The following is a 114,036-nucleotide window of genomic DNA, read 5'->3' as shown; positions in this document are numbered from 1 at the left end:
CGTTATGGCCGACCCCACAAAACTCGTGGGTTCCTTACGTCACCTTCACCGTGCTACAACAGGTCTACACCAGTGAGTGGTGTAGACCACCGGGGTGCTGCCCACCCCCAATCGTCCCCGTGGCAGCAGCCGCACATGGAGGAATTGATGAGTACGGCCACCGCTTCGGCGGCCCCCGCGAAGAAGCGGGGCTCCGGTCTGTTCCAGGGCCTGCAGAAGGTGGGTCGCAGTCTGCAGCTGCCCATCGCCGTCCTGCCCGCCGCGGGCATCCTGCTGCGCCTCGGCCAGCCGGACGTCTTCGGCGCCGACGGCCTCGGCTGGGACAACGTCGCCAAGGTCTTCGCGGGCGCCGGCGGCGCTCTCCTCGACGCGTCCTTCGGCCTCCCGCTGCTGTTCTGCATCGGTGTGGCGATCGGCTTCGCGAAGAAGGCCGACGGTTCGACGGCCCTCGCCGCCATCGTCGGGTTCCTGACGTACTACGCGGTCATCCACCAGTTCCCCGTCGAGGACGGGATGGACGGCGCGAAGTACATATCGACCGGCCTCTTCGGCGGCGCCTGGCAGAAGGGTTCCGAGGTCACATCGGCCTCCTTCCAGAACCCGGGTGTCCTGGGCGGCATCATCCTCGGTCTGCTGACCGCCGTGCTGTGGCAGAAGTTCCACCGCACCAAGCTGGTCGACTGGCTCGGCTTCTTCAACGGCCGCCGTCTGGTGCCGATCATCATGGCCTTCGTCGGCACCGCCCTCGGCGTGCTCGTCGTCATCGGCTGGGAGCCCATCGGCGACGTCATCACCAACTTCGGCGAGTGGATCACCGGCCTCGGCGCCGCGGGATCGGGCGTCTTCGGCCTGGTCAACCGTGGTCTGCTGCCGATCGGCATGCACCAGTTCGTGAACACCGTCTCCTGGTTCCAGATCGGCGACTTCACCAACGCCGCGGGCGTCGTCTCGCACGGCGACCTGAACCGCTTCCTTGCCGGTGACCCGACCGCGGGCCAGTTCATGTCGGGCTTCTTCCCGATCATGATGTTCGGCCTGCCGGCCGCCGCCCTCGCCATCGCGCACTCGGCACGCCCCGAGCGCCGCAAGGCCGTCCTCGGCATGATGATCTCGCTCGCGCTGACCTCGTTCGTCACCGGCGTGACCGAGCCGATCGAGTTCTCGTTCATGTTCATCGCCCCGGCGCTGTACGCGATCCACGCGGTCCTCACGGCGATTTCCATGGCCGTGACCTGGGCCCTCGGTGTCCACGCGGGCTTCACCTTCTCCGCGGGCTTCATCGACTACGCGCTGAACTGGAACCTCGCCACCAAGCCATGGATGATCATCCCGATCGGCCTGGTCTTCGCGGTGATCTACTACGTGCTCTTCCGCTTCGCGATCAACAAGTTCAACCTCACCACTCCGGGCCGCGAGCCCGAGGAGGAGATCGAGGACCTCACCAAGGCGTGAGCCTCGGCCTGATGCGCCTGGAACGCGACGAAGCCCCGCACCGATGGTGCGGGGCTTCGTCGCGTGGCGCGAGCCTCAGATCTCGTACGTCCTGCCGGGCGCGGCAAGGTCGGCAGGACCGTCGTAGGCCGTTCGCGCGTCCGCCAGGTTCGCCTGTGGGTCCGTCCACGGCGGGATGTGCGTGAGGAGCAGCCGCCCGGCGCCCGCGCGCTGGGCGGACTCGCCCGCCTCGCGGCCGTTGAGGTGCAGGTCGGGGATGTTCTCCTTGCCGTCGGTGAAGGCCGCCTCGCAAAGGAACAGGTCCGAGTCGGCGGCGAGTTCGTCGAGCGCCTCGCACACGCCGGTGTCTCCCGAGTACGTGAGGGATGTCCCGCCGTGCTCGATGCGAATGGCGTACGCCTCCACGGGGTGGCGCATCTTCTCCGTACGGACCGAGAACGGGCCGATGTCGAACGAGGCCGGCTTGACCGTGTGGAAGTCGAAGACCTCGCTCATCGAGGAGGCGGAGGGGGTGTCGGCGTACGCGGTGGTCAGGCGCTGTTCCGTGCCCTCGGGTCCGTAGACCGGGATGGGGGCGCAGCGTCCGCCGTCGTGCCGGTAGTAGCGCGCCACGAAGTAGGCGCACATGTCGATGCAGTGGTCGACGTGCAGATGGCTGAGGAAGATCGCGTCGAGGTCGTAGAGACCGACATGGCGCTGCAGCTCGCCCAGGGCGCCATTACCCATGTCGAGCAGCAGCCGGAAGCCGTCGACCTCGACGAGGTAGCTCGAGCAGGCCGATTCCGCGGACGGAAACGACCCCGAGCAGCCGACGACGGTGAGCTTCATGGAGCGGAAACCTCCGGGGGCGAAACGGGGGTTGTGCGGGGGTCGTGCGGGGTCGTGCGGGGTTCGGGCCGAGCTTGCGCAGGGTTGTGCGAGCGGCCCTTCGAGGGTGCTGCGATCCGTCGAGCGTAAGGCGCAAAAGGGCCGGTCGCTCCTCGGTCGAGGGCCGTTGTGGGAGAACTCACCTGCGCTGTCACCGGTTCGGGGGGGCGCGCGGGGAGGGGAGCGCGCCGGTACCGTCTGCCGTATGGATACGTCGTGGTGGCTCGCGCTGGCCGCTGTGGTGGTGCTCGCGATGGTCGCCGCGGTGGTGGACGGCCGGGGTCGCAGCGACCGCGGACCCCGCGGGCGGACCACCCGGCCGCCGGGCCGGCCCCGTGGGCCGCGGCGGCGGCTGCCCGCGCCGAAACCGGCGGAGATCTGGTGGGCGAAGGTCCCGTACGAGGACGGTCCCGGCAACAAGGACCGGCCCTGTCTCGTCCTGTCGGTGCGCGGGGAGAGCGCGGTCGTCGCGAAGATCACCAGCAAGTACCACGACGAGCGGGCCGGGGTGATTCCGCTGCCGCCGGGCTCCGTGGGGGATGCGCGGGGGCGGCCCAGCTTCCTGGAGACGGACGAGCTTCGGGACGTACCGGTGTGGGAGTTCCGGAGGCGGGCGGGGATCGTCGACCCGGCGCTGTGGGATCAGGTTCGGTACTTGGCGGGTTGAGTGGCAAAAGACGCCGGACGGGCTGAATGATTTCAGCCGGTGACGAAGATGGCGGAGCCGGTGATGAACCCCGCGCTGGGCGAGACGTCCGACTCGGCGAGGCGAAGCGCAAAAGGACGCCGGACAGGCTAAGTGATTTCAGCCCGTCCGGCGTTTGAGGACGAACCCGGCGGAGCCGGTGACGAGCCCGCTCCGCAGGGCGCCTAAGCCCAGAGCTGGCCCTGCAGCGTCTCGATGGCCGCCTCGGTCGTCTCGGCGGTGTAGACGCCCGTCGACAGGTACTTCCAGCCGCCGTCCGCCACGACGAACACGATGTCGGCGGACTCCCCCGCCGCCACGGCCTTCTTGCCCACGCCGATCGCCGCGTGCAGCGCGGCCCCCGTGGAGACCCCCGCGAAGATTCCCTCCTGCTGGAGGAGCTCACGGGTCCGCGTGACCGCGTCCGCCGAGCCGACCGAGAAGCGGGTCGTCAGGACCGAAGCGTCGTACAGCTCAGGGACGAAGCCCTCGTCCAGGTTGCGCAGGCCGTACACGAGGTCGTCGTAGCGGGGCTCCGCGGCGACGATCTTGATGTCCGGCTTCTGCTCGCGCAGGAAGCGGCCCACGCCCATCAGCGTGCCCGTCGTGCCGAGGCCCGCCACGAAGTGGGTGACGGAGGGGAGGTCCGCGAGGATCTCCGGGCCCGTCGTCGCGTAGTGGGCGCCCGCGTTGTCCGGGTTGCCGTACTGGTAGAGCATCACCCAGTCGGGGTGCTCGGCCGCCAGTTCCTTGGCGACGCGTACGGCGGTGTTGGAGCCGCCCGCCGCCGGGGACGGGATGATCTCCGCGCCCCACATGGCGAGGAGCTCACGCCGCTCCTGCGAGGTGTTCTCCGGCATGACGCAGACGATGCGGTAGCCCTTGAGCTTGGCCGCCATCGCGAGCGAGATGCCCGTGTTGCCGGACGTCGGCTCCAGGATGGTGCAGCCGGGTGTCAACCGCCCGTCCTTCTCCGCCTGTTCGACCATGTGCAGCGCCGGGCGGTCCTTGATGGAGCCGGTCGGGTTGCGGTCCTCCAGCTTCGCCCAGATGCGGACGTCGTCGGAGGGCGAAAGGCGCGGCAGGCGGACGAGGGGCGTGTTGCCCACGGCCGCCAGCGGGGAGTCGTAGCGAGGCATCCGCGATCAGACCATGCCGCCGGCCACGGCCGGGAGGATCGTGACGCTGTCGCCGTCCGTGAGCTTGGTGGAGATGCCGTCGAGGAAGCGGACGTCCTCGTCGTTCAGGTACACGTTCACGAAGCGGCGCAGCTTGTCGCCGTCCACGATGCGCGCGGCGATGCCCTCGTGCCGCGAGTCGAGGTCGGCGAAGAGCTCGGCGATGGTGTCCCCGCTGCCCTCGACGGCCTTGGCGCCGTCGGTGTGGGTGCGGAGGATGGTCGGGATGCGGACCTCGATGGCCATGGCTGGGGGCTCCTGTCGGGAGAAGTCACGTGGGTGGGCGCGCGGCGGCCCGGTGGTGCGGGTGCGTAGTGCTCTGGTGCGTGATGCCGGTGCAGGCGTTACGCGGAGGTGGCGCCGCGGCTCACGGCCGTACGGCGGCAGCGGTCAGCGCGGACAGATAGCGCTCGAGAGCCTGCACAGATCGACGTGCAGACGCGCAACGAGCATCATGCCCGGCATCTTGTCGCTCACGTCGTGGGGAACCATGCGGTCATCGTATCGATTCCCGGTCCGGGTTCTGGAATGTGATCTCGCATGGTGGATGAATTACGTCCACTATGCGGACGAAGGGAGGGATGACGGCGGATGCGTGACCGTCGGAACCCCGGTTCCGGGGTGCACCGCGGCCTCCGCCGTCACCCTGAAGGCGAAGCTCAGTATGCCTGGACGAGCTTCACCTCTTCCTCGGTGACCTCGCCCTCCACGATCCGGAAGGAGCGGAACTGGAACTCGCCCGCGTCGTCGGTGTCGGCCGTGGAGACCAGGACGTAGTGGGCGTTCGGCTCGTTCGCGTACGACATGTCGGTGCGCGAGGGGTACGCCTCGGTCGCCGTGTGCGAGTGGTAGACGATCACCGGCTCCTCGTCGCGGTCGTCCATCTCGCGGTAGAGCTTGAGGAGGTCGGTCGAGTCGAACTCGTAGAACGTGGGCGAGCGGGCCGCGTTCAGCATCGGGATGAAGCGTTCCGGGCGGCCGGTGCCCTCTGGGCCCGCAACCACGCCGCAGGCCTCGTCGGGGTGGTCCTTGCGCGCGTGCGCGACGATCTGGTCGTGAAGGGCCTGGGTCAGGGTCAGCATGGCAGCCAGGATAAGCAGAAGGGCCCGCCCGTACCGAAGAGTGGTACGGGCGGGCCCACATGCTGGGATCAGGCAGGTGTAGAGCGTATCGCGCTACTTCACCGCGTCCTGCGGCTCCGTCTCGCCGCCACCCGTCGACTGCTCCCCGCGCTTCTGCATGATCAGGTAGCCGACGCCGAGGATCAGGGCCCACACCGGAGCCGCGTAGAGCGAGATCCGCGCGTCCTTGTCGATGCCCATCATCACGATGACCATCCCGATGAACGCCAGCGCGAACCAGCTCGTGTACGGCGCTCCCGGCGCCCGGAAGGTGGACTGCGGCAGCTCGCCGCGGTCGGCCTTGCGGCGGTACTTGATCTGGCAGACCAGGATCATGATCCAGGCCCACATGCCGGAGATGGTCGCGAACGAGACGACGTAGTTGAACGCCTCGCCCGGCCACTGGTAGTTGATCCAGACGCCGACCAGCATCAGGGCCGCGGAGAAGGTGGTGCCGACGAGCGGCAGGCCGTTCTTCGTCAGCTTGGTGAAGAACTTCGGGCCCTGCCCGTTCAGCGCCAGGTCTCGCAGCATACGGCCGGTGGAGTACATACCGGAGTTGCAGGAGGAGAGCGCGGCCGTCAGGACGACGAAGTTGACGATCGCGGCGCCGACGCCGAGGCCCATCTTGTCGAAGGCGGCGACGAACGGCGAGACGCCCGGCACGAACTGCGTCCACGGCACGACCGAGAGGATCATGATGAGCGCGCCGACGTAGAAGACGGCGATGCGCCACGGCACGGTGTTGATCGCCTTGGGCAGGACGGTCTTCGGGTCCTTGGACTCGCCCGCGGTGACGCCGACCAGCTCGACGGCGAGGAAGGCGAACATCACGATCTGCAGGGTCATCAGCGTGGAGCCGATGCCGTTCGGGAAGAACCCGCCCTGGTCCCACAGGTGGCTCACGGACGCGGTGTCACCGGCGTCGGAGAAGCCGATCGTGAGGACTCCGGCGCAGATGAGGATCATGCCGATGATCGCGGTGACCTTGACCATCGAGAACCAGAACTCGAGCTCGCCGAAGAGCTTCACGGAGATCAGGTTGGCGCCGTAGAGGATGACCGTGAAGATCAGCGCGTACGCCCATTGCGGAATGCTGTCATGCGTCCAGAACTGCATGTATTGAGCCGCCGCGGTGACTTCCGTGATGCCGGTGACGACCCAGAAGAGCCAGTACGTCCAGCCGGTCACGTACCCGAAGAACGGGCTGATGAATTCACGCGCGTACTCCGAGAAGGAGCCCGATACGGCGCGGTACATGAGCAGCTCGCCCAGGGCCCGCATGATGAAGAAGATGACGAGGCCGGCGATGGCGTACGCCAGGATGAGGCTGGGACCGGCCTTGTGAATGGCCTTGCCCGCGCCGAGGAACAGGCCGGTGCCGATGGCACCGCCGATCGCGATCATCTGGATCTGCCGGGCTCCTAGCCCGCGCTGATAACCCTCGCCGGATGAACCGGAGGGGCCGCCGCCCTTATCGGCCCCATTGCCGTCGTGATGCTCTTCGACCTGCACTGAGGTCATGGTGACGCCTTTCTCCACGCTGATCCGTGCCCGCAGTCTGCGTATGGCCACGGATCAGGTCCTGATCCCCCCGGATATGGATGGAGTGCTACCGGCTGTTTGCCGGCCCGAGCGCACCACTGGTGACATGGGTGGCGTCACCGAGTGGTCGTGAAGATTTATCACGGCGGCAATAGTGATCGATTCAGCCACGTGTGGCATACGCCACTGGAAGAAGCGGACAAATTTCCCTCGAAGCGTCATACGCGGGCAGGGAAGTGGCGGGATCGTTATCCGGATTTGAGCGTCCGCTGAGCGAACGTACGCCAGTCGCTGCTACATACAACGACTTCGGTGTGATTTCCGACCGATGACTGGGCCGATGCCTGACCGGCGACTAGCCGACGACTAACCGATGAGCGTGCCGACCAGCGTCTCCTGGAGCCCGCCGAGCCAGAGATAGGCCATCACCATCGGCTTGCGCGGATCGGCGTCCGGAAGGCTGTAAAGCAGGTCCGCGTCGTCCTCGTCGGTCACTTCGAGGCGGGCGCCGATCGCCAGGCGCAGGTCGTTGAGCGCGCCGAGCCAGTGCCGCGACTCGTCGGCCGACAGCTTCAGGACGGCGCCGCCCTCGCCCTTCGACGTCATGGCGTCGAGGCAGCGGATCACCACAAGGGCGTCGTCGCGCTTCTTGGCCCGCAGGTCGTTCTCGGTGAAGCGCCGGAACTCCGACGAGTACGCGCGCAGTTCGTCCTCATCGGCCTTTTCGCTGCCGGGACCGCCGTACGCGTCCGGCAGGAGCCGCTTGAGGACCGGGTCGGCGGGCGGCTCGCTCGGGCCCTCCGCGAACAGCTCCGCGAGGGGGTCGTCGGAGGCGTCCGCGGCCGGGCCCGGACCGATCAGCTCAAGGAGCTGCACGGCGAGGGAGCGGATGATCGAGATCTCGACCTCGTCGAGCGCGACGGCCGCGCCGCCCCCGGGAATCGCTTCGAATTGTCCTGGCATCAGATGCGTCGCTACTTCCGGTCCTGCTGGAGGGTGGCCCAGAGCCCGTACCCGTGCATGGCCTGTACGTCACGCTCCATCTCCTCGCGGGAGCCGGTGGAGACGACGGCACGGCCCTTGTGGTGCACGTCCTTCATGAGCTTCGTGGCCTTCTCCTTCGAGTACCCGAAGTACGACTGGAACACGTACGTCACGTAACTCATCAGGTTGACCGGGTCGTTGTGGACGAGGGTGATCCAGGGGACATCCGGCTCAGGCACGGCGAAGGTCTCTTCGGCCTCGGCCGATTCGGGGCGGGTGATCTCCGCGGGAACGGTGCAGCTGACCTCCGCGGGAACGGTGCAGCGGGCGGATCCCATCCTCGGAGGGGCGGCGGCTGGAGACGGGCAGGACGTACTCACCTGTCCCATGCTGCCACCCGTAGGGGCCCCTCGCACAAATGGCCCGGGAAATCGTCAGAGTGACGAGATGCGGGGTAGCATCCTTCGTATGAACACAGCGGACCTCGGGCTGCCGGTGGATGTTCCGTCGACGGCGCTCTTCACGGATCACTACGAGCTCACGATGTTGCAGGCCGCGCTGAAGGCGGGCACCGCCGATCGGCGCTCCGTCTTCGAGGTCTTCACCCGCAGACTGCCCGAGGGGCGCCGCTATGGAGTGGTGGCCGGAACCGGGCGGGTCCTGGACGCCGTGGAGAACTTCCGCTTCGACGCCGACGTCATCGGATTCCTGCGCGAACGCCGTGTCGTCGACGAGGAGACCCTGAAGTGGCTCTCCTCGTACCGCTTCAGCGGCGACATCTGGGGCTATCCGGAGGGTGAGGTCTACTTCCCCGGCTCACCCCTCCTGCGTGTCGAGGGCTCCTTCGCGGAGTGCGTGCTCCTGGAGACGGTGATCCTCTCCATCCTCAACCACGACTCGGCGATCGCCGCCGCGGCCTCCCGAATGGCATCGGCCGCCGGTGAGCGCCCGCTGATCGAGATGGGCGCACGCCGTACGCACGAGCTGGCGGCCGTCGCCGCCTCGCGCGCCGCGTACGTCGGCGGCTTCACCACCACGTCCGACCTGGCGGCGGGCTTCCGCTACGACATCCCCACGGTCGGCACATCGGCCCACGCCTTCACCCTCCTGCACGACAACGAACGCGACGCCTTCCAGGCCCAGGTCGACTCCCTCGGCCCCGGCACCACGCTGCTCGTCGACACGTACGACGTTACCGAGGCCGTCCGCACCGCCGTCGAGGTCGCGGGGCCCGAGCTCGGCGCCGTGCGCATCGACTCCGGTGACCTGCTCCTGGTCGCGCACCGGGTGCGCCAGCAGCTGGACGAGCTCGGCGCCACGAAGACGAAGATCGTCGTGACATCCGACCTCGACGAGTACGCCATCGCCTCGCTCGCGGCGGCGCCCGTGGACGCGTACGGCGTGGGCACGCAGCTCGTCACGGGGTCCGGACACCCCACCTGCTCGATGGTCTACAAGCTGGTGGCCCGCGCCCACTCGGCGGACCTGAAGGCGCCGCTCGAGCCGGTGGCCAAGAAGTCCCTCGGGGCGAAATCCTCGGTGGGCGGCCGCAAGTGGGCCGCGCGGCGGCCCGACACGTACGGGACCGCCGAGGCCGAGGTGATCGGCACGGGCCCGGTGCCGGTGGAGCTCGCCGACCACCAGCTGCTCGTCGAGCTGGTCAAGGGCGGCGAGGTGGTGGCGCGCGAGCCGCTGGACACGGTCCGCGACCGGCACGCGGCGGCGCGGGCGCGGCTTCCGCTGTCGGCGACGCAGCTTTCGAAGGGCGAAGCTGTCATTCCGACGGAATACATCTGAATACGCCTAAATACGTCTGAGGTGCGCCGGAGTGCAGAGGGGGCGTTCGAACGCCCTCTCCCGTAATTCGGTTGAAGTCTCTACGCTCGGTTCATCCGGCCGAGTCCCCGAGTCCCCCACGCCTACGAGCCTTGCCTAGCCGAAGGACACCCGATGCGCCGCGCTCTCATCGTCGTCGATGTGCAGAACGACTTCTGCGAAGGCGGCAGCCTGGCGGTCGCCGGAGGCTCCGATGTGGCCGCCGCCGTCACCGAGCTGATCGGGCAGGCACCGGCCGGCTACCGGCACGTGGTGGCCACCCGCGATCACCATATCGACCCGGGCGGTCACTTCTCCGACCATCCGGACTACGTCGACTCCTGGCCCCCGCACTGCGTGGCGGGGACGGAGGGGATCGGCTTCCACCCGAACTTCGCACCGGTGGTCGCCTCCGGCGCGATCGACGCCGTGTTCGAAAAGGGGGCGTACACCGCCGCCTACAGCGGCTTCGAGGGGGCCGACGAGAACGGCGTCTCGCTGGCGGACTGGCTGCGGGCCCGGAAGATCACCGACGTCGACGTGGTCGGCATCGCCACGGACCACTGCGTACGGGCCACGGCCCTCGACGCGGTGCGGGAGGGCTTCGGCACGGTGGTCCTGCTGGACCTGACGGCCGGCGTCTCCAAGGAGGCAACGGAACGAACGCTGGAGGAGCTGCGAGCGGCGGGCGTCGAGCTGACGGGCAAGCCGGTCGTCTAGGCGCGACCAGCGCCCCGCAAGGGGCGCGGGGAACTGCGCAACATCAGCCCCGTCAGAGGCGCAGGGAACCACACGACATCAGCCCCGTCAGGGGCGCAGGGAACCACACGACATCAGCCCCGTCAGGGGCGCGGGGAACCACACGACATCAGCCCCGTCAGGGGCGCGGGGAACTGCGCGACCAGCCCCCACCGACCCACAGGTCACATCACACATCACACCTCACACGCCCGCCGGTCTCGATTCGCCGGGTCTCTGGCGCCGGAGAGCCCGAATCGGATGCCACAGCTCCGCCACACCATCCGGCGCCGTACGCCATATGAGCCCATCAGGATGATGCAGCACCGCCGTGATCTCATCCGGCGTAGGCGGCTCCGCGTTGCCCCGCAGATAGACGGCCCTCATGCCCAGATTCCGCAGGCGCGTCAGCGCCCTCGCACGGTTCATCGCGAGGACGATCATCCGGACATTCCCGCCGCCCGCGTAAGGGCTCGGCAGGGTCAAGGCCACCACCACACTGCCGTTCGGCAGCTTGCTGAAACCTCCTGCGGACATGGCTGGTCACACCCCCGTGAGACGTCGCACGGGGTCCCTGGCCGGACCCCGTGTCAATAAGCAATCCACTGCACGCACCTAAACACGATCGGCCGCCGCCCGCTAGAGGGCGACGGCCGATCATGGCTTGACCTGCATAAATGCGAACTACTTCACCGACGGACCCACCTGGACCGTGATCGAAGAGCCATCCTTCGGCTGCTTGATGATCTTGATCTGAGTATTGGTGTCAGTGACCGCGACACTTCCCGTGCCGTTCTCCTTGAACCAGTAGGTGCCCTTGTGATCGTCGAAGACCGGGACACCCTTCTGGGACTTGATCTTCAGCGCGACGTCCGCGTTGTGGAGCGTGAAGTCGTCCGTCGCGAACTTGCTGAAGGGCGCGTCGAACGGCTGGATCTTGTTCCGCAGAAGCGTGCCGTCCGCCCACTTGAGCGGCTTGGCGTGCGCGTCCACCGGCAGGATCAGGCCCTTGCCGGGGTGCGCGCTGGTGTTGTTGTCCTTCTGCGAGGTGTCCCACTGCCAGACCATGAGGCCGTTCTGGTACGCGTAGTGCTCGACCCAGTCCGGACGGGACTTGGAGAACCCGAAGTTGTACGGGCCGTTCTTCAGGGTCTCGTCGTACGACACGTACTGCCGGTTCTCGGCGAGGTAGTACTGGTCGTACTTCTTGGTGAAGGACTCGCCGATGCGCGAAAAGCCCTTCGCCGTCCAGCCGTTGTCGTCGCCCTCGGCGCCGTCCTCGAAGACCTTGGCACCGTCCGCCGTGACCGCGAGCGCGTCGGCCGCGAAGCCCTTGCCGCCCGCTCCGCCGTCCGTCGCGTACCGGAAACGGATGTCGATCTTCTTGCCCGCGTACGCGTCGAGCGGGAACGCGAGCTTCTTGTACGCACCCGAGACACCGGTCAACGCGGGCTTGTCACCGGCGTCGCGCGGGATGGGCTTGCCGTCCGCCGTGCCGTCCACCGGCGTCCAGTTGGCGCCGCCGTCCGTCGAGACCTCGGTGTAGAGCCAGTCGTAGTTGGCCTCGATGTCCCACCAACCGTCGAGCGAGAGCGCAGCCTTGGACTTGCCGGTCAGGTCGACCGAGCGCGTCAGGGTGTTCTTGAGGTCGTCGCCCTGGTCGCTCCACCACTGCTTGGAGCCCTCGGTGGGCTTGGCGACCGTGGTGGTGACGGGCTTCTTGGGCAGGTCGACGACGAGCGCCTGGCGGTGCCGCGTGTTGTACTCCGAGACGCCCAGCTTGTGCTCGGAGGTCGTCGCGGCCTTGGCCTTGGCGTAGTCGAGCCAGCCGAGCTGGAACTTGTCCCAGGCGGTCATGTCGCCCGGCAGATCACCGATGGCGTTCTTGCCGGTGCCGAGCCAGGATCCCGCTGACATCAGCGACCAGAAGCCGACCGAGTTCTCGCCCTTGCCCGTGGTGTCGTACAGGTCGGGCAGACCGAGGTCGTGGCCGTACTCGTGGGCGAAGACGCCGAGGCCGCCGTTCTCGGGCTGCATCGTGTAGTCGCCGACCCAGATGCCCGAGTCGCCGATCTGCGTGCCGCCGGCCTTGTTCTCGCCGGGACCGGTCTTGCCCGCGTCGTTGCCGTACGCGTACCAACGGTGCGCCCAGAGGGCGTTGGTGCCTTCGGCGCCGCCACCGGCCGACTCGTCCTCGCCCGCGTGCACGAGCTGGAAGTGGTCGATGTAGCCGTCCGGCTCGTTGAAGTTGCCGTCGCCGTCGAAGTCGTAGCGGTCCCAGAGGTCGTACTTGGCGAGGTCCGCCTTGATCTGGGCGTCCGTGCGGCCCTGGGCCTTCTGGTCCTTCGTCCAGGCGGTGACGCCGTCCTTCACCGCGTCCCAGACGTTGGGGCAGTTGGTGTCGCCGCAGTAGTTGGAGCCGTACCGCGCCTCGTTGTAATCGACCTTGACCCAGTCGGAGACTTCGCCGTCGACCGAGTAACGGCCGGACGAGGTCTTCTCGTAGTAGGTCTTCAGGGAGTGCTTGGGCTTGCCCTTGGAGTCCTTGCCCTCACCGAAGTACAGGTCTTTGAAGTGCTTCTGGTTGTAGTCCTTCTGCCAGGCCGTGCTGTTGTCCTTCGCACGATCCGGCTCGGCTATCTTGTTGTGCGCCGGTCCCGCCTTGCCGCCGTACTTCTTGACGGGCGCCTCGGGTCCTTCAGGACCGTCGGGGTCGTACATGGTGGTGTCGTCCACCTTGTCCCCGAACTCCACCAGGATCGTGAAGATCTTGTCGGTCTTCTCCCGGCCAAGCTCGACGTACTTCTTGTCGTCGAGCTTGACGACCTGAGAGCCGTCGCGCTTCTGGAGCTTGGCGTCGCCCGCGACGACCTGCTGAAGCGCCGCCTTGCGCTGCTGCGCCTGCTGCTTGCTGAACGGCCCGTCGAGGTCGTGGTCGACCTGCGCCTTGGCCCTGCTCGGGTCCTGCCGGTCGATGGCCGGAGCTCCGGTCGACCCGCCGTCATCGGCCGCCGCGGCGACTCCCGAGAACGTGGCGGCTGCCGCGGCCATCGCCACGGCAGCCGCGGTGGCTCTGAACGTCCGTCTTCTGACTGTCACTTGATGCTGTCCTCCCCCGCGTCCGCGCGGGGGCGGACCGAGGTTCCCGGTCTGAGGAGGTCCGCGCGCGATACGCGTCACAAGTGACGACATTCGACCGGAGAAACAGGAGAAAAGACAGACCTTGACTTGAACAGGCCAAGTGCACTATGCAGGGGCCGAGGTCCGCTATCCGGACGCGTGCGCCCGCCCGTCAGCATGGTCAACGGGCGCGCCCCACCGTCCACTTGGTGGACGCTGTGAACCCGTGCGCCCCCTGTGCTGCGGCACCGTGGGTTAGGTCACGCTTACCGCCCGTTCCCGTCGGGCATGCAGCGGAATAGAGTCAATCGACGGTGCGCTACAGGGCACGGCGACAGATCTCAAGTCGGCGCCACCCAGCACCCTTTGATTCCGTATAAAGCTTCACAAGCGACTCGCATACGGCTTCACGTACAGCTTCACATTGGGCACGACCACCCCCGCATCCGCTGTCCCGAGGACGGATTCCGCCATGCCTCGTCCCATGCCGCTGCCGCGTCCGACCCCCGCGCAGCTCACCTACGGCTCCCTGACCGTGATCTTCTCGACGCTCGCCATGCTGCTGCTCTCCCAGACGAGTTCGGGGCCCGGCATCGCGGTGATAGCCGTCGCGGCGCTCGGCCTCGGATTACTCGTGGCGATGACGGTTCCACAGCCGAAACCTGTCGCCTCGCCTGCCGCGCGAGTCACTTCCGCGCGGGTCACTTCCGCGCGGGTCACTTCCGCACGTGTGCCGGTCCAGCGCACCGCCGCGCCGGTCCTTGCCGAGCCGGTACTCGCTGATTCCGTACGCGAGCCGGCGGGCCCGTAAGGATCACGAGCCCGCCGCGATTGCCGCCCTGCGCCGTCAGCCGGTGCTGACCACCACTGTCTTGGCCGCCTTGTCGTGCAGGCCCTGCTTGTAGGGCTTGTCGAAGAAGCTCCAGCCGCCGCAGATCGCCGTCCAGATGCAGGCGCAGCAGAACGCGAACGGCAGCCAGAGGACGGCCGCGCGGATGATGGCGGTCTGCAGGGTGGGGGTCGCCCCGTCGTTGAGGTTCGCGACCCGCAGGCCCAGCCACTTCTTACCGAGGGTCTGGCCCGTCTTGGAGATCATGAAGCTGTCGTACGCGATGTAGAGCACGGCGGCGAGCAGGGACTGCCCGAAGCTCTTTCCGTACTCGACCTTGTCCGGGTCGACGTCGAACTCGTTCGTGCCGAAGGCCCAGGAGAGCAGCCAGACGACGACGCCGACGAGGATCATGTCGAGGATGCGGGCGAGGACGCGTTTCCCGCTTTCTGCCAGGGGTGGCATTCCGGCGAGGGGGTCACCGCCGCCTGCGCCTCCGCCGTAGGGGTCTCCGCCACCCATGCCTCCGCCGTACGGCGGGGGTGGCGGGGGCGGGGGCGTGTCATAGGGGGATGAGCCACCGCCGCTGTCCTGCGGGGGCTGCTTCTTGAAGGGGTCGTTGTCGTCGGGGGGCGGCGGGTAGGGCGGCGGCGTACTCATGAGGCGAGTCGATCGTGCGGGGGCGCGACTCGCATCCGGCGAGCGGCTGTCCGGGTTAAGGGGTTCCTTTCCCCAGCCCCGCCCCTTCCCGGCTGTGACATTTTGCGGCTCCGCCACGTGGCGTGCCTGCGCCCCGGACCTACCTGGCGCTCCGCCCCAGACCCCGGTCCTCAATCGCCTGCGGCGGAGCCGCAACTGTCACAGCCGGGAAGGGGCGGGGTTGGGGGAAAGGCAGCTAGCCCGCCACGAACGTTCCCGCGGCCTTGTCATGCCAGCACTGCCGCCACGGCCGGTCGAACACGCACCACAGCACCCCGAGGACCCCGATCACCAGTACCCCAGGCACCACATAGACGAGCCACCGCTTCAACGCCGCCCCGAACGTCGGCGCCTCATGCTCCCCCATGTCCCGCACCTGAATCCCCAGCAACCGCTTCCCCAGGGTCCGCCCCCACTTCGCGGTGGGCAGCACCTCGTAGAGCACGCCGAAGAGCAGCAGCACACCCAGGATCATCCCCAGGTACCCCGCCGTGGTGCCGTCGAGGAGCCACACGGTGACCTTCTCGCCGGACATCTTCGCCGCGTCGATCTTGCCGTCGACGTGATCGGCGGCCTTTGTGCCGAGCGGTAGCGCCGCCGCCCCGGTCACGGCCACGAGGACGACCGTGTCGATGAGCCGCGCGACGAACCTCTTGCCGAGCCCCGCGGGGCGCCCCGCGGCCTGGTTCTGCGCCATGGCGAGGAACGGGTCGCTGGCCACTGGCTTCCACGGCACGACGGGCTGCTGCTGCCCATCGGCATCGGCGAGCTGATGGACCTGCTGCGCCCACGAGGGCGAGCCGCCACCGGCCCCCGAGGTCACAGGAGAGGCCACCCCGCCCTGCTGCGGAACGGTCGGCTGAGCGGGAGCGGGAGCGGGAGCAGGAGCAGGAGCAGGCGCCGCCGCCTGCGGAGGCACCTGGCTACCGGAGGACTTCGGGCGGAGCGCCCGGATCGCCATGGTGCCTTCGGTACCGGGCGAGGGCGAGGGCGTGGGTGAGGGTGAGGGTGAGGACGAAGCGGCGGGCCGCACCGGTCCCGCAGGCCTGCGGAACGTCACCGTGCCCTCAGTCCGAGGCTGCGGCTCCGGCCGCGGCTCCGGCCCACCCGGCTTGATCGCACGGATCTGCACCGTGCCAGGCCCCTCCGCCGGAGGAGAGGCAGCGGGAGACTCACTCGGAACCCGAGGGTCCGGAGCCCCGCCCCACGAAACCCGACGCTCCTCCTCCCCGCCGAGCCCCTCCTGCCGCGCCGCGTCCGCCTGCCAGGCTGAGGCGGGCTCAGGCCTGGAACCGTGCTGCGAGGCGTCCGCATCGGCCGACGGCATGGGCTCCTCGTCGAAGAACACCGGCCCGGTCTCCTCCACCGGAAGCGCCGGAGACGCCGGAGACGCCGGAAGCGCCGCTCCCGCCCCCGGAGGGGCAGGCAGGGATTCGCCGTCGGTCGGAGCGGGACGGCTCGTACCGGGCACCCAGGCCGCTCCGTTCCAGTACCGGACATATCCGGGAATGGAAGGATCGGGGTAGTAGCCTTCGCGGGGCCTGTCGTCGCCTGGGGCCGGAGTTGGGGCGCTCATGTCCGTCGTCCCGTATCTGCTCGGGGGTCTTTTAAGGGCTACACATCTATCAGACCTCTGCGTCCGGCTGTGCGGGTCCCGCCCTACCGACCCACGATCCGGGCACACTTCTGCCTGATATCTGCCTCGTACGAGGGTGCCCGATCGGCGCCGTACGACACTCTTCAACTTCGTACGAAGAAAACTTTCCGAAACCCGCGTAATGCTCGGCCCCCACCGCGCTCTCTCCTTGCACGGGCCCGCTCCAGGGCCTCCGAGCAAGGAAGGAAAGCACCCGACATGCACACCGTGGTGGAACGCGAGCTTGAGCTCAAACTCGTCCTCTCACCGGAACGGGCCATCCCCGTCCCGGCCCGCCTCTCCTACCGGACCGACGACCCCTTCGCCATCCACATCGCCTTCCACATCGGCACCGAGCACCCCGTGAACTGGACGTTCGCCCGCGAACTCCTGGTCGAGGGGGTGTTCAGGCCCTGTGGTCACGGCGACGTACGAGTCTGGCCGACCAAGGTCGACGGGCGCAGTGTCGTCCTGATGGCGCTGAGTTCACCCGACGGCGATGCCCTCCTGGAGGCGCCCGCCGCCGCCGTGTCGGCCTGGCTCGAGCGCACTCTGCGGGTGGTCCCTCCGGGCTCTGAGGCCGAGCAGCTCGGCATCGACGACGGCCTCGCCGCGCTGCTCACGCCCACTCCGGCCGACGACCTGTGGCTGCGCGACCCGTGGCCGTCGGACGAGTCCAAGGACGGTGAGTGAGCTCCGCCGCCACGGGGGCGAACGCGGAGCCGACGTACGGAGACCAGCGTCAGAACAGTTTGCCTGGATTGAGGAGGGAGAGCGGGTCGAACGCCGTCTTGACGGCGCGCTGCATCTCCACGCCCACCGGGCCGAGCTCGCGTGCCAGCCACTCCTTCTTCAGGACGCCCACGCCGTGCTCGCCGGTGATCGTGCCGCCGAGTTCCAGACCCAGGGCCATGATCTCGTCGAAGGACTCGCGGGCGCGGCGGCCCTCGTCGAGGTCTGCCGCGTCGAAGCAGACGGTGGGGTGGGTGTTGCCGTCGCCCGCGTGTGCGCAGACCCCGATGGTGAGGTCGTACTTATCGGCGATGCGGTCGACGCCTTCGAGCATGTCGGCGAGCTTGGAGCGCGGCACGCACACGTCGTCGATCATCGTCGTGCCCTTGACGGCTTCGAGTGCGGTGAGCGACAACCGCCGTGCCTGGAGGAGCAGTTCGGACTCCGCCGCGTCCTCGGCCGGGACCACTTGGGTGGCACCCGCGGCCTCGCAGAGCGCGCCGACGGCCGCGAGGTCCGCGGTGGGGTCCGGGGTGTCGAAGGCGGCGAGGAGCAGCGCTTCGGTGGTCTCCGGGAGGCCCATGTGGGCGAGCGCGTTCACGGCCCTGATGGTCGTACGGTCCATCAGCTCGAGGAGTGAGGGGACGTGCCCCCCTTCCATGATCTTGCATACGGCGGCGCAGGCGGCCTCCGCCGAGCTGAACTCGGCGGCGAGGACGAGCTGTTGGGGCGGCTGCGGCTTCAGGGCGAGGGTCGCGCGGACGACGATACCGAGGCTGCCCTCGGAGCCGACGAAGAGGCGTGTGAGGTCGTAGCCCGCGACACCCTTGGCCGTGCGCCGTCCGGTACTCATGAGCCGTCCGTCGGCGAGGACGACATCGAGGCCGAGGACGTACTCCGCCGTCACCCCGTACTTCACGCAGCACAGGCCGCCCGATGCCGTGCCGATGTTCCCGCCGATGGTGCAGGTTTCCCAACTGGACGGGTCCGGCGGGTAGTAGAGGCCCTGTTCGTTGACGGCGCGGGAGAGCGTGGCGTTGACGACGCCCGGTTCGACGATCGCGATGCGGTCGACGGGGTTGATCTCCAGGATGCGGTCCATCTTGACCAGGGACAGCACGATGCAGCCCTCGCTGGCGTTCGCGCCGCCGGAGAGGCCCGTGCGGGCGCCCTGCGGGACCACCGGGATCCGTAGCTCGGTCGCCATGCGCATGACGTGCTGGACCTGTTCGACGGTGCGTGGCAGGACGACGACGGCCGGGGTGCCGGCGTCGCAGAAGCTGGCCATGTCGTTCGCGTACGAGGACGTGATGTCGGGGTCCGTGAGGACCGCTTCTTCAGGGAGGCCCTCGTGGAGGCGTTCGATGAGTGTGCGGCTCATGATCACAGCCTCGCACCCGGGGCCATCGGTGTGAACCCGTGTGCGACGCCGATCCACATGCCGGGATGTGCTCTTCGTATTGACGCACTTGACGCAGAGTGAGCGCCATGGAGATCGAGTCCGAGTCTGTGGCCAAGAAGTCCGTGAAGCCTGTCGTCCGGCGGGTGCTGATCGCCTCGGTCGCCGGATGTGTGGTGCTCGGCGGTGTGCTGGTCCTCCGGCCCGATGCGGGCGGCGGCAAGGCGGCGCCTCCTGCCCTCGGACCCGCCGGGCGGGCGATGGCTGCCGTGGACTCCGGGGCTCCGGCCGCGCTGCCCGACCTCGCCGTGCTCATCGGCGACCGGGAGGCACATCTGCGGGCACATCCCGGTGACGACCAGTCGTGGGCGGTGCTCGGGGCCGCCTACGTCGAGCGTGGGCTGCGGACCGCTGACTCCGCGTACTACCCCAGGGCCGAGCAGGCGTTGCGTACGTCGCTGAAGACGCGGCCCGCGGGGAACGCGGAGGCGCTGACGGGGATGGCGACGCTGGCGAACGCACGGCACGACTACCGCGGGGCGCGGAAGTGGGCGGAGAGTGCGGTCAAGCTCTCCCCGAAGCGATGGTCGGCGTACCCCGTCCTCATCGACGCGTACAGCGGCCTCGGCAACGCGAAGGGTGTGGCGAAGGCCCTGGAGACCCTTCAGGAGCTGCGCTCGGGGACCTCCGTCAAGGTGACGTCCGGGCAGGTCTACCAGTACCGCGGCTGGCGCGAGGACGCGGCGGCGGCGCTGACGGATGCGGCGGCGCTCGCGGAGGGGCCCGCGGAGAAGGCGGCGTGCCTGTACCGGGTGGGGGATCTCGCCTGGGAGCGGGGCGAGCCGGCGGAGGCCCTCCGCCATTACGAGGCGGCGCTGGCCGCCGACCCGGACCACCACGCTTCCCTCGCCGGTAAGGGCCGGGCGCTCGCGGCGCTCGGCCGTACGTCGGAGGCGCTGCTCGCCTATCGGCAGGCGCTGGTGCGGCAGCCCGCGCCGGAGTACTCCCTGGCCCTCGGCGAGTTGTACGAGTCCCTGCACCTCATGCCGGCCGCTCGCGCGCAGTACGAGGTGCTGCGCGCCCGCGTGAAGCAGGAGGGGGTGAACGGCGTCAACGACGCACGGATCCTCGGCCTCTACGAGGCGGACCACGGCGACCCGGAGGTGGCGGTGAGCCGTCTGCGGGCGGAGTTCGAACGCCACGGGAGTCCGGAGGCGGCGGATGCCCTGGGCTGGGCGCTGCATCGGGCCGATGAGAGCGCGGAGGCCCTGAAGTACGCGACCCGGGCGACGGACAAGGGGCCGCGGAGCGCGGTGTTCGCCTACCACCGGGGTGAGATCGAGCGGGAGCTCGGCGAGTACGGGGCGGCGAGGCGCCATATCGGCGAGGCGCTCCGGATCAACCCGTACTTTTCCCCGCTGGGGGCGCCTGCGGCCCGCAAAGCGCTGGCCGCGCTGGGTGAGCCGCCGGAGGGGGGCCCGGAACAGATGTACGCGCCTGCGCCTGCGGCGCCTGGACGGGGGGCTCCGAGCCGGCCCCCGACCCAGCCGAAGCCTCGGACCCCGACCCAGCCGAACCCGAAGCCTCGGACCCCGTCACAACAGGGCTGAAGTCCTGCGGGCCGTCCGTCCCCATCCAGTGCCGCCGCTTCGCGCCGGATCAATCCCACCCACCCACCCGATTACCCGGCGGTGAACGGGCGGGTGGGCAAGAGCGAGAGAACGCGCGAGTGAGTGAGAGCCCGAGAACGGGTGGGTAGGTGAAAGCGGGAGAACGGGTGGGTAGGTGGGGGAATCCGCCGCGAAGCGGCGGGACAGGAGTCGCTCGACAGGCCGTCAGACGGCCCCCGTGCCGATCAGTGCGTTACGGGTGATCAAGGGGATGAGGTCCGCCTCCGTGAGGTGCTCCGTGCCCGGAGGGCGCCGTGGCAGCACCATGTAGCGCGTCTCCGCACTGGAGTCCCAGACCGTGATCTCCGTACCGGAAGGAAGCGTGAGGCCGAACTCCGCGAGCACCGCCCTCGGTTCCCGCACCACGCGTGAGCGATACGCCTCGCTCTTGTACCAGCTCGGCGACGGGCCGAGCAGCCGCACCGGGTAGCAGGAGCAGAGGGTGCAGACGATGACGTTGTGGGTGTGGGCGGTGTTCTCCACCACCCTGAGGCGTTGCGGCTGGACGCCCCCCGCCGCGTAGCCCAGCTCGGCCACCGCCGCCGTGCCGTCGGACAGGAGACGCCGCTTGAACTCCGGGTCCGTCCAGGCCCGTGCCACCACCCTCGCCCCGTTGAGGGGAGACGATCCCGAGAGGAACGCGTCCAGGGCCTCGTCCAGGGCAGCCCCCGCGACGATCCCCCGTTCCTCCAACAGGGTTTCCAGGCGGCGTACTTGGCGGGAGATCAGCGCATCAGAGTGCGTACCGGACATCAGCTGCTGCCCTCCGGTTCCGAGAGTTCCGAGTGTTCCGAGAGTTCCAAGTAGCTCTCCCACAGGTCGAGCACCACCCCGTGGTCCCCCTCACCCCACAACTCCCGCGCAGCGAACCGCACCGCGTACACCTGCTCCACAGGAGCGTCCTCGCGCCCCTGCGAGCGCGCGTCCGCAAGGGCGTGCCGCCCCTCGGGCTCGACCACCACGCCCCGCTTGCCCCTGGCGTACCGGGGCAGGCGGGTGTGGTGGGTCGGGTCGTGATGGACGGTGCGGACGCGGGCGCCCGCGGTGAACCGGTCGTCAGGCATCCGGCTCATCCTCCAGCTCGCCCGCCCCCACCACGCCCTTGCGTTCAAGCAGCACCCGGATCGCGTGGAACCACCGCTCGTAGTAGGACGCCGCGAGATACTCCGCCGGAGGCATCGTCTCGACGGCGTCCCTGAACTCGTCCAGGTTGTAGACGCCTTCACGCACCAGCGCACTGTTCAGCGCGAACACCCGCGCCTCCCAGTCCGCGTGGAAGGGCTCCGTGTCGTCGGTGGTGTCGATGGGCCCGAAGCCCGTCATCCCGCCGACGTCGTTGATCCTGGCCATGCCCGCACACTAATGCGGAACCCTCCCGGCCGCCCCTAGAGATTGCCGCCCCTAGAGATTTCCCCGCTTCTCCTGCTCCCGCTCGATCGCCTGGAACAGCGCCTTGAAGTTGCCCTTGCCGAAGCCCATCGAGCCGTGCCGCTCGATCATCTCGAAGAAGACCGTCGGGCGGTCCTGGACCGGCTTGGTGAAGATCTGCAGCAGGTAGCCGTCCTCGTCGCGGTCGACCAGGATCTTCAGTTCGCGCAGGGTGTCGACGGGGACGCGCGTCTCGCCCGCCCACTCCCCCAGCGTGTCGTAGTACGAGTCCGGCGTGTCCAGGAACTGGACTCCCGCCGCGCGCATGGTGCGTACGGACTCCACGATGTCGTTCGTGGCGAGCGCGATGTGCTGGACGCCCGCGCCGCCGTAGAACTCCAGGTACTCGTCGATCTGCGACTTCTTCTTGGCGATGGCGGGCTCGTTGATGGGGAACTTCACCTTCAGGGTGCCGTCCGCGACCACCTTCGACATCAGCGCGCTGTACTCCGTCGCGATGTCGTCGCCCACGAACTCCTTCATGTTCGTGAAGCCCATGACCTTGTTGTAGAAGGCGACCCACTCGTTCATCTTGCCGAGCTCGACGTTGCCGACGCAGTGGTCGATCGCCTGGAAGGTCCGCTTGGCGGGCGGCTCGACGATCGGGGACGCGGCCTTGAAGCCGGGCAGGTAGGGGCCTTCGTAGCCGGACCGGTCGACCAGGGTGTGGCGGGTCTTGCCGTACGTCGCGATCGCGGCGAGGACGACCGTGCCGTTCTCGTCCTTGATCTCGTACGGCTCGGTGATGCCGCTGGCGCCGTGCTCGACGGCGTACGCGTATGCGGCGCGCGCGTCCGGCACCTCGATGGCCAGGTCGATGACGCCGTCGCCGTGCTCGGCGACGTGACCCTCGATGAAGTGGCCCCAGTCCGTCGACGCCTTGATGACAGAGGTGAGGACGAAGCGGGCCGCACCGTTCGTGAGCACGTACGAGGCGGTCTCACGGCTGCCGGTCTCCGGTCCCGCGTACGCCACGAGTTTCATGCCGAAGGCAGTGGAGTAGTAGTGGGCGGCCTGCTTCGCGTTGCCCACGGCGAAGACGACCGCGTCCATTCCCTTGACCGGGAAGGGATCGGCCTCGCGCGCGGTGTGGGGGGTGCCAGAGGTGGCCGAAGTGGGCTGGGTGTTCGCGGTAGTCGCCATGTCCGCAGGCTCCCGCCGTATCGCAAGGTGCGCAATAGTTTGCGTATTCAGTGGGCAATGTGCCCAGCCACAGGCCAGGATGAGCGGGCTATCTGTACATGATGACCACTCCAGGAGCGGAGAAGAGCACGCCATGACGATCGATCATCTGGACGGCAGGCTCATCGTGCTGCTCGCCCGCGAGCCCCGTATCGGCGTCCTGGAGGCGTCCCGGAGGCTGGGTGTCGCGCGCGGGACCGTACAGGCCCGGATGGACCGTCTTCAGTCGAACGGAGTCATCCGTGGCTTCGGCCCTGAGGTCGACCCGGCCGCCCTCGGCTACCCCGTCACGGCCTTCGCCACGCTGGAGATCAAACAGGGCCAGGGCGCAGATGTACGGGCCCATTTGGCGACCGTCGCCGAAGTCCTCGAACTCCATACGATCACCGGTCATGGGGATATGCTCTGCCGCCTCGTGGCCCGGTCGAACGCCGATCTCCAACGTGTGATCGACCGGGTGGTGGGATTTGATGGCATCGTCCGGGCCTCCACGGCGATCGTCATGGAGAACCCTGTTCCGCTGCGGATCATCCCGCTGGTCGAACAGGCGTCAGACGACTCCTGACGCGGGTAAGTAAGAAAAAACGAACGCCCGCACGATGAATGCCCGCACGACGTACGCAGCACGCGGGCGCCGGGAGAATCCCGGCGCCGTCTCCACCGCGCCTGGGCGAGGTGAGCAGTTCAGTGAACTTCTGGGACTACCTCGGCAACCGCCACCAGCAGTTGCTGACCGATGCGTACCAGCACGCAAGCGCCGTATTCCAGTGCATGGTCGTGGCGACCGTCATCGGAGTGCTGATCGGCGTCGTCACGTACCGCAGTGAGTGGGCGGGCAATCTGGCCACGACCACGACCTCCACCATCCTGACCATCCCGTCGCTCGCCATGATCGGTCTGCTGATCCCCGTCGTGGGGCTCGGCGTCGCACCGACGGTCATCGCGCTGACCCTCTACGGACTCCTCCCGATCGTGCGCAACGCCATCGTCGGCCTGCGCGGCGTCGACCCCTCGCTCGTCGACGCGGCGAAGGGCATCGGGATGTCGCGGATCGCCCGCCTCGTCAAGGTGGAACTCCCGATCGCCTGGCCGCCGATCCTCACCGGCATCCGTGTCTCCACGCAGATGCTGATGGGCATCGCCGCCATCGCCGCGTACGCCTCGGGCCCCGGCCTCGGCAACGAGATCTTCCGCGGCATCGGCTCACTCGGCAGCAAGAACGCGCTCAACCAGGTGCTCGCGGGCACGCTCGGGATCATCATCCTGGCGCTGCTCTTCGACGCCGCGTACGTACTGATCGGACGGCTGACGATCTCAAGGGGTATCCGTGTCTGACGTGTCTGACGTATCTGACGTGTCTGGGTCTTCCGCGCCCACAGTCGCCCCCGGCCCGGTGCCGGTGGAGGAGCGCACGACAGGCGCCACCATCGAGCTGGAGAACCTCACCAAGCGCTATCCCGGCAGCGGCGACCCCGCCGTGGACAGCGTCAGCATGGAGATCAAGGCGGGCGAGATCGTCATCCTCGTCGGCCCTTCCGGCTGCGGTAAGTCGACCACGCTGAAGATGATCAACCGGCTCATCGAGCCGACGAGCGGCCGCATCCGCATCGGCGGCGAGGACGTCACCGACATGGACCCGGTGAAGCTGCGGCGCAAGATCGGTTACGCGATCCAGTCGTCCGGGCTCTTCCCGCACATGACGGTCGCTCAGAACATCGCCCTCGTACCGAAGATGATCGGCTGGGGGAAGCAGCGGATCAAGTCGCGGGTCGAGGAGATGCTCGATCTCGTCGGGCTCGACCCGGCCGAGTTCCACGGCCGCTATCCGCGCCAGCTCTCCGGCGGGCAGCAGCAACGCGTGGGCGTGGCACGGGCGTTGGCGGCCGACCCGCCCGTGCTCCTGATGGACGAGCCGTTCGGCGCTGTCGACCCGATCACCCGTGACCACCTCCAGGACGAGCTGATCCGGCTCCAGCACGAGCTGCACAAGACGATCGTCTTCGTCACGCACGACTTCGACGAGGCGATCAAGCTCGGCGACCGCATCGCGGTCCTGCGGGAGCGGTCCCACATCGCGCAGTTCGACACTCCGGAAGCCATCCTCACCAATCCCGCCGACGATTTCGTCTCCGGTTTCGTGGGCGCGGGCGCGGCCTTGAAGCGGCTCAACCTCACCCGCGTACGCGATGTGGAGATCGCCGACTTCGCGACGGTGACCGTCGACGACCCGCTCCAGGAGATCTTCGACAAGCTGCGGGAGAGCGGCACGAACGAACTCCTGCTCCTGGACAAGCGCCGCCGCCCCTACAAGTGGCTGCGGCGCGGCGACCTGATGCGCGCCAAGGGTTCCCTCGCCCGTGCGGGCACCCTCGTCCACGACACGGTCACCCGCGACGCCACGCTGCGCGACGCGCTCGAAGCGGTCCTCACGGACAACGCGGGGCGGGTCGCGGTCACCGGGCGGCGCGGTGAGTACACCGGGGTCGTCGACATGGAGACGCTGATGAACTCCGTGCACGAAATGCTGGAGGCGGACCGGCTCGACGCCGTGGAGCACCAGCATGAACTGCAGGAGCAGCGCGCTCTGTTGACCCACCACGAGCAGGAGGGCGACGGAGGGGCGGCGAAGGCGTGAGCGGCATCCCCGGGAGCAACCCCCGGATCCCCGAACACAAGCCATCGCCCCATGACGGGCCCGAGAAGCGCCCCGAGGGCGAGCACGAGGTCAAGGGCCATCTCTTCCGTGACGTCGGCGACGGCGAGCAGGAGCCCGCGCCCCCGGCGGACACGGCCAAGGCGCGGCGGGTCAGCTGGCAGAAGCTCACGTTCCTGCCCGTGGTGCTCGCGGTGCTCCTGCTGGCCACCTGGTGGTGGTTCGAGCAGGCGGACCTGGACTCGATCTCCAAGAACGCCCTGGCGGACGGCAATGTGTGGCTCAGGCTCCGCCAGCACATCCAGCTGACGGTGATCTCCACCTTCTTCGTGCTGATCATCGCGATCCCGCTCGGCATCCTGCTGACCCGCAAGAAGCTGCGCAAGGGTGCGCCCGTGGCGATGGCCCTGGCCAACATCGGCCAGGCGACCCCGGCGATCGGCCTCCTCGCCCTCCTGGTGATCTGGATCGGCATCGGCGAGAAGGCGGCCCTGATCGGCATCATCATCTACGCCGTCCTGCCGGTCCTCTCCAACACGATCGCGGGCCTGAACGCCAATGATCCGACCCTCCTCGAAGCCGCGAGAGGGATCGGCATGTCACAGCTCGGCGTCCTGGGGAAGGTCGAACTCCCCCTGGCCGTCCCCCTGATCCTCGCGGGCGTGCGCACGGCGCTCGTCCTGAACGTCGGCACGGCGACGCTCGCCACCTTCGGCGGTGGCGGCGGGCTCGGCGACCTGATCACCACCGGGATCACCAACCAGCGGATGCCGGTGCTCATGCTCGGCTCGATCCTCACGATCGCGCTGGCGCTCCTGGTGGACTGGCTGGCTTCCCTGGCCGAACTGTTCCTGAGCCCGCGCGGGCTGGAGGTCGGGTCATGAGGATTACGTTGCGTACGGCGGCCGTCGGTGTGGTGGGCAGCGCCCTGCTCGTGAGCTGCGGGCTCACCAGCGGCAGCCCCATGGTGGACGACGTCGAGCCGGGCTCGATCGGCAAGGGAAAGCCCCTGGACGGCGCCGATCTCACGGTCACCTCCAAGGAGTTCACCGAGCAGCTGGTCCTCGGCGCGATTATGGGTATCGCCTTCGAGGCGGCCGGTGCGGATGTCCTGGACCGGACGGGCATCCAGGGCTCGATCGGCGCCCGCGAGGCCGTCAAGAGCGGTGACGCGGACGCCATGTACGAGTACACGGGCACCGCCTGGATCACGTACCAGGGCAACTCCGATCCCATCGACGACCCGCAGAAGCAGTGGGCGGCGGTGCGCGACGCGGACAAGAAGAACGGCATCACGTGGCTGCCGCCGGCCGCGCTCAACAACACGTACGCCCTTGCCATCAACCAGAAGAACGAGGCCAAGTACAAGACGAAGACTCTGTCCGACGTGGCGGCCCTGTCGAAGTCGGACCCGAAGGCGGTCACGCTGTGCGTGGAGAGCGAGTTCTCCTCGCGCGAGGACGGCCTGCCGGGTATGCAGAAGATGTACGGGATGAAGATCCCCAACTCCAACATCACCAAGATGGACACCGGGATCATCTACACCCAGGTCTCCAAGGGGACGTGCTCGTTCGGCGAGGTCTTCACGACGGACGGCCGCATCAAGGCGATGAACCTGGCGGTGATGAAGGACGACAAGCACTTCTTCCCCAACTACAACGCCGCCCCGGAGATCAACAGCAAGGCGCTGAAGGAGCACCCGGAGATGGCGGAGGTCCTGGACCCCATCACCAAGAAGCTCAACAACACGGTGGCGCAGGAGCTGAACTCCAAGGTGGATGTGGAGGGTCAGGATCCGCATGAGGTGGCCAAGGACTGGTTGATCAAGGAGGGGTTCGTGAAGGAGTAGCCCTACGGCGGGCGACTCCCAACTTACAAAGGCTCCGTTGCAAAGAAAGCGTTGCAACGGAGCCTTTGCATGTCTACGCTGAGTCCATGACGGACGGCACGGCAGACACCACAGGCACGGCAGACACCGCAGAGCCCGAGGGCCATAAGGTCCACAACCTCACCCCCCGCTCGCTACGGGGGCTCGCACACCCACTGCGTATGCAGCTGCTCATCTCACTGCGGCGCGAAGGACCGGCGACCGCCTCCCAACTGGCGGACCGCCTGGGCGAGTCGAGCGGCGCGACCAGCTACCACCTGCGCCAGCTGGCATCACACGGCTTCGTCGAGGACGCCCCGGAGCGGGGCAAGGGACGCGAGCGGTGGTGGCAGGCGGCGCACCAGGGGACGCATCTCGACGAGACGCTCATGAGCAACCCCGACCCAGCGGTGCGCGGCGCGATCAGCGTCTACCTCCACGAGGTCGCGACGTACCACGCCGCAGAGCTCTCCACCTGGATCGGCACACAGCACGACTGGTCCAAGGACTGGACGGAGAGCTCGGACATCAGCGACTACGCACTGCGCCTGACGCCCGACATCACTGCCGAACTGGCCGGAAAGATCCACGAACTCATCGAGAGCTACCGCGAGTTGGCGGTCGACCAGGACACGCCCGGCTCCGCCAAGGTGCGCCTGCACACCCACGTCTTCCCGACGCACTCCACCGAGTGAGAGGCCTCAGTCATGCACTCCGACATACATCTGCTGCTGCACCACGCCCGCGCCGCCGAACTGCACGAGACGGCACCCCCGCGCCCGCGCCACCCCCAACTGCGCACTCAACTGGGCTGGACCCTGGTCGAGTTCGGCCTCCGCCTGGTCAACAGCTCGGAACCTTCCCGCCCCGGTCAAGGGAACGCAGCGCGTCAACCGTGCCCTTCAGTGTCGTGATCGGGATCAGCCGCAGCCCCTTGGGCAGCTCGGCCTGAGCGTCCGAGCACTCGTCCTTCGGGACCAGGAAAACGGTCGCCCCGTCCCGCTTCGCGGCCTGCGTCTTCATCGAGACACCGCCGACCGGGCCGACCTTGCCGTCGTCGGCGATCGTCCCGGTACCCGCGATGTTCCGGCCGCCCGTCAGGTCCCCGCCGCTGCCGTTGCCGTCGAGGAGGTCGATGATGCCGAGGGAGAGGAAGAGGCCCGCGCTGGGGCCTCCGATGTCTCCTAGGTCGACCTTGACCTTCACCTTGTCGGTGCCGTCCACGCCATCCGCGTCCAGATAGGCAAGGGCGGCCTCCGTGGCCGCGTCCTGCGACTTCTTCATGTCACCGAGGTTGTGCTTCTCGACTTCCTTCACGTTGTCGCCCGTGGGGTAGACGGAGTCCTTCGGCATCACGGAACGGTCCGTACGGAACCAGCCGTCCACCACGTCACTCAGGCTCACGTCCATGTCGGGCCCCGTCGCCACGATGGTCGTCATCCGCAGCTGCCCGCTCGTCTCGCGGGTGGGCGCACCGCTGATCGTGATGACCTGCTTGCCCCCGCGCTCCCCGAGTACGTTCGCCGTCGACCCCGGCTGGGCCACGGCGAACGGCAACGGCGCGAGGCCGGCTACGGCGAGCAGGGCAACCACCGGGGCGGCGCAGACGGCGAGGGCCTTGGGGCGCGTGAGACGTGAGAGGGAGAACACGGGATCAATCTAACGTGAGCGGATCGGTGGACGGCAGCGGACAGCAGCAGACAGGAGTTACCTCAGCGCATCTGCCACCTCACGGGCGGCGTCCACCACCCGCGGCCCCACCCTCTCCGGCACGGAGTCCGACAGCATGACGACTCCCACGCTGCCCTCTATCCCCGTCACACCCACCAGCGGGGCGGCAGCCCCACTCGCTCCGGCCTCCAGCTCCCCGTGGGTCAGCGCATAGCCGGGGTCGGTGGCGAGCCCCTGTCTGGCGGCGAGGATCGCCCGGCCCGCGGCGCCCCGGTCCAGGGGGTGCCGGAAGCCGGTCCGGTAGGCCACGTGGTAATCCGTCCAGGTCGGCTCTACGACGGCGACAGCGAGGGCCTCGGTGCCGTCGACGAGCGTCAGATGAGCCGTCGCCCCTATGTCCTCCGCGAGGGAGCGAAGAGCGGGCAGCGCTGCCTCGCGCACCAGCGGATGCACCTGGCGGCCGAGGCGCAGCACCCCCAGGCCGACTCTGGCCCGGCCGCCCAGGTCACGGCGGACCAGTGCATGTTGCTCAAGCGTGGCGAGGAGGCGGTACACGACGGTGCGGTTCACACCGAGCTTGTTCGACAGCTCGGTGACGGTGAGCCCGTGATCGGTATCGGCCAACAGTTTGAGGACACGCAGTCCTCGGTCGAGCGTCTGGGAAGTCTCCGCGGTCACGACGCCCACTCCTTAGGTGAGAGTCGACGGCCTCTTTTACGCGGCGGTTGCGTCGCCGGTCCCGTGGGCGACGCGCGTCAGAGGCCGCCGGTCGGAACTCCGGCTGCGCTCCGCGGCGGCGCTGCCACGGGGCGTGTACGTTGCGGGGACATTAGCGAGACCGTCCCGCTCAGCGGAAGACTCCGTCCAGAATCCGGGCACGGGACCGGTTGTTAGGGGCGCAATGCCCCCTTACGCACTGCACACGGGTCGGACGTACGCACGACTCCCGCACACGGGGTGCACCAACGGAACGCACCCCTCCTCCCCCGGGCCACCACCGGGCGCCCCTACTTCATGCGGGTGGCCCACTCCCCGACCTTCGCGATCCGCTGCCGCAGCTGCCCGCCGGTGGCCTCCGCGCTCGGCGGCCCGCCACAGGTGCGGCGCAGCTCGGTGTGGATCACGCCGTGCGGTTTCCCGCTCTGGTGGGAGTACGCGCCGACCATCGTGTTGAGCTGCTTGCGCAGTTCGAGCATTTCCTTGTGGGAGACCACGGGCCGCCGCTCGGCGGGCAGTTCGAGGAGATCCGCTTCCTCGTCCGGCCGCTTCTTGCTGTGCGCGATCTGCCGGGCCTGCCGCTTCTGGAGCAGCATCTGCACCTGGTCGGGTTCGAGGAGCCCGGGGATGCCGAGATAGTCCTGCTCCTCCTCGCTCCCGGGGTGGGCCTGCATCCCGAACTCGGCACCGTCGAAAAGAACCCGGTCGAAGACGGCATCGGACTCTAGCGCCTCGAAGGAGAACTGCTCCTGCTCGCCGGTGTCCTCGTCCTCCTCCTTGTTCGCCTCGTCCATCTCCGCCTCGGACTCGGCGTAGGGGTCCTCTTCCCCGTCCTTCTTCGGCTTGTCGAGTACGTGGTCGCGCTCGACCTCCATCTCGTTGGCGAAGCCGAGGAGGTCGGGGACGGTGGGCAGGAAGACGGACGCGGTCTCGCCGCGCCGCCGGGAACGCACGAAACGCCCGACGGCCTGCGCGAAGAAGAGCGGCGTCGAGATGGTGGTGGCGTACACACCCACGGCGAGGCGCGGCACGTCGACGCCCTCGGACACCATGCGGACGGCGACCATCCACCGGTCGGTGCTGGCGGCGTAGTCGTCGATCCGCTTCGAGGCGCCCGTGTCGTCCGAGAGGACGACCGTCGCCTTCGTCCCCGTGATCTCGCGGATCAGCTTGGCGTAGGAGCGGGCGGAGTCCTGATCGGATGCGATGACGAGCCCACCGGCATCCGGGATGGCCTTCCTGACTTCCGTCAACCGCTGATCGGCGGCCTTGAGCACATTGGGCATCCACTCGCCGCGCGCGTCCAGGGCCGTCCGCCAGGCCTGCGAGATGGCGTCCTTGGTCATCGGCTCACCGAGCCGCGCGGCGATCTCGTCACCGGCTTTCGTACGCCAGCGCATGTTGCCGGAGTAGGAGAGGAAGATGACGGGCCGGACGACGCCGTCACCGAGGGCGCTCCCGTATCCGTACGTGTAGTCGGCGGAGGACCGCCGGATGCCGTCGTTCCCTTCCTCGTACGCGACGAAGGGGATCGGGTTGGTGTCGGACCTGAACGGCGTACCGGTGAGCGCGAGGCGCCGCGTGGCGGGCTCGAAGGCTTCCAGGCAGGCCTCGCCCCAGGACTTCGAGTCACCGGCGTGATGGATCTCGTCGAGGATGACGAGGGTCTTGCGCTGTTCGACCCGGTTCCGGTGGAGCATGGGCCGCACGCCGACACCGGCGTACGTGATCGCGATGCCCTGGTACTCCTTGCTGAGCGGCCCCGCGCTGTACTCCGGGTCCAGCTTGATCCCTATCTTGGCCGCGGCCTCGGCCCACTGCTTCTTCAGGTGCTCGGTCGGCGCGACCACCGTCACCTGCTGCACGACGTGGTGGTGCAGCAGCCAGGACGCGAGCGTCAGGGCGAACGTCGTCTTGCCGGCGCCGGGTGTCGCGACGGCGAGGAAGTCACGCGGCTGCTCCTGGAGGTACCGCTCCATCGCGCTCTGCTGCCAGGCACGCAGCTTGTTGGCGGTGCCCCAGGGGGCGCGGCCGGGGAAGGCGGGAGAGAGGTGGTGGGAGGCGGAGGACGCTGAGGCGGCGGTGGTAGTCACGGTCTCCGGTTTTTTGCAGCTCGGGTACGTACGACAACCGGGCCACCCTACCGGTGACCCTGCGCCTTCCCGGGTTGACGTCATCGCGTCAGCCAGGGTGCGACAGGGGTCACATGGACTCGTGCAGCCCTCGCAGCCGCCGGGATGTCATAGCGGTACCACTTAGGTCGACCGCTCACGCAGCCGCGTAGCCACCCAGGCCCCCACCAGCGCCACCGCCGCCATCGGCAGGAACACGACGACGAAGGCCCCCGGATGGGACCCGCCCGCACCACCGGCAGTGTGCGCGACGCCCACTACCCCGCCGCCCAGCGCGGCGAAGGCAGCGCCCCCGGCGGCCAGGAGCAGGGCGTTGGAGAGGCCGTCCGAGATCTGGAGGGCGGCGGAGTTCGCGCCCGCGTCCTCGGGCGGCGAGAGCCGTAGCAGCAGCACGCTCGTCGAGCCGATGACAGTGCCCATGCCGAGGCAGCCGAAGGCCCAGGCCACCGCCACGGTCCACACCGGGACGGCGTCGATCAGGACTGTGGGCGCGGTGGCGATGGCGGCGGCGACCAGGAGCATCCCGACCACCATGAGCCGGGTCCGGTGCGGCTCCATGCCCGGCCGTGACTGTACGAACGACCCGAACGCCCAGGTCGCACCGCCCACGGCGAGCGACAGCCCCGCCATGGTCGGGCTGAGCCCGCGCTGGGTGACCAGCATCAGCGGCACGAAGGACTCGGCGGCGATGAAGGAACCGGCGGCGATACCGCGCAGGAGCACCACCGAGGGCAGCCCGCGCACCGCTCGGTACGTGCCGCGCGGCAGCAGCCCGAGGACGGCGGGCACGAGGACGGCGGCCCCGAGGGCCGCCGGGAGCAGCGAGAGCCACCGCAGGTCCTGCCCCGCGTACTGGAGGAGCCCGGCCCCCAGCGAGATCCCGAGCGCGAGCCGGATGCGGCGGCGGTCGAAGGGGCCGGTGGGCGCATCGGAGACGGGCCCGGCGGCCCGGCGCCGGATCTGCGGCAGTGCGAGGGCCAACGGCGCCGCGACGAGCACCGGGATTCCGACGAAGACCCAGCGCCACCCCAGGTGCTCGGTGACGGTCCCCGCGACGAGCGGCCCCACCACGGACGGCACGACCCAGCTGGCCGCGAACGCGGCCAGGATGGACGGACGCAGACGCTCCGGATAGGCCCGGCTGACGACGACGTACAACGCGACGATGACGAGCCCACCGCCGAGCCCCTGCACGGCACGCCCGAGGATGAACATCCACATGGCCCCGGCGGTCCCGGAGAGCAACAGCCCCGCCGCGAAGCCCCCGATCCCGGTGGCGAGCGGCCCGAGCGGCCCGCGCCGGTCGGCCCACTGCCCGGAGAGCACCATGCCGAAGAGGCTGGTGGTGAAGTACGCGGAGAAGCCGAAGGCGTAGAGGGAGATGCCGTCCAGCTCACGCGCCGCGACGGGCATCGCGGTCCCTACGGCGGTCGCCTCGAAGGCGATGAGCAGGACCACGGAGACGATGCCGAGGCTGAGCGCGCGGTAGGGGGCGCTCAGGACTCCGCCCTGGAGCTCGGGCGGCGGGGCTATCGGGGCGGCTGCGACATCGGTGTCGCGGGGGTCCAGGGCGGTCATGTCCGCCAGCGTAAGGGGCATGGCGGGCTGTGACCCCTGTCCGGGGTCGGTGGCCTTCTGGTCCCTTGGTCGTACGTCTCCGCAACCGGCGCTGACCCTGGCGATCAGGAAGCGCTCGTTCAGCGGGTGACTGGTATCGCCTGGCTACCTTGATACCTAGCCAGTATCATCGACATATGGCGATGACACTCCGACTCCCCGACGACCTCGACCAGGCCCTCACCGAGCGCGCCCGCCGCGAGCGCCGCAGCAAGCAGGAGCTTGCCATCGAGGCAATCCGCGAGGCCCAGAACCGGGCCGAACTGAAGGTCGATGACGTCCTGGCCGAGCTGATGGACAGCGACGCGGAGATCCTGGACTACCTCAAGTGACCGAAGTTCGATACGTCCAGATCGACGAGATCCTCACGATCGCCCGCACGGTCAACCGTACCGAACACAGCGTGCGCGACATGGGTCTCCTGGTCTCAGCGATCGAGCGGCCCCGGACCAACGTGTTCGGGGTCGAGGTGTATCCCACCCTCCACGAGAAAGCGGCAGCCCTGCTGCACTCGATCGCCCGCAACCACGCGCTGATCGACGGCAACAAGCGCACCGCCTGGCTGGCGACGCGCTTCTTCCTGCGAGTCAATGGTGTGAGGGCTGACGTCCGCCCGCCGCGCGTCTCCATCGCGGGCCCATTCGTCGAGGAAGTGGCTCAGGACAACATCGACGTGCCGACCGTCGCCAAGCGCCTGTCAGCCTGGTTCCCCGTCTCCTGACGGCACCGGGGACAGCGTGGCCCCCGTTCATGAACGCGGCATGGCAGTCCCGTTGCAGCAGCCGAAGACCCCTTGAGCGAACCCGCCGGCCACGGCTACGTTCGAGGAGTCAAGTCATCAACAACTTGGCCGTGTGCCCGAGTGGCTTAGGGGCTGGCCTGCAAAGCCAGTAACGCGGGTTCGATTCCCGCCACGGCCTCGAGCAAGCGATCAAGGGGTGGTCCCGTCCGGGGCCACCCCTTTGTGCTCCCCATGCCGGGCACGGGCGTGACCGGCATCTGGTGACCGGCTAGACCCGCGCCTCGTCGAGCCCCGCGAGAATCGCGTCCACCGTCTCGGCGACCGTCAGATCGGAACTGTCCAGCCAGAGCCCGACCTTCGGAGTCGTGGACCGGAACCCCGCATCCAGGTCCTCCACCGTCCACGCCCCGTAACCCGTCTTCCCGCGTCCCGCCTCCCGCGCCGCGACCGCGTCCGGCCCCGGGGCGAGCACGACCACGTGCACCGGGCTCGTACGCAGCAGATCCACGTACGACGTCAACTCCTCGCCCAGGATGACGTCCTGGACCACCGCGACGAAGCCCGCAGCCGCGTACGCGTCGGCCGTCGCGGCCGACAGGCCGTACCGCAGGCGGAGTTGGGCCGCAGCCTCTTCCGACGCGCCGGGCTCGTACTCCTGGCCGCCCGAGACGATCATCCGGCGGTAGACATCGCCCCTGACGTGGGCCGCGCGTGGCAGCCGTTCGGCCAGGGCTTGCGCCACCGTGGATTTGCCCGAGGCCATGATGCCGGTGATGACGACGACCCCCTCGAGAGGCCGCGTCATGTCGCCACCGCCGCCTGGGGGCGGATCGGGAGCCTGTTCACCGGCCGACCCGTGGCCGCCCGTACCGCCGATGCGATCGCCGCGGGGGACGTCACCACCGGCACCGCGCTCGCCGCCTTCGCGCCGAAGGGGGCCACCACGTCCCGCTCCTCCACCAGCTTCACGATGCGGATGTCGGGGGTGTCCAGGGCCGTGGGGAGCGCGTAGCCGGTCAGGTCCGGGTGGCGGACCAGCCCTCTTGGCGTACGGAGGTTCTCCGTCAGCGCCGCGCCCACGCCCTGCGTGATGCCCGCTTCGATACGTGCCTTCAGCTGGGTCGGGTTCAGGATGCGGCCCACGTCCTGGGCGACCGCGAGCTCCACGACCCGGATCGAACCGATCTCGATGTCGACGTCCACGACCGCACGGATGGCGCAGAAGGCCATCCCGACGAACGCGTCGCCCTGACCCGCCTCGTCGAGGGGTTCGGTGGGGTGCGGGCGGCACTGGGCCGTGGCCCACAGCTCCTTGCCGTCCATCGCTTCCGTCACCGTCGTGCTCAGCACGCCGTCGTACGACGTGATCTTGCCGTCGGTGATCTGGAGCAACTCCGTCGACATGCCGAACTTGTGGGCCAGGGGCTGGAGCAGCTGCGTGCGGACCATCTTCGCCGCGCGCTCCACCGCCCCGCCCGACACCCAGGTGTGGCGGCCGTGGCAGCTCGGGCCCGCCGGGGGCTGGTCCGTGTCGACGGGAGCTACGCGGACGTCGTCGATGCCAAGCGTCTCCTGGACGATCTGACGGGCAAGGGTCGAAAAGCCCTGGCCCGTCTCTACCGCCGCGCAGATGACTGTCGCGATACCGTCGTGGACCTTCACCGTGGCCGTGGAGACCTCGTCCGTGCCTTCAGCGCCCAGGAGTTGGACCATACCGAGGCCGTAGCCGACGCCTCGGCGCACAGCTGCCGGTTCGCCCGCGCCCTCGGGGCCGCCGGGCAGCAGCCACTCGTCCTCGGGGGTGTCCTTGGGCAGCTCGGGGAGGGGGAAGTCCCGTACGGCAGCCAGGAGTTCGGCCACCGGGGCCGGGCACGTCACCGTCTGACCCGTGGGGAGGATGTCGCCCGTGGCCATCGCGTTGCGCAAGCGCAGTTCCGCCGGGTCGATGCCCAACTTCTTTGCGATCTTGTCCATTTGGGCTTCGTACGCCGCGCACACCTGCATGGCGCCCTCGCCCCGGACATGGCCGGACGGAGGGTTGTTCGTGCGGACCGCCCAGCCTTCGATGAAGGCGTTCGGGACGATGTAGGGGCCGCAGGCGAAGGAGACGGCCGCCGCGAGCGCGTCCGATGACGTGTCCGCGTACGCACCCGCGTCCAGCAGGACCTGCGCCTCCACCTTCACCAACTTGCCCTCGGCGTCCGCGTGATGGCGGTAGCGCAGGAGAGTGGGGTGGCGGTGGGCGTGGCCGAGGAAGGACTCCTCGCGGGTCGCCGTCAGCTTCACCGGGCAGCCCGTCGTCAGCGCGAGCAGACCGAGCGGGAGGTGGAAGCTGGCGTCCTCGCGGTCGCCGGTCGCGCCGGGGACGCCGGTCACGACGACCTTCACGATGCCGGGGTCGATGCCGTAGCAGGACGCGGCCATGTCGCGGTCGGTGTGCGGGTCGGTGGACGCGATGTACAGCTCCACTCCGCCGTCCGGACGGGGTACGGCAAGACCTGCCTCCGCGCCGATCGGCGCCGGGTCCTGGCGGCCGATGCGGTACAGGCCCTCGACTACGAGCTCGCCCGCCGCCTCCGGGTCGCCGTGCCGCAGCGGGATGTGCCGGATCAAGTTGCCGTCGGGGTGCAGGGGTTCGGCCGCGAAGGCCTTCTCCGGGTCGGTGACCGGCTCCATGACTTCGTACTCGACGAAGATGGCGGCGGCGGCCATCCGGGCCGTGTCGGGGTGATCGGCGGCCACGGCGGCGATGGGCTCGCCGTGGTGGCGTACGACATCTGATGCGAAGACGGGGCGGTCCGCGGTCTTGCGGCCGTGCAGCGCCTCGCCCGGCACGTCCTCGTGCGTGACGACGGACCGCACGCCCGGCATCTCGCGCGCCTGGGACGTGTCGATGGAGACGATGCGCGCGTGCGCGTGCGGCGAGCGCAGGACGGCTGCCCACAGCAGCCCCTCCGCCCACAGGTCGGACGCGTACGGGAACGTGCCCTCGGTCTTGGCGCGGGACTCGGCGGACGGCAGCGAAGAGCCGATGCCGTGCGGCAGGGGCTCGGGGCCGGGGCCGGACTGCGGCTCCGGTGCGGTCGCGGTGGTCGTGCTTCCCGCGTTCCCCGCGGCTTCGTTGCTCACGCCTGGCCTCCGTCCTGGCCGTACGGACCTTCGTACGTTCCGTCCTGCACCGCAGGGTTGACGCCTCCGGCGCCGGGTCCCGCCTGGTGCGGAATGCGCGGCTCGCCCGCCTGGTCACCGGGGGCCGAAGGCTCGGCGGCCGCCGCGGAGGCCTCGCGCCCCGCGACCACCTCCTGCACGGCGTCGAGCACGCCCCGGTAACCGGAGCAGCGGCACAGGTTGCCGCACAGGGCGCGGCGGGTCTCCAGGTCGGACGGGGCGGGGTTGCCCTCCAGGAGGTCGTGCAGGGTCATCGCCATGCCCGGTACGCAGAAACCGCACTGGACGGCACCGCAGCCGGCGAGCGCCCGCTGCACGTCGGAGGGCTGTCCGTCGACGGCGAGGCCTTCGACGGTGCGCACCTCGCTGCCCGCGGCGGTGGCGGCGGGCACCAGGCAGGAGGCGACGAGCCTGCCGTCCACCTGGACGTTGCAGGCACCGCACTCGCCCTGCGAGCAGCCGTCCTTGGCGCCCGCGAGGCCGAGGCGCTCGCGCAGGACGTAGAGGAGGGACTCGCCGATCCAGGCGTCGGTGACGGGGCGGTCGGCGCCGTTGACGCGCAGGACGTACGAGCAGACGGGGTGTTCGTCGCCGAGGGCGGAGGAGGTGAGGGCCGCTTCGGGGTCGGCGTCTTCTTCGGAGTCTGATTCGGAGTCGGCGTCGGCTTCGGCGTAGTTGTCGGCGTCGAGACCCGTGTCGTCGGTGTCGGTGTCGGCCTCGACAACTTCGGCTTCGGCTTCAACTTCGGCTTCGGGCTCCGCCTCGGCCTCTACGGGAACGCCGGGCGCCTCGGGGGGCGCCACGGGCTGCTCCTGATACTGCGGCTCGGCAGGTGGCCCGGCGGGGGGCCCGGCATACGCCTGCTGAGCCTGCTCCACCGGCTCCGACCACGGCACACCCGCCCCCGCGCCACCCGTCGCCCACGGCGCCGCAGCACCGCCCGGCAGCGTGGCAGGCGGCGTGCCGCCCCACTGTGCGGCGAGCGAGGACGTCGTGAACTCGCCCGATTCGTCCGGAAGGTCACCATTGGCGACGGGAATCGACCACTCCCCGGTCACATCGGCCGGGGCAGGGGCGGCGGGCGCGTGGCCCTCCGCCTCGTGGAAACTCCACTGCCCGGTGGCCCGGGGGTCGTACGCGTGCTCCTGGACTTCATGACCGAACGGCTCGGGCCCAGGCTCGGGCTCGTGCACGCCACCCGCGGCAGGCCACTGCACGTTCTGGACACCGGCACCGGCCCCGGCACCCGCACCCGTCACCTCGGGCGGCATGACCCACACACCCGTCGCCGCCGGGTCCGTCGCGTCGGCCGTCGTCGGAGAGACCGTTATCTGCGGCGGCACATAGCCGTGCCCGGGAGCGGCGAGCGGACTGTGCTCCAGGGCATCGAGCGCGCCGTCCGGCAGCTGCACGAAGGCCGTGGCGTCCGAGTCGTATTCGCCCTGCGGATGCGGCTGCCAGCCGCCGTTGTTGTTCTGGTCGTCACTCACGACAGCGCCCTCCCCAGTGCTCGTCGGGCCAGCGCGGCGACAGTGCGCCGCAGGTGCAGTACGGCGGGCGACAGCGGCTGTGCCGTGCCGTCCTGTGCCGGAGGCTGATCGGGGATGCACGCGGCGGCGACGTACTCACCGAAGGCGGTGAGTGCCTCCGGGACGATCGTCCGGCCGCCGTCCCAGTCGATCAGCGACGCGACCCACTGCTCGGCCTCCAGGGGCCGCAGCGGCATCGGGGCGACGGCGCCGACCGCGCAGCGCACGCCGCGCCGCGCGGGGTCGAGCACGAGCGCGACGGAGGCGATGGCCCGCCCGGGGCCCGTGCGCCCTGTCGCCTTCAGGAAGACCTGGGGCGCGTGCAGGAGCGGCAGGCGTACGAAGCCGATGAGTTCGCCGGGTCTGAGCATCTCCATGCCCGCGAGCAGGTGCGACACGGGGACCTCGCGGCGGGCGCCGCCCGGTCCCGCGATGATCAGCATGGCTTCGAGGGCGGCAAGGACAGGCAGGGTGTCGCCGGTCGGTCCCGCCGTGGCGATGTTGCCGCCGAGGGTGCCCGCGTTACGGATCTGCGGGGGGCCCGCGGCACGCGCCGCCGCGGCGAGCGCGGGGATCAGGGCGGCGAAGTCGGGCCGCCCCACGCGTGCGTGGGTGAGCCCCGCGCCGAGCAGCGCGTGACCGTCCTGGTACTGCCAGCCGCGGATCTCGCTGATGCGGCCGAGGCCGACGAGGGCCGCGGGGCGCAGGAGGCCCGCGTTGACGGATGCCATGAGGTCGGTGCCGCCGGCCACGGGCACGGCGGCGGGCATCGCGGCGAGTGCCTCGACGGCCTCGTCCAGCGTTCCAGGCAGCTTCGCCGTCTGCGCGGTCTGCGCCGCCTGCGGTGCGTGCGTGGTCAAAACCGGCTGCCCCTTCCCGATGCCCGGCGGCTCAATCGCCGTTCTCACCGTTACGCCTGTTCCGCCGTACGGTACGTGTTCACAGCCCGGACGTGGCAACTCTGGCACATCTTCCCGGGGCCCCGGCGCGGGGGTCCGCTAGGAGACATTCGTCCGGGGACCAGGGGGTTGTGCCGTTTTCACACACCCTCACCGGTCAGCGGGAATTGCCACTCTTCGGTGACCCTTGTACGACTTTCGTCCGGCTGCCCACGCTCCCAGCACGGGCAGCCCGGCACACGGACTATGGGGTGCGCCTCACACGTTCGGGGGTGTCCCGTCGATCGGGCGTCCGAGCACTCCAGGGCGCCGCTGCCACGGCAACGGGCCGCCGGGCGGGCGGTAGTCGACGCCGAGTGCGTCAAGTCGCGCGTAATGCCCGGTCATCCGCCGCTCGAAATCGGCGAAGTCGCGCTCGGCGGATTCCGGCACGCTGCTCCAGGCGACTTCGGCGAACGCGGCGAGACGCGGGAACACCTGGTAGTCCACGCGTGCCTGGTACTCCATCACCTCGGTCCAGACGTTGGCCTGCGTACCGAGGACGTGCCGCCGCTCGTCCTCGCTGAGCTCCGGCGGCAACGGCTCGAAGCGATAGACATCCTCAAGGGTGCGTACGAAGCCGATGGGTGCGGGCTCGTCGGGTCCGCCGTGCTGCCGGTGGTCGAGGTACACCTGCTGCTCAGGACACATGACGACGTCGTGCCCGGCCCGCGCGGCGGCGATCCCGCCCCCGTACCCGCGCCAGGACGACACGGTGGCGCCCTCGGCGAGGCCACCCTCCAGGATTTCGTCCCAACCGATGAGACGACGCCCTCGTGCGGTCAGCCACGTGTCGAAGTGCCGGATGAACCAGCTCTGGAGCCCGTCCTCGTCGCCGACGCCGAGCTCCTTGATACGAGCTTGCGCGGTAGCCGACTCCTTCCACTGGCCCTTGGGGCACTCGTCTCCCCCGACATGGATGAAGGTGGAGGGAAAGAGCTCGAGGACCTCCTCGAACACCCCTTCATAGAAGCGGAGGGTGTTCTCGGTCGGTGCGAGGACGTTCGGGTTGACGCCCCAGGTGTCCCAGACGCCGAGCGACGAGGTGTCGACGACATCGGTGTTGCCGAGCTCCGGATAGGCGGCGATGGCGGCCTGCGAGTGCCCGGGAATGTCGATCTCGGGTACGACGGCGATATGCCGCTCATGTGCGTACGCGACGATCTCGCGGATGTCGTCCTGCGTGTAGTAGCCGCCGTGCGGGGTGTCGTTCCACAACTCGGAGGCGCGATGCCCCCACTTCGAACGCGGCCGCCACGAGCCGTCCTCGGTCAGCTTCGGATAGCGCTTGATCTCGATGCGCCAGCCCTGATCGTCGGTGAGGTGGAAGTGGAAGACGTTCAGCTTGTGGGCGGCGAGGAGATCGAGGTAGCGCAGGACCCCGTCCTTGGGCATGAAGTGCCGCGCCACGTCGAGCATCATGCCGCGCCAGCGGAACCGGGGGGCGTCCTCGATGAGGCACCCCGGTACGGCGTACCGCGCCCCCACCCTCAGGGGCGCGCGCCGGAAGGCTTCGGGACCGATGAGCTGGCGCAGGGTCTGGGCCCCCCAGAAGACGCCAGGAGCGGCGCCGCCGAGGATCCGCACACCGCTCTCGTCGACGGTGAGCCGGTACGCCTCGGGCGCGAGGGAGTCGTCGATGCTCAGGTCGATGCCGGGCGAGACGGCGGGGCCCTCGCCGGGCGCCAGCGGAAGACCGAGGGCGCCGCCAAGGGTGGAACGCAGCCAGCGTTCGGTGGACTCGGTGCCGGGCCCGGCCCTGAGCGCTGTCGACGAGTCGAGGAAGAAGCCTTCGGTGTGCGGTCCGTCGGCGCGTGCGGGCGCCGGGATCAGTTGCTCAAAGGTCATCATGCGATGAGGCTGCCACGCGATTGCACAACGCAAAAGGGGCGTTGCGGCACACGCAACGCCCCTTTCGCGAAGAGGCCGGGACCGGCCGGGACCTGCCGCGGAGGCTACTTCTGGCTGCCTGCGGCTACTTCTTGCCGCCGCCGCCCTTGCCGTCCTTACCGCCCTTGTCCTTGTCGCCACCGTCGTTCATGGACTCGTAGATCTCTTTGCACATGGGGCAGACGGGATACTTCTTCGGGTCACGGCCCGGCACCCACACCTTGCCGCAGAGCGCGACGACGGGCGTACCGTCGAGCGCGCTCGCCATGATCTTGTCCTTCTGGACATAGTGCGCGTAGCGCTCGTGGTCGCCGTCACCGTGCGACACCTGTGGCGTCGGCTCTACGAGGGTCCCCGTACCTGCCCCGCGCTCGGGCTCGGGCTCAAGAGTGCTCATGGCATCCAAGGGTACCTACGCGTGCGGGGTCCAGGCCCCTGTGGTCGGCACCGACCCGTCAGTTGAGCGACGCGTCATCCGGATACGTGGCCACCATCGCCAGCTCGCTCCGCTGCCTCCGAAGCACCGCGCGCCACAGTCGCTCCGGGTCCGGGGACGAGACGTCGCCGGGCTCGGACTCGACGACGTACCAGGCGCCCTCGGCGAGCTCGTTCTCCAGCTGGCCGGGGCCCCAGCCCGCGTAACCGGCGAAGATCCGCAGCGAGCCGAGTGCGGGGGCGAGCAGTTCCGGCGGGGTGTCCAGGTCGACCAGGCCGATCGCGCCGTGCACGCGGCGCCAGCCGATCGGTTCTCCGCTGTCCGGGCGCGGCCGGGAGCCAGGGGCGGGGTTCTCGTCGCCCGGGATCACCGCCACGCCGAGTGCCGAGTCGAGTGAGACGGGGCCGCCCTGGAAGACGACCCCCGGTGCTCCTGCCAGGTCTCCCCAGCCCTCCAGGATGTCCGCGACGTCCACCGGCGTGGGCCGGTTGAGGACCACACCGAGCGAGCCCTCCTCGTCGTGGTCGAGGAGCAGCACCACCGCGCGGTCGAAGTTCGGGTCCGCCAGGGCAGGCGTGGCCACGAGCAGCCGCCCTGTGAGCGAGGACACCTCGGTCATGAGCGACATGATCCCGCATCTTTGCCCCGCGGGGGGAGGCAATGCCCGTACAGGAGTGAATGCAGCTCAGGGGCGCACTGAAGCGACCGGAGCGCACGGTTTCGACAGTGACCCGGAGTGTCCGGTTCCGAACGTTTCGTGTTGTCACGAACTCCTGACGTGGTTCGCACGTCCTCGGCCTTACGGAAGGGGGGTACGCGCCCATTACCCTTGCCCTTTGGCCCACCCGTCCATCCAATCGGAACGCGAGATTCATGACCGTCACCGACGATGTACTGCTTGTCCACGGCGGAACCCCGCTGGAGGGCGAGATCCGTGTCCGCGGCGCGAAGAACCTTGTGCCCAAGGCCATGGTCGCCGCGCTGCTCGGCAGCGCTCCGAGCAGGCTGCGCAATGTCCCGGACATTCGAGACGTGCGCGTCGTACGCGGGCTGCTACAGCTGCATGGCGTCACGGTCCGCCCCGGTGAGGAGCCGGGCGAGCTGGTCATGGACCCCTCGCACGTGGAGAGCGCCAACGTCGCGGACATCGACGCCCACGCCGGGTCGTCGCGCATCCCGATCCTCTTCTGCGGGCCGCTCCTGCACCGCCTCGGGCACGCCTTCATCCCCGGCCTCGGCGGCTGCGACATCGGCGGCCGGCCGATCGACTTCCACTTCGAGGTGCTCCGCCAGTTCGGCGCCACCATCGAGAAGCGTGAAGGCGGCCAGTACCTGGAGGCCCCGCAGCGCCTTCGCGGCACGAAGATCGAGCTGCCGTACCCGTCCGTCGGCGCCACCGAGCAGGTCCTGCTCACGGCCGTTCTGGCCGAAGGCGTCACCGAGCTTTCGAACGCCGCCGTCGAACCCGAGATCGAAGACCTCATCTGCGTACTGCAGAAAATGGGCGCGATCATCGCGATGGACACCGACAGGACCATAAGGGTCACCGGTGTCGACAGCCTGGGCGGCTACAACCACCACGCCCTCTCGGACCGCCTGGAGGCCGCCTCGTGGGCTTCCGCGGCCCTGGCGACCGAAGGCAACATCTACGTCCGCGGCGCCCAGCAGCGCTCGATGATGACGTTCCTGAACACCTACCGGAAGGTGGGCGGTGCCTTCGAGATCGACGACGAGGGCATCCGCTTCTGGCACCCGGGCGGCGCGCTCAAGGCGATCGCCCTGGAGACGGACGTGCACCCCGGCTTCCAGACCGACTGGCAGCAGCCGCTCGTCGTGGCGCTCACGCAGGCCGCGGGGCTCTCCATCGTCCACGAGACGGTCTACGAGTCCCGGCTCGGCTTCACCTCCGCGCTCAATCAGATGGGCGCCCACATCCAGCTCTACCGCGAGTGCCTCGGCGGCTCCCACTGCCGCTTCGGCCAGCGGAACTTCCTCCACTCGGCGGTCGTCTCCGGGCCCACGAAGCTCCAGGGCGCCGATCTGGTCATCCCCGACCTCCGCGGCGGCTTCTCGTACCTGATCGCGGCTCTCGCGGCGCAGGGCACGTCCCGCGTCCACGGCATCGATCTGATCAACCGCGGCTACGAGAACTTCATGGACAAGCTCGTGGAGCTCGGCGCGAAGGTGGAACTGCCGGGCAAGGCAGCGCTCTAGGCGGATCTGGCCCGGCCGGCGTTCGAGGCCATCTTCGAACGGCACGCAGAACAGCATGCAGAACGGCACGCAGAAGGGGCGGCACCCAATCGGGTGCCGCCCCTTCTACTGCTTGAGGCTACTTGCCCTTAGCCGCTTCCTTGAGCTTGCTGCCCGCCGAAACCTTGACGCTGTAGCCGGCCGGGATGTTGATCGGCTCGCCGGTCTGCGGGTTCCGGGCGGTGCGAGCGGCACGGTGGGTGCGCTCGAAGGTCAGGAAGCCGGGGATGGTGACCTTCTCGTCGCCCTTGGCAACGATCTCGCCGACGGTCTCGGCGAACGCGGCCAGCACGGCGTCGGCGTCCTTGCGAGTCACCTCGGCGCGGTCGGCCAGCGCGGCCACCAGCTCACTGCGGTTCATGTTTGTACTCCCGTGTTCTTCTTGCCGTTGAGGCGTGCCACGCGGCGGAGCCGCATGATGGGCACAGCGAAGCCGATGCTGTCAGGGTCCTCGGTCAGGGCCCGGACCGGGGTCCTCGTCAGACCCTCGCGCCCAGAAAGGCATCCTGCCCCCACCTGCGGCGGGAAAGCCAATCCGGCGCCCTTGGGGGTCACACTAAAAGCGTCACCGCCCCTGGAAGAGGCGGTAGCGCAGTAGGGTGCCTGCTTCCCCGCCACCCTAGAGGGCTGCCGAGGGCCCCGCGTTCCACGACGCGCCGTACGACTAGGCCGTGGCGCCTGTCACAACAGCCCCGGCGGCCTTCGCGGCGGCACGCACGGCGTCGGCGACGGCGCCCGCGACCTTGTCGTTGAAGACGCTGGGGATGATGTAGTTCGGGTTGAGCTCGTCCTCGGCGACGACGTCCGCGAGGGCGCCCGCCGCCGCCAGCATCATCTCCGTGTTGACGGTGCGCGACTGGGCGTCGAGCAGACCGCGGAAGACGCCGGGGAAGACCAGGACGTTGTTGATCTGGTTCGGGAAGTCCGAGCGGCCCGTGGCGACGACCGCCGCCGTCTGGCGGGCGATGGCGGGCTCGACCTCCGGGTCCGGGTTCGCGAGCGCGAACACGATGGCACCTTCGGCCATGGCCGCGACGTCGTCGCCGTTCAGGACGTTCGGGGCCGAGACGCCGATGAACACGTCCGCTCCGACGACCGCTTCCTTGAGGGTGCCGCGGGCGCCCTCGGGGTTGGTGTTGTCGGCGATCCAGCGCAGCGGCGAGTCCGGCGCGGCGTCCACGAGGTCCTCGCGGTCCGCGTGCACGACGCCGTGGATGTCGGCGACGACGGCGTGCTTGACGCCCGCCGCGATGAGCAGTTTGAGAATGGCCGTACCGGCCGCGCCCGCGCCGGACATGACGACGCGTACGTCACCGATCCCCTTGCCGACCACGCGAAGTGCGTTGGTCAGCGCGGCGAGCACCACGATCGCGGTGCCGTGCTGGTCGTCGTGGAAGACGGGGATGTCGAGGGCCTCACGGAGGCGGGCCTCGATCTCGAAGCAGCGCGGCGCCGAGATGTCCTCGAGGTTGATGCCCGCGAAGCCGGGGGCGATCGCCTTGACGATCGCGACGATCTCGTCGGAGTCCTGGGTGTCGAGGCAGAGCGGCCAGGCGTCGATTCCCGCGAAGCGCTTGAAGAGCGCCGCCTTGCCCTCCATGACGGGAAGGGCTGCCTTCGGGCCGATGTTCCCGAGGCCGAGAACGGCCGATCCGTCCGTTACGACCGCAACGGCGTTGCGCTTGATGGTCAGGCGCCGCGCGTCCTCCGGGTTCTCCGCGATCGCCATGCACACGCGGGCCACGCCCGGGGTGTAGATCATGGAGAGGTCGTCGCGGTTCCTGATGGGGTGCTTCGACTGCATCTCGATCTTGCCGCCGAGGTGCATCAGGAACGTACGGTCGGAGACCTTGCCGACAGTGACACCCTCGATGGTGCGCAGCTGGGCGACGATCTCGTCCCCGTGCGTCGTGGAGGTCGCCGCGATCGTGACGTCGATCCGGAGCGCCTCATGACCGGAGGCCGTGACGTCGAGGCCGGTCACCGAGCCTCCGTGGGACTCGACGGCCGTGGTGATCTGGGAGACCGCGGTGCCGCTCGCGGGCACCTCCAACCGGACCGTGTTCGAGTAGGAGACGCTGGGCGCCGTTGCCATGGCCGACTTCCTCTGCTTTCACCGTGTAGCTCTTGCCGTCCGATCGTCGCACCTACCACTGAGTACGTGGTAGCCGCCTCGGATTGCGAACTTTTCGTTCACCATTTTTTCGGAAACTGGTTTCCACCATACGAGAAGTTGAGAGCGCTCGGTAGGGGGATCGGCAGGGGAAACGGAAAGAGGCCCCCGTCACGTGGTGACGAGGGCCTCTCCCTACGCTTAGTGACACCGACCCGCCATGCTCGCCTCGCGGCAAGTGGTCGCTCGTAGCGACGAAGGTTGGGCCCGGGGGCTTGGATCGGGCCGGTGCCACATCCACGGTAACAAACGATCCCCGTAAGGCAATTCCCGTCACGACAAGTCCACGAAGTCAGTCGCGGAGCAGGTCCGGGACCCCGTCCCCGTCCGGCTCGTCCCGCTCGCCGGACAGGACCGTGAGCTGCTGGGTCGCGCGCGTCAGCGCCACGTACAGGACGCGCAGGCCCGCCGGTGACTCGTCCGCGATCTCCGCGGGCGAGACGACGACCGTCGCGTCGTACTCCAGGCCCTTGGCCTCCAGGCTGCCGAGCGCCACCACGCGGCCGCCGAGCCCGTCGAGCCAGCGGGCCGCCTGCTCACGCCGGTTCATCGCCACGACGACGCCCACCGTGCCGTCCACCTGCGCCAGCAGGTGTGCCGCCTCCTCGCGCACGGACTTGCCGAGGTCCTTGTCCTGTACGACGGCGAAGCGGGGCTTCACTCCGGTGGAGCGGACGGCCGAAGGCGACTCGGAGCCCGGCATCGCGAGTGCGAGCACCTTGGCGGCGAGGTCGGCGATCTCGGCGGGGTTGCGGTAGTTGACCGTGAGGGTGAAGCGGCGGCGCGGGCGGCTGCCCAGGGCCTCGTCGCGGGCGGCGGCGGCCTCGTCCGGGTCGGACCAGGAGGACTGGGCCGGGTCGCCGACGATCGTCCAGGTGGCGTGCCGGCCCCTGCGGCCGACCATGCGCCACTGCATGGGGGTCAGGTCCTGCGCCTCATCGACGATGACGTGCGCGTACTCGGTGCGCTCCGCCGCGAGCCGTTCGGCGCGCTCCCGCTGGGACTCCTCGCGCTGCGGCATCAGTTCGTCGAGGCCTGTGAGCAGGTCCAGCGGGTCGAGATCCTTCTTCTTACGGGGCTTGGGCGGCGTACCGAGAATCGACTGGAGCTCGTCGATGAGCGCCACGTCGTGCACGGACAGGGCGTCGCGCTTGAGGGAGCGGGCGACCTTGCGGACCTCGCCCGGGTTCAGGTCGCGGCGCGACCAGCGGCCCAGGCGCCGCTCGTCGCCCATCGCGGAGAGCACGGCTCGGGGGGTGAGCTCGGGCCACCAGGCGTCGAGGAAGCGGATGAAGTCGTCCTCGGACGTGATGTCCTCGTCGAAGGAGGAGCGGAGCTCGGCGGCCAGCTCCGGGTCGCTGTGCCGGCCCGCGGAGCCCGACTGGGACCACAGGGCGTCCAGGAGGAGCTTGCGGGCGCGCGGACGCAGCAGGTTGACGGGGGCGGTGCCGCTGAGCACGTTGCGGCGGATGCGGCCGAGGGCGTCGGCCTCCAGCTCCAGGCGGCGGCCGAAGGCGACCACGCGGAGGCGTGTGGGGGTCTCGGCGGGGGTACGGGGGCCCTCGTCGTCGTCATCGTCGCCGAAGTCGCCGGAGTTCCCGGCGTTCCCGAAGTCGCCGAACGAGAGCTGGCCGTCCGACGATGCCGCCTTCGTGACCGTCCCCCCGGCGCCCTCCAGAGCGCCCCGCGCCGCCTTCCGCAGGACATGCAGCATCCGGGAAGAGCCCTTGACGCGGGCCACCGCGGGCGAGTCGTAGACCGTGGCCTCCACCGCGCCCGCCGCGTCGTCGGCCAGCGCGCCCACCGCGCGGATCGCGACCTGGCCCTCCTCGCCGAGCGACGGAAGGACGCCTTCCGTGTACGCCACGAGCAGCGGGGTCGGCGAGACGATGAGGATGCCGCCCGCGTACCGGCGGCGGTCCTGGTAGAGGAGGTACGCGGCGCGGTGCAGGGCCACGGCGGTCTTGCCGGTGCCGGGGCCTCCTTCGACGTACGTCACCGACGCGGCGGGGGCACGGATCACCATGTCCTGCTCGGCCTGGATCGACGCCACGATGTCCCGCATCGTGTGGCTGCGGGCCTGGCCGAGGGCCGCCATCAGGGCGCCGTCGCCGATGACGGGCAGGCTCTCGCCGTTCAGGGTCGCCGTGAGCTCGGGGCGCATCAGGTCGTCCTCGACGCCGAGGACCTTGCGGCCCTTGGAGCGGATGACCCGACGGCGTACGACACGGCCGGGGTCGACCGGTGTCGAGCGGTAGAACGGCGCGGCGGCCGGGGCGCGCCAGTCGATGACGAGCGGGGAGTAGTCCGCGTCCAGGACACCGATGCGGCCGATGTGCAGGGTCTCGGCGATCTCGGCGGTGTTCTTCTCGCCGACGGCGTCCTCGGCGGGCTCGACCGACGTGTACGCGCCGTCCGGGCCCTTCTTGCCGTCCTTGCCCGGAAGCAGGTCGATCCGTCCGAAGAGGAAGTCCTCGAACTCGCTGTTGAGCCGGTTGAGATGCACCCCCGCACGGAACACCTGGGCGTCCCGCTCGGCGAGCGCGCCCGGCGTACCCACCTGCGAGCGCTTGGCCGCGTCGGTCATGAGGAACTCGGCCTCGTGGATCTTCTCCTCGAGACGCCGGTAGACCTGGTCGAGATGTTCCTGTTCGACGCTGATCTCACGGTCGCGTACATCGGCCACCGAGGCCCCTTTCCGGACGTGCAGCTGCTCTGTCGAGCAGCCGTCTAGCGTACGCGAAAGGGGGCCCCATGTGCACTTCTCCTACACGTCTCCTACGCGTCCACCTCCACCAGACGGTCACCGGCGAAGGTGGTCACCTCGAAGTGGTCGATCTCGTTGCGGTCCATCGCGGCGCCGCCGTGGACGTACAGGGCGCTGCGCGACCATTTGTTCGGGCTGTCCTTGATGCCGTAACCCCACCTCGGGACGGACCAGGTGGTCACTGTCTCCTTCTCGCCGTCCTTGCCGACCGCGACCAGGGAGCACTTGAGCGGGCCCTTCACGTTCTTCAGCTCGAGGACCGTGTGCGTGCCCCAGGGCTTCTCCTCCGTGCCGACCGTGGCGGTGACCTTGGTCTTCGGGTCCGTGGCCTTGACCTTGTCGCTCATGTGGTTGAAGAAGGCGTCCTCGGCGGGGCTCGTGGGGTGCGGCTCGCCCGCCACGTCCTTCGTACCGCCGTCATCGCCGCTCACCGCGAGGACCGTGAGCGGACCGCCGACGATCAGCGCGGCGGCGGCAGCGACCAGATACATGCCGCGCCTGCGCTTCTGGGCCCGCCGGACGGAGACCTCGTCCACGAGCCGGTCCGCGAGGTGCGGGCTGGGCCTCGCGGCGAGCTGCTCGCCGATTTCCGGTACGCCCCGTGCGACACCTGCGCCGGGGAAATCCGCGAGGGCGGCCAGCATCGGCTCCATGCCGGAGAACTCCTCCAGCTGGTGCGCGCAGAACTCGCAGCCCGCCAGATGCGCCTCGAAGGCCGTCGCCTCCGCGTCGTCCAGGATGCCGAGGGCGTAGGCGCCGACGGCCTCGTGCACATCACCCTGTGCGCCTGCGCCATGACTGGTGTAGTCCGACTCGTTCATGCCGTCACCCCCCGCTCCTCGAGCGCCAGCTTCATCGAACGCAGCGCGTAGAAGACCCGCGAGCGCACCGTTCCACTCGGTATACCCAGTGTCTCGGCCGCCTCATTGACCGTACGCCCCTTGAAGTAGGTTTCGACAAGTACCTCCCGGTGCGCGGGAGTCAGGTCGTCGAGCGCGTCCGAGAGTGTCATCAGCCACAACGCCTTATCGATCTCGTCCTCCGCGGGGATGACCTCCAGCGGCGACGGATCGACCTCCTGCGGCCGGGCCTGCCGACTGCGGTGGCCGTCGATGACGATGCGCCGGGCGACCGTCACCAGCCAGGGGCGTACCGAACCGGTCGCACGGTTGAGCTGACCGGCGTTCTTCCAGGCACGGATGAGCGTTTCCTGTACGACATCTTCGGCGCGCTGCCGGTCCCCCGCCACAAGCCGGAGCACATAGGCGAGAAGTGGACCCGCGTGCTCGCGGTACAGGGCGCGCATCAACTCCTCGTCGGGTCCGTTGCGTTGAGGGACGAGGCGATGTCGGTGCGGGCGTTCCTGCGAGCGTTCCTGCGGGAGCTCATCGGCCACGGCGGAATCCTTGCGCACGTCTGCCTCCGGTGTCCGCTCTTCGTCTTGGCTGGCTCACCCGGGATGTACGTGTGCGGGGGCGGTTGTGTTCAGCCGTGCCCAAAGATTTTCGATCACGCCCGAGCGAGCGCCGCCCGCCGCCGGTGCCTTGCCACCCGCTCGCGGTTCCCGCACACCTCGCTGGAGCACCAGCGGCGGCGGCGCCCGCGTGACGTGTCCAGGTACACGATGGGGCAGTTGTCGCCCTCGCACTGGCGCAGCAGGGCGCGAGCGGCGGGATCGGTGAGCAGGTCGACGGCATCACGGGCGACGGCCGCGACGAGGGCCGCGCAGCCGGGGTTCCCGCTCAGGGTGCGGACGAGGCTGCCGTCGGGGTGCCGTACCGCCAGGGGCGCGGGCGGTGCGGCGGCGGCGAGGGCGTTGACCCTGGCCAGCTGGGTGTCGGCGGGCCGCCCTTCGAGTTCGGCGAGGACCAACTGCCCGATGTGTCCGCGCAGTTCACGGAAGGTGACGAGCCACACCGGGCCGAGCCCCGGCAGGGCCGTGCGGTCGGGGACGAGCCCGGTGCCCGCGAGCCAGGCACGCAGCCGGTCCACGGAGTCGAGCCGCTCCACGGGGTGGGTCGTCGCCACGAGGTCCAGACAGCTCCGCCCGGAGTCGAATCGCAGCTCGTACGTGGCCGGGTACGTGGCCGGGTCCATGCCCAGTGCCATGCGCCTGTCACCGCCTAGTGGGATTACCGGTGAGTGCTTCCCCTACAGTGCCCGTCCTTGGGCGGGGGCGGAACCCCTGCCACCGGGAGCGGTTGAGACTTGCGCTCATGAGCGGTTGAGACGCGTGCTTATGAGCGGTTGAGACGCGTGCTTATGGGGGTGCGCTTCGGAACCATGGTCCGGCACTCGGCCGCCGGGTTGACTCGGTCCCATGAGAGACAACCGTGTGACGAACCATCGGGGACAGGGCACCGCGGCGGCCGTTCTGGGCGCGGCCGTCATCGCCATGGGCCTGATCTCCGGAACCTTCTACATCTTCTCCTGCGGTGTCATGCCCGGCCTCGGGCGGAGCGACGACCGGGTCTTCATCGAGGTCATGCAGAACACGAACGACGCGTTCAACAACCCGGTCTTCTTCGCGAGCTTCTTCGGAGCGCTGCTCCTCCCCGCGGTCTCCGCGTGGCAGCTGCGCGGGACGCGTTCGTTCCGCTGGGTCCTCGCGGCGCTCGTCGCCTATCTCGTGGCCTTCGCGATCACGTCGGGCGTGAGCGTGCCGCTGAACAACGACCTCGCCGACGCGGGCGACCCGGCGAAGATCGCCGACCCGGCCGCCGTGCGCGAGAAGTTCGAGGACGCGTGGCTGGCCTGGAACATCGTGCGCGGCGTGCTCTCCACCGTCGCGGTCGGCCTGCTCGCGCGGGCGCTCGTGCTCCTCGGCAAGGGTGGTCGGCCGGATCAGTCCGCGTACTTGGACTCGGCGGCCGGATCGAGCGCGAGCCGGTAGCCGCGTTTGACGACCGTCTGGACGAGCTTCGGAGTGCCAAGTGCCGTACGCAGTCTGGCCATCGCGGTCTCCACGGCGTGTTCGTCGGTCCCGGCGCCCGGCAACGCCCGCAGCAGTTCGGCGCGGGGGACGACCCACCCCGGGCGCCGGGCGAGCGCCCGGAGGAGCGACATACCGGCGGGCGGCACGGGACGCAGATCGCCGTCGACCAGGACGGCATGGCCGCGGATCTCGACACGGTGCCCCGCGATGGGCAGCGTACGGGCGCGGGAAGGCAGTTCCTGGCACAGGACCTGTACGAGGGGTCCGAGCCGGAAGCGTTCGGGCTGCACGGTGTCGACGCCGCGGGCCTGCAACGGCAGTGCGGTGACGGGGCCGACGCAGGCGGCGAGGACATCGTGCTGGAGGGCGGCGAAGAGCTCGATGGACATGCCGCGGTCCTCGGCGCGGGCCAGGAAGGACGCGGCGGCGGGCGCGCTGGTGAAGGTCAGCGCGTCGACGCCACGGGCGACGGTCGCGTCGAGGAGCCGGTCGACGGGCGCGAGGTCCTCGGGCGGCATCCACCGGTAGACGGGCACGACGACGACATCCGCTCCCCCGGCCCGCAGCGACTCGACGAAGCCGGGCAGCGGCTCCCCGTGCAGCTGGAGCGCGACGCGCCGCCCCTCGACGCCCTCCGCGAGCAGCCGGTCGAGCACTTCCGCCATGGACTCGGACGAGGGCGACCACTTCTCCGTGAGCCCGGCGGCGCGAATGGCGCCTTTGACCTTCGGCCCGCGGGCGAGCAGCTCGACCCCCCGCAGACACGTGAGGAGCGCGTCCCCGAACCCCCACCCGTCGGCGGCCTCGACCCAGCCGCGGAACCCGATGGCGGTGGTGGCGACCACCACGTCAGGCGCGTGGTCGATCAACCCCTTGGTGGCGGAGAGGAGTTCACTGTCGTCGGCGAGCTGGACGATGCGCAGCGCGGGCGCGTGCAGGACGGTGGCTCCGCGCCGCTGGAGCAGCGCGCCGAGCTCGTCGGCGCGCCGGGCGGCGGTGACGCCGACGGTGAATCCGGCGAGTGGGCCGGTCTGGTGACCGTTCCGGTGACCGTTCTGTGGGGTCGCGTGCATGGCTGGTCTCGTCCCGCTCGTACTGCGTGGTGTGTGGTGCGTGGTGTGTCGCCCCGAGGGCTTCCGGTTGAGTGGTCCGGCGTGTGGTCCGGGATTGCACGAGACTGCCAAGGCCCCGTGTCAACCCCGGATCACGACGATGTCATACGTGTTACGCCGGGCTGCGGTCCGGCCGCGGTCCTTTTGATCTCCTGCTTCCGTCAGACTTCCGCGTACGTGAGCTGGGGCTTCTCCTCCGCGTGCTCGTCGGAGACGGGCCCGGCGGCAGGCCGGCGAAGGTATACGGCCCAGGTGACCACGAAGCACGCGGCGTAGAAGGCAAGGAAGGCGATGAAGGCCCCGGTCCCCGACCCCACGGTCTGGAAGGACTGCCGGAAGGCGAGATTGATCCCGAGCCCGCCGAGGGCGCCGACTGCTCCGATGAGCCCCATGGAAGCCCCGGAGAGGCGCCGGCCGTAAGCGGCGGCGGCTTCCCCGTCGAGCCCCTTCTGCAGGGCCTTGGCCTGGAAGATGCCGGGGATCATCTTGTACGTGGACCCGTTGCCGAGCCCCGTGAGCACGAAGAGCGCGATGAACGCGGCGACGAAGAGCGCGAGCGACTCCCGCATCGAGGCGATGACGACGACGGCCGTGGCCGCGCCCATCCCGACGAAGTTCCACAGGGTGATGCGGGCCCCGCCGAGGCGGTCGGCGAGACGCCCGCCCACGGGCCTGATGAGGGAGCCGAGCAGCGGGCCGATGAACGTGATGGAGGCCGCCTGCAACGGCGTACGCCCGAACTGCGTCTGGAGGACGAGCCCGAAGGCGAAGCTGTAGCCGATGAAGGACCCGAAGGTCCCGACGTACAGAAAAGCCATGATCCAGGTGTGCGGGTCCCGGACGGCCTCCTTGGCGGCGCCGGTGTCGTTCTTCACGGTGGCGAGGTTGTCCATGAAGAGGGCGGCGCAGACGGCGGAGACGAGGATGAGGGGAATGTAGATCCCGAGCAGCACGCGCGGCCCGCCACTGGCCCCGATGACCGCGAGCCCTGCGAGCTGCACGACGGGCACGCCGATGTTGCCGCCCCCGGCGTTGAGCCCGAGCGCCCACCCCTTCTTCCGCAGCGGGAAGAAGGAATTGATGTTGGTCATGGAGGAGGCGAAGTTGCCGCCGCCGACGCCGGTGAGCAGGGCGCACACCATGAAGGTGGTGTACGAGGTCCCCGGCTCCATCACCACGAAGGCCGCGATGGTCGGCAGGAGGAGCATGCTCGCCGCGAAGATGGTCCAATTGCGCCCGCCGAAGCGGGCGACGGCGAAGGTGTACGGGACGCGTACGACCGCCCCGACGAGGGTGGCCATGGACACCAGGAAGAACTTCCCCGCGGGATCGATCCCGTACTCGGGCCCCATGAACAGCACCATCACGGACCACAGGGTCCAGATGGAGAACCCGATGTGCTCGGAGAGGACCGAGAACAACAGATTCCGCCGGGCGACCCGCTCCCCTTCCGCCTCCCAGAACTCGTCGTCCTCCGGGTCCCACCGTTGAATCCACATGACAGACCTCCGCATCTCCGCAGCCAGCTGATGGCCCGAAGGTAGGGAGGGCGGGTTTCCGTCCCGTGGCACGCGGTGACCGGCGGGGAACTTTGCTCTCACCTGGCGGTGGGGGTGGCGGTGAGGGCTCCTGCCGGAGGGGGCTGTTACGGGCTGTTACGTGGCTCCGCCCGAGCCCACCCACGGGAGGACGTCGCTGCCGCCGCCCTTGTCCCACTTCAGGGTCACTTCGTCGTTGGCCTGGGTGAGATCGGCCGAGACGTACTTCGCGTCGTCGCCGGTGCCGCACTTGAGGGCGATACGGAATCCGCTACCGCCCTGCTCCTGCCCGAGCCCCATGCAGAGCCCCTTGCCGCCCGCGTCGATGTACGACACCGAGTTCTTGCCCTTGCCCTGCCCCGAGGTGAGCTTGTCGCCGATGGTGAGGGTCTTGGCGTCTTCGTTCTGCCACTGCCCTTGGTAACCGGTGTCACCGGCGGGCCGGTCCTCTTCGGCACCGGTCGGCTCGTCTACGGGGTCCTCGGTGGCGGGGTCCTCCGTGGCGGGGTCATCGGCGGGCGGCTCTTCCGATGCGGTGGCGGAAGGGCTCGCCGACACGCTCTTATCGGCCTTGGGCTTCTGGTCATCGTCGTCGCTGTCACCGCTGGTGACGAGGAAGATCCCGCCGCCGATGAGCGCGGCGGCCACGACGACGGAGCCGATGACAAGGCCGAGCTTCTTCTTGCCGGGTCCGGGGCCGGGTGCGCCGGTGCCGCCGGGCGGAGGGGGCGGCGGGTAGGCGGCGTACTGGGGGTCTGGCTGGCCGTAGGGCGGCTGGGGTTGCCCGTAGGGGCCCTGGGGCGACTGGCCGTAGGGCTGCTGGGGCTGGCCGTACGGGGGCTGGCCTTGCGGGGGCTGGCCTTGCGGGGGCTGGCCTTGCGGGGGCTGGGCGTACGGCGGCTGGGCGGGGGCCTGGCCGGGCGGCGGCCCCGCGTACGGGTTCTGCCCGTCGGGCTGCTGAGGCGGGGGCGGCGGGGCGCCGTAAGGACCGGCGGGAGCGCCAGGGACAGGCGGCTGCGGCTGCTGCGGGGCTCCGAATCCGTCCTGAGGCGGCTGGCCGGGAGGCTGGGTCATATGGATTCGGGTCCCCTCACTGTCGGACTCCTCGCAGAGCCCAGCGGGGACCCCCTGCCCCCGCCCGCCCCCAACGTCTCACATCACTTGCGCCAGAACAGGTGATGCGTCATACCGCTCGGGCTGGGCACGACATCGAGGTGGAACCGGTCGAGCAGCTCATCGGGGGACTTCCAGAGTCGTACGCCGGACCCGAGCTCCCCCGGCCAGACGGCCACATGCAAGGTGTCGACGAGATCGGCATCAAGGAATTCCCGAACGACGGTGGCTCCGCCGCCGAGCCGGACGTCCTTGCCCTGCGCGGCTTCCCGAGCCTGCTCAAGGACGGTGGCCGGGTCGCCGTCGACGAAGTGGAACGTGGTGTCGGAGAGCGTGAACGAGGGGCGCTTGTGGTGGGTCATGACGAACACGGGTGTGTGGAACGGCGGCTCGTCACCCCACCAGCCCTGCCACTCGTGGTCCTCCCAAGGCCCGCGCTGGGGTCCGAACTTGTTGCGCCCCATGATCTCGGCGCCGATGTTGTGCGCGAAGTCGCGCGTGAGGTAGTCGTCGAGGCCGCGGCTCCCGCCGGGGTCGGTGCGATTGGGCCAACTCGCCGTGGCACCGGCCCAGGTGAACATTTCCCCCGGGTCGGCGTGGCCGAACGGCCGCTCAAGGGTCTGGTGCTCACCGGCACCGAACCCGTCACGGGAGACGGTGAAGTTCTGGACTTTGAGCAGCTGGGTCACGCGGATCTCCTACGTCTACGTCGTCGTACGGCATCGTCAACACTCAGACGCCCTGGACCACACAAACTAATCGCCACAACCACAACCACAACTGGCTCGGCAGGGCCTACTTCGATTCAACCCGCCCGAGCGAGGAGGAACCGGCGGCCACCAGGGCCGCCTCACTCGCCGCCTGCCAAGCGGGATCTCCGGGGTAGAGCTCGGTGCGGAGGTAGGCCCAGGTGAGCCGCTGGACGGCGGACACCCGCTCGGGGTTCTCGTCCGTGGTCTCGGCGACGTCATACCCGGAGATCCCGCCGAGCCCGTGCTCGGCATCGAACAGGGTGAGCAGGGACTTGCGGCCCGGCGAGAGGAAGTACGGATCGGCGTGCCAGTCCGGGCCCTGGACCGTCAGGTGGGCGGAGTCGTCCTTGTCGCCCGCGACCACGAGCGTGGGCGTCGTCATCGCGGAGAAGTCCGGTGCCACGAGGAAGGGGAAACTCTCGGCGATCGCCTCGGTGAGGGCATCACCACCCCTGCCGGGCGCGGCAAGCAGTACGCCGGCCTTGATCCGCGGCTCGGCCAGATTCACTTCCGTTCCGTCATCCGGATCGGTGAGCCGGGCACCGAGGAGCAAGCTCGCTGTGTGCCCGCCCATCGAGTGCCCGACCACGGCCACCTTGCTCCGATCCAGCCGCCCGAGAAGCTGCGGGACGGCGGCCTCGATCCCGTCGAGCTGGTCGAGGATGCGTGTCATGTCCTCGACCCGCGACCGCCAGTACATAGGCGCCCCGGGGGTCCCGGGGTCCAGGCTCAGCGTCGTCGAACTCAGATGGGTGGGCTGGATGACGACGAAGCCGTGCGCCGCCCAGAAGTTGACGAGGGGGGCGTAGCCGTTCAGCGAGGAGAGGTGGTTCGAGTGGCCCTGCCCGTGCGAGAGGAGGATCACCGGCAGGTCGCCCCCGGTCACGGGCGCGGAGACCCGCACTTCCAGGTCCACGGCTCGGCCGGGAGCGGGCAGGACCACCGGGCTGACGGAGAGGACGGGAGCGGCGGGCGAGGTGAAGGTGGTGCCGACCGGGTCAGCCGATTCACTCATGATCATGATGCGCAATTCCCTTCATCGGCCTCATCCGGCTTGGACCAGGCCAAAGCGGATCCGTGTTCCGCTTACGATACGGAACACGGTTCCGCTTCGTCAATGCCAACCCCGCCCTCCTCGCACAGCCACGCACCCACGCCCCCCACGCCCCCACGCCCCGAAAGGTCCCCGACCTCAAACCACAGCAACTTCCCTCCACTGTCGAACAGTTGATCCCCGAGCGGCCACCCGCCCCACGCGTCCGCGCACTGCCGTACGAGGAGGAGCCCACGCCCACCGTCGGAATCCACCGGCATGGGGGCGCCGAACGCGCCGGGCGGCTTGTCGAAGGGAGCGGGGATGTGCGGATTGCTGTCCCACACCCCGACGCGAAGCCGCCCGCCCCGAACGGACCGCAGCCGCAGCGAGGCGGGGCCTTTCGTGTGGCGGTAAGCATTGGTGACCATCTCCGACGTCAGCAGCTCGGCCACATCGAGGAGTTCACTCATGCCGTGCCCGGTGAGAGCGGCCCGCAAGGTCATACGGGCGACGCGGGGAGCCCTTGGGTCGTGGGGCAGATGAAGGGCGTAGGACCAGCCTTGGGGTGGGGCTACGGTGACCATGGAGGCCTCCCAGGGGAAGGGGGTTGACCCACTCGACAGCGTCGACTGTGCGGGCGGTGGCAATGTCGCGACTGAGCGGCGCGGTGCGCTTGGTGGACGCCCTCGCCTCCATGACAGGCGAGCGCAGGCGTGGATGGTGGGAGGAGTACCGCGAGATCCACTCTCATCGGATGCTTGACCTCACGGAGGTCGAACACCACGCCGTCGCGCTGCGGGTGGCGCAGATCATCAATATTCCCGGGCTGCTCCAGACCCCTGACCACGCGCGAGCCCTCTTCAGGCAGACCGTGCCACCGCTGAAGCCGCACGAGATCGAGCACCGCGTCTCACACCGCATCAAGCGTCAGGAAGTCCTGCACCGCGAACACGCTCTGCCGTATACCGCGATCATCCACGAGGCCGCCCTGCGTATGCGGTTCGGAGACAGGGCCACCGCGCGGGCCCAGCTCGACCACCTCGTCACGATGAGCGCGGCCGAGCACGTCACGGTCGCCGTGATCACGTTCGACAGTGCCCCCTTCCCCACGTCGGGCCAGGGCGTCGACTACTCCCACGGCCCAGTTCAGCAACTCGACACCGTGCAAATCGATACCGACCATGGCGGAGAACTCATCGATTCGCCCGCCCAGTTGGAGCGCTACCGTCTGGTCCTGGACCGCATGGAAGCCGCCGCCCTGGCACCGGCCGAGTCCCGGGACCACATCACGCGGCTCGCCCGCGACATCTGAAGGAGCTCAACGTGTCGGAACTGCTCTGGCAGAAGTCCTCCCACAGCCAAGAGGCGTCCTCCTGCGTCTACGTCACCGCCACCCAGGACGGCACAATCCACCTCCGCGAAAGCGACGCCCCCGACGTCACCCTCACAACAACCCCCGACCGCCTCCACGCCCTGATACGCACCCTCAAGTCCACCCCCACGATGAGGGCCCCCACCGATTGCAGGACCTCCAGCCCCTCGCCGTCAGGCTCACTCACCGGTTGATGGACTGGATCTCCTCGACCTTGACCTGCTGCTCCGCACCGAACTCGCCCTCGGGCAGGTCTCCACCCTCACCGGTGGTGCTGGTCCAGCTGATCTTCCAGACGACAGTCGCCTGGAGCCCGTACGAACCATCGCCGGACGACCGCAAATACCTCACGCCGCACGGCGGTTGCGTGTCCCCGGGTGTGCCCTTGGCGCGAGGCAGGCCGATCTTGCCGTCCTCGATGGGGCACTCCCCCGAAGCGGGGTAGGTCTCCGCGTCCTTCGTCCCCGGATCGATCGAGAGGGACACAGGCTCAGCGGTCGTCGTCGCGGAAAGCCCCGAGCCCGGAATGCTCGCGGTGACGGAGACCTTCTTGAACTTCGCCTTGTCCAGCCAGGCCCAGGTCGGGAGATTGACCTTCGTCGTCCCCTCGGGCGCCATCTCGATCTCGGTGCTGGGTACGGGGAGTTCGTCGTAGGCGTACTCGGCGAGGATCTTGGGCGAGACCGCGAGCGGTTCCTTCGGAGTGTCGCCCGTGGGCACCCAGAAGGGCAGCCTCTTGCAGGAGTTGGCCTCCGGGTCGTCCTTGCGCTTTTCGTTGATGGCCGCCGCCCAGAACTGCCCCTTGCCCTGCTTGTCAAGGTTGTAGTTCTTGTAGGGGTTGCCTTCCTTGAAGTACATGTCGAACACGCCGCCCACGGCGTCGCCGATCCCGAACACCTTGATCTGGCGGTACGCCTTGACGGTGGCCTGGATCTGCTTCGGCGAATAGGCGGGCTCGTACCAGCAGGCCGGCGGGTCCCAATTGCTGTTGGCGGGCGTGAGCGTGCCCGTCTTGGCGGTTTCCTGAGCACCGTTGACCGTCGTCTGAATCTTCGTCTCGACGGTGAGGTTCTTGTCCTGGCGACCGGCCTTGACTTGTGGGGCACCTGCTTCCCCTTGGTTGCCACCGCCGGCATAAGCGACGCTCGGCACCATGGCGACGGCCAACGCGAGAAGAGGAACGTACCGACGACTCCGCCTGCGCTGGATCACGACATGCACCGCTTCGCCGCCGCCGTGGTCAACACGGCTGTCGTCTGCCAGACGCCGTCCTCGTTCTTCTCCAGTCGGGTGTTGTAGAACGAGTAATCCTGGTCGGACGCCGGGATCGACCTGTCGACCGCGCCGGTCTTTCGATCCTTGGGATACGTCTTGGTGGCGTCCATGCAGTACGTCACCGCGACAGCGCCACCCTTGAGGAACGTGACCTCGCGGTCGTAATACCGGGTGGTCCCGACGAAGCTCTTGCCCTTCTTGTAGAAGCCCTGGGCGTAGTTCCCCGCCGACAGCAGGGCATCACCGGACGAATAGAACTTCAGCGCCGGGTGCTCCTTGGCGTCGACGGTGGCCGCCTCTGTCAGCGAAGTGATCCGCCGCGCGTTGTCAGCCAGCACCGCGTCCTTCTTCGCATCGCCGGTCTTACCCCCCTCAAAGACGTCCTTCACGTCCTTCGGCAGCTTGATCTCCGGTCGCTCGATCCCGTCGTCGGATGCTGTCGGAGACGGCGACTCTCTCTTCTTGTCGCCGGACTCGGCACCCGCGATCTTGTCGTTCTCCTTTGAGTCGCCATCGCCCCCTCCGCAAGCAGAGAGCGAGAGGACTGCGGCAGCAGTGAGGGCGGTCGCTGCGAGCAGGGTGGGTCGGCGATTCACGGACGGTCAGCTCCTGATGAGACGAAGGTTCTCTGGAGTGAACCAAGCTATCGATGAGCCAGAAGCGATGCCACGTCGAGGGTCGACCGCCACAGGGCATACGCGGGCATAGCGGCTGTACAGCGTCATCAATGGCGCGTACTGATCGCTCCACGCAGCGGGATGATCACTGCACGGCACCCCTCCGTCGCCCTTCCGTCGCACCCCGCGCTTTGAGTCCGCGAAGACGGGAGCCACCCCTCACCCCAAGTGCGTATCCCCCAGCGACACCAGCAACCTCCGCAACGCCCCATCCAGCGCCCGGCGATCATCGGCCGACAGCGGCCCCAGCATCCGCTCCTCGTTCGCCACGTGATCCACCACCGCCCTGTCGACCAGCTCAAGACCCGCCTCCGTCAGGCGGACCCTGATCGCACGGCGGTCGGACGGGTCCTGGTGGCGTTCGATCAAGCCCTTGCGTTCCAGCTTGTCGAGGCGGTTGGTGATTGCGCCTGACGTCACCATGGCCGTCTTCAGGAGGCCGCCCGCCGTCAGTTCGTGCGGGGCGCCGACCCTCCGCAGCGTGGCGAGTACGTCGAACTCCGGGAACTCCAGGCCGTGTTCCGCGAAGATCGGCTTCATCCCCTTGCCCAGCAGGTGGTTCGCGCGCGTGATGCGGCCCACCAGGGCCATCGCGTCCAGGCCCGCCGCGTCAAGGTCCGGCCGTTCGCGGTGCCACTGGGCGCGCAGCTCGTCGATGGCGTCGGCGTCCGCCGCAGTCACCGTCGGCACCACCTCAGGGTCAGCCATTCCCGCGCTCCTCTCTCAGTAGGCCCACCCCGGCCAGATATCTCAATGTTCAGATACTTGACGTTCGTAGACCCTGGGTCCATATTTATCTCAACGTTGAGAATACCAGCGTTCAGGGGAACCAAGGGGGAGCACACCATGTCCATCAGCAACCCGCAGGCAAGCGCCGCACACACCGCACGCGGCACCGGCAGTCAAGGCCAGCCCAGCCCCGCCCCCCGAAGCCGCGCCCTAGCCGCCGCAGGCCTCGCCGCCATCGGTCCCGCCACCTGGGGCACCACCTACGTCACGACCACCGAACTCCTGCCCCCGGACCGCCCGCTGCTCGCCGCAGCCCTGCGCGCGCTGCCCGCCGGGCTCATCCTGCTCGCCCTCACCCGGCGGCTGCCCCGTGGTGACTGGTGGTGGAAGGCGGGGATTCTCGGACTGCTCAACTTCGGGGCCTTCTTCCCGCTGCTGTTCTTCGGCGCCTATCACCTTCCCGGCGGCGTCGCCTCCACCGTCAGCGCGGTCATGCCGCTGCTCGTCGCCGGGTTCGGAGTCGGTGTGCTGAAGGTGCGGCCCACGCGTCGTACGTTGATCGCCGGGCTCGTCGGCGTCGTCGGCGTAGGGCTGCTCGTCCTGCGCGGCAGCGCCTCCGTCGACCTCGCGGGGGTCGTGGCCATGCTGGTCGCCACCACGCTGATGGCCCTCGCCGTCGTACTGAGCAAGCGGTGGGGGCGCCCGGAGGGCGTATCGCTGCTCGCGCTCACCGGGTGGCAACTCACCGCCGGTGGACTGGTGTTGGCGCCAATCGCCCTCACCACCGAGGGGCTGCCCGACCACTTCACCGGGGCCAACCTCGCCGGATACGCCTACCTCGGCATCATCGGCACCGCCATCGCGTACGCCCTGTGGTTCCGCGGCATCGAGCGGCTCCCCGCCTCGTCCGTGTCGTTCCTCGGGCTGACCAACCCCGTCGTCGCCACCCTCGCCGGGCTGATTCTTCTGGGGCAGACCCTCACCCTCTGGCAGGTGGGCGGTCTTGTGCTCGTCCTCGCGAGCGTCTTCGTCGGGCAAGGCCGCCCTGCCCGACGCCCATAAACCCCCGCCCACGCCATCCCATCCGACCAGCACTCCGACCAGCACAAGGAGTAGTCACCCCATGCGCATCACCGTCTTCGGAGCCGCCGGAAACGTCGGCAGTCGCGTCGTCGCAGAAGCTCTCACCCGCGGCCACGACGTCACCGCCGTCGTCCGCGATCCCGCCCGCTTCGGCGAGTTGCACCCGGGCGCCACGCATCGCACCGGTGACGCCGGAGTCCCCGAGCACGTGGCCGAGTTGAGTGACGGGCAGGATCTCGTGGTGAACGCCACCAGACCCGCCCCGGGGCGCGAGGCCGAACACGCCGCAATCAACCGGGCGTTGCTCGCCGGCCTCGCCCGCGCCGGAGGCGACGTACGGCTGATCATCGTCGGTGGGGCCGGGAGTCTCACCGTGCCCGGCAGCGACGGCGTCCTCGCCATCGATGATCCCGCCTTCGTCCCCACCGCCTGGCGGCACATCGCCCAGGCCTCCAACGACCAGTTCAACGCCGTGCGCCTCGCCGGGACCGAGGTGGACTGGGCGTATCTCAGCCCGTCCGCCCTGCTTGAGCCGGGCGTCCGCACCGGCGCGTACCGGCTCGGCACCGACGAGTTGATCGTCGATGCCGAGGGGAACTCCGCCATCTCCATGGAGGACCTGGCGGTGGCCCTCCTGGACGAGGCCGAACGCCCCAAGCACCACCGCACCCGCTTCACCGCCGGGTACTAAGGACCGGCGAGGCCTCACCCCCGGTGCGCGCCGCCCCGCGAAGACACCGCGGCGCGGCGCGGCTTCGCCCCGTTCGGCCACAGCCTCGGGCTCCTCTTCGCCGCGAAGTCCTCGATCCAGCCCACCGCCACCACCATCAGGCCGATCAACGGCCAGACCAGGACCGTCATCCACAGCATGTACGTGGTGTCCAGGGCCGAGCTCCAGCGCTCGTCCTCCATGAACGGCAGGTCGTACGCCAAGTCGATGATCGGCACCGTGGCCATGATGAGGAGGTTGTGCCAGAGGTAGATCGTGACCGCGCGGTTGTTGGAGAGCGTGATGAGTCCGTCCCAGCGCTTCAAGCGGCCCGGCAGCTCCTGCCAGGAGGGGGAGTACTGGAACAGGATGACCACGAAACCGAAGGACCATGCCGCCTGGGCGAGCGGGATGTCGTTCAGGTCCCAGCCGTCCGGGCCCAGATGGCCCGACGCCCACCACAGGCCGAAGGCCATGATCAGGGCAGAGACGGACACCGCCAAGTAGCGCGGGACCCGGGCCAGGACACCCTCCTGGTGGGCCATGCCGAGGACCCAGCAGCTGCCGTACACCGCGAAGTCCGACACCGCGTTGCCCGTCTCGCCCGGGATCGTCACGACACCCGTGGCGAGCACCGCCGTCAGAGCGAGGGGGGCGAAGAGCGTCGCCCACGGGACCTTGCGGAACGCCCAGAGCAGCAGCGGTGAGGCGATCACGAACCACAAGTACGCGCGGATGTACCAGAGCGGGCCCGCCGCCTGAGCGGGCCACGTGTCCTCCAGGAGGCCCGCCTTGTCCCCGATGTGCCAGGGGAAGGGCGGGGCGCCTATCGGGAAGATGTAGTTGATCATGCTGACCAGGCCCCACGTGTCCCCGTGGTCCGGGTCCTTGGTCACGTTCCACCCTCCGTAGAAGAGGAGGAAGAGTGCCACCGCGCTGAACGCCCACATGGGGGGCAGGAGTCGGCGGATACGGCCCCTGATCACGCCCCACGCCGGGCGCTTCAGGGAGCGCGCCATCAATGCGCCCGCCAGCGCGAACATCACGCCCATGGACGGGAAGAGAATCGTCAGCCAGGCCCAGCCGAACAGGTGGTAGATCACGACCCGGACGAGGGCGAGGGAGCGCAGTACGTCGAAGTAGCGGTCCCGGCCGCCCGGCTTCTTCGCCGCGGCGGCGGGAGCCGCCGGACCGACCGGCGTCACCGCAAGGCCAGGAGGCGGCGGGACCTGGGGCAGCGGCTGCGTGCGATGCGTGGGTTGCGTGGGATAGGTCATGCGACGGGCCTCCTGTCAGGGCTGCCCGTCCGCTGCTGCGGAATCGAGGGCGGCGTTCCAAGGACTCCCGTGCGCCGGAGCTTCTGCCAGCGAAGGCGGCCTCCGGTCAGGGCGGTGATCCAGGACTGCAACAGCACGACGTACATCAGCTGCCGGTAGAGGATCTGCTGGAGGGGCAGCGAGATCAGATGGGTCATGCGCTCGCGGTCCAGCCGGAAGGCGTACGCCGCGCACACCGCCTGGACGGCGAGCACGCCGAGCCACGCGATGATCGTCTTCTGGGTGGGGCCGAAGACAAGGCCGTACAACAAGAACACGTCGATCAGAGGGGCCAGCAGCGGTGCCAGGACCATGAAGAGGGATACGAGGGGCATTCCCACCCGGCCGAAGCGGCCCGACGGACCCGACTCGATCACCGAGCGGCGGTGCTTCCAGATCGCCTGCATCGTGCCGTACGACCAGCGGTAGCGCTGCGACCAGAGCTGCTGCACCGTCTCCGGCGCCTCGGTCCACGCGCGCGCCTTCTCCGCGTACACGACGCGCCAGCCGTCCCGGTGCATCGCCATCGTGATGTCGGTGTCCTCGGCGAGCGTGTCGTCGCTCATGCCGCCGACCCGCTCCAGCGCCGAACGCCGGAAGGCTCCCACGGCGCCGGGGATGGTCGGCATACAGCCGAGCATGTCGTACATCCGGCGGTCGAGGTTGAAGCCCATCACGTACTCGATGTGCTGCCAGGCGCCGATCAACGAGTCCCTGTTGCCCACCTTCGCGTTGCCCGCGACGGCGCCCACGCCCGGGTCGCCGAACGGCTGCACCAGCTCGCGCACGGTGGACTGCTCGAAGACCGTGTCGCCGTCCATCATCACGATGAGGTCGAAACGGGCGTTGGCTATGCCTCTGTTGAGGGCGGCCGGTTTGCCCGCGTTCTGCTGGCGTACGACGCGGACGTTCGGCAGGCGGAGGCCCTCGACGATCAGCGCCGTGCCGTCCGACGAGCCGTCGTCGATGACGATGATCTCGATAGGGTGGTCGCTCGTCATGAGAGAACGGACCGTGGCCTCGATGCACTTGGCTTCGTTGTAGGCGGGGACGAGGACCGATACCGGTTCGGTGATGTCCGGGCCCCAGCGGAAGCCCCGCTTGCGCACCCGGCGTGCGTGCACCGCGGAGAGCAGCAGCATCAGGCCGAAGCGTGTCAGGACCAGGAAACCGATCACGGCGAGCGCCACGACGAGTACGCCGGTGATGTTCTCCGAAGCGCCGACCAGGAAGACCCAGGCCTTGCCCTTCCACAGTTCGAGGCCGGTGACCGGCGCGTGCGCGCTGGGCGCGTCCAGGGCCTCGGTGAGATTCGTGAAGTGGTAGCCCTTGTCCTGCAGATCGGGCAGGAAGGTGTCGAGCGCGGCGACCGTCTGCGACCGGTCGCCTCCGGAGTCGTGCATCAGGACGACGGCGCCCTTGCCGTGCTTGGGCGTGGCACGGCGGATGATCTCGTCGACGCCGGGGCGCTTCCAGTCCTCACTGTCGGTGTTGTTGACGACGGTGAGATAGCCGCGGCCGCCGATGTGCTTCGTCACCGGCCAGGAGGCGTTGTCCATCGCGTCGGAGAAGGATGAGTACGGGGGGCGGAAGAGCGACGTGCGGATGCCGGCCGCGCCCGCGAGCGCCAGTTGGTTCTGCGACAGCTCCCAGTCGATGCGGCTGGATGACTGGTACGACAGGTCGGGGTGGTTGAACGTGTGCAGGCCGACTTCGTGGCCCTCGCTCACCATGCGCTCGACGAGGTCGGGGTAGCGCGAGGCCATCGTGCCGGTGACGAAGAAGACGCCGTGCGCGTGGTGCTTCTTCAGTACGTCGAGGACCTTGGGGGTCCACTCCGGGTCCGGGCCGTCGTCGAAGGTCAGCACGAGGCGGTGGCGGGGGACGCTCAGCGTCTCCTCGTGGCCGCCTCGGGTGTCGATGACCGGGCCGCCCTCGAGGATCTTCTCCGGGACCTTGTCCGTGCCCACGGGCGGGCGCACGCGGTGGTCGGCGAGGATCTCGCTGTGTGTGTAGCCGCGCAGCATGAGCATCGCCATCAGGGCGACCAGGAGGAGCGAGGGCAGGAGATAGCGCAGGGGGAGCCTGCGCCGCTTGGCGCCGCGGGGCGGCTGCGCGCGGCGGCGACCGCCCCGGGACCGGGTCTGGGACTGGCTCTGGGGCGGCTGACTTCGCCGGGGCTGGGCGTGACTGTTCCGGGGGCCGGTCGACCGGCCCCTGTTGGTACGGGAGTTCATCGCTGTGCGCCCTCCGAGGGCTGCTGGTCAGCGCTTTGCGGGGACTGGTAGCCGACCGACTGGGCGCTCGTCTGCGTGGACTGTGAACCGGCGGCGGGCTGCGCCACGGGGACTTCGCCGCCGGCGCCGGTGGTGCCACCCTGGCTCTCGGTGGGGTCCGGGTCCGTGGGCGGGTCCGTCGGCTCGGTGGGATCCGGGTCGGGGTCCGGGGCCGTGGGGTCGTCGGTCGGATCGGGGTTGCCGCCGCCGCCCGTGGGGTCGGGGTCGGGCTTGCCGCCCCCGCCGGTGGGATCGGGGTCGGGCGAATTACCCGGCTTGTCCTTGCTGTCGTCCGTCTCGGTGGCGTCGTCCGGGCGGCTGCCGCCCGGCTCGGGCGTGCTGCCGTCGCTCGCCGTCGCGCCGGGCGACGGTGTCGCGCCGGGTGAGGCCGAGGGGTCGGCGGAGTCCGCCGGACGGTTCGGTGTGTCCACCTTGCTCGCCGGCTTGTCGTCCTTGGGTCCTGGCATCGGCAGCCAGGGCGCGCTGGAGTTGCCCGAGAAGAGGGTGCCCACGATGATCACCGCGTAGACGGCGCAGGCGATGCCTACGATCACGCCGATCCGGCGATACCTCCGACTGCGGCGGCCCGTCTCATCGACGAAAACCGGCCCGTCAGGCGCGTCTTGGTCACTCTCGGCGGCAAGATCCGCCAGCTGTCGCCCCACCCCGTCGATCTGAACGGTGACCTCGTTCGGATCATGGGTGTGTTCCGGTAGGGCATCTTCTCGCCAATTCTCCATGCGTACGCACAACCCCCCACATAACCTGACTCGGGCGCGCACGACTCCGGGCAACTTGCCGTCGGACCGGGCCCCCACCCGGCCCGAGCGCCCCCCTATCACACCGCGCCCGGACCATGAATGTAGCGCACGGCGGTGACAGTCGTACTAATTCGTCAGTCCAACCTCATCATGATGAGTGCATCTGTGGCCGGAACCCAGCTCTCAGCGGGCCTCTGCAGCCACCCCTCGTCGGCGGCGAGTTCGGCCGCGGCGGTACGCAACGCGTCGACACCCGGATGCACAAGCCCCTTTCTCCACACCATCGACACAGGTGACAGCGGAACAGGGTCGATCAAAGGCCGCAGAACGGACTCAGGCATGGCCGGAAAATCCACCGCGGCGAGTACGGGGTTCCGGTTCTTGGCCATGATTCGCCCGAACTCCTCGGCGCCCACCGCGAGCGGCGCGGGCGGTGCGACCTCGATCCCCCGCCCCTCGAAGAGGCGATGCGCCAGGTCGGTCCACTCCAGAGTCCCGGGGTTGCCCGCCCCCGCGTACACCGTCTCCCCCGCGAGCGCCCCGAGCGGCACCGCGTCGAGCTCGGCCAGCGGGTGGCCGACGGGCAGCAGGACCGCCATCGGCTCGTAGCGCACGGGCTGCTGGGCGAGCCGGGCCCGCAGCGCCGGTTCGAGCCCGGCGTACCGCCCGAAGGAGACGTCGAGCCGCCCGGCGAGCATCTCGGCGGCGGCCCCGGTGAGGCCGCTCTCGAAGCGGGCCATCAGCTCGCAGTCCGGGGCGAGTTCGCGGGCCCGCTCCAGGACGCGCCCGCAGATGAGCCCCGGGCTGTTCAGGTCCACGAGCAGCGGGCGTGCCGCACCGCCGGAGCCCGCGCCGCGCGCGAAGGCGGCGGCCAGGTCGTCCTGCGCGTCGAGCAGCCGACGTGCGTACGGCAGCAGCCGCTCTCCCTCGGCCGTCAGCGTGACCTGCCGTGTCGTCCGTACGAAGAGATCCGCCCTCAACTCCCGCTCCAAGCGCCGCACATCACGGCTCAGCGCCTGTTGGGCGACGTACATCCGGGCGGCGGCCCGCGTGAAATGCAGCTCTTCGGAGACGGCGACGAAGGCGCGGAGGAGGCGGGGCTCCAGGTCGCGGGGTATGCGGGGTATGCGGCGGGGTGCGCGGGGTTCTCCGGTCACGCCGGGAACTTACAACAGCAGCGCATGAATCGGACCCCAGAAGGTGTTGGACCCCGCACCACCGCCCCGGTGAGGGTGATCCCATGCCGCCCGCCGAACCCCACGCACCCCGCCCCCGCTCCCGCACACGCCCCCGCAACCCTTACGCCCCCCTCTTCCGCATACCCGGAGCCACCGCGTTCACCATCGGCAACCTCATCGCCCGCCTCCCCATGGGCATGTTCAGCGTGAGCGCCGTCATCATGATCGCCGGGGCACGCGGTTCGTACGCGCTCGCCGGAGCCGTCACCGCGACGGGCCTCGCCGCGACCGCCGTCGTCGCGCCTTGGACGGCGCGCCTCGTGGACCGGCACGGCCAGGCTCGGATCGCCGTCCCCGCCACCGGGATCGCCGCGCTCGGCTCGCTCTCGCTGCTGCTCTGCGTGCACCACGGAGCGCCCGACTGGACCCTGTTCGCGTCGTACGCCGCGACGGCCACGACCCCCAACACCGGCGGCATGTCCCGGGCCCGCTGGGCACACCTCCTGAAGGGCGACACCCAGGGCCTGCACACCGCCAACTCCTTCGAGCAGTCCGCGGACGAACTGTGCTTCATGCTCGGCCCTGTCCTCGCGGCCTTCCTGTGCGGGGCGTTCTTCCCGGAGGCGGGCACCCTCATAGGGGTCGTCCTCCTCCTGACCGGCGTCCTGCTCTTCGCCGCCCAGCGCACCACGGAACCGCCGCATCGGGGACGTACGACTGCGAAGGACGCAAGGGAGAAATCACCCCTCCGCGCGCGCGGGATGCCCACTCTCCTCGCCACCTTCCTTGCCACCGGCGCCGTCTTCGGCTCGATGGAGGTCGTGACGATCGCCTGCGCCGACGCACAGGGGCACAAGTCCGCCGCGGGCGCGATCCTCGCGCTCCAGGCCGCGGGCTCCTGTGCGTCGGGCCTCCTCTACGGAACGCTCCAGCCGAGCGGGTCCCCGCGCCGCCGCCACACCCTGTGCGTCACCGCGATGGCGGCCCTGATGACGCTGCCACTCCTGGCCGCGACACTCACCGGCTCGCTCCTTGTGCTCGCCGGGGCTCTCCTTGTCGCCGGAATGGCGACGGCCCCGACGATGGTCACCGGCATGTCCCTCGTGCAGGAGCGCACCCCCGAGGGCCGGTTGAACGAGGGCATGACCCTCGCCGTCACCTGCATCCTCGGGGGCATCGCGTGCGGCGCCGCGGCAGGCGGTTGGATGGTGGAGCACCTGAGCCCCGCCCAGGGTTACGCGGTCCCGGTCACCGCCGCGTGCTGCGCCCTGCTGCTCAGCATCGCGCGGGCTTCCGCCACGAACACTCCAGGTCGCCGCTCTGCTCGGCCCCGCGCCGCGAGCGCGGCTTGACCAACTCGGCCGTGTCCTCGGTCGACTTGGCGAGCGTCACCACGATCGCGTCCTCAAGGGCCTTCACTGAAGAGGGCAGGTAGTTGTTGAGGACGATGCTGAACACCAGCTCACGCCCGCCCGCGTCCTTCACGTACCCCGAAAGAGCGGACGCCCCGGTCAACGACCCCGTCTTCGCCCGTACGTTGAGGGCCGCAGGAGTCCCGCACATCCGCGTGCGCAGCGTGCCGCCGACGAACTTGTCCGGGGCGCAGGCGACCGGAAGCGACTTGTACCAGTCGGCGTACCAGGGCTCGCCCTTGGCCGCCAGGAGCAGCTTGATCAGCTGGTCGGCGGGGACGTTGTCCTTGCGCGAGAGCCCGGAGCCGTCGACCTGGCGCAGCTTGCCGGGATCGACACCGGCGGTCTTCAGATAGCCGCTGATGGCCGCGAGACCATCCGTCCAGCTGCCGGGCCGCCCGGTCGCCTCGTACCCCATCGCCTTCGTCAGGCTCTCCGCGTGCATGTTGTTGGAGAGCTTCATGAAGGGGATCATCAGCTCCTTCAGCGGCATGGAGTCGTGCGACGCGAGCTGCCGCGCGCCCTTGGGGGTGGCGAGCCCGGCCTTCGTCGGCCCGCTCACCCGCACCCCGTGCGCCTTCAGCGCGTCCCGGAAGATCGCGGCCGCGTAGCCGGTCGGCTCCCAGACGGTGATCCACTCCTTGGTGGCATCACCCCCTACGGGGACGGTCCCGGTGACCGTGATGGTGTTGGTGCCGTGCTCGCGCTCGATGGTGAGCGTGTCCTCGCCGCCCGCCGCGACCGTCTTGGCGCTGATGTCGACGTCTACGTAGTCCGTCTTCGGCGACACCGTCACCTTCGGCCTGTCCCCCGCCTTCGCACCGGGTGTGGCCTCGACGATGACGGTCCCGGTGTCGTAGTCGGTGTCCGGGGCGACGCTCAGTGCGGAGATCTGTGCGGCGTAGTACGCGAATTCGTCGTCCCCGGACCAGGTGTCGCCGATGCGCTTGTCGTCGAACCGAGTGTCGTCCGCGACCAGGCGCCCCGAGACCTTCCGGACGCCCGAATCGGCGATCTTCGCCGCGAGTTGGTCGTAGTCCTTGGCGAGCGTCGTCGGGTCGCCGGTGCCGCGCAGATAGAGGTCGCCGGAGAGGACGGGGCCGTGCTGCTTTCCGTCGGTGAGTACGTCGGTGGTGAAGCGGTGGTCGGGGCCGAGCCGCTCCATGGCCGCCGTCGAGGTGAGCAGCTTGGTGTTGGACGCGGGCATCAGGCGCCCGCTGGGCAGGTGTTGGTAGAGCACGTCACCGGACGCGGCGTCGGCGACGACGACGCTCGCCGCGCCGCCCTCCATCCGGGGATCGCCGAGGATGGTGTCGATGGCTTCGGGCAGGCCACTGCGGTCCGAGTCCGCCCCTGCGGGCGAGCTGACGGAGAGGGTGGCCGCCGCGACGCCGAGCACGGCGGGCCAGATCCAGTGGCGCATACGGGTGTTGACGCGTCTCACGGGTCTACTCATGACCCAGGAGCATCCCCGACTCCGGCGCCCCGCGACAGACCCCACTCCGGACACATCGGCCGCACCGTGCGCCCGGCCGCGTGCGGCGGCGTGCGGCGGCACCGGGGCAGCAGCGCGGCAAGCAGCATGAGGGCGGGTGCGGGGTCGGCGGGGGCCACGGCGTCGCGGCGGCAGACCAGGGCGTCGGGGTCGCCCGGGGGCTGCTGGAGGCTGTAGCCGTCGGGACACGGGGAACCGGCGTCGCCCGTCTCGCCCTTGGGCCCATGCTCGCCCCGCTCGCCACGCGGACCGGCGGGACCCGCGGGTCCTTCGGGTCCTGAGGTGCCGCCCGCGCCGTCGGACCCGCGAGCGCCGTCGGAGCCCGGCGGCCCCGCCGCCCCTGCCGGTCCCGCAGGACCCTGTTCGCCGTTCGCGCCGTCCGGGCCCGCGGCCCCGGTCGGGCCCGGCTCGCCGGACGCTCCCGCTTTCCCGGGCTCCCCCGCCTCGCCCTGGCCACCCGCCCGGCCACCGGTCCCCCGCGCGCCTTTCTCGCCCGGCTTCCCGTCCGCGCCACGTTCCCCCGCGGGCACCCGCACCCGGGACAGCAGGTCGTCGACGGCCTCGGTGGGGTCCGGCGCGGCGGGAGTGCCCCCCTGGGAGCGCACCTGCGCACGCAGGGTGCGCACGTCACGGGCCAGGGTCGACACGGCCGTGCCCCGCCGGCCCGCCTCCGCCGCGAGCTGATCGGCACGGCGGTCACCCGCGTCGATACGGGCCCAGAGGAGCACCGCTACGCCGGAGAGCGCGACCAGGACGCAGACGAGGAACACGCTGCGCCAACGACGGGCCAGGAGTCGCTCGAACTGAATCACGGAGTGCCTCCGAGCCGTTGGTTGTCGATGAGCAGACGGGCGATCTCGCTCTGATCATGGACGTGCAGAGCGTTTAACTCGGCCAGCTTCATGTCGCGTTCGGCGACCTGGCGCTCCAGCCGGTCCCGTTCGGTCTGGAGCTTGTCCGTGAGGCTGGAGAAGCCGGTGAGCGCGTTCTCACCGCGCTTGCCGAGATAGGCCACCACTGCCGCGCCAAGAACCCCGAGGCTGGCGAGAAGGGAGCCGAAAAGAGTGACGGTGGCATCCAAGCGACTGCCTCCTGCACTTGCGTACTCAGCCCGGCCACTGCGCGCCGAGCCGTTGGGAACCTGCACTCGGATGGAGTAACGAGTCACATGCCCAGAGGATGTGCCCGGGAATGTTTCCCGGGCACACGGAAAAAGCCCCCTGGCCAGTGACCAGAGGGCTTTAACCTCACATGGGAATTGTGGAGATGGCGGGAATCGAACCCGCGTCCAACGGTGCAAAATCAGGGCTTCTCCGAGCGCAGTTCGCTGCGATTTTCTCGGCCCCGGAGATCTCGCGAACGTGTCTCCGACGGGCCCAGTCACTGTTTGATTTCCCATCGAACCCCGTGACCGGGCTCGATGGTTTAGTTCCCTAGATTATGCCAGGGTCCGGGTCGGGAACACCCCCGGGCTGACACCCATTAAGGGTCCTTCACTCACTGCTAATTAAGCAGCGAGGGCGAAGGACTGGGAATCGCTCTTGGAATTGGCGATTATTGGTTGCGACATATGGTTTACGAGATCATTGTCGCTTCCTCGGCTCGCTTCCCCTGGTTCGACATCCGCTGTCGAAACCGATCATCCCCATGTTGACCACTATTGAATTAGATACCGCTCAAAACACGCACCCGCTGTGAGGTGCAGTGCCCATCGTACGTGACCAACGCACGTCGGGGCCAGCCAATTCCCGCGCGGCCCACCGGACCGCGAGGGCCAGGCGCTGCGCCGGGCTCTGCGCTAGGCGCTGCGCTGACGCTTCTTGACGTCCGCGACCGCGCGGTTCGTCTCGCGCAGGTCCTGCTTCTCCTTGAGCGTCTGGCGCTTGTCGTACTCCTTCTTACCCTTGGCAAGCGCGATCTCGACCTTGACCCGGCTGTCCTTGAAGTACAGCGCGAGGGGCACGATCGTGTGACCCGTCTCGTTCGACTTCGACTCGAGCTTGTCGATCTCGTCCCGGTGCATCAGGAGCTTGCGCTTGCGCGTGGCGGAGTGGTTGGTCCACGTGCCCTGCACGTACTCCGGGACGTGGATGTTGTGCAGCCATGCCTCGCCGTTGTCGATCTGTACGAAGCCGTCCACCAGGGAGGCCCTGCCCATCCGCAGCGACTTGACCTCGGTGCCCATCAGGACGAGGCCGCACTCGTACGTGTCGATGATGAGGTAGTCGTGCCGCGCCTTCTTGTTCTGCGCGACCATCTTCCGGGCCGGGGCCTTCTCAGCGGCCTTCGCGGCCTTGCGCTTAACCTTTTCCTTAGCCATAGTGCGTCCATTTTCGCACTACGAGGGGGGTCCGAGGCCAGTCAATACTGTCTCGGCCCGCGTCTCGGCCCCGGCGTCGACCTCAAGGTCCGGTGTGATGCCCCGGCCGTCGACCGCTCGCCCCGAAGGAGTGCGGTAGTGCCCGACCGTCAGCTCGGCGACCGAGCCGTCGGGCAGCCGGCTCGGCATCTGGACCGAGCCCTTGCCGAAGGTGCGCGAGCCCACCACGACTGCCCGGCCACGGTCCTGCAAGGCGCCGGTGAGGAGCTCGGCCGCGCTCATCGTGCCGCCGTCGACCAGCGCGACCACCGGTCTGGCCGTGTCGCCGCCCTGCTCGGCGTGCAGGGCCTTCTGCTCGCCGCGCACGTCGTACGTCGCCACCAGGCCGCCGTCGACAAGGCCCGACGCCGCGGTGACCGCCTCCGACACCAGGCCCCCGGAGTTCCCGCGCAGGTCGAGCAGGACCCCGGCACCCTTGGGGGCATCGCGCACCGCGGAACGTACGCGCTCCCCCGACCCCTTGGTGAACGACTCGACCTTGATCATGACGGCGCCGCCCGCGAGCTGCGTGACCGTCACGGAGTCCGTGGAGAGACGGGCCCGGTGCAGAGTCTCGCTCCACGCGCGCGTGCCCCGCTCCAGGCCGAGCTCGACCGGGCTGCCCGCGCGGGTGCCGCGCAGCAGGGACACGACCTCAGTGACGGGAAGTCCCGCGACGCGCTTGCCGTCGACGCTGCGGAGCTGATCGCCCTCGCGGACGCCGGCCCGTTCCGCGGGGCCGCCGCGCTGGACCCGGGACACCTCGATGCGGCCGTCGGCCGCACGCCTGGCCCAGAGGCCGACGCCGGTGTACGCGCCGTCGAGGGACTGCTCGAACTCCTGGTACTCCCCGGGGGAGTACACCGAACCCCAGCGGTCACCACTGCGGCTGACGGCCTCCTCGGCGGCTTCCTTGCCCGACTTGCCGTCGGCCATCGCCGCGGCGGCGGCATCGGCGGCTTCGTCTGCCGTGTCTGCCGTGTCGGCCCTGTCGCCGGACGAGACGAAGGAGCGGGTGGCGAGGGCAGTCGACTTCTGGCCTTCGTCGGCGGCCTCGCCCCAGGAGTTGGTGGCCGCACCGGTGGCGAGCACACTCGCGAACACCAACGTCAGCGTCGCCCCGCGGCGGATGCGGCGGAGCCCGGAGAGCCGGTCGCAGAAGCGGTCGGGGCCTGACATGCCGGTGAGTCTAGGACAACGAAGGGCGCCGTACGGTCGGTTGAACCGTACGACGCCCCGATTGCACAGGCGGGTCTTGTCACACCTTGAGGTACTTGCGCAACGCGAAGAACGCGGCGAGCGCGGGCATCAGCAGGCCGATGGCGAGCACCAGCGGCAGCTTGGCCAGGACCGCGTCCCAGCCGATGAAGGTGATCAGGTTCAGCTTCTCGGAGAGCGCGAGACCGTGGTCGATCATGAAGTACCGGCCCACAAGCAGCATCCCGCAGGCGACACCGCCACCGATGAGCCCGGCGACGGCGGCCTCCATGATGAACGGCATCTGGATATAGAAGCTGGACGCGCCGACGAGCCGCATGATGCCGGTTTCACGTCTCCTGCTGAACGCCGAAACGCGCACCGTGTTGACGATCAGCATCAGCGCGACGACGAGCATCAGCGCCATCACCGCCAGCGCCGCCCAGTTCATGCCGTTCAGGAGCCCGAAGAGATTGTCCAGCGTCCCCTTCTGGTCCTGTACAGACTGCACACCGTCACGCCCGGAGAAGGCGGTCGCGACCACCTGGTACTTCTCCGGGTCCTTCAGCTTGATGCGGTACGACTCCTGCATCTGGTCCGGCGTGAGGGAGCTGGACAGCGGGGAGTCGCCGAACTGCTCCTTGTAGTGCTTGTACGCCTCGTCGGCCGATTCGTACTCGACCTTCTGCACGGCGGGCATCTTCTCCAGGTCGATCTTGACCTGATCCTTCTGCTCGTTCGTGACCGCGCCCTTGGCGCACTTGGGATCCTGCGCGGCGTCGCCCTTGTTGCAGAGGAAGATCGAGATGTTGACCTTGTCGTACCAGTAGCCCTTCATCGCGCTCACCTGGTCACGCATGAGCAGCGAGCCGCCGAACAGGGCGAGCGAGAGGGCCACGGAGACGATGACCGCGAAGGTCATCGTGAGATTGCGGCGGAGACCGACGCCGATCTCCGACAGGACGAACTGGGCGCGCATGGCGTCCTTTCAGTGAATCAGTACGGGTCGTCAGTGCTGGTAGCCGTAAACACCGCGCGCCTGGTCGCGCACGAGACGGCCCTTCTCCAGCTCGATGACCCGCTTGCGCATCTGGTCCACGATCTGCTGGTCGTGAGTGGCCATGATGACGGTCGTGCCGGTGCGGTTGATCCGGTCGAGCAGCTTCATGATGCCGACCGATGTCTGCGGGTCGAGGTTGCCGGTCGGCTCGTCGGCGATGAGGAGCTTGGGGCGGTTGACGAAGGCTCGCGCGATCGCCACCCGCTGCTGCTCACCACCGGAGAGCTCACCGGGCATCCGGTCCTCCTTGCCGCCGAGACCGACGAGGTCGAGGACCTGGGGCACGGACTTGCGGATCTCGCCGCGGGACTTGCCGATGACTTCCTGAGCGAAGGCGACGTTCTCGCCGACGGTCTTGTTCGGAAGGAGGCGGAAGTCCTGGAAGACGGTGCCCAACTGGCGCCGCATGTGCGGCACCTTGAAGTTGGAGAGGCGCGCGAGGTCCTTGCCGAGGACGTGCACCTGGCCGTGGCTGGTGCGCTCTTCGCGGAGGACCAGTCGCAGGAAGGTGGACTTCCCGGAGCCGGAAGAGCCCACGAGGAAGACGAACTCGCCCTTCTCGATCTCCAGAGAGACGTCCCGGAGGGCGGGCCGGGTCTGCTTGGGGTAGGCCTTGGAGACGTTGTCGAATCGGATCACGGGTGCACCACGGGTCGCCGGGGGTAGGTGTGCGTGACCATACGCGAAGCCGGTACGCGAGCGCAGTCAGCGTCCTGAGTTGCGCGAATTGTCGCGGATATACCACAGAACGTAACGGTCGGAAACCGACGAGGACGGGCGGGCCGCGCCGAAATCCGTGGAAGCTGGCACAGTGGTAGGGGGAACGGTTGAGTTCCCCTTAGCGTTGGGCAGGCTGTGACTGTGCGGGAGGAGGAGCGCATGACCTACGACAGGTTGGTGTGCGCGAACTGCGCGGCGCCCGTGAGTGAAGGCCGCTGCCCCGTGTGCCGGGCCAATCGCGAGCGTATGCAGCAGGAAGGGCCGTTCGGCGGCCTCAGCCCTGCGGCCCTGATAGGGGTTCTCATCGTGCTGATCGCGGCTGTGGCACTGCTGGCGCACCAGACCGCTTAGCAGCGCTCCGGCGTCGATGCGTGTGGCGCGTTCGCCAGGACAACAGTTCGCCAGGACAACAGACAGTAGGGCCCGGAGCCGAGGCTCCGGGCCCTACTGTCATGCGTTTCCTACGATCCGTACGTTCTGTACGGCTACTGCCTCTACTTCTGCTACTGCTACTGCTACTGCGCCCTGGATCAGGCAGCAGCGCCGCGGTTGCCGACGAAGCGCGGCAGCACGCGGAAGCCGATGCCACCGGCGATCATCGTCGCGGCACCGATCAGCAGGAACGTGGTCTCGGCGGCGCCCGTCTCGGCGAGCTCGCCCTTGTCGGCCTTGTCGCCCTGCTCGACCGGGGTGGAGCCCGTGTCGGTCAGGCTGTCCTTGCCCTTGCCCTGCTCGACGGGGTTGGCGCCGCCGTCAGGGTCGTTGTCGTTACCGCCGGTGCCGTTGCCGTTGCCGGGGTCGCTCGGGCCCTCGGTGGGCTCGCTCGGGTCCGACGGGTCCTGGGTGGGCTCGGTCGGCTCCTCCGTGGGCTCCGTGGGCTCCTCGGTGGGCTCGGTCGGCTCCTCGGTGGGCTCGGTGGGCTCCTCCGTGGGCTCCGTCGGGTCCTCGGTGGGCTCCGTCGGAATCTCAGTGGGCTCTTCGGTCTCGTCGTCGCCGAGGCCTACGTCGACACCGATGCCGTTCTCGTCGGCGCTGGCGTTGACGCCCGTACCGCCGCCGAGGTCGACGCCGACATCAAGGGCCGAGGCGGCACCGGCGGCGGTCAGCGAAGCCCCGGCGGCGATCACCGCACCGGCCGCTATACGTGCCACGCGGATCCGCGTCTTCTTGGTCATCTGGCTGCTACCCCCAGTAGCTGAATCGTCAGTGAGGCAGCGTCCGGGACTGCGTTCGTCAGGGGCGCTGGATCGACCCCCACAGATCACACGCGCCCCAGAGATACGCATGCCACTCGCTAGCCTTTCCAGTTTCCCCAGCAACGTCAAGGTCGTTGCGGGCGCGATGTCTGAAATAGCAGCAGTTGACCGGCCTAGGGAGATGTGACTGTGACGTAAAAGGCAACTGCCGCCTCATGGGCGGCAGTTGCCTTGTCGATAAAGCGGCGCTTACTTCTCCTGCTGCTTGCGCCAGCGAATTCCGGCTTCGAGGAAACCGTCGATCTCGCCGTTGAAAACTGCCTCGGGGTTACCCACTTCGCAATCCGTGCGCAGGTCCTTGACCATCTGGTACGGGTGCAGGACGTACGAACGCATCTGGTTGCCCCAGGAGTTTCCGCCGTCTCCCTTGAGGGCGTTCATCTTCGCCTGCTCCTCCTGACGGCGGCGCTCGAGGAGCTTGGCCTGGAGGACGTTCATCGCGCTCGCCTTGTTCTGGATCTGCGAGCGCTCGTTCTGACAGGAGACGACGATGCCCGTGGGCAGGTGCGTCAGACGGACCGCGGAGTCGGTCGTGTTCACGCCCTGGCCGCCGGGGCCCGACGAGCGGTAGACGTCGATGCGGAGCTCGGACTCGTCGATCTCGATGTGGTCGGTCTGCTCGACGACCGGGAGGATCTCGACGCCGGCGAAGGAAGTCTGGCGGCGGCCCTGGTTGTCGAAGGGCGAGATGCGGACGAGGCGGTGGGTGCCCTGCTCGACCGAGAGCGTTCCGTAGGCGTACGGGACCTGGACGGCGAAGGTGGTCGACTTGATGCCGGCCTCTTCCGCGTACGACGTCTCGTAGAGCTCTGTCTTGTAGCCGTGGCGCTCGGCCCAGCGCAGGTACATGCGCTGCAGCTTCTCGGCGAAGTCGGAGGCGTCCACGCCGCCGGCCTCCGCGCGGATGGTGACGAGGGCCTCGCGGGCGTCGTACTCGCCGGAGAGGAGGGTGCGGACCTCCATCTCGTCCAGCGCCTTCTTGACGGCAGTGAGCTCCGTCTCGGCCTCGGCTCGGGTGTCCGGGTCGTCCTCCTCCTCGGCCATCTCGAAGAGCACTCCGAGATCGTCGATCCGGTTACGGAGACCCTCGGCCTTGCGGACCTCCGCCTGGAGGTGGCTCAGCTTGCTGGTGATCTTCTGTGCCGCGTCCGGGTCGTCCCACAGGGACGGTGCGGCCGCCTGCTCCTCGAGCACAGCGATGTCTGCCCTCAGCTTGTCGAGGTCCAGGACGGCCTCGATCGACTCCATGGTCGAGGAGAGGGACTTGAGCTCTTCGGATACATCGACGACTGCCACGGGTCCAGCCTAACGGCTGGGGGCAAGCGGTCTTCCCTCCCGGCTACGGGCCCCCGGTTACCGCCGCTGTCCGCGGCGCCGGCCTGCCTCGCCCCTGCGGGGCGGCTGGGTGTCCCTGCGGGGTGGCTTGAGCGTCCCTGCGGGGTCGGCTGGGGTGCGCCTGTACCGCCGCTTCGCGGCGGATGTCTCCCGCCCACCCGCCCGATTGCCCCGCATCGGGCTGGTTCGCGTAGGGGCACGCCTCGCCTGATTGGCCGGCTGGATCTGAATGCGCCTGCCCGTCCGGTTCAGGCCGGACCTGTACCGCCGCTTCGCGCCGGGTTTTTCCACCCGTTGCTCCGGGGTGATCGGGTGGGTGGGTGGGAGAGATCCGGCGCGAAGCGCTGGGACAGGCAGGCGCCGCGCCGGGACAGGCAGGCGCCGGGCGAGGGGCTGAGCCCGGGGCGCGAGCCCGGGGCGGGAGACCCGTGGGGTGCTGGCCCGTGGGGTGCCGGCCCGTGGGGAGGGCTACGGAGTCGGAGGGGCCGAGTTCTTCGTGTCCGGGGGAGTCGCGTCTGCGTCGTCACCGTTCGTGGCCGCCCACGTGCCGATGCCTGCCGCGGCCACCAGGACCGCTCCCGCCACGCCGAGCGTGATCCTGCGGCGGCGGGCCGAGGCTCGGTGGCGGGCCGAGCCGGGGCGGGCTGCGCCGGAGGCTCGGGGGGCGCGGGCCGTGCCCCTGGCGCCCCCGGCGAGCTCGTCGGGGCCCGGGACGCGCATCGAGGTGTGGGTGTCCCGGTTCGAGTCGGGGGCCGAGCCCGAGACGAGGGGGACCGCGCCGCGGCGAGGGGCGCCCGGAGTGGGCTCCGGCGCGGAATCCTCCTCCGGGGCCGACTCCTCGAGCGGCTCCGTCTCCGGCTCGTCCACGTCAAGGGGCGGCATCCCCGCCACCAGCGGCTGCAGCTCCCGCAGGCGTGCGGCGAGCTCGGAGGCGCGCAGGCGGGACGCCGGGGCCTTCGCGAGGCACTGGACCATCAGCTGCCACAGCTCGTCCGGGATGCCGGGGAGCGGGACCACCGTCTCCGTGACGTGGCGGCGAAGGACCGCTCCGGGGTGGCCGCCACCGAACGGGGTGAAGCCCGCCAGGAGTTCGTACAGGACGGTCGCGAGGGCGTAGATGTCGACCGCGGCGCGCGGCGGCAGGCCCTCGATGATCTCTGGGGCGAGGTAGTCCGGCGTACCGATGATCTTCGTCGCGCGGGTGCGGCGCGGGGAGTCGATCAGCTTGGCGACGCCGAAGTCCGTGAGGAGGGCGGGGTGCGAGCCGCCGGGCCCGAGCGGGCCCTGCATGTCCAGGAGGACGTTCTCCGGCTTCACGTCTCGGTGCACGATCCCCGCCGCGTGCGCCGCCGAAAGGCCGTCCGCCACGTCCGCCACGATCGCGACGGCCGACTCCGGAGCGAGGCGCCGTTCGCGGTCCAGGCGGGTGCGGAGGTCCGTCCCTCGGACGAGGTCCATGACGAGGGCGAGGTCGTTGCCATCGACCACCAGGTCGTGGACGCCCACCACGCGCGCGTGGTCGAGGCTGAGCAGAGCCGTGCGCTCCTGGACGAAGCGGCCGACGAGCTCCTGGTCCGACGCCAGGTCCTCGCGCAGCAGCTTGATGGCGACGGGCCCCTCGGGTCCCTCGCCGAGCCACACCGTGCCGGCGCTGCCCCTACCAAGGATCTGGTGGGCGGTGTACCGACTACCGATCTTGCGTGCCAAGACTGCTCCTACGGATGCGTGTTGGCGACAAAGCTACGCGGCCTCGACGCCAACCTTCACTCCAGGACCAGAAATCACCCCACAGGTGTCGACAAATCCCCAGAGTCGGCAAGGGATTGTCCGTTCTCCAGCAATCGCAGATAGGAGATGAAGCAGATGGGCGATGAAGGTGACGGTTCGCGGTGCCCTGTGCGCGGGCCAGGGCGACATGCGCTCGCCGCACCCGCCGCACCCGCCGCAGCGGCGCCGTTCTCGAGCTCGCCGGTTCGCGTGACAACGCGAGCCGGTCACTGTTCCAGAGCACCGCGAACGGACTGGACGACGTCATCCCCCACGTTCCCGAGCTTCTTGACGCCATGGAGGGCAGCGCTGCCGACCTGCGCCGGAGCAGTCGATGCGGGGCCGGGCCTGCAAGGGGTCCCGGTGTCCATGGACGCGGAGGCGCCGGCGATGACCGAGTCGAGACGGTCTCGGGTGTGCGTGAGATCGACGATGTGCTGGTCGATGTGACCGCGCTCCACAGCCAGGCGGTCGAGGAGTTCGGGTGTGGCCTTGCCGTCGATGACGCATGGCGTGAGCTCGGCGATGGTCTTGCTCGACAGGCCGGCGGTGAACAGCTCCCGGACCAGGAGGATCCGGGCGACCGCGGTTTCCGGGTAGTGGCGCTGGCCGCTGTCGCTGCGCTCGGCCGTGAGCAGGTTCTGCTCCTCGTAGTACCGCAGGGCCCGGGTGCTGACGCCTGTACGGCGGGCGAGTTCCCCAATGCGCATTCCGAGCTCCATGTGATCTACGCCATAACGACTTGCCTTTGACGTCGACGTCAAGTTTTAGCGTACGCACGTGACCACTCACCAGACGACCGGCCTCACCGGCCCCGCTCCCACCTCGACCGTCATGGTCAAACCGATCGTGCTGCCCGCCCCCCAGCGCGGCCAGGACCTGCACGTACGCGTTTCCGCACCGCTCACCGGCACACGCCTGCCGATCGTGCTCTTCGCACACGGATTCGGCTCCGACCTGGACGGCTATGCACCGCTGGTCGACCACTGGGCCTCTCACGGCTTCGTGGTGATCCAAGCCACGCATCTCGACTCCAAGCGGGTCGCCATCGCCGCGGACGACTCCCGCAGGCCCCACCTGTGGCGCTACCGCGTGCAGGACATGAAGCGCGTCCTGGATGAGCTCAAGCCGCTGGAGGCATCCGTGCCCGGCCTCTCCGGCCGGGTCGACCACAGCCGCATCGTCGCGGCGGGCCACTCCTTCGGAGGCCAGACCGCGGGCATCCTGGTGGGTCTGCGCGTCACCGACCCCCAGACCAGCACCGCCGACGACCTGTCCGACTCCCGGGTCATGGCCAGCATCCAACTGGCCACGGCCGGCAAGGGCGGCGACGAACTGACCCCCTTCGCCCACGAGAACCTTCCCTGGCTCCGCGACCAGGACTTCTCCCACATCACAGCCCCCGGCCTCGTGGTCGCCGGCGACAAGGACGACCTCCCGCTGACCACCCGAGGACCCGCCTGGACAAGCGACCCTTACACCCTCAGCCGTGGCGACAAGAGCCTGCTCACCGTCTACGGCGGCGAGCACTTCCTCGGCGGCATCTCCGGCTACCGGGCAGCAGAGACCACCGACGAGGACCCCAGCCGCGTCGCCCTCGTCCAGCAGGTCACCCTCGCCTACCTACGCCACATCACCGGCATCGACCACACCGACTGGCAGCTGGCCCGGACCGTCCTCGCCGACGCCCACGCGCTGGGGCGGCTGGACAGCAAGTGACCACGCGGGGCGGCCCCTAGTTCCCGCCCACTTTCCCCATCCAGCCCGAAACCGTGTCGTACCACTCGCCCAGCTGGTCCCAGTACCCCTTCGTCGTACCGATCCACTCCTGGAGCGGGCTCAGCTCCCAGACGAGCCAGCTCGCCACGAAGAGGATGACGATCGTGAAGAGGCATCCCTTGAGGCAGCCGAGACCCGGGATCTTCATCCGGTTCGCGCTGCGCTGCCGCGGCTCGCGCGGCGGCCGTCCGGCGGGCGGCTGCTGGGGCGGCTGCTGCTGCGGCGGCGCGTACTGCTGCTGGGGCTGCGGCGCGTACTGCTGCGGGCGTTGCTGCTGCTGGGCGTACTGCTGAGGACGCTGCGGCTGCTGCTGCGGGCGGGCCACCTGGCGCTGGGGGCGGCGGCGCAGCGGGTCGTCGTTGGGGTCCAGATACGACTGGACCTGCGTCTGTTCGTTGCGGTCGCGGGCCGCCCGCATCTGGTTCTGCCAGGGGTGCGGGTCATTGGGGTCCGCACCGGGCTGGTTCGACGGCACGGGCGGCATGACGGCCGTCGGGTCGGCAGCGGGGCCGGAGCCGGTGTTCTGCATGACGCTCGTCGGCGCGCTCGGGTCGTACGACCCCGCGTTGCTCGGCAGGACCTGGGTGGGGTCGGCGGCGCCGGCCGTCCCGGGGACCGCTGCGGGCGCCGGATCGGGCATCAGGAGGGCGCCGACGCCCTCCGCCGCGGCGATCTGCGCGCTGGACGCGTGCACGCCCACGCCGTCCGCTACGGCCCGCAGGCCGCGCGCGAGGTTCTCGGCGCTGGGGCGGTGGTCGGGGTTCTTGCTGAGGCAGCGCTCTATGACCGTCCACAGCGGGTCCGGGACCGTGGAGGGGCGGCGCGGTTCGGCGCTCAGGTGCTGGTGCAGGACTTCGAGGGCCGAGCCGCCGCCGAACGGCGGACTCCCGGTGACCAGCTCGTACAGAAGGATGCCCGTGCCGTAGATGTCGACCGCGCTGGTCTGCGGGCGGCCCTCGGCGGACTCGGGCGCCACGTACGCGGGCGTGCCGACGAATTCGTGGGTGCGGGTCAGGCCCGGGGAGTCGGCGAGGCGCGCGATGCCGAAGTCGGTGAGCATCGGGTGCATCGAGCCGTCGGCGTCCTGCTTGAGCAGGACGTTCGCGGGCTTCATGTCGCGGTGCACGACTCCGTCAGCGTGGCTCGCGGCCAGGGCGTCGGCGATCTGGGCGGTCAGGAGAGCCGCCGCGACCGGCGTGAACGGGCCGTTCTCGCGGAGGTAGCGGTGCAGGTCGGGGCCGTCGACCAGGTCCATGACGAGGGCGAGGAGCTCTCCCTCGACGACCAGGTCACGGGTCCGCACGATGTTCGGGTGCGTGAGCCTGAGCAGGACGGACCGCTCGCGGAGGAATCGCATCACGATGTCCGCGTCGTTGGCGAGCTCTTCCTTGAGGACCTTGATCGCGACGGTCTCGCCGGGCTGGCCCGGTACGGCCGCCTCGGCACCCGCGGTCTCGCGCTGGCGGGCTCGCCAGACGGTGCCCGTGGCGCCGCGCCCGAGCGGCTCCTCGAGCAGGTACTTGCTGCCTACCGGCCGCACGTCATGCTCCCTGCTGATCTGGCTGGACTGTCCGGACCCGGCTACCCGCCGGAGGGTGTTCCGACCCACTCTAGTGCCGCCGAACGGGGCACCGGCCGGTCACATTCCGCACCGGTGGCCGGGTGCCCCGGGCCGGTGCCCGGATCGTTGTTCGGTGGAAAGACGCCCGACCGGGGCCGTTGGTTGCCGAGTGGCGGCGAATTGACCTTCGTCACTCCTCATCGGCCGGTGATCGCAACGGTCCAAGCAGGCACTTTTCCGAGCAGAGCCGACCAATCAAGATCACTTACGGGTAGCCGCCGGGCGTGTTGTCAGTGGCAGGTGCGAGGATGCTTTCTTGTTACTGGCCGACGTGGCCGTGTGCGGTGGGGGGAATCACAGCGCGAGTCCCCGTGCCCGGCGGCAAGGGCAGAAGGGACCGCTGACGGCGATGCAGATCCGGCTGACCGTCCTCGGGCCGCGCAGCGGCCAGACCGCCGAGCCCCAAGACCGCCCTGCCGTGCCGCGCGGCGCCTGTGACGTGCTGGTCACCGCCCCCACCGGGACCGCGCTCGCCACCGTCGCCTCCGGCCTCGCCGCGGCCGTCGCGGGCGGCGACGGGCCGGTCGTCCTGTACGCGGAATCGGAGCGGCTCGACGCGCAGCGCTGCACCCTCGGGGAGCCGCCGCTCATCGACGGAGCGGTGCTCTCACTCGGCTCCCCCGCCGAGCCAGGTCCCGAACTCGCGGGAGCCGCCGCCCAGTTGCACGTGGTGGCGGGCCCCGACGCGGGCGGCGTGCATCTCCTGCACGGCGGCCAGATCCGCGTCGGCCGCTCCGCGGAGGCCGACGTTCCGCTGGACGACCCGGATGTCTCGCGGCTGCACTGCGCGGTGACGCTCACGCAGGACGGCCAGGTCACCGTCACGGACCTGGGCTCCACGAACGGCACGACGGTCGACGGGCGCGAGATCACCGACCGCCCCGTGCGGCTCTCCCCCGGCTCCCTGCTGCGGCTCGGCGAGTCCGCACTGCGGCTCACCGCCGGGGACGGGGCGGGCGGCGTGCTGCCGACGGCTCCGGACGGCGAGGGGCACGTGCGCGTGCGGGTCGCGGGCAGCGAAGAGCGGGTCGCCGCGGGCAGCGAAGAGCCCCGGAGCACTCCGCCGCCCGAGGGCCGGAGCACTCCCCCGGAGGCCGCTCACACGCCCTCCGAAGGCACCCATCACGCGTACGGCTCCGCGGGCTGGGGCGCCGCGGGGGATGACGTCCGCGGCGGAGCCCACGGACCACACGGGGCGCACGGCCAGACCTCCCTCACCGATGTGCCGCTCGTGCCCCAGCAGGGCGGCGCCCCCGATGCCGAGAGCACCCGTATGGGCACTCCCACGCGCGGGACGACCGTTCCGCGCGGCCTCCGCAAGCGGGGCGGGCTCTCCGCCTGGGCCCGGCGGCTGACGGGCAGCCGGGACGACGAGTATCTCCAGGGTGACCTCGAAGACGACGCGTACGGCACGGGCGGCGACGCCTCTCCCCCGCAACCGCCGGCCGCCACCCCGGAGGACCTCGCGGTGGCCGCCGCCGCACGGACCCCGGAATCCTGGCCCGACCCCGCGGCCCTGCTCCTCACCGCGCTCGGTCCGGGACCCCGGCTCTGGGAGCGGGGTCCCGGCCACCCCGAGGCGCTCGCGGTGCGGCTCGGCACGGTCGACCGGGCGAACCCCGACGAGCGAGGGCTGCTGCCCGCCGTCCCCGTGACGGTCAGCCTGCGGGAGGCCGGCGCGCTCGGCCTCGCGGGACCGCGCGAGCGGCTCACGGGCCTGGCCCGCGCGGTCGTCGCCCAGCTCGCCGCGCTGCACTCGCCGGACGCCCTGGAGATCGTGCTCCTCAGCACGGACCGCACCCGGCCCACACCGGAGCGCGCCGCCGAGTGGTCCTGGCTCGGCTGGCTCCCGCATCTGCGGCCCACGCACGGGCAGGACTGCCGCCTCCTCCTCGCCTACGACCGCGAGCAGGCTGCCGCGCGTACGGAGGAGTTGCTGCGGCGGCTCGCGGACCACGTGGCGGACCGGGCTTCCGCCGCTGCCTCCCCCTCTGTCTCCGCTTCCGCTTCGGCTTCGGCTTCCGCTGCCTCTTCTGACGGCTCCCTGACTGACGGCTCCCTGGATGACGCCGGCCCCCGCACCGTCGTCGTGGTGGACGGCGACCCCGGGTCCGCCGGGCTGCGTGAGGCCGTGGCACGGCTCGCGCGGGAAGGCGCCACCGCCGGAATCCATGTGGTCTGCCTCGCCGAGACGCCCGCCGCGTCCCCCGCGTCGCCGGTGTCCGCCACGTACGAAGCCGCCTGCTCGGTCTCGCCCGCCTTCCGCGCCTGCGGTGCCGTCGCGCTGCTCAGCGGTGACGTGGCGACCGCGCTGCGGCTGCTGCGGACCGCGGACGGGCAGCCCGCGGGGCACGGCACGATCGCCGCGGTGGACGCGGTGTCGCAGGCCTGGGCCGAGCGGTTCGCCAGGGCGCTCGCACCCTTCCGTACGGATGGGGCACCCGGCGATGGGCACGCGCGCGTGTCCGCCCCGCTGCCTCAAATGGCGCGGCTCCTCGACGAGTTGGGTCTCGCTCGGGCCACCCCCGCGTCCCTGATGGCTCGGTGGGCCGCTGCCGCCGACGATCAGGAGTCGTCGGGAGGGCGCGCCTGGACGGTGCTCGGGGCGGGGCCTCGCGGGCCCGTGGTCGTGGATCTCGCCGCCGAGGGTCCGCATGTCCTCGCCGAGGGCCCTTCGGGCAGCGGCCGTACGGAACTGCTGCGGTCCATCGCCGCCTCGCTGGCCGCCGCGGAGCGGCCGGACCGGCTTGGGATAGTTCTGATCGATGGGCGGGACACCACGGGGAGCGTGGGCAGCGGGACCAACGGAGCGAACATACGGCTCGTCGAGGGCCTCGCCGTCTGCACCGATCTGCCGCATGTCACCACGCACCTGGCCGCCAACGACCCTGTCCGGATGCGGGAGTTCGCACAGTCGTTGACAGCCGAGCTGAAGCGGCGTGCGGAGTTGCTGGGGCGGCTCGGGTTCGCCGAGTGGCATTCGAATGCGCCTCTGCCTCAGGTCGGCGGAAGTGGCATGAATGGCGTTGGCGGGGGTGTTGGCGTCGGCGGGGGCGGGGGCGGGGGCGGCGGTGATCTTGATCCGCCGCCGAGTTCCACGATGCGGTTGCGGCCCGCCGCCGCCCGTAAGGGGGCGGAGCTCGGGCCGCCGTTGCCCCGGCTCGTCGTACTGGTCGACGACTTCGACGCGCTGCTTTCCCCTGCGCTCGGGTCGCCGGGGCGACCTGCTGCCGGGTCTGTTGTGCGGGCCCTTGAGGCGGTGGCCCGTGATGGGGGGCGGCTCGGGGTGCACTTGGTTGCCACCACGGCGCGTAGTGAGCGGACTCCTGAGACGGAGTTGGGGCAGCGGGCGGCTCTGCGGATCGCCCTGGATGCGGCTTCTCTCGGGCCGGAGGAGCCTGCGCCTGGGCGGGGGGAGCTTCGTACTGCCGAAGGGCGCGTAAGTCCCTTTCAGGCGGGGCGGGTTACTGGGCGTATTCCGCGTACGTCTACTTTGCGGCCCACGGTGGTCCCCCTGGAGTGGGAGCGGATGGGTGATCCTCCGGCCCGCCGTCCGGTGCGTGAACTCGGCAATGGGCCGACGGACTTGGCATTGCTTGCCAGTGCGTTGGAGCGGGCCGCCCGCTCGGTAGCCGCCGATAAGGTTCCGTCACTGTTGTGATCCCCGGCCTCTCCCGTGCCGGGCGCCTCGTTTCGCAGGGGAGGCCCCGATCGCCTCGCGGGACGCCTGCCCACGGCGGGGGCGGCCCGGCTTCCCGCGGCGGGAGCCCTCACCGCTCATGACGCCACGTCACAACGCCATCACGATCACCTGGTTGTCATGGTTGGTGCTCTTGCCGCTTCTCCCCGGGCGGGCGTAAACAGACCGCACGGGACTCGCTCGTCAGTGAAGAGAACGGGGCAGTGATGCGCAGCACCCTTCGTACACGCAGGGCACCGCACCATCGGCGTACCACAGCCAAACTCGCTACAGCCGTCGTCGCGGGCGCGCTCGCGCTCACCATGACCGCGTGTGGCGGCAGCGACGACAAGGACGACGACGGGAACAAGGGCAGCGGCAAGGAGAGCGGGGCCGCGCTCCAACTACCCAAGCTGGACGGCCAGAAGGTGTCGGTCGCCGCCGTGTGGGGCGGCTCGGAGCGCAAGGTCTTCCTGAAGGTTCTCGACGAGTTCGAGAAGCGCACGGGCGCGGACGTCACCTTCGTACCGGCGCAGGACCCCATCATCAGCTTCCTGGAGTCGAAGGTCGCCGGCGGCCAGCCGCCGGACGTGGCGATGCTTCCGCAGGTCGGCGCGATCGAGCAGGCCGTGGCGAACAAGTGGGCCAAGCCGGTCGGTCCTGAGGCGCAGAAGCAGCTCGACAAGAACTACGCGAAGGGCTGGCAGGACCTCGGAGCCGTCGACGGCAAGCAGTACGGCGTGTACTTCAAGGCGGCCAACAAGTCGCTGGTCTGGTACAACGCCCAGGTCCTCGACAACGCGGGCGCCAAGGTGCCCAAGACCTGGGACGACTTCACCAAGGCGGCCCAGACCGTGTACGACTCCGGTGTGCCGCCGATATCGGTGGCGGGCGCCGACGGCTGGACCCTCACCGACTGGTTCGAGAACATCTACCTCTCGCAGGCGGGCCCGGAGAAGTACGACCAGCTCGCCAAGCACGAGATCAAGTGGACGGACCCGTCCGTCAAGGACGCGCTGACCACGCTGGGTGGCCTCTTCGGTAAGAAGGGCTTCGTCGCGGGCGGTGCGGACGGCGCGCTGCAGACCGAGTTCCCGATCTCCGTGAAGCAGACCTTCACCGGCGGCGACCAGCCCAAGGCGGGCATGGTCTTCGAGGGTGACATGGTCTCGCTACCCATCTCGGAGACGAAGGCCAAGATCGGCTCGGACGCCAAGGTGTTCCCGTTCCCGGCGGTCGGCAAGGAGTCCCCGGCGGTCGTCGGCGGTGACGCCGCGGTGGCGCTGAAGGACAGCAAGGGCGCCCAGGCGCTGCTCACCTTCCTCGCTTCGCCGGACGCGGCGAAGGTCTGGGCCGAGGCGGGCGGATTCGTGTCGCCGAACAAGAGCCTCGATCTGGCCGCGTACCCGAACGACGTGCAGCGCGGTATCGCCAAGGCGCTCATCGCGGCGGGCGACGACATCCGCTACGACATGTCCGACCAGGCCCCGCAGGCCTTCGGCGGCACGCCGGGCAAGGGCGAGTGGAAGGCGCTCCAGGACTTCCTGAAGAACCCGAAGGACGTCGCGGGCACCCAGAAGGCGCTGGAGACGGCCGCCGCCAAGGCCTACAAGGACTGACACGGTGGCGTCCGCGAACGCCGGGGGCTCGCCGAGTGCGGCGCTGCCCCCGGCTCCCAAACCGCGCAAGAGCGTGACCGGAACACGCAAAGGCATGGCGGTGCTCTTCCTGCTGCCCGCCCTTGTGCTGCTCGGCGCTCTCGTCCTGTACCCCATCGGGTACTCCGTCTTCCGCAGCTTCTTCGACAAGTCGGGCGACTTCACGGCGTTCGGCAACTACAAGACCCTGTTCACGGACGACACCATCCTCACCGCGGTCAAGAACAACGCGATCTGGGTGGTGGTCGCCCCGACCTTCGCGACCGGGCTCGGCCTGATCTTCGCCGTGCTCACCGAACGCATCCGCTGGGGTACGGCGTTCAAACTGGTCATCTTCATGCCGATGGCGATCTCGATGCTCGCGGCAGGCATCATTTTCCGGCTCGTGTACGACTCGGACCCCGACCGGGGTGTCGCCAACGCCGTCTTCGTGGGCGTGCACGACACGTTCGCCGAGTCGTCGTCGTTCCCACAGGCGCATCCCAGTACGCAGTCGCCGCTGAAGTCGGCGGCGGGTGGCGCGTTCATCACGCGCAAGCCGGTCTCCGCGGGCACTCCCATCGCCCTGCCGCTGACCGGCGTCGCCCCGGACAACATGCCGGACGACGCCAAGTCCGCCGCCGCCGCGAAGCCGGACCCGGACCGGGTGACCGGCACGGCCTGGCAGGACTTCACCCGCGGCAAGGGCCGCGGCGAGCTCAACGCCCCGGACAAGGCCGAGTTCGGCTACCCGGGAATCAAGGTCGAGGCCGTCAAGGACGGCAAGGTGGTGGCATCGGCGAAGGCGGCGGCCGACGGCACCTTCGCGCTCCCCAAGGAGGCCGACGGGGCCCAACTCCGCTTCCCCGCATCGAACTTCCGCGAGCCGTACAACGGCGTGGACTGGCTCGGCCCGTCCCTCATCACGCCCGCGGTCATCGGCTCGTACCTGTGGATCTGGGTGGGCTTCGCGATGGTCCTGATCGCGGCCGGACTCGCGAGCGTGCCGCGTGAACTCCTTGAGGCGGCCCGGGTGGACGGCGCCAACGAGTGGCAGGTGTTCCGGCGGATCACCGTACCGATCCTCGCGCCGGTCCTCGCGGTGGTGGCGGTCACGCTCATGATCAACGTACTGAAGATCTTCGACCTGATCTTCATCATCCCGCCGAACTCGTCGAAGGACGACGCGAACGTCCTGGCGCTCCAGCTCTACAACTCCGCGTTCCTCGACAAGGATTCAGGAGTGGCGAGCGCGATCGCCGTGCTCCTCTTCCTCCTCGTGATCCCGGTGATGCTCTTCAATGTGCGGCGACTTCGGCGGGAGGCTCGGCGATGACCACCCAAGTCGAAGTGGTGAAGGCGAAGCAGTCGGCCGGCGGGCGGATCGCCTCCGTCCTGGGCAGCAGCGCCGTACGCGTCTTCCTCGCCGTCGTCGGGCTCTTCTGGCTCGTGCCGACGATCGGTCTGCTGCTCGGCTCGCTGCGCACCTCCGCCGACATGGCCGAGAGCGGCTGGTGGAAGGTCTTCAGCGCGCCCTCGCAGATGACCCTTGACAACTACACGAACCTGCTCAAGGACGAGACGATCACCGACTCGATCCTGTCCAGCATCATGATCACCGTCCCGGCGACGCTGCTCGTCGTGATCATCGGGTCGCTCGCCGGATACGCCTTCGCGTGGATGGAGTTCCCGGGCCGCGACTGGTGGTTCCTCGGGGTCGTCGGGCTGCTCGTGGTGCCCGTGCAGGTGGCGCTGCTTCCGGTGTCGAAGATCTTCGGCGCGATCGGCATCTTCGAGACGACGGTCGGCGTGGTCGTCTTCCACGTCGCCTTCGGCCTGCCGTTCGCGATCTTCCTCCTGCGGAACTTCTTCGCGGAGATCCCGCGCGAACTCCTGGAGGCCGCGCGCCTCGACGGCGCCGGTGAGCTGCGGCTCTTCTTCCGGGTCGTGATGCCGCTCGGCGCGCCCGCGATCGCCTCGCTCGGCATCTTCCAGTTCCTCTGGGTCTGGAACGACATGCTGATCGCGCTGATCTTCGCCGACTCGCAGAACCCGCCGATCACGGTCGCACTCCAGCAGCAGGTGCGGTCCTTCGGCGACAACGTGCAGATCCTGGCACCCGGCGCGTTCATCTCGATGATCATCCCGCTTGCCGTGTTCTTCGCGTTCCAGCGGCAGTTCGTGTCCGGCGTGATGGCGGGCGCGGTCAAGTAGCGGCCCGGAGTCGAACATCCGCAAGGACGAGGGAGGCGGCCCGCGACAGGGCCGCCTCCCTCGCTTCCTTCCCCCATCTGCGTGTCCGGCGTAACCCGACTGGCCACCGGGGCGTTTTCGGGCAGTATGCCCGCGCCGACCCATGGATGTGCCTTGCCCCGGTTCAGTGTCATCGTGCCCGTGTACAAGGTGCAGGCCTATCTGCACGCATGTCTCGAATCGGTCCTCGAACAATCGTTCACGGACTTCGAGCTGATCGCGGTCGACGACTGCTCACCGGATGCCTGCGCCGCCCTCATCGACGAGTTCACGGCCCGCGACTCCCGCGTAAGAGCCATCCACCTCAAGGAGAACGTCGGCCTCGGCAGGGCCCGCAACGCGGGCATGGAGCACGCGAAGGGCGACTATCTCGTCTTCCTGGACAGCGACGACACCCTCGCCCCCGGTTCCCTGCACGCGATCTCCGACCGCATCAAGGAGACGGCCGAGCCGGACGTCCTGATCTATGACTACGCGCGTACGTTCTGGTCGGGCGAGGAGGTCCGCAACCAGTTCGCGAGCCTCCTCGACGAGGGGGGCGCCACCGGCGCCGCCCCCTTCCGGCTGACCGAAAGGCCCGGCCTGTTGAGGCTCCTGATGGTCGCCTGGAACAAGGCCTACCGCCGCGACTTCATCGAGCGCGAGGGCTTCGCCTTCCCGCCCGGCCTCTACGAGGACACGCCCTGGACGTACCCGATCCTGATGACGGCGGACTCGCTCGCCACCCTCGACCGGGTCTGCGTGCACTACCGGCAGCGGCGCAGGGGCAGCATCCTGAGCACCACGACGCGGCAGCACTTCGACATCTTCGATCAGTACGAGAGGGTCTTCGCGTTCCTCGACGAGCACCCGGAACTCTCGGCCACCTGGCGGCCCGTCCTGTTCCGGCGGATGGTCGACCACCTCTCGACGGTCTTCACCAAACGGGACCGCCTGCCGCGCGGCAGCCGCGCCGACTTCCTGCGCAAGGCCCGCACCCACTACCGCCGTTACCGCGTCCCCGGCGCCCGCCCGCGGGCCCGCACCCGGCTGCGGCACGGCCTGGTCCGCCTCGGCACGCACCGCACCTACCGGGCGCTGTGGGCGGCGCTACGGGTGAAGTCCAGGGCCAAGCGGTACGCGGCCACCGCGAGGCGCCGGGGGAAGGGCGCCATGCTCCAGCTGCACTACCGGATCCAGCTGCGCCTGCCGGTGCGGGCCGACCGTGCGGTCTTCTCCTCGTACTGGGGACGCGGCTACGGCTGCAACCCCGGCGCCCTGGAGGCCGCCCTCCGCGAGCACGCCCCGCATGTCCGCACCGCGTGGATCGCGGACCCCGCCCACCACCACTCGGTACCGACGGCGACCCGCAGAATCCGCCCGGGAACGGCAGCGTACTGGACGGCCCTCGCCCGCTCCAAGTACCTCGTGAACAACGTCAACTTCGACCGCAGGCTGGTCAAACGCCCCGGCCAGGTCATGATCCAGACCCAGCACGGCACGCCCCTGAAGCTGATGGGCCTCGACCTCCAGGACCGCCCGGCCGCCGCGCGGGACATGGACTTCGGCGCGCTCCTGCTCAACGCCGACAAATGGGATTACGTCCTGTCGGCGAACCGCCACTCGACACTCGTGTGGGAGCGCGTGTTCCCCGCCGCGTTCGCGACGCTCGAGTACGGCTATCCGCGCAACGACATCTACCAGCGGGCCACCTCCGCGGACGTGGCCCGCCTCCGCGAGACCCTCGGCATCCCCCCGGGCGCGGTCGCCATCCTCTACGCGCCCACCCACCGCGACTACCGCCGCTCCCAGCTCCACACCCTCGACCTGGAGCGGATGCTGCGGAACCTCGGCCCCCGCTTCGTCGTACTGACGCGCGCCCATCACTCGTACGGGGCGCCCATGACGTCCTCGTCGGGGCGGCTCATCGACGTGTCGGACCACCCGAGCGTCGAGTCCCTCTGTCTGGCGTCGGACGCCCTCGTCACGGACTACTCGTCGTTGATGTTCGACTACGCCAACCTCGACCGCCCCGTCGTCCTGCACGCCGACGACTGGGAGGCGTACCAGGCGGCTCGCGGCACCTACTTCGACGTACGCGAGTTCCCGCCCGGCGCGATCGCGCGCAGCGAGGACGAGCTCACCGACATCTTCGCCACGGGCCACTGGCGCGGATCGCGCTCGGCGCAACTGCGGACGGCGTTCCGAAACCGCTTCTGCGTGTACGACGACGGTCGGGCCGCTGAACGAGTTGTGAGGCATGTGGTGCTCGGGGAACCCGGGGGTCTACCGTCTGTTGCGCCACTGGCGGAGCGGCACCCCGCGCCGGCCGCGGGGGCGGCCGATGAGCCGCTGCCACGGTCCGACGTCACCGAGCCCACTCCGCGCCACTGACCGCACACCACGCATCTCACCGCACCGTGCGTCCGACGGCATCGCGCGTCCGACGCACTGTCCGCCTTCCCCCATTCCCCGGGATCAGATATGCAGAACGCTTCAGCCACCACCTCCCAGCTGCCGCGGCCACAGCGGCTCTCCGATGTGAAGGGGTGGTTCCATCCGGTCGACCAGGTGCTCTTCGACTGGATCCTGAGCCGGCAGTTCGACCGGGCGGAACGGGGTGACCTGCTGGAACTCGGCGCCTACCTCGGCAAGAGCGCGATCTTCATGGGTTCCTATCTGCGCGCGGAGGAGACCTTCACGGTCTGCGACCTCTTCGACTCGCCCGCCCCGGACAAGGCCAACTCCGCGGAGATGGGCCGCTCGTACGCCACGCTCACGCGCCGCGCCTTCGAGGCCAACTACGGCTCCTTCCACGATGATCTGCCGCAGATCGTCCAGGAGCCCTCCTCCGGGATCACTGCCCATGTGGAGCCGGACAGCTGCCGCTTCGTGCACATCGACGCCTCGCATCTGTACGAGCACGTCCACGCGGACATCGACGCCGCCAAGGATGTGCTCGGGCAGGACGGCATCGTCGTACTCGACGACTTCCGGGCCGAGCACTGTCCGGGCGTGGCCGCGGCGACGTGGGGCGCGGTGGCGAGCACGGGGCTCAAGCCGCTGTGCATCACGGCCACGAAGTTCTATGGGACGTGGGGCGATTACGACGCGATCCACACCGACCTCGCCGCGTTCCTGAAGGGCCGCGACGACATGTGGCACGGAGCGGAGGAGGTCGCCGCCTTCCCGATGATCCGCATCAGCGGCAAGAAGGCGAAGTCGCCCGAGCAGCCGGTGTCACGGCACGCGGACGAGGCGGCCCCGGAGCGGACCACCCAGGCACCCGAGGGCCGGGCCAGGGGCCTGCTGTCGTCACTGCTGGCACGCTCGGGACGCTCCTGACGTCTGACCGCGCGCCCCAGGGACCCCCTCAACGCTCGAGCAACTCGAACAACCCCTCCCACCGCTCAAGCACTCTCTCCTCGGAGAACCGCTGGACATTGACCCTGGCCCGCTCCCCCATCGCGTCCCGGAGTCGCGGGTTGCCGGTGAGGCGTAGGAGACGGTCGGCGAGAGCATCGATGTCACCGGCGGGGGCGAGGAGGCCGTCCTCGCCGTGGCGCACGATCTCGCGTACGCCGGGCGCGCAGTCGAACGCCGCGCACGGCACCGCGCTGGCCATGGCCTCCATCAGGGCGAGGGGAAAGCCCTCGCCGCGCGACGACTGCACGAAGACGGAGCTCTGGGCCAGCGCCCCCGGGGCATCACTCGTGCGGCCCATCCACTCCACCGAACCGTCGAGGCCAAGCCGCGTGCACTGCCGCTTGAGGCCAGCCTCGTCCGCCCCGGCGCCGTAGATCCGCAGCGTCCAGTCGGGCCGCAGCGGAGCCACCAGGGCCCAGGTGTCGACGAGCATGTCGACGCCCTTCTGGTCGGCGAGCCTGCCGATGCTGCACACCACCTTCCCCTGGCGCCGCGAGGGCACTTCGGGGAGGTGTGCCAGCGCGTTCGGCATCGCGCCGACGTTGTGGATGCCGTCGGCGATCCAGTCGTCGGCGTCCTCCTGGGTGAGCGCGAGCCAGCGGTCCACGGAGGGGTAATTGCGCTTGACCGCGCGGTAGCGGTGGCAGGCGCGGGTGTAGGCGTACGACTCGTGGCTCATGCCGATGATGCGCAGGCCCGCCGTGTCCGCCTCCCTGATCCACTCCATCGGCCAGACCTGCGTCACGATGGCGACCGCGCCGGGCCGTGCGGCGCGGAAGATCTCCGTGAGCCGTTCGACGGTGCGGCGCTTGGCGGCGATCCTGGCCGCCTCGCGGCGCCGTGTCACGACGTTGAGGCGACCGAGGCCGCGTACGGGGAACGGGGTCGCGGGATGCTCGCGGTAGAGGCTGGTCACGGGGTAGGCGAGGTCGTCGGGCAGGTCCAGTTTCAGCTCGGCCTCGTGGACGCCGATGACGTGCACCCGGTGGCCGCTGTCCTGGAAGAGCCGGGCCATCTGGTGAGCCCAGGCGGTGACGCCGCCGAGTTCGTCGACGGTGTTCGCGACGAGGAAGATGTCGCGGCTCTTGTGCGCGGTGACGGTCGTCATGCCCCGGCCCCCTTCTCCGTGTTCCCGGACGTGTTCCCGGACTTCTCCCTGTTCCCGAACCGCTCGCCGAAGAGCCTGTCGAGCACATCGCCCGCGGACCGCCCCTTGTCGTACGCCCCGAAGCGTTCCGCGAACGCCCGTCTGGCCGGTGCCCACGCCCCGTCGGCCTCCTTCAGCGTGGCGAGGACACGCAACAGCTCCTCCTCCGTCTCGACCACGGGCCCGCCCGCGTCGTCCCGCAGCGCGAAGTAGCTGCCGCGCTCGGCCGCGTACGCGTCGAGGTCGGGCGCGAAGTGCACCAACGGCCGGTCGAGGAGGGCGTAGTCGAACATGATCGACGAGTAGTCGGTCACCAGGATGTCGGCGAGGCAGAGCAATTCGCTCACGTCGTGGTGGGCGGATACGTCGATGACCGTGCCGGACGGACACGCCGGGAGGCTCGCGGCCTCCATGTAGTGGGCGCGCACCAGGAGTACGTGGGTGTCGCCGAAGCGCTCCGCGAACTTCCGCACATCAAGGGGGAGTTGTACCGCCTTGTTGTTCTTGGGCAGGCCGCGGAACGTGGGCGCGTAGAGCACCACCGTCTTGTGGTCCGGGATGCCGAGGTCGGCGGCGACGGATGGGCGCGGGAAGCGGCCCGACGCCTCGTCGTCGGCACGCGCGGCGACCAGGCGGTCGTTGCGCGGGTAGCCGCAGCGCACGAGGCGTTCGTCGGGGATTCCGTAGGCGCGGGCCAGCGTGTTCACGTCGTGCCCGGAGCGCACGAGGAAGTGGTCGAAGCGGTCGACGGCCCGTTGCAGCCGGGCGCGCTGGGGGGCGTTCTGCGTCTTCAGGCGCGCCTCGTCGAAGCCCATGCGCTTGTACGCGGAGCCGTGCCAGGTCTGGAGATACGTGGTGTGGCGTGGCTTGTCCAGGGCGTGCGGGAAGCCCTGGTTGTCGATCCAGAACTCGGCACGGCCGAGCGCCCACAGGTACCGCCAGGACCAACGGCGGGCCAGCCGGGCCGATGCGGGGAATCCGTCGGGCGATGTGGCGTACGACCAGGTGCAGCGGACGCGCAGCCCCCGGCGGAGGATCTCCTGGTGGATGGCGCGCGGACTGTCGCCGTAGCACCTGCCCATGTGACTCTCGAAGACCGCCGAGCCCTTGCTGACGGGCAGCCGCAGCAGGACCCGCCGGTAGACGCGCAGCTTGAAGGGCTGAGCGCTGAGCCTGTCCCACCGTTTGCGCAGGGCGCGGAGCCGCAGCTTCAGCTTGCGGGCGGGGCGGAAGTGCGTGGCGTAGTGCAGCGCGGTGCGCAGGACGCGGTCGGCGGGGTGGCGCGGTCCGAGGCGCAGCTCCAGCTGGTTCCCGCCGGTGACGGTGAGCCCCTGCCCCCGACCCTGCCCTCGGACCTGCCCTCGGACCTGACCTTGGGCTTGCCCCTCCCCGACCGTCTCCCGCTCGGCGACGAGCTCGGTGGTCACATCCCGGCCGCCGGCCGCGAGCCGGAGCCTCGGCTGCCAGACCCGGTCGCCGGTGCCGAGCTCGCGCAGGCCGCCGGTGAGGACGACCGTGGCCCGCCAGAGGACCGTGCCGCCGTCGTAGTGCGCCTCGTCGACGGGTGCGTGGAAGCCGCGCCGCCCCCCGTCACGTGCCCGGACCTCCAGCCAGGCGGTGAGCGGCGGCCGTTCCGGCACCAGAGCGCCGGGCAGCACGACCCGCCCTTCGAGGACCGCCCTGTCGCCCTCGACGTCGCATCTGGTGAGGCGATTGAGGAGCCGCACTTCGCTCAACTTCCGGTGCTGGTGGCCGAGTTCCGTGACGTCGAGTACTTCTCGTACGCGCGGATCGTCAAGACCGTCCGCGCGCCAGTAGACTTTCCCCTCGCGCTCGGTCAGCTCCGATACGACGATCCCCGGCCGCGCGAGGGCGTACGCGGCGGCGAGGACGCCGTCCGTGTCGCCTTCCGCGAGCAGCCGCACGCACACCCGCTCCACGGGACCGAGGGCGTCGAGGGCGCGCGCGTCCGTACGTCCGTCGAGGTGGGGGGCGAGTTCGGCGGTGGCCCGGCGGCGGAGCTCGGCGGTGAGCCGGGGGAACGTACGGACGCAGGGCAGCACATGGTCGCCGAGGAAGGCACGCTCGCGCCCGTCGCACAGGTCGAGGCGGCCCAGGCTCGCGAGGAGCGCGGCGACGCGGGCGTTGGCCTCGGCGGCGGCGGGGGCGTCGCGGGCGGGGGCGGGCGCCGCGCGGTGGGTGGTGATCAGGTTCGGTACGAGGGTGACCGCCCGGACACCGAGGGCGGCTTCGGCCCCGAACAGGACGTCACTGTGGGCGAGGTCCTCCGCGTACCGCAGGGAGGCGGCGGCCAGGAGCTCCCGGCGGACGCAGAACCCGCTGATCAGGGAGTCCCTGACGACGAGCTCGGGAGCTTCGGCGAGGTCCTTGATCACCCTGGTCCTGCGGTGCAGTTGAGCCTGCCAGGCGGGCCCGCGTTCCTTCCTGCCGCTGCCCGTGAGCCGCGTCCAGCGCCCCGCCACCAGGTCGGCGCCGGTGGACCGGGCGGCATCGAAGAGGTTCCGGCAGGCGTGCCGTTCGAGGCGTTCGCCCTCGCCGAGCACGATGACGTACCGGCCGCGTGCCGCGTCGAGCCCCAGGTTCCGCAGGGCGCCCACGGGCAGCGGTTCTCCGGCGCGGACCAGGCGCACCTGGTGCGGATGGGCGGCGGCGAGTGCGGCAGCCGCATCGCCGACCGGTCCCTCCGGGCTCTCCCGCGCGCCTGGGCAGACGAGGACCACCTCGACATTGGCCATCGTCTGGTCGACGACGGACCGCACGGATCGCCGCATCGCCGCCACGCAGGTCGCGCCGGTGGAGCCGGTGGAGCCGCCGACGACGACGACACAGCTGACGTCATGAAGTTCCGGCGTGCTCATGCGCGGCCTCCATCAAGCATGGCCTCAAGCATTCCCCCGGGCGTTCCCTCGGGCGTTCCCGCAGGCATCGCCCCGAGCATCGCGTCGACGACCCCGGCGGCGGCGTTTCCGTCGTCCAGGTCGCAGAAGACCTCGCGGAACCTGTCGTACGCGTCCGCGTAGGCGGCGGTGGCGGCCTTCGGGTCGCGCAGTGCGGCGATGACCTCGTCGCCCGTGGCGAGCAGCGGTCCCGGCGCCTGCGCCTCGAAGTCGAAGTAGAAGCCGCGCAGGGTGTCGCGGTAGTGGTCGAGGTCGTAGGTGTGGAAGAGCATCGGGCGCCCGGTCTGCGCGAAGTCGAACATCAGGGAGGAGTAGTCCGTCACCAGGACATCGCTGATCAGGAGCAGTTCGCTGACGTCCGGATAGCGGGTGACATCGCGTACGAAGTCCGAGCCGGGGATGCTGCCGCCGACGAGGTAGTGCCTGCGGACGAGGAGCACGTGGTCGTCGCCGATGGCGCTTTCGGCGGCGTCGAGGTCGAGCTGGAGGTCGAGGACGTAACGGCCGCCCTTCTTGGGCTGGTTCTCGCGCCAGGTCGGCGCGTACAGGACGACGCGTTTGCCCTCGGGGATGCCGAGCCGCTCGCGCACGGAGGCGGCGACCTTGGCGCTGTCGGCGGCGTGCAGGAGGTCGTTGCGGGGGTAGCCGCGTTCCAGGACCTCGCCGGTGTGGCCGAAGGCGCCGCGCAGGAGGGGGGTCGAGAAGCGGTTCGGGGAGACGAGGACGCTCCACTGGGCGGCGCGGCCCGGCAGGGTCGCCATGTAGGCGCGGTCGCCGGACGAGTGGCTCGCCAGGTCGCGGCCGATGCGCTTCAGCGGCGTCCCGTGCCAGGTCTGCACGACGTACTGGCCCTCGGCGCGCTCGAACCAGTCGGGGAGCTGGGTGTTGGTCACGATGTAGCGGCTGCGGGCCAGGGCCTCGTACCACTCGGCGCTCCACAGGGTGACCGGCGCGGCGCTCCCCGGCAGCTCCGCCTGCTGGTCGCGGACCACCCACAAATGCTCCAACTCCTCGCCTCTGGCCACCAGTTCCTCGTGCACGGCACGCGGCGAGTCCGAGTACTGGCGTCCGTCGAAGCTGGAGTACAGGACGGTGTCCCACAGTGGCTCGGCGCGCATCGCCGGGTAGCTCTCGCGGAGGCGGCGCTGGCGTGGGGCGCCGCGGTCGGCGAGGGGAAGCGCGGAGCCCGAGCGCAGGTGCAGGCCGTCGTGGGCGTGGCGCCGCAGGCTGAGGTCACGGCCGGACGTGGTGTGCACGAGCGGGAGTTCACGGTCCTTGCCCGGTGCCACGCACACCGGCGTGTACTGCTCGGGGTCCGTCCCGCCGGGCTCGCGCAGGTAGAGGTTCCAGCGACCTTCGGCGAGCGGCAGGGTGCCCGCGGGGCCGTGCAGGGCCTCGGGCCGCAGCGCGGCGGCGAACCGACCGCCCTCGATCCGTACCGGCACCACGGTCTCGTCGCCGTGGCCCGCGTGTACGAGGACGAGTTCCTCGGCGTGGTCCTCCGCGCCCGGGTGGCTGCCCTCGATGAGCAGCTCGTCCTCCCAGGTCACGTGGTCGACGAGCGGCCGCACGGTCCGGTCGCTCAGCTCCAGGTTCCCCGAGGCGTTGGCCAGGACGAGCAGTTCGCGCCCCGGCAGCAGTCCGTACCGCCCCGGCGGCACGTCCGGGCAGGCGGCGAGCGGTGTGCGGTCGCCGCCCTCACGGACGATCGCGACGCCCCACGGATCGGCCTTGCGCGGCTCTCCGGTGCGCTCGTCCTCACCGGCGTGGAAGAGGGCGAGCGGCACATCGGCGCTGAAGTCGCGGCCGTTCACCACGGCGGGGACGTAGTGCGCCTCCTTGCTGTGCCAGTTCTCGACCCGCAGCGCGTCGACCGCCTGCGACTCCCCCGGCGCGAGACGGCCGTGCAGCCGGACCACACCTCCACACCCCTCGTGCGCGACGAGCCGCGCCGCCACCCGCTCCGTACGCAGCCGCAGGCGCCCCTTGCTGAAGATGACGGCCACCCGGAGGAACTCCTCCAGATACCGCACAGGCAGCCGCGGCGCACCGCCGCTCGTCCGCACCGGTCCGGTGCGCGGCAGGAGGCCGCTGACCACGCCCATCTCCACGTTCCAGGTGATGCCGCGCCGCTTGGTGACGATCCTGCGGGGGTCGACGACCGTCTCGAACCCCGACCGGTCGTAGCTGTGCAGACCCTGCTTGGAGCCGTACGTCGCCTCGCGCGCCCGCACCGTGCGCAGCTTCAGCAGAAGCACCCGCCGCCGCCCGGACCGCAGCCAGGCGACCCTGGCGCGCGCCCCGATCCGCCCGGCGGGCAGGTTGGGGATGTAGGCGTACCCCTTGAGCCGCAGCCTGCCCGCGTCGTCCCACGCGACGTCCGTGACCTGCGCGGTGAGCGGCAGGTCGGAACGTTTCAGGGTGGCGGCACCGCGCGGCAGGGCGCCGATCACGGGGTAGTCGGCCCGGCGCCTGCGAAGCCCGCGGACCCGGAAGGCTTCGGGGTTGGTCTTCTCGTACGCCATGAAGGCGAGCAGGTCGTCGAGGCGGCGCAGGCGGATGAGCTGCCACCGCACCCGCAGGGCGAGCGGCAGTGCGGCGATGACCGCGGGGTCGACGGTGTCGGCGAAGGCGTTCGCCTGCTCGATGAAGGCGTCGTGGTACTCGGCGTCGCCGCGCGGCAGGGCCTCCATGAACAGCCACAGGTCGCCGGAGAACACCGTCGTGTCATAGCGCCGCTTGGCCTCGGCCCAGACCGCCGCCCGCGGCGTCCCCGCCGCCTCTTCGGCCTTCCCGGCGAGGAACCTTCCGGCCGCGAGCACGGCGGCTGTGCGGTCGCGGACGGCGCGGGGCTTGGCGCGGCGTTTGGTGATGGATCCGTCGCGCTGGCGCCAGAGGTAGACGGGCTCCTTCAGTACGTCGACGGATTCGGCGAGGAAATGAGCGGGGATCATCACGGGGGTGTCCTCGAACAGCACGCCTTCCGGGAAGGCGAAGGCGTGCCGGTCCCAGAAGTCCCTGCGGAAGACCTTGTTGCAGGCGATGCGGTCGCCGAGCAGCTCCCAGTCGCGGGTGACGTGCGTGCCCCTGCGATTCGACCCCATCGCCTTGAGGAACATCGCCGACTGCTCGCTCCTGCCGTCGGTGCGCAACCGGTGGACGTTGCCGGTGGCGAAGTCGGAGCCGGACTCCTCAAGCGCCGCCAGCATCCGCTCGTACGCGTCCGCCGGGACGATGTCGTCACTGTCGACGAACGTCAGGTACGTGCCGCGCGCCTCGCGCACGCCCGCGTTGCGGGCCGCCCCGAGACCCGCGTTCTCCTGCTCGACCAGCCTGAATCTGCCGTCCTGGGCGGCGAACTCGCGGGCGATGCGTGGGCTCCCGTCGGTGGAACCGTCGTTGACCATGACGACTTCGAGGTCCGGCATGGTCTGCTCGGCCAGTGATCGTAGGCAAGGGCCGAGAAACTCCTCGACGTTGTAGACGGGGACGACGACGGCGAGTCGGGGTGTCATGCGGTGCGCACATTCCTTCCGGAGAACTGACGGGCACGGCTGCGCGTCCTGCGGGGGGCCTACCGGTTAACAACCGCCGCCCGTCCGGGTCACTTGCGCAGGGCCATTCGAGTGATCACGCGACGAGCCCCGTGCCGGTCAGCCGGGAGGGCTGTCGGCACGGGGCTCGTTCAAATAGCTCTGTGATCACGCGAGTTGGACTCGCACCTGCGTCAACTCACGGCTTTACGGCGATCCGGCCCTCGTCCATGCGCAGGAGCAGCAGCCGCTCGCCGGTCTTCTCCATGAACTCGTCGACCGCCTGGCGCGATCCCTGCCAGTAGCCGTAGTCGTCGATGAGCAGGACACCGCCGCTGACCAACCGGGAGTAGAGCTCGTCCAGTTCATGCTTGGTCGAGGCGTACCAGTCGGTGTCGAGCCGCAGGATGGAAATCTGTTCGGGCGCCTGCTTCGGGACGGTGTCCTCGACCTTGCCCCGGACGTAGTGCACGCGGTCCTTGGGATACGGCACGTTCTCGAAGCCCGACTTGACGTCATCGAGGGAGGCGACGGCCCAGATCGGGCGGTCCTTGCCCTGTAGCTTGAGCAGTTCCTCGGCGGACTTCCCGTCGAGGCGCAGGTCCTCGTCGGTGGGCGGGGTCATGCCCTCGTAAGTGTCGAAGAGGTACAGGTCGCGCTCGGTCTCGCCGGCGGCGAGCAACGCCTTGGCGCAGGCCTGCATGGAACCGCCGCGCCACACACCGCACTCGACGATGTCGCCGGGGATGTCGTGCCGGACGACGTGCCGGGTCGCCAGGATGAAGGCGTTGAGGCGTTCGGGAGAGGTCATCGTGTACGGCTTCACCGCACGGATGATGTCCTTCGCCTCGTCGTCGTAATCCGCCGGCAGATTCAGGGCCTTCGGCTTCGGCTTCGGCTTCGGCGCCGGGGCGGGCTTCGACGCCGTGGCCGTCGCCGCGCGCTGGGCCGGCACCGGGGTGCGCGTCAGCTGATATCCGGTCAGTTGCTTCAGTGCGCCATTCACAGCGCGTCGCCATGCCATGGGAGCGGACAGTACGCGCAACTCATCCTTGATGTCACATTTCGTCAACATAGGGTCATCTGGCGTCACTTGATGCCGAAACAGGCTTCTCGTCCCCCGTGCGCGGAGCCACCACCTTCGGCCTTCCGCACAGGTCACGGCCCTCGACGGGCTTCGGCAGCGGGACTCCGTCGACCCCGCCGACCTTGTTCGCCCACCATGTCGTCGAGGAGCGCACGAGGGCCATCGTCAGCCTCGGATACCGCTTGGGGCGCTGGAAGACCCCGACGGAGTCGCCCCAGTAGGCATGTTTGGCGTCGATGCTTCCGTAGGCGTGCCGGATGCCCTTCATCGGCGGGAAGTCCGTGTAGGCCTCGCGGAGTTCGAGCTTGGTGTACGCGGCCAGGGCACGGAACCCGTCGGGGTAGTAGCGCCAGCAGTCCTGCGCGTCGTGCACGTGGCCGCGCGAGGGCGCGGTCACGAAGGCGATGCCTTCGGGCTTCAGGACGCGGGCGATGTCCAGCATCGTCGCCCAGAAGAAGGGGATGTGCTCGAACGCCTGCCCGGAGATGACGAAGTCGGCGCTGCGGGACTTCACGGGGATGCGGTACGGCTTCCTCATCACCGCGTCCACATTGCGGCCGTCGAGCACGTCGACGCCCACGTACTCCGTGTCGCGGCCCTTCAGGAGCGCCTTGTGGGTGCGGGTCTGCCCGTCGGAGACGCGGGCGCCGAGATCGACGACGCGGTGGCGCTTCCCGGTGGGCATGTACTGCTCCACACAGAGTTCCATCTGTTCGTACGCGGACTGGTGCACGTGTCCTCCAACGGGGCTCTTCTGCGGCCGGGCTCTTCTGCGCTTTGTTCGCGTTCAACGCGTATCGACACAAAGGGTCACGCCGTCAACTCGCCTTCACCGGCGCGTCTTTACGGCCCCATCTGCGCGGCGTGCGCCGGGCGCACCACTTCCTCGCCGGTTCCTCGACGTACGTGAACATCGCCCAGGAGAGGCCGACCACGGTGACGGCGACACCGAGGAGCGTGAACACCGCGGAGTTGCCGGGCTCCGGGCGGCCCCAGGTGTCGATGATCAGCCGGTTGAGGGTCTGGTGCAGCAGATAGAAGGCGTACGACCAGAGCCCGAGCAGCACCATGGGGCGCGAGCAGAGCCAGCCACGGTGTCCCGCGAGCTCGCGCTGGACGTAGGCGGCGATGAAGAGCATGGCGAAGACGGCGGCCGTCGGCCGCAGGCTCCAGGTGAGCTGCTCGGCGATGTGCGGGCCGAGCCAGGGTGCGCGGTGGCAGTAGAGGACGGCGTACGCGACGAAGCAGGCGAGCAGCGCGGGCGGGCTGAGGCGCAGCCGGTGTCCACGGCGCAGGGCGAGCGCGCAGGCCATCCCGATGCCGAACTCGGGCAGCCGGGTCACCGGGTGCCTCATGATCCACTCGGTGGCGAAGGGCGAGACATGGGTGGCCGCCCACCAGTTGAGCGCCCACATCGCGGTGAGTCCGCCGACAGCGAGCAGGGCCAGGGTGCGGGTGCGCAGGCGCAGGGCGCCGCGGACGGCGTACGGGAAGAGGAGGTAGAAGAAGGCCTCGACGCTGAGCGTCCAGGCGACGCCGTTGCCGGGGAGCGTCGGGACGACGCCGGGGAACCACGCCTGCGCGAGGAACACCGATGCGACGAAGCTGAAGACGTCCGTCGGCACACCGCCCCACAGGTAGAAGACCCAGATACAGGGCACGGTCGCGACCAGGTGGGCGGGCCAGATGCGGCCGATCCGCCGCCAGTAGAAGAGGCGGGCGGGGGTGCCGGGGCGGTGCCCCCAGGTGAGCAGGAAGCCGGAGAGCACGAAGAAGAACCCGACGCCGTTCGCGCCGAGCGTCGAGTACGGGAAGAGCAGCGGCGCGTGGGCGACGCCGCCGTGCGCACTGAGACCGGTGAAGTGGTGCACGAAGACCGCGAAGGCGGCGAGGAAGCGCATCCCGGTGAGGGAGTCGACCCGGGACGCGGGGTCGGCGGTGGGGTGGTGTCCTGCGGGGGTGCGGGTCTGCTGCGGGAGGGTCGTCGTCATGCGGGGGACCCCTCTCCCGCGCGCAGGGTCGGCCCGCAGCCGTCTCTGCGCATCTCGGCGGCCATGGCGTCGAGGACGGGGCGCACACGCTCGCGGAGTGCGGCGATGCGGGCCGGGTCGCGTACCGCGTCGGCCCGGACGAAGTCGCCGCCGTTGCCCTCGCGGTAGAGGGGGACGTAGCCCGCGGCGGCCAGGCGTGGCGTGGTCAGGCCCGACTTCGCTGTCCAGGCGGCGTGCACGTGGAGCAGTTCGGGGCGCACCTCGTTCAGTACGTAGTGGCGCAGGGCGCTCTTGTCGGCCCTCGCGTACGCGTCGGCGACGCGGCGGTCGGTCAGGCCCGCGATGTCCACGACGCGCAGCCGCGAGGTGAGCAGGGTGCCGCCGATGTCGGGCAGGGCGACGGTGGCGTCGCGCAGGCCGAGGTAGGTGGCGTACGCGTTGAAGGTGTGGCCGTAGCGCTCGGCCACGAAGCACATGGACAGGGTCGGGCGGTGGACGAACCCGCGGTTCTGCGCGGCCTGGCCGGCGGCCGAGAGCAGCAGGGCGCAGCTGAGGGCAGAGCCGATGAGGGCCCGCGCGCGGGGGCGTTGTCCGCCCCAGGCGGTGACGGCGGCCAGGGCGAACGCCGTCGCGGCGAGCACCCACACCGGCGTCGCGAAGCGGTACAGCGGCATCCAGTCCCGGCCGAGCACGCCGTACGCGATGAGGGTCAGGGCCAGCGGGACGAGCAGCGCTGTCAGGGCTCTGCGGGGTGTTCCGGGGCGGGCCAGTGCGATCCCGGCGCAGGCCGCGCCGATCAGGGCGAGCGCCCAGCCGCCGTAGGTCAGAAGTTCGCCGGTGGCCGCCAGTTGGGAGAGTTCCGGGGGCTTCTGGGCCTTGGCCACCGCCGTGTTCGGGACCCAGATCCCGAAGGTCGCGCGGCGCCACAGCAGGAACGCCGCGTACGGCAGCGCGAACGTGCCGCAGCTCAGCGCCACCGCCCGCGCGGCCCGCGCGAGGGCGTCCCCGCGCAGGAACAGCAGCACGGTCACCGGGTAGGCCGCCGCGAGCACCGCACCGTCCGGCCGGGTCAGCGCGGCGAGCAGCGCGATGGCCCCGGCGGTCGCGGCGACGGCGGGCCGCAGCAGGGTGCCGCGCACGGCTCCCCGGACGAGCAGGGCGCCGGTCGCGGCGGCGGTCAGCGCGTACAGCGGGTTCTCCAGGCCCGAGATGGACCACGCCACGTACGACAGATTGGCGGCGAGCACGACACCTGCCACCGTCGTCACCGCCCAGGCCCGCCCCGGCAGCACGGCCCGCGCCGCCACGGCCACGCAGGCGAGTACGCCCGCCGTGCAGAGCAGCGCGATGGCCTTGGGGTAGAGCACCAGGTCGCTGACGCCGAGGAGCGCGCCCCGGTCGAAGAGGCCGAGCCTGCGGCCGACGAGAAGCAGGGCGAGCCAGGCAGGGTTGGAGTAGCCCTCGACGGGGTCGGCGCCCGGCTGCTGCACGGGGCCGAGGCCTTCGTCGACGCTGCGGGCGTAGGCGAAGGTGATGGCGGCGTCGTCGACGATCCACTGGCCGAGTGCGCTCCCGCGCCAGGCGATCAGGAGGGTCATGAGGGCCACTGCCGCGGGGTCGGCCCAGCGGTGGGGCGGTGGGACGGCGCCCGGCGGGCGGGCCGGAGAGGGGGCTTCGGCCGGTGGTTCGGATGCTTCCTTACGGCGCTGGAACCGCGCGAGGGAAATGATCATTAAGGGGCTAACTCCTGTGGCCCGCCCCGGTCACTCTCCCCTCGGCCAGCCGGGTGACCCGGACGCGGCCACGCCCCGCTCCGAGATGAACAACGGGCAAAGTGGCCCAATGCACCACATTGGGTTCACGCCATGACCCCGGCTCTGCCGCCCGCCGCCCGGCGGCTGCTCGCCACCGCGAGGACCGCCCGCTTCCGCGCGGAACGCGCCGCCGCCGGGCGGGCCGGGCGCGGGGCGCAGGCGCTCCTGGCTCCCGTGCATCTCTCGGTCCGGGACAGCCGTACGCTCAACCTCGCCGTCGCCGCCCTCCCCGGGGAGCGGACCGACGGGGCCCAGCTGGTTCTCTCGCGCGGCCATCGCCGCTTCCGGATCCCGCTCGCCTCCGAGCAGCACACCCATGGCGGGGCGCTGCTCACCGGGACGGCGACCTTGCGCGATGTACTCGACGGCGAGGGCGTCTGGCGGCTGACAGTCGTCACCGCCGACGCCCGCGGACGCGTCCGGCGGCGCGGCATCGGCATCGACGGCGACACCCAACTGCCGCCCACGCCCACCCTCCTGCACGCCCCCGACCCCCGCACCGGCACCCTCATCCGCGTCGTCCGGTGCCGCGGCGGGCGGGCCGTGCTTCAGGTGACCCGGTCAAGGCCGCGTGCCGAGCTCGTGCGCTTCGTGCCGGGGGCCGACGGGATCACCGTGCACGGACGGCTCGTCATGGCGGGCGCCCGTCGGGAGTGGCGGGCGAAGGCCGTGCGGCGGCGGGACGGGGTCACCGTGCCCTTCGGCGCGGCATGGGAGGGCGAGGAGTTCAGCTTCGCGCTGCCCATCGGGGAGATGGCAGGGGCGAGCCCCGGGCAGTGGGTGTGGGACTTCCACGTGGAGGCGGAGACCCGAGGCGCCTCGCTCCCCCTCGGCCGCTGGCTCACCGACGTACGCGATCCCGCCACCGCCCACCCCACGCCCTTCCGTCTCTTCGCCCTGCCGAGCGGCGCCCTGGTCCGCGCCCACGCCCACTTCACCAAGTCCGGCGCCTTCGCCCTGACGTGCTGGGACATCTCGAAGGAGACCTCATGAAGATCACGTACCTCCTGGGCTGGGGCGACGAGATGGGCGGCACCGAGCTGGCCACCTACACCCAGGCGCAGCATCTCGCGGACCGGCACGACGTCGAGGTCATCTCCGTCTTCCGCACCCGCCCCGAGCCCTTCTTCCCCGCGGCCCGCAGCTGCCCCGTGCGCTATCTGGTCGACCGCACCGCGTCGCCCGAGCGCCCGGTGCGCGGCTCGGCCCTCGACGAGGCCGCCTGCCGCACCCTGGCCGCGCTCCCCAGCGAACTGATCGAGCCCGCCTGGGAGTCCGCGTTCGACCGCCTCTCCGACATCGAGATGGCCGCCGCCCTCACCACCCTGGACACCGACGTCCTGGTCACCACCACGCCCGCCCTGATGGCCGCCGCCGTCGGCCTTGTGCCCGCCCGCGTCGTCACCGTGCACCAGGAGCACCGCCCGACCCAGCACCGCGGCCCCTCCGGCGAACCCCTCCTTCTGCACGCCCCGCGCCTCGACGCCCTGGTCACGCTCACCGACCGCACCCGCGACTGGATCGCGGAGTCCCTCGGCGCCACCGCCCCCGAGCTCGCGGTCATCCCGAACGCCGTGCCCGACGGCTTCCGGCCGCGCGCCGACGGGGAGAGCAAAGTCATCGTCATGGCCGCGCGGCTGACCGGCGAGAAGCGCGTCGACCACGCCGTCCAGGCCTTCGCCGAAGTCGCCGACGCCTACCCGGACTGGTCCCTGCGGATCTTCGGGGACGGCCACCGCGAGCAGCAGCTGCGCCGCCTCGTCGACGCCTTCGGCCTCCAGGACCGCGTCGAACTCCTCGGCCCCTGCCAGGACATGGCCGCCGAGTGGGCAAAGGCGGGGCTCACCCTGATGACCGCGGGGCACAACGAGGCGTTCCCGCTCGTGCTGCTCGAAGCGCTCGCCGCCGGGGTACCCGTCGTGGCGTACGACGTCCTGACCGGGCCCGCCGAGATCGTCAGACACCGCGTCGACGGACTGCTCGCACCGCCCGGCGAGATCCATGAACTGGCCGCCGCCATGCGCGAGTTGATGGGCGACCCGGAGACCCGCCGCGGCTACGCCCACGCCGCCCGCGAAGGCGTCTACGCCCGGTTCTCCTCCGCTGACGTCACGGCCCGCTGGCAGGAGCTGTACTCCCGGCTCGTGGCCAGGCGGGACGCCCCGGAGCGGCTCGGCGACCGCGCGGACCGGGTGGCGCTCGGCATCGCGTCCGGCGGGAGCGGCTTCCGTCCGACCACGCCGTACACCCTGGACTCGGCTCCCGGCGTCGAAGAGCGCGCCCGCGAGGACGAGATCATCGCCGCCGACACCAGCGACCTCCTCGTCCGCTCGGTGGGCCGCATCGCCGAGCGCCGCGACGACGTCCTGACGCCCGACATGACCGACTGGAACCTCGAACTGACCGCCACCGCCCTGGAGTCGGCGGACATCCCCTACATCCTCGTCCGCACCTCGGGCACCTGCCACACCCTCGCTGTCGCCGACGACGAACGCGACGGCGCCCTCAAGGCCCTCGCCGAGTCCCTGCACGGGCAGCCCGTCTACGCCGAGCTCGTCCACCCGCGTGACGCCGCCCCCGGAGTCGTACTCGCCGAACGGCTCGACGGCATCGGCGAGGTCGCGGGCGTCAAGGTCTTCAAGCCGGTGACCACGACGACGCTCTCCCTGCGGCACGGCGTCGGGCAGGCCTGCATCGTGGAGTTCTGGCCGCGCACGGGGGCCGACGGGTCCGACGCCCGACGCGCCCCCTTCGGCACCACCCTCGCCGGATCCGAGCTCCCCTCCCTCTCCCCCACCGCGACCCTCAGCATCGCCGACCGCACCTACCCCACCCTCGACGTCTTCGCCCAACTCCTCATCGGAGACGTCGACTTCCCCATCGACGCGGTCTACACCTGGGTCGACGACACCGACCCCGAGTGGCGCGCCCACCGCGAGGCGGCACTCGGAGCCCCCGACGACGAGTCGTCGCCGGGCAGGGGCCCCGTCCCCGAGTCGTCGCCGGACAAGGGCCCCGTCCGCTTCCGCAACCGCGACGAGCTGCGCTATTCGCTGCGCTCGCTCGCGATGTACGCGCCGTGGATCAGGCACATCTACCTGGTCACGGCGGGCCAGACGCCGTCCTGGCTCAACACCGCCCACCCCGGCGTCACGCTCGTCGACCACCGCGAGCTCTTCGCCGACCCCGAAGCCGCGCTCCCCACCTTCAACTCCCACTCCATCGAGAGCCAACTGCACCGCATCGAGGGCCTGTCGGAGCACTTCCTCTATCTCAACGACGACATGTTCCTGGGCCGCCCCACCACCCCGGACACCTTCTTCCTCAGCTCGGGCACCGCCCGCTTCTTCTGGTCGACGGCGTCCGTGCCCGACCTGCCCGTGTCGCCGGACGACGAGGGCTATCTGGCGGCGGCGAAGAACAACCGCGCCCTGCTCCGGCGGGAGTTCGGCAGGACGACGACGCACAGCTTCTTCCACGCGCCCTACGCCCTGCACCGCAGCGTCCTCGCGGAGCTCACCGAGCGGTTCGCGGACGGACTCGAAGCCACCGCGCGCAGCCGCTTCCGCTCGAACAGCGACCTCGCCCTCGTGTCGTCCCTGCACCACCACTACGCGTACCTCACGGGCCGCGCGGTGCCGGGGTCCATCACGTACGACTTCGTGGACATCGGCAGCCGCGCCGACCACTCACGCCTGGGCCAGCTGCTCCAGGGCCGCAGCAAGACGGCCTTCTGCATCGGCGAATCCCCGGACAGCGAGCTGTCGGAGGAGGAAATGGCACTCGCCATGCGCGCGTTCCTGGCGGCGTACTTTCCGGTGCGGTCGCCTTACGAGGGGTGAGGAACGGGGGCGCGGGGCAGCGTCACGGGGGGGCGCGGTGGGTCGGATGGGGCGGCGCGGTGGAGGCGGCGCGGTGGGGGCGGCGCGGTGGGTCGGTGGTGGGTGCTGCTTTCGTCGAGCGTCTGCAGACTGGTTCTTCCGGGGCTCGGTTACGGGGTGCGGCTGGGTAGGGGGCGGGGGCTTCGCGGGGCCGGGGGCGTGGGGTGGTGGCCGGGGCCGCCCGGCGCTCGGGAGGATGGCGGTTCCGGCGGCCCAGTAAAGGGCGCTCCGCTGCGCTACGCGTCGGCTGCGCCGATTGCGCTGCGCTCCACCCTTGACTGCCCCGCCTCCACCGCAGGAGCTTTTGTTGGCCGGGCGGCCAGGGAGGGGGCGTATGGGGACGGTGGATGGGCTCGTCGGTCTCCTGCCATCTGCGGACCAGTTCTTCTGGTGTGAGCGTCACGCGGTGAGGGGGTACCGCCTGACAGACGGGGACGCCCCGGTGGCGGTGACGGGTCTCCGGCCGGGTGCGGACTGGCTCTTCTGGTGCGAGCGTCACGAGAGACGATGCTCAGCCGGGCCGACCGACCGGCTCAGCTTCGGTGGTGGTGGCGGGTCTCCGGCCGTCTGCGGGCCGGTTCTTCTGGTGCGGGCGTCACGAGAGACGACACTCGGCCCGACCGACCGACGGCTCAACTCCGTTGGCTGTGGCGGGGTTTGCGGCCGGGTGCGGACTGGTTCTTCTGGTGCGGGCGTCAGGCGATGCTCGTCGGCCTGGCGTGGCCTGGCCTGGCGTGGCCTGGCCTGGCCTGGCCTGGCCGGGCCGGGCCGGGCGGCTCCGCTTCGGTAGTGATGGCAGGTGTCGTGGCCGTCTGCGGGCTCGCACACCTCACGGAGGCGGCGCGTGGCGATGCGGGGTGGGGGGGAGGGCTCCGGTGGCGGCCTTGGCTGCCGTCTGCGGACCAGTCCAGGCGGGGCTCGCCCGGAGCGCGGCACTTTGCCGGCCCGCCTGGGCGTACGCGCCGCTTTCGCTGCCGACAGCGGACCGGCCCATGCAAGACCCCGCCAAGAGTCAGCGGGCACACGGCCCGACGGGAGGCGGTCGCCGAGTGGAGGGAAGGGCCGCAGAATGCAAGAAAATCCCACGACACGCCACCCCACCCCCCAGCCCATGGGATTTTCCTGCATTCAACCCCCAACCACCCCTCCCCACACCCGAGATGACCGATATGTGAGCACGCGAGGCGATCCGTGA

97 protein-coding genes, 1 tRNA gene, 1 other RNA gene and 2 pseudogenes are annotated in these 114,036 nt (G+C 69.8%); 33 read left to right on the top strand and 68 right to left on the bottom strand.

Annotation, left to right across the window (positions count from 1 at the left end; all coding sequences use genetic code 11):
* Positions 1 to 147: 147 nt before the first annotated feature.
* Positions 148 to 1,452: a PTS transporter subunit EIIC gene (locus tag ACGFSB_RS00505; protein ID WP_393391914.1), complete on the top strand. Its 1,305-nt coding sequence runs from the start codon at positions 148 to 150 to the stop codon at positions 1,450 to 1,452.
* 75 nt (positions 1,453 to 1,527) lie between these two features.
* Here ACGFSB_RS00505 and ACGFSB_RS00500 read toward each other — a convergent pair whose 3' ends face one another.
* Positions 1,528 to 2,280, bottom strand: coding sequence for an MBL fold metallo-hydrolase (locus ACGFSB_RS00500; protein WP_393391911.1), 753 nt, complete (start codon positions 2,278 to 2,280; stop codon positions 1,528 to 1,530).
* Positions 2,281 to 2,524: 244 nt separating this feature from the next.
* On the opposite strand from ACGFSB_RS00500, the gene ACGFSB_RS00495 reads away from it, so the two are divergent.
* On the top strand, positions 2,525 to 2,986 hold the full coding sequence (locus tag ACGFSB_RS00495) for a type II toxin-antitoxin system PemK/MazF family toxin (protein ID WP_393391908.1): 462 nt from the start codon (positions 2,525 to 2,527) through the stop codon (positions 2,984 to 2,986).
* A gap of 203 nt (positions 2,987 to 3,189) precedes the next feature.
* Here ACGFSB_RS00495 and ACGFSB_RS00490 read toward each other — a convergent pair whose 3' ends face one another.
* The 7 genes from ACGFSB_RS00490 to clpS all read right to left on the bottom strand — a co-directional run bounded on the left by ACGFSB_RS00490 (position 3,190) and on the right by clpS (position 8,170).
* Positions 3,190 to 4,143 carry a PLP-dependent cysteine synthase family protein gene (locus tag ACGFSB_RS00490; RefSeq protein WP_249589679.1) on the bottom strand — a complete coding sequence of 318 codons (954 nt, stop codon included), beginning with the start codon at positions 4,141 to 4,143 and terminating at the stop codon, positions 3,190 to 3,192.
* A 6-nt stretch (positions 4,144 to 4,149) separates the two neighbouring features.
* Complete coding sequence (locus ACGFSB_RS00485) at positions 4,150 to 4,428, bottom strand: MoaD/ThiS family protein (protein WP_393391905.1); 279 nt, start codon at positions 4,426 to 4,428, stop codon at positions 4,150 to 4,152.
* A 144-nt stretch (positions 4,429 to 4,572) separates the two neighbouring features.
* Positions 4,573 to 4,674, bottom strand: a complete 102-nt coding sequence (locus tag ACGFSB_RS00480; RefSeq protein ID WP_393391902.1) for a putative leader peptide — start codon at positions 4,672 to 4,674, stop codon at positions 4,573 to 4,575.
* 167 nt (positions 4,675 to 4,841) lie between these two features.
* Entirely contained in the window at positions 4,842 to 5,264 is a 423-nt protein-coding gene (locus ACGFSB_RS00475) for a Mov34/MPN/PAD-1 family protein (protein WP_393391899.1), read from the bottom strand.
* A gap of 93 nt (positions 5,265 to 5,357) precedes the next feature.
* Positions 5,358 to 6,827: an amino acid permease gene (locus tag ACGFSB_RS00470; RefSeq protein ID WP_393391896.1), complete on the bottom strand. Its 1,470-nt coding sequence runs from the start codon at positions 6,825 to 6,827 to the stop codon at positions 5,358 to 5,360.
* A 387-nt stretch (positions 6,828 to 7,214) separates the two neighbouring features.
* Positions 7,215 to 7,811: a DUF2017 domain-containing protein gene (locus ACGFSB_RS00465; protein WP_393391894.1), complete on the bottom strand. Its 597-nt coding sequence runs from the start codon at positions 7,809 to 7,811 to the stop codon at positions 7,215 to 7,217.
* 11 nt (positions 7,812 to 7,822) lie between these two features.
* Positions 7,823 to 8,170: an ATP-dependent Clp protease adapter ClpS gene (clpS, locus tag ACGFSB_RS00460; protein ID WP_393391891.1), complete on the bottom strand. Its 348-nt coding sequence runs from the start codon at positions 8,168 to 8,170 to the stop codon at positions 7,823 to 7,825.
* Positions 8,171 to 8,300: 130 nt separating this feature from the next.
* Here clpS and ACGFSB_RS00455 point away from each other — a divergent pair, with 130 nt between their 5' ends.
* Complete coding sequence (locus ACGFSB_RS00455; protein WP_393391889.1) at positions 8,301 to 9,629, top strand: nicotinate phosphoribosyltransferase; 1,329 nt, start codon at positions 8,301 to 8,303, stop codon at positions 9,627 to 9,629.
* A 153-nt stretch (positions 9,630 to 9,782) separates the two neighbouring features.
* Positions 9,783 to 10,367, top strand: coding sequence for a nicotinamidase (locus tag ACGFSB_RS00450; RefSeq protein ID WP_393391887.1), 585 nt, complete (start codon positions 9,783 to 9,785; stop codon positions 10,365 to 10,367).
* Between the two features lie 222 nt (positions 10,368 to 10,589).
* On the opposite strand, the gene ACGFSB_RS00445 is transcribed toward ACGFSB_RS00450, so the two are convergent.
* Positions 10,590 to 10,922 carry a hypothetical protein gene (locus tag ACGFSB_RS00445; RefSeq protein WP_393391885.1) on the bottom strand — a complete coding sequence of 111 codons (333 nt, stop codon included), beginning with the start codon at positions 10,920 to 10,922 and terminating at the stop codon, positions 10,590 to 10,592.
* Positions 10,923 to 11,069: 147 nt separating this feature from the next.
* On the bottom strand, positions 11,070 to 13,484 hold the full coding sequence (locus tag ACGFSB_RS00440) for an immune inhibitor A domain-containing protein (RefSeq protein ID WP_393391883.1): 2,415 nt from the start codon (positions 13,482 to 13,484) through the stop codon (positions 11,070 to 11,072).
* Between the two features lie 511 nt (positions 13,485 to 13,995).
* Here ACGFSB_RS00440 and ACGFSB_RS00435 point away from each other — a divergent pair.
* The gene (locus ACGFSB_RS00435; RefSeq protein ID WP_393393727.1) at positions 13,996 to 14,316 is read left to right on the top strand and encodes a hypothetical protein; all 321 of its coding nucleotides are present in this window, start codon (positions 13,996 to 13,998) and stop codon (positions 14,314 to 14,316) included.
* 36 nt (positions 14,317 to 14,352) lie between these two features.
* Here the strand turns inward: ACGFSB_RS00435 and ACGFSB_RS00430 are convergent, their stop codons facing one another.
* The 3 genes and pseudogenes from ACGFSB_RS00430 to ACGFSB_RS00420 all read right to left on the bottom strand — a co-directional run.
* Positions 14,353 to 14,994: an RDD family protein gene (locus tag ACGFSB_RS00430; protein WP_393391880.1), complete on the bottom strand. Its 642-nt coding sequence runs from the start codon at positions 14,992 to 14,994 to the stop codon at positions 14,353 to 14,355.
* Positions 14,995 to 15,229: 235 nt separating this feature from the next.
* Positions 15,230 to 15,994, bottom strand: a complete 765-nt coding sequence (locus ACGFSB_RS00425) for an RDD family protein (RefSeq protein ID WP_393393724.1) — start codon at positions 15,992 to 15,994, stop codon at positions 15,230 to 15,232.
* Between the two features lie 492 nt (positions 15,995 to 16,486).
* A pseudogene (locus ACGFSB_RS00420) lies at positions 16,487 to 16,609 on the bottom strand (DUF2510 domain-containing protein); the annotation flags it as partial.
* 279 nt (positions 16,610 to 16,888) lie between these two features.
* Here ACGFSB_RS00420 and ACGFSB_RS00415 point away from each other — a divergent pair.
* Positions 16,889 to 17,362, top strand: a complete 474-nt coding sequence (locus ACGFSB_RS00415) for an SsgA family sporulation/cell division regulator (RefSeq protein ID WP_393391878.1) — start codon at positions 16,889 to 16,891, stop codon at positions 17,360 to 17,362.
* Between the two features lie 49 nt (positions 17,363 to 17,411).
* Here ACGFSB_RS00415 and ACGFSB_RS00410 read toward each other — a convergent pair whose 3' ends face one another.
* A complete protein-coding gene (locus tag ACGFSB_RS00410; protein ID WP_393391875.1) occupies positions 17,412 to 18,782 on the bottom strand; it encodes an FAD-binding oxidoreductase in 1,371 nt (456 codons plus the stop codon).
* A gap of 107 nt (positions 18,783 to 18,889) precedes the next feature.
* Between ACGFSB_RS00410 and ACGFSB_RS00405 the strand changes: the two genes are divergently transcribed.
* A complete protein-coding gene (locus ACGFSB_RS00405; RefSeq protein ID WP_393391872.1) occupies positions 18,890 to 20,410 on the top strand; it encodes a tetratricopeptide repeat protein in 1,521 nt (506 codons plus the stop codon).
* 225 nt (positions 20,411 to 20,635) lie between these two features.
* Here ACGFSB_RS00405 and nthA read toward each other — a convergent pair whose 3' ends face one another.
* Genes nthA through hppD form a run of 4 tightly spaced genes read right to left on the bottom strand, consistent with a single transcriptional unit; the run spans position 20,636 to position 23,041 of the window.
* Positions 20,636 to 21,223, bottom strand: coding sequence for a nitrile hydratase subunit alpha (gene nthA, locus ACGFSB_RS00400; protein ID WP_393391870.1), 588 nt, complete (start codon positions 21,221 to 21,223; stop codon positions 20,636 to 20,638).
* Positions 21,223 to 21,534 carry an SH3-like domain-containing protein gene (locus ACGFSB_RS00395; RefSeq protein ID WP_393391868.1) on the bottom strand — a complete coding sequence of 104 codons (312 nt, stop codon included), beginning with the start codon at positions 21,532 to 21,534 and terminating at the stop codon, positions 21,223 to 21,225. The genes nthA and ACGFSB_RS00395 overlap by 1 nt, the downstream gene beginning before the upstream one ends.
* Positions 21,527 to 21,820, bottom strand: a complete 294-nt coding sequence (locus ACGFSB_RS00390; RefSeq protein WP_393391866.1) for a hypothetical protein — start codon at positions 21,818 to 21,820, stop codon at positions 21,527 to 21,529. The genes ACGFSB_RS00395 and ACGFSB_RS00390 overlap by 8 nt, the downstream gene beginning before the upstream one ends.
* A 51-nt stretch (positions 21,821 to 21,871) precedes the next feature.
* Positions 21,872 to 23,041, bottom strand: a complete 1,170-nt coding sequence (gene hppD, locus ACGFSB_RS00385) for a 4-hydroxyphenylpyruvate dioxygenase (RefSeq protein WP_393391864.1) — start codon at positions 23,039 to 23,041, stop codon at positions 21,872 to 21,874.
* A gap of 133 nt (positions 23,042 to 23,174) precedes the next feature.
* On the opposite strand from hppD, the gene ACGFSB_RS00380 reads away from it, so the two are divergent.
* The 6 genes from ACGFSB_RS00380 (at position 23,175) to ACGFSB_RS00355 (ending at position 28,295) form a co-directional block, all read left to right on the top strand.
* Positions 23,175 to 23,645, top strand: a complete 471-nt coding sequence (locus ACGFSB_RS00380; RefSeq protein WP_393391862.1) for an Lrp/AsnC family transcriptional regulator — start codon at positions 23,175 to 23,177, stop codon at positions 23,643 to 23,645.
* A gap of 122 nt (positions 23,646 to 23,767) precedes the next feature.
* Positions 23,768 to 24,415: an ABC transporter permease gene (locus tag ACGFSB_RS00375; protein ID WP_393393721.1), complete on the top strand. Its 648-nt coding sequence runs from the start codon at positions 23,768 to 23,770 to the stop codon at positions 24,413 to 24,415.
* Between the two features lie 58 nt (positions 24,416 to 24,473).
* Positions 24,474 to 25,715 (top strand): betaine/proline/choline family ABC transporter ATP-binding protein, encoded by a 1,242-nt coding sequence (locus tag ACGFSB_RS00370; protein WP_393393718.1) that lies wholly within the window; start codon positions 24,474 to 24,476, stop codon positions 25,713 to 25,715.
* 26 nt (positions 25,716 to 25,741) lie between these two features.
* Positions 25,742 to 26,617 (top strand): ABC transporter permease, encoded by an 876-nt coding sequence (locus ACGFSB_RS00365; RefSeq protein ID WP_393393715.1) that lies wholly within the window; start codon positions 25,742 to 25,744, stop codon positions 26,615 to 26,617.
* Positions 26,614 to 27,582 carry a glycine betaine ABC transporter substrate-binding protein gene (locus ACGFSB_RS00360; protein WP_393391859.1) on the top strand — a complete coding sequence of 323 codons (969 nt, stop codon included), beginning with the start codon at positions 26,614 to 26,616 and terminating at the stop codon, positions 27,580 to 27,582. The genes ACGFSB_RS00365 and ACGFSB_RS00360 overlap by 4 nt, the downstream gene beginning before the upstream one ends.
* An 86-nt stretch (positions 27,583 to 27,668) precedes the next feature.
* Positions 27,669 to 28,295, top strand: coding sequence for an ArsR/SmtB family transcription factor (locus ACGFSB_RS00355; protein ID WP_393391856.1), 627 nt, complete (start codon positions 27,669 to 27,671; stop codon positions 28,293 to 28,295).
* A gap of 148 nt (positions 28,296 to 28,443) precedes the next feature.
* Here the strand turns inward: ACGFSB_RS00355 and ACGFSB_RS00350 are convergent, their stop codons facing one another.
* The 4 genes from ACGFSB_RS00350 to ACGFSB_RS00335 form a co-directional block, all read right to left on the bottom strand.
* On the bottom strand, positions 28,444 to 29,250 hold the full coding sequence (locus tag ACGFSB_RS00350) for a S16 family serine protease (protein ID WP_393391853.1): 807 nt from the start codon (positions 29,248 to 29,250) through the stop codon (positions 28,444 to 28,446).
* A 57-nt stretch (positions 29,251 to 29,307) separates the two neighbouring features.
* Positions 29,308 to 29,949 carry an IclR family transcriptional regulator gene (locus ACGFSB_RS00345; protein WP_190080202.1) on the bottom strand — a complete coding sequence of 214 codons (642 nt, stop codon included), beginning with the start codon at positions 29,947 to 29,949 and terminating at the stop codon, positions 29,308 to 29,310.
* Between the two features lie 329 nt (positions 29,950 to 30,278).
* Positions 30,279 to 32,081 carry a DEAD/DEAH box helicase gene (locus ACGFSB_RS00340; RefSeq protein WP_393391851.1) on the bottom strand — a complete coding sequence of 601 codons (1,803 nt, stop codon included), beginning with the start codon at positions 32,079 to 32,081 and terminating at the stop codon, positions 30,279 to 30,281.
* Between the two features lie 162 nt (positions 32,082 to 32,243).
* Complete coding sequence (locus ACGFSB_RS00335; RefSeq protein ID WP_393391849.1) at positions 32,244 to 33,698, bottom strand: MFS transporter; 1,455 nt, start codon at positions 33,696 to 33,698, stop codon at positions 32,244 to 32,246.
* A 176-nt stretch (positions 33,699 to 33,874) separates the two neighbouring features.
* Here ACGFSB_RS00335 and ACGFSB_RS00330 point away from each other — a divergent pair, with 176 nt between their 5' ends.
* From ACGFSB_RS00330 to ACGFSB_RS00320, 3 genes are all read left to right on the top strand, one after another.
* A complete protein-coding gene (locus ACGFSB_RS00330; RefSeq protein WP_393391846.1) occupies positions 33,875 to 34,069 on the top strand; it encodes a hypothetical protein in 195 nt (64 codons plus the stop codon).
* On the top strand, positions 34,066 to 34,458 hold the full coding sequence (locus tag ACGFSB_RS00325; protein WP_393391844.1) for a type II toxin-antitoxin system death-on-curing family toxin: 393 nt from the start codon (positions 34,066 to 34,068) through the stop codon (positions 34,456 to 34,458). Before ACGFSB_RS00330 ends, ACGFSB_RS00325 begins: the two co-directional genes overlap by 4 nt.
* 127 nt (positions 34,459 to 34,585) lie before the next feature.
* Positions 34,586 to 34,657 (top strand) — tRNA-Cys (locus ACGFSB_RS00320).
* Between the two features lie 90 nt (positions 34,658 to 34,747).
* On the opposite strand, the gene ACGFSB_RS00315 is transcribed toward ACGFSB_RS00320, so the two are convergent.
* From ACGFSB_RS00315 to ACGFSB_RS00285, 7 genes are all read right to left on the bottom strand, one after another.
* On the bottom strand, positions 34,748 to 35,284 hold the full coding sequence (locus ACGFSB_RS00315; protein ID WP_393391841.1) for an AAA family ATPase: 537 nt from the start codon (positions 35,282 to 35,284) through the stop codon (positions 34,748 to 34,750).
* Positions 35,281 to 37,608, bottom strand: coding sequence for a xanthine dehydrogenase family protein molybdopterin-binding subunit (locus ACGFSB_RS00310; RefSeq protein WP_393391838.1), 2,328 nt, complete (start codon positions 37,606 to 37,608; stop codon positions 35,281 to 35,283). Before ACGFSB_RS00310 ends, ACGFSB_RS00315 begins: the two co-directional genes overlap by 4 nt.
* Positions 37,605 to 39,137 (bottom strand): (2Fe-2S)-binding protein, encoded by a 1,533-nt coding sequence (locus ACGFSB_RS00305; RefSeq protein WP_393391835.1) that lies wholly within the window; start codon positions 39,135 to 39,137, stop codon positions 37,605 to 37,607. Before ACGFSB_RS00305 ends, ACGFSB_RS00310 begins: the two co-directional genes overlap by 4 nt.
* Positions 39,134 to 40,036, bottom strand: a complete 903-nt coding sequence (locus ACGFSB_RS00300) for an FAD binding domain-containing protein (protein WP_393391833.1) — start codon at positions 40,034 to 40,036, stop codon at positions 39,134 to 39,136. Before ACGFSB_RS00300 ends, ACGFSB_RS00305 begins: the two co-directional genes overlap by 4 nt.
* A 297-nt stretch (positions 40,037 to 40,333) precedes the next feature.
* A complete protein-coding gene (locus ACGFSB_RS00295; protein ID WP_393393712.1) occupies positions 40,334 to 41,962 on the bottom strand; it encodes a beta-N-acetylhexosaminidase in 1,629 nt (542 codons plus the stop codon).
* A gap of 127 nt (positions 41,963 to 42,089) precedes the next feature.
* Positions 42,090 to 42,401: a DUF3039 domain-containing protein gene (locus tag ACGFSB_RS00290; protein ID WP_393391830.1), complete on the bottom strand. Its 312-nt coding sequence runs from the start codon at positions 42,399 to 42,401 to the stop codon at positions 42,090 to 42,092.
* Between the two features lie 58 nt (positions 42,402 to 42,459).
* Entirely contained in the window at positions 42,460 to 43,068 is a 609-nt protein-coding gene (locus tag ACGFSB_RS00285; RefSeq protein ID WP_393391827.1) for a YqgE/AlgH family protein, read from the bottom strand.
* 245 nt (positions 43,069 to 43,313) lie between these two features.
* Between ACGFSB_RS00285 and murA the strand changes: the two genes are divergently transcribed.
* Positions 43,314 to 44,654, top strand: coding sequence for a UDP-N-acetylglucosamine 1-carboxyvinyltransferase (gene murA / locus ACGFSB_RS00280; RefSeq protein ID WP_393391825.1), 1,341 nt, complete (start codon positions 43,314 to 43,316; stop codon positions 44,652 to 44,654).
* Positions 44,655 to 44,772: 118 nt separating this feature from the next.
* Here the strand turns inward: murA and ACGFSB_RS00275 are convergent, their stop codons facing one another.
* The 6 genes from ACGFSB_RS00275 to ACGFSB_RS00250 all read right to left on the bottom strand — a co-directional run bounded on the left by ACGFSB_RS00275 (position 44,773) and on the right by ACGFSB_RS00250 (position 51,742).
* Entirely contained in the window at positions 44,773 to 45,054 is a 282-nt protein-coding gene (locus tag ACGFSB_RS00275) for an HU family DNA-binding protein (protein WP_016645140.1), read from the bottom strand.
* A gap of 303 nt (positions 45,055 to 45,357) precedes the next feature.
* Positions 45,358 to 46,788, bottom strand: coding sequence for an NAD-dependent malic enzyme (locus tag ACGFSB_RS00270; protein WP_393391822.1), 1,431 nt, complete (start codon positions 46,786 to 46,788; stop codon positions 45,358 to 45,360).
* 370 nt (positions 46,789 to 47,158) lie between these two features.
* Complete coding sequence (locus ACGFSB_RS00265; RefSeq protein ID WP_393391819.1) at positions 47,159 to 49,552, bottom strand: HelD family protein; 2,394 nt, start codon at positions 49,550 to 49,552, stop codon at positions 47,159 to 47,161.
* 92 nt (positions 49,553 to 49,644) lie between these two features.
* Entirely contained in the window at positions 49,645 to 50,454 is an 810-nt protein-coding gene (locus tag ACGFSB_RS00260) for an anti-sigma factor family protein (protein WP_393391817.1), read from the bottom strand.
* The gene (locus tag ACGFSB_RS00255) at positions 50,451 to 51,047 is read right to left on the bottom strand and encodes a sigma-70 family RNA polymerase sigma factor (protein WP_393391814.1); all 597 of its coding nucleotides are present in this window, start codon (positions 51,045 to 51,047) and stop codon (positions 50,451 to 50,453) included. The genes ACGFSB_RS00260 and ACGFSB_RS00255 overlap by 4 nt, the downstream gene beginning before the upstream one ends.
* 95 nt (positions 51,048 to 51,142) lie before the next feature.
* Entirely contained in the window at positions 51,143 to 51,742 is a 600-nt protein-coding gene (locus tag ACGFSB_RS00250) for a CGNR zinc finger domain-containing protein (protein WP_393391811.1), read from the bottom strand.
* Positions 51,743 to 51,953: 211 nt separating this feature from the next.
* Here ACGFSB_RS00250 and ACGFSB_RS00245 point away from each other — a divergent pair, with 211 nt between their 5' ends.
* Positions 51,954 to 52,526 (top strand): DUF1772 domain-containing protein, encoded by a 573-nt coding sequence (locus tag ACGFSB_RS00245; protein WP_393391810.1) that lies wholly within the window; start codon positions 51,954 to 51,956, stop codon positions 52,524 to 52,526.
* Here the strand turns inward: ACGFSB_RS00245 and ACGFSB_RS00240 are convergent.
* From ACGFSB_RS00240 to ACGFSB_RS00215, 6 genes are all read right to left on the bottom strand, one after another.
* On the bottom strand, positions 52,478 to 53,641 hold the full coding sequence (locus tag ACGFSB_RS00240; RefSeq protein ID WP_393391808.1) for a uroporphyrinogen-III synthase: 1,164 nt from the start codon (positions 53,639 to 53,641) through the stop codon (positions 52,478 to 52,480). The two genes, ACGFSB_RS00245 and ACGFSB_RS00240, sit on opposite strands and share 49 nt — an antisense overlap.
* A gap of 200 nt (positions 53,642 to 53,841) precedes the next feature.
* Positions 53,842 to 55,194, bottom strand: coding sequence for a nitrate/nitrite transporter (locus ACGFSB_RS00235; RefSeq protein ID WP_393391805.1), 1,353 nt, complete (start codon positions 55,192 to 55,194; stop codon positions 53,842 to 53,844).
* 141 nt (positions 55,195 to 55,335) lie between these two features.
* Positions 55,336 to 56,292 carry a hypothetical protein gene (locus ACGFSB_RS00230; protein ID WP_393391802.1) on the bottom strand — a complete coding sequence of 319 codons (957 nt, stop codon included), beginning with the start codon at positions 56,290 to 56,292 and terminating at the stop codon, positions 55,336 to 55,338.
* A gap of 83 nt (positions 56,293 to 56,375) precedes the next feature.
* Positions 56,376 to 57,020, bottom strand: coding sequence for a dihydrofolate reductase family protein (locus tag ACGFSB_RS00225; RefSeq protein WP_393391800.1), 645 nt, complete (start codon positions 57,018 to 57,020; stop codon positions 56,376 to 56,378).
* A 106-nt stretch (positions 57,021 to 57,126) separates the two neighbouring features.
* Positions 57,127 to 58,098 (bottom strand): alpha/beta hydrolase family protein, encoded by a 972-nt coding sequence (locus tag ACGFSB_RS00220; RefSeq protein ID WP_393391797.1) that lies wholly within the window; start codon positions 58,096 to 58,098, stop codon positions 57,127 to 57,129.
* Between the two features lie 71 nt (positions 58,099 to 58,169).
* Positions 58,170 to 58,703, bottom strand: a complete 534-nt coding sequence (locus ACGFSB_RS00215) for an ATP-binding protein (RefSeq protein WP_393391795.1) — start codon at positions 58,701 to 58,703, stop codon at positions 58,170 to 58,172.
* A 62-nt stretch (positions 58,704 to 58,765) separates the two neighbouring features.
* Between ACGFSB_RS00215 and ACGFSB_RS00210 the strand changes: the two genes are divergently transcribed.
* On the top strand, positions 58,766 to 59,431 hold the full coding sequence (locus tag ACGFSB_RS00210; RefSeq protein ID WP_393393709.1) for a DUF5753 domain-containing protein: 666 nt from the start codon (positions 58,766 to 58,768) through the stop codon (positions 59,429 to 59,431).
* Positions 59,432 to 59,442: 11 nt separating this feature from the next.
* On the top strand, positions 59,443 to 59,685 hold the full coding sequence (locus tag ACGFSB_RS00205) for a DUF397 domain-containing protein (RefSeq protein WP_393391792.1): 243 nt from the start codon (positions 59,443 to 59,445) through the stop codon (positions 59,683 to 59,685).
* Here the strand turns inward: ACGFSB_RS00205 and ACGFSB_RS00200 are convergent.
* The 3 genes from ACGFSB_RS00200 to ACGFSB_RS00190 form a co-directional block, all read right to left on the bottom strand.
* On the bottom strand, positions 59,675 to 60,658 hold the full coding sequence (locus tag ACGFSB_RS00200; protein ID WP_393391789.1) for a hypothetical protein: 984 nt from the start codon (positions 60,656 to 60,658) through the stop codon (positions 59,675 to 59,677). The genes ACGFSB_RS00205 and ACGFSB_RS00200 overlap by 11 nt on opposite strands.
* A 41-nt stretch (positions 60,659 to 60,699) precedes the next feature.
* A complete protein-coding gene (locus ACGFSB_RS00195; RefSeq protein WP_393391786.1) occupies positions 60,700 to 61,362 on the bottom strand; it encodes a hypothetical protein in 663 nt (220 codons plus the stop codon).
* A gap of 240 nt (positions 61,363 to 61,602) precedes the next feature.
* Complete coding sequence (locus ACGFSB_RS00190; protein WP_393391784.1) at positions 61,603 to 62,151, bottom strand: MarR family winged helix-turn-helix transcriptional regulator; 549 nt, start codon at positions 62,149 to 62,151, stop codon at positions 61,603 to 61,605.
* Between the two features lie 138 nt (positions 62,152 to 62,289).
* Between ACGFSB_RS00190 and ACGFSB_RS00185 the strand changes: the two genes are divergently transcribed.
* Positions 62,290 to 63,234, top strand: coding sequence for an EamA family transporter (locus tag ACGFSB_RS00185; protein WP_393391781.1), 945 nt, complete (start codon positions 62,290 to 62,292; stop codon positions 63,232 to 63,234).
* Between the two features lie 61 nt (positions 63,235 to 63,295).
* Positions 63,296 to 63,946: an NAD(P)-dependent oxidoreductase gene (locus ACGFSB_RS00180; protein ID WP_393391778.1), complete on the top strand. Its 651-nt coding sequence runs from the start codon at positions 63,296 to 63,298 to the stop codon at positions 63,944 to 63,946.
* A gap of 14 nt (positions 63,947 to 63,960) precedes the next feature.
* Here the strand turns inward: ACGFSB_RS00180 and ACGFSB_RS00175 are convergent, their stop codons facing one another.
* From ACGFSB_RS00175 to ACGFSB_RS00160, 4 genes are all read right to left on the bottom strand, one after another.
* Positions 63,961 to 65,241: an acyltransferase gene (locus ACGFSB_RS00175; protein ID WP_393391775.1), complete on the bottom strand. Its 1,281-nt coding sequence runs from the start codon at positions 65,239 to 65,241 to the stop codon at positions 63,961 to 63,963.
* Positions 65,238 to 67,517 carry a glycosyltransferase gene (locus ACGFSB_RS00170; protein ID WP_393391772.1) on the bottom strand — a complete coding sequence of 760 codons (2,280 nt, stop codon included), beginning with the start codon at positions 67,515 to 67,517 and terminating at the stop codon, positions 65,238 to 65,240. The genes ACGFSB_RS00175 and ACGFSB_RS00170 overlap by 4 nt, the downstream gene beginning before the upstream one ends.
* Complete coding sequence (locus ACGFSB_RS00165; RefSeq protein WP_393391770.1) at positions 67,514 to 68,110, bottom strand: hypothetical protein; 597 nt, start codon at positions 68,108 to 68,110, stop codon at positions 67,514 to 67,516. The genes ACGFSB_RS00170 and ACGFSB_RS00165 overlap by 4 nt, the downstream gene beginning before the upstream one ends.
* A 341-nt stretch (positions 68,111 to 68,451) precedes the next feature.
* Positions 68,452 to 69,474, bottom strand: a complete 1,023-nt coding sequence (locus ACGFSB_RS00160) for a LysR family transcriptional regulator (protein WP_393391768.1) — start codon at positions 69,472 to 69,474, stop codon at positions 68,452 to 68,454.
* A gap of 83 nt (positions 69,475 to 69,557) precedes the next feature.
* On the opposite strand from ACGFSB_RS00160, the gene ACGFSB_RS00155 reads away from it, so the two are divergent.
* Positions 69,558 to 70,847 carry an MFS transporter gene (locus ACGFSB_RS00155; protein ID WP_393391765.1) on the top strand — a complete coding sequence of 430 codons (1,290 nt, stop codon included), beginning with the start codon at positions 69,558 to 69,560 and terminating at the stop codon, positions 70,845 to 70,847.
* Here ACGFSB_RS00155 and dacB read toward each other — a convergent pair.
* From dacB to ftsE, 8 genes are all read right to left on the bottom strand, one after another.
* Positions 70,771 to 72,363 carry a D-alanyl-D-alanine carboxypeptidase/D-alanyl-D-alanine-endopeptidase gene (gene dacB, locus ACGFSB_RS00150; RefSeq protein WP_393391763.1) on the bottom strand — a complete coding sequence of 531 codons (1,593 nt, stop codon included), beginning with the start codon at positions 72,361 to 72,363 and terminating at the stop codon, positions 70,771 to 70,773. The genes ACGFSB_RS00155 and dacB overlap by 77 nt on opposite strands.
* Positions 72,360 to 73,214 carry a collagen-like protein gene (locus ACGFSB_RS00145; protein ID WP_393391760.1) on the bottom strand — a complete coding sequence of 285 codons (855 nt, stop codon included), beginning with the start codon at positions 73,212 to 73,214 and terminating at the stop codon, positions 72,360 to 72,362. Before ACGFSB_RS00145 ends, dacB begins: the two co-directional genes overlap by 4 nt.
* A complete protein-coding gene (locus ACGFSB_RS00140) occupies positions 73,211 to 73,483 on the bottom strand; it encodes a hypothetical protein (RefSeq protein WP_393391757.1) in 273 nt (90 codons plus the stop codon). The genes ACGFSB_RS00145 and ACGFSB_RS00140 overlap by 4 nt, the downstream gene beginning before the upstream one ends.
* Before the next feature lie 177 nt (positions 73,484 to 73,660).
* Positions 73,661 to 74,049: a transfer-messenger RNA gene (gene ssrA / locus ACGFSB_RS00135) on the bottom strand.
* 151 nt (positions 74,050 to 74,200) lie between these two features.
* Complete coding sequence (smpB, locus tag ACGFSB_RS00130; protein WP_393391756.1) at positions 74,201 to 74,722, bottom strand: SsrA-binding protein SmpB; 522 nt, start codon at positions 74,720 to 74,722, stop codon at positions 74,201 to 74,203.
* A gap of 18 nt (positions 74,723 to 74,740) precedes the next feature.
* Positions 74,741 to 75,940, bottom strand: a complete 1,200-nt coding sequence (locus ACGFSB_RS00125) for a S41 family peptidase (protein ID WP_393391754.1) — start codon at positions 75,938 to 75,940, stop codon at positions 74,741 to 74,743.
* A gap of 79 nt (positions 75,941 to 76,019) precedes the next feature.
* On the bottom strand, positions 76,020 to 76,937 hold the full coding sequence (gene ftsX, locus ACGFSB_RS00120) for a permease-like cell division protein FtsX (RefSeq protein WP_393391752.1): 918 nt from the start codon (positions 76,935 to 76,937) through the stop codon (positions 76,020 to 76,022).
* Positions 76,938 to 76,967: 30 nt separating this feature from the next.
* On the bottom strand, positions 76,968 to 77,657 hold the full coding sequence (ftsE, locus tag ACGFSB_RS00115) for a cell division ATP-binding protein FtsE (RefSeq protein WP_393391749.1): 690 nt from the start codon (positions 77,655 to 77,657) through the stop codon (positions 76,968 to 76,970).
* Between the two features lie 240 nt (positions 77,658 to 77,897).
* Here ftsE and ACGFSB_RS00110 point away from each other — a divergent pair, with 240 nt between their 5' ends.
* On the top strand, positions 77,898 to 78,089 hold the full coding sequence (locus ACGFSB_RS00110; RefSeq protein ID WP_393391747.1) for a hypothetical protein: 192 nt from the start codon (positions 77,898 to 77,900) through the stop codon (positions 78,087 to 78,089).
* A 179-nt stretch (positions 78,090 to 78,268) separates the two neighbouring features.
* On the opposite strand, the gene ACGFSB_RS00105 is transcribed toward ACGFSB_RS00110, so the two are convergent.
* The 4 genes and pseudogenes from ACGFSB_RS00105 to ACGFSB_RS00090 form a co-directional block, all read right to left on the bottom strand.
* Positions 78,269 to 78,913: an LPXTG cell wall anchor domain-containing protein gene (locus tag ACGFSB_RS00105; protein WP_393391745.1), complete on the bottom strand. Its 645-nt coding sequence runs from the start codon at positions 78,911 to 78,913 to the stop codon at positions 78,269 to 78,271.
* A gap of 270 nt (positions 78,914 to 79,183) precedes the next feature.
* Entirely contained in the window at positions 79,184 to 80,290 is a 1,107-nt protein-coding gene (prfB, locus tag ACGFSB_RS00100; RefSeq protein ID WP_393391743.1) for a peptide chain release factor 2, read from the bottom strand.
* 507 nt (positions 80,291 to 80,797) lie between these two features.
* Complete coding sequence (locus ACGFSB_RS00095) at positions 80,798 to 82,036, bottom strand: serine/threonine-protein kinase (RefSeq protein ID WP_393391740.1); 1,239 nt, start codon at positions 82,034 to 82,036, stop codon at positions 80,798 to 80,800.
* A gap of 401 nt (positions 82,037 to 82,437) precedes the next feature.
* Positions 82,438 to 82,806 (bottom strand): annotated as a pseudogene (locus ACGFSB_RS00090) (MerR family transcriptional regulator); the annotation flags it as partial.
* A gap of 124 nt (positions 82,807 to 82,930) precedes the next feature.
* Here ACGFSB_RS00090 and ACGFSB_RS00085 point away from each other — a divergent pair.
* Positions 82,931 to 83,815, top strand: coding sequence for an alpha/beta hydrolase family protein (locus ACGFSB_RS00085; protein ID WP_393393707.1), 885 nt, complete (start codon positions 82,931 to 82,933; stop codon positions 83,813 to 83,815).
* A 16-nt stretch (positions 83,816 to 83,831) separates the two neighbouring features.
* Here the strand turns inward: ACGFSB_RS00085 and ACGFSB_RS00080 are convergent, their stop codons facing one another.
* The gene (locus ACGFSB_RS00080) at positions 83,832 to 85,415 is read right to left on the bottom strand and encodes a protein kinase (RefSeq protein ID WP_393391737.1); all 1,584 of its coding nucleotides are present in this window, start codon (positions 85,413 to 85,415) and stop codon (positions 83,832 to 83,834) included.
* A 430-nt stretch (positions 85,416 to 85,845) separates the two neighbouring features.
* Here ACGFSB_RS00080 and ACGFSB_RS00075 point away from each other — a divergent pair, with 430 nt between their 5' ends.
* The 6 genes from ACGFSB_RS00075 to ACGFSB_RS00050 all read left to right on the top strand — a co-directional run bounded on the left by ACGFSB_RS00075 (position 85,846) and on the right by ACGFSB_RS00050 (position 96,389).
* Positions 85,846 to 89,157 (top strand): FHA domain-containing protein, encoded by a 3,312-nt coding sequence (locus tag ACGFSB_RS00075; protein ID WP_393391736.1) that lies wholly within the window; start codon positions 85,846 to 85,848, stop codon positions 89,155 to 89,157.
* Positions 89,158 to 89,402: 245 nt separating this feature from the next.
* Positions 89,403 to 90,794: an ABC transporter substrate-binding protein gene (locus tag ACGFSB_RS00070; protein ID WP_393391733.1), complete on the top strand. Its 1,392-nt coding sequence runs from the start codon at positions 89,403 to 89,405 to the stop codon at positions 90,792 to 90,794.
* Between the two features lie 73 nt (positions 90,795 to 90,867).
* Positions 90,868 to 92,148 (top strand): carbohydrate ABC transporter permease, encoded by a 1,281-nt coding sequence (locus ACGFSB_RS00065; RefSeq protein ID WP_393393705.1) that lies wholly within the window; start codon positions 90,868 to 90,870, stop codon positions 92,146 to 92,148.
* A complete protein-coding gene (locus ACGFSB_RS00060) occupies positions 92,145 to 93,026 on the top strand; it encodes a carbohydrate ABC transporter permease (RefSeq protein WP_393391731.1) in 882 nt (293 codons plus the stop codon). Before ACGFSB_RS00065 ends, ACGFSB_RS00060 begins: the two co-directional genes overlap by 4 nt.
* A gap of 153 nt (positions 93,027 to 93,179) precedes the next feature.
* On the top strand, positions 93,180 to 95,438 hold the full coding sequence (locus ACGFSB_RS00055; RefSeq protein WP_393391728.1) for a CDP-glycerol glycerophosphotransferase family protein: 2,259 nt from the start codon (positions 93,180 to 93,182) through the stop codon (positions 95,436 to 95,438).
* A 90-nt stretch (positions 95,439 to 95,528) separates the two neighbouring features.
* The gene (locus tag ACGFSB_RS00050; protein ID WP_393391725.1) at positions 95,529 to 96,389 is read left to right on the top strand and encodes a class I SAM-dependent methyltransferase; all 861 of its coding nucleotides are present in this window, start codon (positions 95,529 to 95,531) and stop codon (positions 96,387 to 96,389) included.
* 28 nt (positions 96,390 to 96,417) lie between these two features.
* On the opposite strand, the gene ACGFSB_RS00045 is transcribed toward ACGFSB_RS00050, so the two are convergent.
* The 7 genes from ACGFSB_RS00045 to ACGFSB_RS00015 form a co-directional block, all read right to left on the bottom strand.
* Positions 96,418 to 97,578, bottom strand: a complete 1,161-nt coding sequence (locus ACGFSB_RS00045; protein WP_393391722.1) for a glycosyltransferase — start codon at positions 97,576 to 97,578, stop codon at positions 96,418 to 96,420.
* Complete coding sequence (locus ACGFSB_RS00040) at positions 97,575 to 100,496, bottom strand: CDP-glycerol glycerophosphotransferase family protein (protein WP_393391719.1); 2,922 nt, start codon at positions 100,494 to 100,496, stop codon at positions 97,575 to 97,577. The genes ACGFSB_RS00045 and ACGFSB_RS00040 overlap by 4 nt, the downstream gene beginning before the upstream one ends.
* Complete coding sequence (locus ACGFSB_RS00035; protein ID WP_393391717.1) at positions 100,493 to 104,050, bottom strand: CDP-glycerol glycerophosphotransferase family protein; 3,558 nt, start codon at positions 104,048 to 104,050, stop codon at positions 100,493 to 100,495. The genes ACGFSB_RS00040 and ACGFSB_RS00035 overlap by 4 nt, the downstream gene beginning before the upstream one ends.
* 217 nt (positions 104,051 to 104,267) lie before the next feature.
* Entirely contained in the window at positions 104,268 to 105,092 is an 825-nt protein-coding gene (locus ACGFSB_RS00030; RefSeq protein WP_393391714.1) for a TylF/MycF/NovP-related O-methyltransferase, read from the bottom strand.
* A 55-nt stretch (positions 105,093 to 105,147) separates the two neighbouring features.
* The gene (locus tag ACGFSB_RS00025; protein WP_393391711.1) at positions 105,148 to 105,888 is read right to left on the bottom strand and encodes a class I SAM-dependent methyltransferase; all 741 of its coding nucleotides are present in this window, start codon (positions 105,886 to 105,888) and stop codon (positions 105,148 to 105,150) included.
* Between the two features lie 85 nt (positions 105,889 to 105,973).
* Positions 105,974 to 107,146, bottom strand: coding sequence for an acyltransferase family protein (locus ACGFSB_RS00020; RefSeq protein ID WP_393391708.1), 1,173 nt, complete (start codon positions 107,144 to 107,146; stop codon positions 105,974 to 105,976).
* Positions 107,143 to 108,879 (bottom strand): hypothetical protein, encoded by a 1,737-nt coding sequence (locus tag ACGFSB_RS00015; RefSeq protein ID WP_393391706.1) that lies wholly within the window; start codon positions 108,877 to 108,879, stop codon positions 107,143 to 107,145. Before ACGFSB_RS00015 ends, ACGFSB_RS00020 begins: the two co-directional genes overlap by 4 nt.
* Before the next feature lie 132 nt (positions 108,880 to 109,011).
* Between ACGFSB_RS00015 and ACGFSB_RS00010 the strand changes: the two genes are divergently transcribed.
* Positions 109,012 to 109,953, top strand: coding sequence for a hypothetical protein (locus ACGFSB_RS00010; RefSeq protein WP_393391703.1), 942 nt, complete (start codon positions 109,012 to 109,014; stop codon positions 109,951 to 109,953).
* A complete protein-coding gene (locus ACGFSB_RS00005; RefSeq protein ID WP_393391700.1) occupies positions 109,950 to 112,802 on the top strand; it encodes a stealth conserved region 3 domain-containing protein in 2,853 nt (950 codons plus the stop codon). Before ACGFSB_RS00010 ends, ACGFSB_RS00005 begins: the two co-directional genes overlap by 4 nt.
* The last annotated feature ends 1,234 nt before the right edge of the window (positions 112,803 to 114,036 follow it).

This window comes from Streptomyces sp. NPDC048441 (assembly GCF_043200235.1).
Classification (GTDB): Bacteria; Actinomycetota; Actinomycetes; order Streptomycetales; family Streptomycetaceae; genus Streptomyces.
Note: the sequence above shows the minus strand (reverse complement) of the source record. Positions and strands in the feature narration are given on the sequence as shown.

Bases quoted from the DNA above. Each gene is read 5' to 3' on its own strand.
- ACGFSB_RS00505 (WP_393391914.1), top strand. From the start codon at position 148: ATGAGTACGGCCACCGCTTCGGCGGCCCCCGCGAAGAAGCGGGGCTCC.
- ACGFSB_RS00500 (WP_393391911.1), bottom strand. From the start codon at position 2,280: ATGAAGCTCACCGTCGTCGGCTGCTCGGGGTCGTTTCCGTCCGCGGAA.
- ACGFSB_RS00495 (WP_393391908.1), top strand. From the start codon at position 2,525: ATGGATACGTCGTGGTGGCTCGCGCTGGCCGCTGTGGTGGTGCTCGCG.
- ACGFSB_RS00490 (WP_249589679.1), bottom strand. From the start codon at position 4,143: ATGCCTCGCTACGACTCCCCGCTGGCGGCCGTGGGCAACACGCCCCTC.
- ACGFSB_RS00485 (WP_393391905.1), bottom strand. From the start codon at position 4,428: ATGGCCATCGAGGTCCGCATCCCGACCATCCTCCGCACCCACACCGAC.
- ACGFSB_RS00480 (WP_393391902.1), bottom strand. From the start codon at position 4,674: ATGGTTCCCCACGACGTGAGCGACAAGATGCCGGGCATGATGCTCGTT.
- ACGFSB_RS00475 (WP_393391899.1), bottom strand. From the start codon at position 5,264: ATGCTGACCCTGACCCAGGCCCTTCACGACCAGATCGTCGCGCACGCG.
- ACGFSB_RS00470 (WP_393391896.1), bottom strand. From the start codon at position 6,827: ATGACCTCAGTGCAGGTCGAAGAGCATCACGACGGCAATGGGGCCGAT.
- ACGFSB_RS00465 (WP_393391894.1), bottom strand. From the start codon at position 7,811: ATGCCAGGACAATTCGAAGCGATTCCCGGGGGCGGCGCGGCCGTCGCG.
- clpS (WP_393391891.1), bottom strand. From the start codon at position 8,170: ATGGGATCCGCCCGCTGCACCGTTCCCGCGGAGGTCAGCTGCACCGTT.
- ACGFSB_RS00455 (WP_393391889.1), top strand. From the start codon at position 8,301: ATGAACACAGCGGACCTCGGGCTGCCGGTGGATGTTCCGTCGACGGCG.
- ACGFSB_RS00450 (WP_393391887.1), top strand. From the start codon at position 9,783: ATGCGCCGCGCTCTCATCGTCGTCGATGTGCAGAACGACTTCTGCGAA.
- ACGFSB_RS00445 (WP_393391885.1), bottom strand. From the start codon at position 10,922: ATGTCCGCAGGAGGTTTCAGCAAGCTGCCGAACGGCAGTGTGGTGGTG.
- ACGFSB_RS00430 (WP_393391880.1), bottom strand. From the start codon at position 14,994: ATGAGTACGCCGCCGCCCTACCCGCCGCCCCCCGACGACAACGACCCC.
- ACGFSB_RS00425 (WP_393393724.1), bottom strand. From the start codon at position 15,994: ATGGCGATCCGGGCGCTCCGCCCGAAGTCCTCCGGTAGCCAGGTGCCT.
- ACGFSB_RS00415 (WP_393391878.1), top strand. From the start codon at position 16,889: ATGCACACCGTGGTGGAACGCGAGCTTGAGCTCAAACTCGTCCTCTCA.
- ACGFSB_RS00410 (WP_393391875.1), bottom strand. From the start codon at position 18,782: ATGAGCCGCACACTCATCGAACGCCTCCACGAGGGCCTCCCTGAAGAA.
- ACGFSB_RS00405 (WP_393391872.1), top strand. From the start codon at position 18,890: ATGGAGATCGAGTCCGAGTCTGTGGCCAAGAAGTCCGTGAAGCCTGTC.
- nthA (WP_393391870.1), bottom strand. From the start codon at position 21,223: ATGTCCGGTACGCACTCTGATGCGCTGATCTCCCGCCAAGTACGCCGC.
- ACGFSB_RS00395 (WP_393391868.1), bottom strand. From the start codon at position 21,534: ATGCCTGACGACCGGTTCACCGCGGGCGCCCGCGTCCGCACCGTCCAT.
- ACGFSB_RS00390 (WP_393391866.1), bottom strand. From the start codon at position 21,820: ATGGCCAGGATCAACGACGTCGGCGGGATGACGGGCTTCGGGCCCATC.
- hppD (WP_393391864.1), bottom strand. From the start codon at position 23,041: ATGGCGACTACCGCGAACACCCAGCCCACTTCGGCCACCTCTGGCACC.
- ACGFSB_RS00380 (WP_393391862.1), top strand. From the start codon at position 23,175: ATGACGATCGATCATCTGGACGGCAGGCTCATCGTGCTGCTCGCCCGC.
- ACGFSB_RS00360 (WP_393391859.1), top strand. From the start codon at position 26,614: ATGAGGATTACGTTGCGTACGGCGGCCGTCGGTGTGGTGGGCAGCGCC.
- ACGFSB_RS00355 (WP_393391856.1), top strand. From the start codon at position 27,669: ATGACGGACGGCACGGCAGACACCACAGGCACGGCAGACACCGCAGAG.
- ACGFSB_RS00335 (WP_393391849.1), bottom strand. From the start codon at position 33,698: ATGACCGCCCTGGACCCCCGCGACACCGATGTCGCAGCCGCCCCGATA.
- ACGFSB_RS00330 (WP_393391846.1), top strand. From the start codon at position 33,875: ATGGCGATGACACTCCGACTCCCCGACGACCTCGACCAGGCCCTCACC.
- ACGFSB_RS00315 (WP_393391841.1), bottom strand. From the start codon at position 35,284: ATGACGCGGCCTCTCGAGGGGGTCGTCGTCATCACCGGCATCATGGCC.
- ACGFSB_RS00295 (WP_393393712.1), bottom strand. From the start codon at position 41,962: ATGACCTTTGAGCAACTGATCCCGGCGCCCGCACGCGCCGACGGACCG.
- ACGFSB_RS00290 (WP_393391830.1), bottom strand. From the start codon at position 42,401: ATGAGCACTCTTGAGCCCGAGCCCGAGCGCGGGGCAGGTACGGGGACC.
- ACGFSB_RS00285 (WP_393391827.1), bottom strand. From the start codon at position 43,068: ATGTCGCTCATGACCGAGGTGTCCTCGCTCACAGGGCGGCTGCTCGTG.
- murA (WP_393391825.1), top strand. From the start codon at position 43,314: ATGACCGTCACCGACGATGTACTGCTTGTCCACGGCGGAACCCCGCTG.
- ACGFSB_RS00275 (WP_016645140.1), bottom strand. From the start codon at position 45,054: ATGAACCGCAGTGAGCTGGTGGCCGCGCTGGCCGACCGCGCCGAGGTG.
- ACGFSB_RS00270 (WP_393391822.1), bottom strand. From the start codon at position 46,788: ATGGCAACGGCGCCCAGCGTCTCCTACTCGAACACGGTCCGGTTGGAG.
- ACGFSB_RS00260 (WP_393391817.1), bottom strand. From the start codon at position 50,454: ATGAACGAGTCGGACTACACCAGTCATGGCGCAGGCGCACAGGGTGAT.
- ACGFSB_RS00250 (WP_393391811.1), bottom strand. From the start codon at position 51,742: ATGGCACTGGGCATGGACCCGGCCACGTACCCGGCCACGTACGAGCTG.
- ACGFSB_RS00245 (WP_393391810.1), top strand. From the start codon at position 51,954: ATGAGAGACAACCGTGTGACGAACCATCGGGGACAGGGCACCGCGGCG.
- ACGFSB_RS00240 (WP_393391808.1), bottom strand. From the start codon at position 53,641: ATGCACGCGACCCCACAGAACGGTCACCGGAACGGTCACCAGACCGGC.
- ACGFSB_RS00235 (WP_393391805.1), bottom strand. From the start codon at position 55,194: ATGCGGAGGTCTGTCATGTGGATTCAACGGTGGGACCCGGAGGACGAC.
- ACGFSB_RS00230 (WP_393391802.1), bottom strand. From the start codon at position 56,292: ATGACCCAGCCTCCCGGCCAGCCGCCTCAGGACGGATTCGGAGCCCCG.
- ACGFSB_RS00220 (WP_393391797.1), bottom strand. From the start codon at position 58,098: ATGAGTGAATCGGCTGACCCGGTCGGCACCACCTTCACCTCGCCCGCC.
- ACGFSB_RS00215 (WP_393391795.1), bottom strand. From the start codon at position 58,703: ATGGTCACCGTAGCCCCACCCCAAGGCTGGTCCTACGCCCTTCATCTG.
- ACGFSB_RS00210 (WP_393393709.1), top strand. From the start codon at position 58,766: ATGTCGCGACTGAGCGGCGCGGTGCGCTTGGTGGACGCCCTCGCCTCC.
- ACGFSB_RS00190 (WP_393391784.1), bottom strand. From the start codon at position 62,151: ATGGCTGACCCTGAGGTGGTGCCGACGGTGACTGCGGCGGACGCCGAC.
- ACGFSB_RS00185 (WP_393391781.1), top strand. From the start codon at position 62,290: ATGTCCATCAGCAACCCGCAGGCAAGCGCCGCACACACCGCACGCGGC.
- ACGFSB_RS00180 (WP_393391778.1), top strand. From the start codon at position 63,296: ATGCGCATCACCGTCTTCGGAGCCGCCGGAAACGTCGGCAGTCGCGTC.
- ACGFSB_RS00175 (WP_393391775.1), bottom strand. From the start codon at position 65,241: ATGACCTATCCCACGCAACCCACGCATCGCACGCAGCCGCTGCCCCAG.
- ACGFSB_RS00170 (WP_393391772.1), bottom strand. From the start codon at position 67,517: ATGAACTCCCGTACCAACAGGGGCCGGTCGACCGGCCCCCGGAACAGT.
- ACGFSB_RS00155 (WP_393391765.1), top strand. From the start codon at position 69,558: ATGCCGCCCGCCGAACCCCACGCACCCCGCCCCCGCTCCCGCACACGC.
- dacB (WP_393391763.1), bottom strand. From the start codon at position 72,363: ATGAGTAGACCCGTGAGACGCGTCAACACCCGTATGCGCCACTGGATC.
- smpB (WP_393391756.1), bottom strand. From the start codon at position 74,722: ATGGCTAAGGAAAAGGTTAAGCGCAAGGCCGCGAAGGCCGCTGAGAAG.
- ACGFSB_RS00125 (WP_393391754.1), bottom strand. From the start codon at position 75,940: ATGTCAGGCCCCGACCGCTTCTGCGACCGGCTCTCCGGGCTCCGCCGC.
- ftsX (WP_393391752.1), bottom strand. From the start codon at position 76,937: ATGCGCGCCCAGTTCGTCCTGTCGGAGATCGGCGTCGGTCTCCGCCGC.
- ACGFSB_RS00110 (WP_393391747.1), top strand. From the start codon at position 77,898: ATGACCTACGACAGGTTGGTGTGCGCGAACTGCGCGGCGCCCGTGAGT.
- ACGFSB_RS00105 (WP_393391745.1), bottom strand. From the start codon at position 78,913: ATGACCAAGAAGACGCGGATCCGCGTGGCACGTATAGCGGCCGGTGCG.
- ACGFSB_RS00085 (WP_393393707.1), top strand. From the start codon at position 82,931: ATGGTCAAACCGATCGTGCTGCCCGCCCCCCAGCGCGGCCAGGACCTG.
- ACGFSB_RS00075 (WP_393391736.1), top strand. From the start codon at position 85,846: ATGCAGATCCGGCTGACCGTCCTCGGGCCGCGCAGCGGCCAGACCGCC.
- ACGFSB_RS00070 (WP_393391733.1), top strand. From the start codon at position 89,403: ATGCGCAGCACCCTTCGTACACGCAGGGCACCGCACCATCGGCGTACC.
- ACGFSB_RS00060 (WP_393391731.1), top strand. From the start codon at position 92,145: ATGACCACCCAAGTCGAAGTGGTGAAGGCGAAGCAGTCGGCCGGCGGG.
- ACGFSB_RS00050 (WP_393391725.1), top strand. From the start codon at position 95,529: ATGCAGAACGCTTCAGCCACCACCTCCCAGCTGCCGCGGCCACAGCGG.
- ACGFSB_RS00045 (WP_393391722.1), bottom strand. From the start codon at position 97,578: ATGACGACCGTCACCGCGCACAAGAGCCGCGACATCTTCCTCGTCGCG.
- ACGFSB_RS00040 (WP_393391719.1), bottom strand. From the start codon at position 100,496: ATGAGCACGCCGGAACTTCATGACGTCAGCTGTGTCGTCGTCGTCGGC.
- ACGFSB_RS00035 (WP_393391717.1), bottom strand. From the start codon at position 104,050: ATGACACCCCGACTCGCCGTCGTCGTCCCCGTCTACAACGTCGAGGAG.
- ACGFSB_RS00030 (WP_393391714.1), bottom strand. From the start codon at position 105,092: ATGGCATGGCGACGCGCTGTGAATGGCGCACTGAAGCAACTGACCGGA.
- ACGFSB_RS00020 (WP_393391708.1), bottom strand. From the start codon at position 107,146: ATGACGACGACCCTCCCGCAGCAGACCCGCACCCCCGCAGGACACCAC.
- ACGFSB_RS00015 (WP_393391706.1), bottom strand. From the start codon at position 108,879: ATGATCATTTCCCTCGCGCGGTTCCAGCGCCGTAAGGAAGCATCCGAA.
- ACGFSB_RS00010 (WP_393391703.1), top strand. From the start codon at position 109,012: ATGACCCCGGCTCTGCCGCCCGCCGCCCGGCGGCTGCTCGCCACCGCG.
- ACGFSB_RS00005 (WP_393391700.1), top strand. From the start codon at position 109,950: ATGAAGATCACGTACCTCCTGGGCTGGGGCGACGAGATGGGCGGCACC.